The sequence below is a fragment of the Pseudomonas sp. LjRoot71 genome (assembly GCF_964253255.1).
GTDB lineage: Bacteria > Pseudomonadota > Gammaproteobacteria > Pseudomonadales > Pseudomonadaceae > Aquipseudomonas.
Window position 1 is genome coordinate 1255368 of sequence record NZ_CAXURA020000001.1, and the last position, 112558, is coordinate 1367925.

Annotated in this window: 109 protein-coding genes and 3 pseudogenes (2 of these 112 only partly in view); 68 read left to right on the forward strand and 44 right to left on the reverse strand. The window is 60.9% G+C overall.

What is annotated here, in order from left to right:
• Positions 1 to 316, reverse strand: the 5' portion of a protein-coding gene (locus ACSQ17_RS05935; RefSeq protein ID WP_436067982.1) for a response regulator transcription factor. Its footprint begins 245 nt before the window's first position; 316 of the gene's 561 nt are visible here — the first part of the coding sequence; its start codon is at positions 314 to 316; its stop codon lies beyond the left edge, outside the window.
• Positions 317 to 329: 13 nt separating this feature from the next.
• Positions 330 to 1583, reverse strand: coding sequence for an ATP-binding protein (locus ACSQ17_RS05940; protein ID WP_436067983.1), 1254 nt, complete (start codon positions 1581 to 1583; stop codon positions 330 to 332).
• Positions 1584 to 1779: 196 nt separating this feature from the next.
• On the opposite strand from ACSQ17_RS05940, the gene ACSQ17_RS05945 reads away from it, so the two are divergent.
• The 6 genes from ACSQ17_RS05945 (at position 1780) to ACSQ17_RS05970 (ending at position 8550) form a co-directional block, all read left to right on the forward strand.
• Positions 1780 to 2484, forward strand: a complete 705-nt coding sequence (locus tag ACSQ17_RS05945) for an SIMPL domain-containing protein (RefSeq protein ID WP_436067984.1) — start codon at positions 1780 to 1782, stop codon at positions 2482 to 2484.
• 232 nt (positions 2485 to 2716) lie between these two features.
• A complete protein-coding gene (locus ACSQ17_RS05950; protein ID WP_436067985.1) occupies positions 2717 to 4315 on the forward strand; it encodes an ABC transporter substrate-binding protein in 1599 nt (532 codons plus the stop codon).
• A gap of 263 nt (positions 4316 to 4578) precedes the next feature.
• Positions 4579 to 5589 carry an ABC transporter permease subunit gene (locus tag ACSQ17_RS05955; protein WP_436067986.1) on the forward strand — a complete coding sequence of 337 codons (1011 nt, stop codon included), beginning with the start codon at positions 4579 to 4581 and terminating at the stop codon, positions 5587 to 5589.
• A 102-nt stretch (positions 5590 to 5691) separates the two neighbouring features.
• Positions 5692 to 6594, forward strand: coding sequence for an ABC transporter permease subunit (locus ACSQ17_RS05960; protein ID WP_436067987.1), 903 nt, complete (start codon positions 5692 to 5694; stop codon positions 6592 to 6594).
• A 10-nt stretch (positions 6595 to 6604) separates the two neighbouring features.
• A complete protein-coding gene (locus ACSQ17_RS05965) occupies positions 6605 to 7579 on the forward strand; it encodes an ABC transporter ATP-binding protein (protein WP_436067988.1) in 975 nt (324 codons plus the stop codon).
• Complete coding sequence (locus tag ACSQ17_RS05970) at positions 7579 to 8550, forward strand: peptide ABC transporter ATP-binding protein (protein WP_436067989.1); 972 nt, start codon at positions 7579 to 7581, stop codon at positions 8548 to 8550. Before ACSQ17_RS05965 ends, ACSQ17_RS05970 begins: the two co-directional genes overlap by 1 nt.
• Here the strand turns inward: ACSQ17_RS05970 and ACSQ17_RS05975 are convergent.
• The gene (locus tag ACSQ17_RS05975; protein ID WP_436067990.1) at positions 8547 to 8990 is read right to left on the reverse strand and encodes a hypothetical protein; all 444 of its coding nucleotides are present in this window, start codon (positions 8988 to 8990) and stop codon (positions 8547 to 8549) included. The two genes, ACSQ17_RS05970 and ACSQ17_RS05975, sit on opposite strands and share 4 nt — an antisense overlap.
• 200 nt (positions 8991 to 9190) lie before the next feature.
• Here ACSQ17_RS05975 and leuS point away from each other — a divergent pair, with 200 nt between their 5' ends.
• The 6 genes from leuS (at position 9191) to lipA (ending at position 16358) form a co-directional block, all read left to right on the forward strand.
• Positions 9191 to 11803, forward strand: a complete 2613-nt coding sequence (leuS, locus tag ACSQ17_RS05980) for a leucine--tRNA ligase (protein WP_436067991.1) — start codon at positions 9191 to 9193, stop codon at positions 11801 to 11803.
• 73 nt (positions 11804 to 11876) lie between these two features.
• Positions 11877 to 12488, forward strand: a complete 612-nt coding sequence (locus ACSQ17_RS05985; RefSeq protein WP_436070435.1) for an LPS assembly lipoprotein LptE — start codon at positions 11877 to 11879, stop codon at positions 12486 to 12488.
• Positions 12489 to 12528: 40 nt separating this feature from the next.
• The gene (gene holA / locus ACSQ17_RS05990) at positions 12529 to 13563 is read left to right on the forward strand and encodes a DNA polymerase III subunit delta (protein WP_436067992.1); all 1035 of its coding nucleotides are present in this window, start codon (positions 12529 to 12531) and stop codon (positions 13561 to 13563) included.
• A gap of 82 nt (positions 13564 to 13645) precedes the next feature.
• A complete protein-coding gene (gene arfA / locus ACSQ17_RS05995; protein WP_436067993.1) occupies positions 13646 to 13804 on the forward strand; it encodes an alternative ribosome rescue factor ArfA in 159 nt (52 codons plus the stop codon).
• Positions 13805 to 13876: 72 nt separating this feature from the next.
• A complete protein-coding gene (locus ACSQ17_RS06000; RefSeq protein ID WP_436067994.1) occupies positions 13877 to 15160 on the forward strand; it encodes a lytic murein transglycosylase in 1284 nt (427 codons plus the stop codon).
• 145 nt (positions 15161 to 15305) lie between these two features.
• On the forward strand, positions 15306 to 16358 hold the full coding sequence (lipA, locus tag ACSQ17_RS06005) for a lipoyl synthase (RefSeq protein WP_436067995.1): 1053 nt from the start codon (positions 15306 to 15308) through the stop codon (positions 16356 to 16358).
• Positions 16359 to 16427: 69 nt separating this feature from the next.
• Here the strand turns inward: lipA and lipB are convergent, their stop codons facing one another.
• From lipB to ACSQ17_RS06060, 11 genes are all read right to left on the reverse strand, one after another.
• Positions 16428 to 17081, reverse strand: a complete 654-nt coding sequence (gene lipB / locus ACSQ17_RS06010; protein ID WP_436067996.1) for a lipoyl(octanoyl) transferase LipB — start codon at positions 17079 to 17081, stop codon at positions 16428 to 16430.
• Positions 17081 to 17350, reverse strand: coding sequence for a DUF493 domain-containing protein (locus tag ACSQ17_RS06015; protein WP_233685916.1), 270 nt, complete (start codon positions 17348 to 17350; stop codon positions 17081 to 17083). Before ACSQ17_RS06015 ends, lipB begins: the two co-directional genes overlap by 1 nt.
• A 73-nt stretch (positions 17351 to 17423) precedes the next feature.
• Complete coding sequence (locus ACSQ17_RS06020) at positions 17424 to 18599, reverse strand: D-alanyl-D-alanine carboxypeptidase family protein (protein ID WP_436067997.1); 1176 nt, start codon at positions 18597 to 18599, stop codon at positions 17424 to 17426.
• Positions 18600 to 18719: 120 nt separating this feature from the next.
• The gene (locus ACSQ17_RS06025) at positions 18720 to 19724 is read right to left on the reverse strand and encodes a septal ring lytic transglycosylase RlpA family protein (RefSeq protein WP_436067998.1); all 1005 of its coding nucleotides are present in this window, start codon (positions 19722 to 19724) and stop codon (positions 18720 to 18722) included.
• Positions 19724 to 20734 (reverse strand): lytic murein transglycosylase B, encoded by a 1011-nt coding sequence (gene mltB, locus ACSQ17_RS06030; protein ID WP_436070436.1) that lies wholly within the window; start codon positions 20732 to 20734, stop codon positions 19724 to 19726. The genes ACSQ17_RS06025 and mltB overlap by 1 nt, the downstream gene beginning before the upstream one ends.
• Before the next feature lie 17 nt (positions 20735 to 20751).
• On the reverse strand, positions 20752 to 21855 hold the full coding sequence (rodA, locus tag ACSQ17_RS06035; RefSeq protein WP_392540222.1) for a rod shape-determining protein RodA: 1104 nt from the start codon (positions 21853 to 21855) through the stop codon (positions 20752 to 20754).
• Between the two features lie 38 nt (positions 21856 to 21893).
• On the reverse strand, positions 21894 to 23783 hold the full coding sequence (mrdA, locus tag ACSQ17_RS06040; RefSeq protein WP_436067999.1) for a penicillin-binding protein 2: 1890 nt from the start codon (positions 23781 to 23783) through the stop codon (positions 21894 to 21896).
• Positions 23784 to 23807: 24 nt separating this feature from the next.
• Positions 23808 to 24275, reverse strand: a complete 468-nt coding sequence (rlmH, locus tag ACSQ17_RS06045) for a 23S rRNA (pseudouridine(1915)-N(3))-methyltransferase RlmH (RefSeq protein WP_108489361.1) — start codon at positions 24273 to 24275, stop codon at positions 23808 to 23810.
• Positions 24276 to 24287: 12 nt separating this feature from the next.
• Positions 24288 to 24659, reverse strand: coding sequence for a ribosome silencing factor (rsfS, locus tag ACSQ17_RS06050; protein ID WP_436070437.1), 372 nt, complete (start codon positions 24657 to 24659; stop codon positions 24288 to 24290).
• 37 nt (positions 24660 to 24696) lie between these two features.
• Positions 24697 to 25356, reverse strand: coding sequence for a nicotinate-nucleotide adenylyltransferase (gene nadD, locus ACSQ17_RS06055; RefSeq protein ID WP_436068000.1), 660 nt, complete (start codon positions 25354 to 25356; stop codon positions 24697 to 24699).
• Positions 25356 to 26621, reverse strand: a complete 1266-nt coding sequence (locus ACSQ17_RS06060; RefSeq protein WP_436068001.1) for a glutamate-5-semialdehyde dehydrogenase — start codon at positions 26619 to 26621, stop codon at positions 25356 to 25358. Before ACSQ17_RS06060 ends, nadD begins: the two co-directional genes overlap by 1 nt.
• 264 nt (positions 26622 to 26885) lie before the next feature.
• On the opposite strand from ACSQ17_RS06060, the gene ACSQ17_RS06065 reads away from it, so the two are divergent.
• Entirely contained in the window at positions 26886 to 28118 is a 1233-nt protein-coding gene (locus ACSQ17_RS06065; protein ID WP_436068002.1) for an alpha/beta fold hydrolase, read from the forward strand.
• On the opposite strand, the gene ACSQ17_RS06070 is transcribed toward ACSQ17_RS06065, so the two are convergent.
• Positions 28115 to 28969 carry a class I SAM-dependent methyltransferase gene (locus tag ACSQ17_RS06070; protein ID WP_436068003.1) on the reverse strand — a complete coding sequence of 285 codons (855 nt, stop codon included), beginning with the start codon at positions 28967 to 28969 and terminating at the stop codon, positions 28115 to 28117. The two genes, ACSQ17_RS06065 and ACSQ17_RS06070, sit on opposite strands and share 4 nt — an antisense overlap.
• Before the next feature lie 109 nt (positions 28970 to 29078).
• Here ACSQ17_RS06070 and ACSQ17_RS06075 point away from each other — a divergent pair, with 109 nt between their 5' ends.
• Both ACSQ17_RS06075 and ACSQ17_RS06080 read left to right on the forward strand, forming a co-directional pair.
• Positions 29079 to 29795: a DNA-3-methyladenine glycosylase gene (locus ACSQ17_RS06075; RefSeq protein ID WP_436068004.1), complete on the forward strand. Its 717-nt coding sequence runs from the start codon at positions 29079 to 29081 to the stop codon at positions 29793 to 29795.
• Positions 29792 to 31108 carry a bifunctional DedA family/phosphatase PAP2 family protein gene (locus ACSQ17_RS06080; RefSeq protein WP_436068005.1) on the forward strand — a complete coding sequence of 439 codons (1317 nt, stop codon included), beginning with the start codon at positions 29792 to 29794 and terminating at the stop codon, positions 31106 to 31108. The genes ACSQ17_RS06075 and ACSQ17_RS06080 overlap by 4 nt, the downstream gene beginning before the upstream one ends.
• Here the strand turns inward: ACSQ17_RS06080 and ACSQ17_RS06085 are convergent.
• From ACSQ17_RS06085 to ACSQ17_RS06095, 3 genes are read right to left on the reverse strand one after another with little or no spacing between them, the layout of a single operon-like run.
• Positions 31102 to 31689 (reverse strand): LON peptidase substrate-binding domain-containing protein, encoded by a 588-nt coding sequence (locus tag ACSQ17_RS06085; RefSeq protein WP_436068006.1) that lies wholly within the window; start codon positions 31687 to 31689, stop codon positions 31102 to 31104. The genes ACSQ17_RS06080 and ACSQ17_RS06085 overlap by 7 nt on opposite strands.
• 10 nt (positions 31690 to 31699) lie before the next feature.
• The gene (locus ACSQ17_RS06090) at positions 31700 to 32410 is read right to left on the reverse strand and encodes an LrgB family protein (protein WP_436070438.1); all 711 of its coding nucleotides are present in this window, start codon (positions 32408 to 32410) and stop codon (positions 31700 to 31702) included.
• A 2-nt stretch (positions 32411 to 32412) separates the two neighbouring features.
• Positions 32413 to 32772: a CidA/LrgA family protein gene (locus tag ACSQ17_RS06095; RefSeq protein WP_233685927.1), complete on the reverse strand. Its 360-nt coding sequence runs from the start codon at positions 32770 to 32772 to the stop codon at positions 32413 to 32415.
• A gap of 217 nt (positions 32773 to 32989) precedes the next feature.
• Between ACSQ17_RS06095 and ACSQ17_RS06100 the strand changes: the two genes are divergently transcribed.
• From ACSQ17_RS06100 to ACSQ17_RS06125, 6 genes are all read left to right on the forward strand, one after another.
• On the forward strand, positions 32990 to 33445 hold the full coding sequence (locus tag ACSQ17_RS06100) for a MaoC family dehydratase (RefSeq protein ID WP_257777746.1): 456 nt from the start codon (positions 32990 to 32992) through the stop codon (positions 33443 to 33445).
• A 134-nt stretch (positions 33446 to 33579) separates the two neighbouring features.
• Positions 33580 to 35307, forward strand: coding sequence for a C13 family peptidase (locus ACSQ17_RS06105; RefSeq protein ID WP_436068007.1), 1728 nt, complete (start codon positions 33580 to 33582; stop codon positions 35305 to 35307).
• Positions 35308 to 35368: 61 nt separating this feature from the next.
• A complete protein-coding gene (locus ACSQ17_RS06110) occupies positions 35369 to 36010 on the forward strand; it encodes an oxidoreductase (protein ID WP_257777748.1) in 642 nt (213 codons plus the stop codon).
• An 18-nt stretch (positions 36011 to 36028) separates the two neighbouring features.
• Positions 36029 to 36367, forward strand: a complete 339-nt coding sequence (locus tag ACSQ17_RS06115) for a DUF5629 family protein (protein ID WP_436068008.1) — start codon at positions 36029 to 36031, stop codon at positions 36365 to 36367.
• An 18-nt stretch (positions 36368 to 36385) separates the two neighbouring features.
• Entirely contained in the window at positions 36386 to 36997 is a 612-nt protein-coding gene (locus tag ACSQ17_RS06120; RefSeq protein WP_436068009.1) for a class I SAM-dependent methyltransferase, read from the forward strand.
• Positions 36998 to 37072: 75 nt separating this feature from the next.
• A complete protein-coding gene (locus ACSQ17_RS06125; RefSeq protein WP_436068010.1) occupies positions 37073 to 39637 on the forward strand; it encodes an EAL domain-containing protein in 2565 nt (854 codons plus the stop codon).
• Positions 39638 to 39640: 3 nt separating this feature from the next.
• Here ACSQ17_RS06125 and ACSQ17_RS06130 read toward each other — a convergent pair whose 3' ends face one another.
• Together ACSQ17_RS06130 and ACSQ17_RS06135 are read right to left on the reverse strand one after the other, a co-directional pair.
• Positions 39641 to 40288 (reverse strand): response regulator transcription factor, encoded by a 648-nt coding sequence (locus ACSQ17_RS06130; RefSeq protein ID WP_436068011.1) that lies wholly within the window; start codon positions 40286 to 40288, stop codon positions 39641 to 39643.
• Between the two features lie 39 nt (positions 40289 to 40327).
• Positions 40328 to 42601, reverse strand: a complete 2274-nt coding sequence (locus ACSQ17_RS06135) for a PAS domain-containing sensor histidine kinase (protein WP_436068012.1) — start codon at positions 42599 to 42601, stop codon at positions 40328 to 40330.
• 235 nt (positions 42602 to 42836) lie between these two features.
• Between ACSQ17_RS06135 and ACSQ17_RS06140 the strand changes: the two genes are divergently transcribed.
• The 6 genes from ACSQ17_RS06140 to ACSQ17_RS06165 all read left to right on the forward strand — a co-directional run bounded on the left by ACSQ17_RS06140 (position 42837) and on the right by ACSQ17_RS06165 (position 50646).
• On the forward strand, positions 42837 to 44459 hold the full coding sequence (locus ACSQ17_RS06140; RefSeq protein ID WP_436068013.1) for an acyl-CoA synthetase: 1623 nt from the start codon (positions 42837 to 42839) through the stop codon (positions 44457 to 44459).
• A 110-nt stretch (positions 44460 to 44569) separates the two neighbouring features.
• Positions 44570 to 44902, forward strand: coding sequence for a DUF485 domain-containing protein (locus ACSQ17_RS06145; protein WP_436068014.1), 333 nt, complete (start codon positions 44570 to 44572; stop codon positions 44900 to 44902).
• Positions 44899 to 46560: a cation acetate symporter gene (locus ACSQ17_RS06150; protein WP_436068015.1), complete on the forward strand. Its 1662-nt coding sequence runs from the start codon at positions 44899 to 44901 to the stop codon at positions 46558 to 46560. The genes ACSQ17_RS06145 and ACSQ17_RS06150 overlap by 4 nt, the downstream gene beginning before the upstream one ends.
• Positions 46561 to 46680: 120 nt before the next feature.
• On the forward strand, positions 46681 to 48453 hold the full coding sequence (locus ACSQ17_RS06155; RefSeq protein WP_436068016.1) for an acyl-CoA dehydrogenase C-terminal domain-containing protein: 1773 nt from the start codon (positions 46681 to 46683) through the stop codon (positions 48451 to 48453).
• Between the two features lie 109 nt (positions 48454 to 48562).
• On the forward strand, positions 48563 to 49741 hold the full coding sequence (locus ACSQ17_RS06160) for an acetyl-CoA C-acetyltransferase (RefSeq protein WP_436068017.1): 1179 nt from the start codon (positions 48563 to 48565) through the stop codon (positions 49739 to 49741).
• A gap of 38 nt (positions 49742 to 49779) precedes the next feature.
• A complete protein-coding gene (locus tag ACSQ17_RS06165) occupies positions 49780 to 50646 on the forward strand; it encodes an MBL fold metallo-hydrolase (protein WP_436068018.1) in 867 nt (288 codons plus the stop codon).
• 86 nt (positions 50647 to 50732) lie between these two features.
• On the opposite strand, the gene ACSQ17_RS06170 is transcribed toward ACSQ17_RS06165, so the two are convergent.
• Positions 50733 to 51872, reverse strand: a complete 1140-nt coding sequence (locus ACSQ17_RS06170; RefSeq protein WP_436068019.1) for an acyl-CoA dehydrogenase family protein — start codon at positions 51870 to 51872, stop codon at positions 50733 to 50735.
• A 240-nt stretch (positions 51873 to 52112) separates the two neighbouring features.
• Between ACSQ17_RS06170 and ACSQ17_RS06175 the strand changes: the two genes are divergently transcribed.
• Positions 52113 to 53018 (forward strand): GlxA family transcriptional regulator, encoded by a 906-nt coding sequence (locus tag ACSQ17_RS06175; protein WP_167360448.1) that lies wholly within the window; start codon positions 52113 to 52115, stop codon positions 53016 to 53018.
• Positions 53019 to 53152: 134 nt separating this feature from the next.
• The gene (locus ACSQ17_RS06180) at positions 53153 to 54118 is read left to right on the forward strand and encodes a hypothetical protein (protein WP_436068020.1); all 966 of its coding nucleotides are present in this window, start codon (positions 53153 to 53155) and stop codon (positions 54116 to 54118) included.
• A 62-nt stretch (positions 54119 to 54180) separates the two neighbouring features.
• On the opposite strand, the gene ACSQ17_RS06185 is transcribed toward ACSQ17_RS06180, so the two are convergent.
• Positions 54181 to 54801, reverse strand: a complete 621-nt coding sequence (locus ACSQ17_RS06185; protein WP_436068021.1) for a 3'-5' exonuclease — start codon at positions 54799 to 54801, stop codon at positions 54181 to 54183.
• Positions 54802 to 54804: 3 nt separating this feature from the next.
• Positions 54805 to 55284, reverse strand: a complete 480-nt coding sequence (locus ACSQ17_RS06190) for an NYN domain-containing protein (protein WP_436068022.1) — start codon at positions 55282 to 55284, stop codon at positions 54805 to 54807.
• Between the two features lie 129 nt (positions 55285 to 55413).
• Between ACSQ17_RS06190 and ACSQ17_RS06195 the strand changes: the two genes are divergently transcribed.
• Together ACSQ17_RS06195 and ACSQ17_RS06200 are read left to right on the forward strand one after the other, a co-directional pair.
• Complete coding sequence (locus ACSQ17_RS06195; protein ID WP_436068023.1) at positions 55414 to 56076, forward strand: hypothetical protein; 663 nt, start codon at positions 55414 to 55416, stop codon at positions 56074 to 56076.
• A gap of 30 nt (positions 56077 to 56106) precedes the next feature.
• Positions 56107 to 56541, forward strand: coding sequence for a VOC family protein (locus tag ACSQ17_RS06200; RefSeq protein WP_436068024.1), 435 nt, complete (start codon positions 56107 to 56109; stop codon positions 56539 to 56541).
• 7 nt (positions 56542 to 56548) lie between these two features.
• Here the strand turns inward: ACSQ17_RS06200 and ACSQ17_RS06205 are convergent, their stop codons facing one another.
• On the reverse strand, positions 56549 to 57295 hold the full coding sequence (locus ACSQ17_RS06205) for a substrate-binding periplasmic protein (protein ID WP_436068025.1): 747 nt from the start codon (positions 57293 to 57295) through the stop codon (positions 56549 to 56551).
• On the reverse strand, positions 57295 to 58140 hold the full coding sequence (locus ACSQ17_RS06210; protein WP_436068026.1) for an SDR family oxidoreductase: 846 nt from the start codon (positions 58138 to 58140) through the stop codon (positions 57295 to 57297). Before ACSQ17_RS06210 ends, ACSQ17_RS06205 begins: the two co-directional genes overlap by 1 nt.
• Positions 58141 to 58346: 206 nt before the next feature.
• On the opposite strand from ACSQ17_RS06210, the gene ACSQ17_RS06215 reads away from it, so the two are divergent.
• Together ACSQ17_RS06215 and ACSQ17_RS06220 are read left to right on the forward strand one after the other, a co-directional pair.
• Entirely contained in the window at positions 58347 to 59438 is a 1092-nt protein-coding gene (locus ACSQ17_RS06215) for an endonuclease/exonuclease/phosphatase family protein (protein ID WP_436068027.1), read from the forward strand.
• Between the two features lie 109 nt (positions 59439 to 59547).
• On the forward strand, positions 59548 to 60291 hold the full coding sequence (locus ACSQ17_RS06220) for a substrate-binding periplasmic protein (protein ID WP_436068028.1): 744 nt from the start codon (positions 59548 to 59550) through the stop codon (positions 60289 to 60291).
• A gap of 3 nt (positions 60292 to 60294) precedes the next feature.
• Here ACSQ17_RS06220 and hrpB read toward each other — a convergent pair whose 3' ends face one another.
• Positions 60295 to 62829, reverse strand: a complete 2535-nt coding sequence (gene hrpB / locus ACSQ17_RS06225) for an ATP-dependent helicase HrpB (RefSeq protein WP_436068029.1) — start codon at positions 62827 to 62829, stop codon at positions 60295 to 60297.
• A gap of 164 nt (positions 62830 to 62993) precedes the next feature.
• On the opposite strand from hrpB, the gene ACSQ17_RS06230 reads away from it, so the two are divergent.
• From ACSQ17_RS06230 to ACSQ17_RS06240, 3 genes are all read left to right on the forward strand, one after another.
• Positions 62994 to 63413, forward strand: coding sequence for a polyribonucleotide nucleotidyltransferase (locus ACSQ17_RS06230; RefSeq protein WP_436068030.1), 420 nt, complete (start codon positions 62994 to 62996; stop codon positions 63411 to 63413).
• A gap of 4 nt (positions 63414 to 63417) precedes the next feature.
• Entirely contained in the window at positions 63418 to 64323 is a 906-nt protein-coding gene (locus tag ACSQ17_RS06235) for a cation diffusion facilitator family transporter (RefSeq protein WP_436068031.1), read from the forward strand.
• A gap of 69 nt (positions 64324 to 64392) precedes the next feature.
• The gene (locus tag ACSQ17_RS06240) at positions 64393 to 64815 is read left to right on the forward strand and encodes an MAPEG family protein (protein ID WP_233683732.1); all 423 of its coding nucleotides are present in this window, start codon (positions 64393 to 64395) and stop codon (positions 64813 to 64815) included.
• Between the two features lie 4 nt (positions 64816 to 64819).
• Here the strand turns inward: ACSQ17_RS06240 and ACSQ17_RS06245 are convergent, their stop codons facing one another.
• The 7 genes from ACSQ17_RS06245 to rplM all read right to left on the reverse strand — a co-directional run bounded on the left by ACSQ17_RS06245 (position 64820) and on the right by rplM (position 69635).
• On the reverse strand, positions 64820 to 65233 hold the full coding sequence (locus ACSQ17_RS06245; protein ID WP_436068032.1) for a ClpXP protease specificity-enhancing factor: 414 nt from the start codon (positions 65231 to 65233) through the stop codon (positions 64820 to 64822).
• Between the two features lie 15 nt (positions 65234 to 65248).
• The gene (locus ACSQ17_RS06250; RefSeq protein WP_436068033.1) at positions 65249 to 65866 is read right to left on the reverse strand and encodes a glutathione S-transferase N-terminal domain-containing protein; all 618 of its coding nucleotides are present in this window, start codon (positions 65864 to 65866) and stop codon (positions 65249 to 65251) included.
• 89 nt (positions 65867 to 65955) lie between these two features.
• The gene (locus tag ACSQ17_RS06255) at positions 65956 to 66738 is read right to left on the reverse strand and encodes a cytochrome c1 (protein ID WP_436068034.1); all 783 of its coding nucleotides are present in this window, start codon (positions 66736 to 66738) and stop codon (positions 65956 to 65958) included.
• On the reverse strand, positions 66738 to 67949 hold the full coding sequence (locus tag ACSQ17_RS06260) for a cytochrome b (protein WP_436068035.1): 1212 nt from the start codon (positions 67947 to 67949) through the stop codon (positions 66738 to 66740). Before ACSQ17_RS06260 ends, ACSQ17_RS06255 begins: the two co-directional genes overlap by 1 nt.
• On the reverse strand, positions 67949 to 68542 hold the full coding sequence (gene petA, locus ACSQ17_RS06265; protein ID WP_090249148.1) for a ubiquinol-cytochrome c reductase iron-sulfur subunit: 594 nt from the start codon (positions 68540 to 68542) through the stop codon (positions 67949 to 67951). Before petA ends, ACSQ17_RS06260 begins: the two co-directional genes overlap by 1 nt.
• Positions 68543 to 68799: 257 nt before the next feature.
• Positions 68800 to 69192, reverse strand: a complete 393-nt coding sequence (gene rpsI, locus ACSQ17_RS06270; RefSeq protein WP_436068036.1) for a 30S ribosomal protein S9 — start codon at positions 69190 to 69192, stop codon at positions 68800 to 68802.
• 14 nt (positions 69193 to 69206) lie between these two features.
• Positions 69207 to 69635, reverse strand: coding sequence for a 50S ribosomal protein L13 (gene rplM, locus ACSQ17_RS06275; RefSeq protein ID WP_436068037.1), 429 nt, complete (start codon positions 69633 to 69635; stop codon positions 69207 to 69209).
• A 247-nt stretch (positions 69636 to 69882) separates the two neighbouring features.
• Here rplM and ACSQ17_RS06280 point away from each other — a divergent pair, with 247 nt between their 5' ends.
• A complete protein-coding gene (locus ACSQ17_RS06280; protein ID WP_436068038.1) occupies positions 69883 to 70920 on the forward strand; it encodes an NADP(H)-dependent aldo-keto reductase in 1038 nt (345 codons plus the stop codon).
• A gap of 121 nt (positions 70921 to 71041) precedes the next feature.
• On the opposite strand, the gene ACSQ17_RS06285 is transcribed toward ACSQ17_RS06280, so the two are convergent.
• The 3 genes from ACSQ17_RS06285 to mpl are packed head-to-tail and all read right to left on the reverse strand — an operon-like array spanning position 71042 to position 73319.
• Positions 71042 to 71341, reverse strand: a complete 300-nt coding sequence (locus ACSQ17_RS06285) for a YceK/YidQ family lipoprotein (RefSeq protein ID WP_436068039.1) — start codon at positions 71339 to 71341, stop codon at positions 71042 to 71044.
• Positions 71334 to 71966, reverse strand: a complete 633-nt coding sequence (gene ubiX / locus ACSQ17_RS06290) for a flavin prenyltransferase UbiX (RefSeq protein WP_436068040.1) — start codon at positions 71964 to 71966, stop codon at positions 71334 to 71336. The genes ACSQ17_RS06285 and ubiX overlap by 8 nt, the downstream gene beginning before the upstream one ends.
• Positions 71967 to 73319: a UDP-N-acetylmuramate:L-alanyl-gamma-D-glutamyl-meso-diaminopimelate ligase gene (mpl, locus tag ACSQ17_RS06295; RefSeq protein WP_436068041.1), complete on the reverse strand. Its 1353-nt coding sequence runs from the start codon at positions 73317 to 73319 to the stop codon at positions 71967 to 71969.
• A 287-nt stretch (positions 73320 to 73606) separates the two neighbouring features.
• Between mpl and eat the strand changes: the two genes are divergently transcribed.
• The 4 genes from eat to ACSQ17_RS06315 all read left to right on the forward strand — a co-directional run bounded on the left by eat (position 73607) and on the right by ACSQ17_RS06315 (position 78069).
• Complete coding sequence (gene eat, locus ACSQ17_RS06300) at positions 73607 to 75055, forward strand: ethanolamine permease (protein ID WP_436068042.1); 1449 nt, start codon at positions 73607 to 73609, stop codon at positions 75053 to 75055.
• 45 nt (positions 75056 to 75100) lie between these two features.
• A complete protein-coding gene (locus tag ACSQ17_RS06305; protein WP_436068043.1) occupies positions 75101 to 76495 on the forward strand; it encodes an ethanolamine ammonia-lyase subunit EutB in 1395 nt (464 codons plus the stop codon).
• 100 nt (positions 76496 to 76595) lie between these two features.
• A complete protein-coding gene (gene eutC, locus ACSQ17_RS06310; RefSeq protein ID WP_436068044.1) occupies positions 76596 to 77408 on the forward strand; it encodes an ethanolamine ammonia-lyase subunit EutC in 813 nt (270 codons plus the stop codon).
• A 193-nt stretch (positions 77409 to 77601) separates the two neighbouring features.
• Positions 77602 to 78069 (forward strand): N-acetyltransferase family protein, encoded by a 468-nt coding sequence (locus ACSQ17_RS06315; protein ID WP_436068045.1) that lies wholly within the window; start codon positions 77602 to 77604, stop codon positions 78067 to 78069.
• Between the two features lie 36 nt (positions 78070 to 78105).
• Here ACSQ17_RS06315 and ACSQ17_RS06320 read toward each other — a convergent pair whose 3' ends face one another.
• On the reverse strand, positions 78106 to 79704 hold the full coding sequence (locus ACSQ17_RS06320) for a protein kinase (RefSeq protein WP_436068046.1): 1599 nt from the start codon (positions 79702 to 79704) through the stop codon (positions 78106 to 78108).
• Positions 79705 to 79815: 111 nt separating this feature from the next.
• On the opposite strand from ACSQ17_RS06320, the gene ACSQ17_RS06325 reads away from it, so the two are divergent.
• From ACSQ17_RS06325 to ACSQ17_RS06335, 3 genes are all read left to right on the forward strand, one after another.
• Entirely contained in the window at positions 79816 to 80655 is an 840-nt protein-coding gene (locus tag ACSQ17_RS06325; RefSeq protein ID WP_436068047.1) for a zinc-dependent peptidase, read from the forward strand.
• A 78-nt stretch (positions 80656 to 80733) separates the two neighbouring features.
• Complete coding sequence (gene ppa / locus ACSQ17_RS06330; protein WP_436068048.1) at positions 80734 to 81261, forward strand: inorganic diphosphatase; 528 nt, start codon at positions 80734 to 80736, stop codon at positions 81259 to 81261.
• Between the two features lie 203 nt (positions 81262 to 81464).
• Complete coding sequence (locus ACSQ17_RS06335; protein WP_092377768.1) at positions 81465 to 82670, forward strand: tyrosine-type recombinase/integrase; 1206 nt, start codon at positions 81465 to 81467, stop codon at positions 82668 to 82670.
• 290 nt (positions 82671 to 82960) lie between these two features.
• Here the strand turns inward: ACSQ17_RS06335 and ACSQ17_RS06340 are convergent, their stop codons facing one another.
• On the reverse strand, positions 82961 to 84019 hold the full coding sequence (locus tag ACSQ17_RS06340) for an AraC family transcriptional regulator (RefSeq protein ID WP_092377772.1): 1059 nt from the start codon (positions 84017 to 84019) through the stop codon (positions 82961 to 82963).
• A gap of 111 nt (positions 84020 to 84130) precedes the next feature.
• Between ACSQ17_RS06340 and ACSQ17_RS06345 the strand changes: the two genes are divergently transcribed.
• From ACSQ17_RS06345 to ACSQ17_RS06370, 6 genes and pseudogenes are all read left to right on the forward strand, one after another.
• Positions 84131 to 85027 (forward strand): TauD/TfdA dioxygenase family protein, encoded by an 897-nt coding sequence (locus ACSQ17_RS06345; protein WP_092377775.1) that lies wholly within the window; start codon positions 84131 to 84133, stop codon positions 85025 to 85027.
• Positions 85024 to 85818, forward strand: coding sequence for a 2-keto-4-pentenoate hydratase (locus ACSQ17_RS06350; RefSeq protein ID WP_092377778.1), 795 nt, complete (start codon positions 85024 to 85026; stop codon positions 85816 to 85818). Before ACSQ17_RS06345 ends, ACSQ17_RS06350 begins: the two co-directional genes overlap by 4 nt.
• Before the next feature lie 19 nt (positions 85819 to 85837).
• A pseudogene (locus ACSQ17_RS06355) lies at positions 85838 to 86284 on the forward strand (AraC family transcriptional regulator ligand-binding domain-containing protein); the annotation flags it as partial.
• Positions 86285 to 87151 (forward strand): annotated as a pseudogene (gene ychF, locus ACSQ17_RS06360) (redox-regulated ATPase YchF); the annotation flags it as partial.
• Positions 87152 to 87338: 187 nt separating this feature from the next.
• Entirely contained in the window at positions 87339 to 88583 is a 1245-nt protein-coding gene (locus ACSQ17_RS06365; RefSeq protein WP_042855650.1) for a tyrosine-type recombinase/integrase, read from the forward strand.
• Between the two features lie 50 nt (positions 88584 to 88633).
• Positions 88634 to 88786: pseudogene (locus tag ACSQ17_RS06370) on the forward strand (integrase); the annotation flags it as partial.
• 180 nt (positions 88787 to 88966) lie between these two features.
• Here the strand turns inward: ACSQ17_RS06370 and ACSQ17_RS06375 are convergent.
• Complete coding sequence (locus tag ACSQ17_RS06375) at positions 88967 to 89659, reverse strand: SDR family NAD(P)-dependent oxidoreductase (protein WP_021219117.1); 693 nt, start codon at positions 89657 to 89659, stop codon at positions 88967 to 88969.
• A 212-nt stretch (positions 89660 to 89871) separates the two neighbouring features.
• Here ACSQ17_RS06375 and ACSQ17_RS06380 point away from each other — a divergent pair, with 212 nt between their 5' ends.
• The 11 genes from ACSQ17_RS06380 (at position 89872) to ACSQ17_RS06430 (ending at position 100223) form a co-directional block, all read left to right on the forward strand.
• Entirely contained in the window at positions 89872 to 91098 is a 1227-nt protein-coding gene (locus ACSQ17_RS06380; protein WP_436068049.1) for a sterol desaturase family protein, read from the forward strand.
• Positions 91095 to 91667 (forward strand): hypothetical protein, encoded by a 573-nt coding sequence (locus ACSQ17_RS06385; RefSeq protein ID WP_021219115.1) that lies wholly within the window; start codon positions 91095 to 91097, stop codon positions 91665 to 91667. The genes ACSQ17_RS06380 and ACSQ17_RS06385 overlap by 4 nt, the downstream gene beginning before the upstream one ends.
• Positions 91668 to 91748: 81 nt before the next feature.
• Positions 91749 to 92456 (forward strand): Crp/Fnr family transcriptional regulator, encoded by a 708-nt coding sequence (locus ACSQ17_RS06390; RefSeq protein ID WP_003090707.1) that lies wholly within the window; start codon positions 91749 to 91751, stop codon positions 92454 to 92456.
• Positions 92457 to 92781: 325 nt separating this feature from the next.
• The gene (locus ACSQ17_RS06395) at positions 92782 to 93111 is read left to right on the forward strand and encodes a hypothetical protein (protein WP_042855647.1); all 330 of its coding nucleotides are present in this window, start codon (positions 92782 to 92784) and stop codon (positions 93109 to 93111) included.
• Between the two features lie 97 nt (positions 93112 to 93208).
• Positions 93209 to 94177: a DUF932 domain-containing protein gene (locus tag ACSQ17_RS06400; RefSeq protein ID WP_092377787.1), complete on the forward strand. Its 969-nt coding sequence runs from the start codon at positions 93209 to 93211 to the stop codon at positions 94175 to 94177.
• A 74-nt stretch (positions 94178 to 94251) separates the two neighbouring features.
• Positions 94252 to 95256, forward strand: coding sequence for a YqaJ viral recombinase family protein (locus ACSQ17_RS06405; protein WP_092377790.1), 1005 nt, complete (start codon positions 94252 to 94254; stop codon positions 95254 to 95256).
• Positions 95257 to 95347: 91 nt separating this feature from the next.
• Positions 95348 to 96298, forward strand: a complete 951-nt coding sequence (locus ACSQ17_RS06410) for a recombination directionality factor (RefSeq protein WP_143978929.1) — start codon at positions 95348 to 95350, stop codon at positions 96296 to 96298.
• Complete coding sequence (gene radC / locus ACSQ17_RS06415; RefSeq protein ID WP_143978928.1) at positions 96270 to 96767, forward strand: RadC family protein; 498 nt, start codon at positions 96270 to 96272, stop codon at positions 96765 to 96767. The genes ACSQ17_RS06410 and radC overlap by 29 nt, the downstream gene beginning before the upstream one ends.
• Before the next feature lie 9 nt (positions 96768 to 96776).
• Positions 96777 to 96977: a hypothetical protein gene (locus ACSQ17_RS06420; protein ID WP_143978927.1), complete on the forward strand. Its 201-nt coding sequence runs from the start codon at positions 96777 to 96779 to the stop codon at positions 96975 to 96977.
• A 328-nt stretch (positions 96978 to 97305) separates the two neighbouring features.
• Positions 97306 to 98934: a type I restriction-modification system subunit M gene (locus ACSQ17_RS06425; RefSeq protein ID WP_143978926.1), complete on the forward strand. Its 1629-nt coding sequence runs from the start codon at positions 97306 to 97308 to the stop codon at positions 98932 to 98934.
• Positions 98931 to 100223 (forward strand): restriction endonuclease subunit S, encoded by a 1293-nt coding sequence (locus ACSQ17_RS06430; protein ID WP_143978925.1) that lies wholly within the window; start codon positions 98931 to 98933, stop codon positions 100221 to 100223. Before ACSQ17_RS06425 ends, ACSQ17_RS06430 begins: the two co-directional genes overlap by 4 nt.
• A gap of 6 nt (positions 100224 to 100229) precedes the next feature.
• Here ACSQ17_RS06430 and ACSQ17_RS06435 read toward each other — a convergent pair whose 3' ends face one another.
• Entirely contained in the window at positions 100230 to 100904 is a 675-nt protein-coding gene (locus ACSQ17_RS06435) for an RloB family protein (RefSeq protein WP_143978924.1), read from the reverse strand.
• Positions 100904 to 102175 (reverse strand): AAA family ATPase, encoded by a 1272-nt coding sequence (locus tag ACSQ17_RS06440; protein ID WP_143978923.1) that lies wholly within the window; start codon positions 102173 to 102175, stop codon positions 100904 to 100906. The genes ACSQ17_RS06435 and ACSQ17_RS06440 overlap by 1 nt, the downstream gene beginning before the upstream one ends.
• Positions 102176 to 102307: 132 nt before the next feature.
• On the opposite strand from ACSQ17_RS06440, the gene ACSQ17_RS06445 reads away from it, so the two are divergent.
• Positions 102308 to 105232: a type I restriction endonuclease subunit R gene (locus tag ACSQ17_RS06445; RefSeq protein WP_143978922.1), complete on the forward strand. Its 2925-nt coding sequence runs from the start codon at positions 102308 to 102310 to the stop codon at positions 105230 to 105232.
• Positions 105233 to 105234: 2 nt separating this feature from the next.
• Positions 105235 to 105603: a M48 metallopeptidase family protein gene (locus ACSQ17_RS06450; RefSeq protein ID WP_143978921.1), complete on the forward strand. Its 369-nt coding sequence runs from the start codon at positions 105235 to 105237 to the stop codon at positions 105601 to 105603.
• Here ACSQ17_RS06450 and ACSQ17_RS06455 read toward each other — a convergent pair.
• Positions 105573 to 106298, reverse strand: a complete 726-nt coding sequence (locus ACSQ17_RS06455; RefSeq protein WP_143978920.1) for an inovirus Gp2 family protein — start codon at positions 106296 to 106298, stop codon at positions 105573 to 105575. The two genes, ACSQ17_RS06450 and ACSQ17_RS06455, sit on opposite strands and share 31 nt — an antisense overlap.
• Before the next feature lie 586 nt (positions 106299 to 106884).
• Positions 106885 to 107115, reverse strand: coding sequence for a helix-turn-helix transcriptional regulator (locus ACSQ17_RS06460; protein WP_119564297.1), 231 nt, complete (start codon positions 107113 to 107115; stop codon positions 106885 to 106887).
• Between the two features lie 179 nt (positions 107116 to 107294).
• Here ACSQ17_RS06460 and ACSQ17_RS06465 point away from each other — a divergent pair, with 179 nt between their 5' ends.
• From ACSQ17_RS06465 to ACSQ17_RS06480, 4 genes are all read left to right on the forward strand, one after another.
• Positions 107295 to 108974 carry a YfjI family protein gene (locus ACSQ17_RS06465; RefSeq protein WP_119564296.1) on the forward strand — a complete coding sequence of 560 codons (1680 nt, stop codon included), beginning with the start codon at positions 107295 to 107297 and terminating at the stop codon, positions 108972 to 108974.
• A 582-nt stretch (positions 108975 to 109556) separates the two neighbouring features.
• The gene (locus ACSQ17_RS06470; RefSeq protein WP_436068050.1) at positions 109557 to 109946 is read left to right on the forward strand and encodes a hypothetical protein; all 390 of its coding nucleotides are present in this window, start codon (positions 109557 to 109559) and stop codon (positions 109944 to 109946) included.
• Positions 109947 to 110145: 199 nt separating this feature from the next.
• Positions 110146 to 110589: a disulfide bond formation protein B gene (locus ACSQ17_RS06475; protein WP_436068051.1), complete on the forward strand. Its 444-nt coding sequence runs from the start codon at positions 110146 to 110148 to the stop codon at positions 110587 to 110589.
• Positions 110586 to 111242: a DsbA family protein gene (locus ACSQ17_RS06480; protein WP_436068052.1), complete on the forward strand. Its 657-nt coding sequence runs from the start codon at positions 110586 to 110588 to the stop codon at positions 111240 to 111242. The genes ACSQ17_RS06475 and ACSQ17_RS06480 overlap by 4 nt, the downstream gene beginning before the upstream one ends.
• A gap of 37 nt (positions 111243 to 111279) precedes the next feature.
• Here ACSQ17_RS06480 and cadR read toward each other — a convergent pair whose 3' ends face one another.
• Positions 111280 to 111732, reverse strand: coding sequence for a Cd(II)/Pb(II)-responsive transcriptional regulator (gene cadR / locus ACSQ17_RS06485; RefSeq protein ID WP_436068053.1), 453 nt, complete (start codon positions 111730 to 111732; stop codon positions 111280 to 111282).
• A 72-nt stretch (positions 111733 to 111804) separates the two neighbouring features.
• Here cadR and ACSQ17_RS06490 point away from each other — a divergent pair, with 72 nt between their 5' ends.
• On the forward strand, positions 111805 to 112558 hold the beginning of the coding sequence (locus ACSQ17_RS06490; RefSeq protein WP_436068054.1) for a heavy metal translocating P-type ATPase. It continues 1424 nt past the right edge of the window; 754 of the gene's 2178 nt are visible here — the first part of the coding sequence; its start codon is at positions 111805 to 111807; its stop codon lies off the right edge, out of view.

Sequence of the window (112558 nt, forward strand, 5' to 3'; positions counted from 1 at the left end):
CGCGCTTGATCGCCTCCACTGCGGTGGCGATGCTCGAATAGCCGGTAAGGATCACCACGCGCATTTCGGCGTCCAACTCCAGCAGCTTGGGCAGCAGTACCAGGCCGGAGTCGCCTTCCATCTTCAGGTCAACCACGGCGTAGTCCGGCAGATCCTGCTCGGCCAGAACTAGTCCCTCCTCGGCGGAACCCGCGGTCGACACGCGCAAGCCGCGACGGCTCATGGCCCGCGCCATGACGCGGGTGAAGGTTGGGTCATCGTCGACCAGCAACAGGTGCGGTTGTTCTTCACCTTCGAACAGAACTTCGTCGCTCATACTCAATGCTTCCTTAGGCTCGGCCATAGGCGCGCGGCAGTTTCAGCTCGGTGAGCGTGCCGCCTTCTTCATGGTTATACAGTTTAACCGTACCGCCGGCACGGGTAACGCTGGCCTGACTGAGAAACAAACCCAAGCCAAAACCTTTGCCTTTGGTGGTGAAAAATGGCCGCCCCAACTGCTCGGCAATCGCCAACGGCACGCCAGCACCGAAATCGCGAATGCTCAGGCGCAGCCACTGGTGATCCCAGTCCAGGCGAATATCCAGGTTGTCCGGGCAGGCGTCGGCGGCGTTGTTCAGCAGATTGAGCAGCGCCTGGGTCAGGTCGGCCGGCGGCATCATCCGCGGCGGCGCGCCACGCCCCAGACACTGGTAGCGATAGCTGGCCTCGGGGCGCATCAGGTGCCAGCGATTGAGCGCCGCTTCCAGCCATTCCCCGGCCGACAGTTCGATCACCGCCTGGCGCCGATCCGCCTCGGCGGCGCGCACCAGGTGCTGCAGGGTTTCCTTGCACAGCTTGACCTGCTCCTGCAGCACCGCCAGATCCTCTTGCAGGGTCGGTTCCTGATGCTCGCGGCGCAGCTCCTTGATCAGCACGCTCATGGTCGCCAGCGGCGTGCCCAACTCGTGAGCCGCGCCGGCGGCCTGGGTCGCCACGGCGAGCAACTGCTGGTCGCGCAAGCCTTCCTCGCGACGCTCGGCGCGTAGCTCTTCCTGATGGCGCAGCTCTTCGGCCATCTTCGCCACGAAGAAGGTGATCAGTCCGGCGGCCAGGGCGAAGCTCAGCCACATGCCGTAGATCAACAGGCTTTCGCGCGGTGCGGCGGGTAAATCCAGCGGGTGTGACCACACCAGCAGAAAGGTGTAACCGCCCAGCGCCAAACCAGACAGGGTGATGGTGTAGAGCCAGGGCAGGGTCGCCGCCGCAATCGTCAGCGGCACCAGGTAATAGGAGACGAAGGGGTTGGTCGAGCCGCCTGAGTAATAGAGCAACAGGCTGTGAATAATCAGGTCGCAGGCCAGTTGCACCGCGTACTCCTGCTCGGTCACCGGCCAGGGGCCGCGCAGGCGCAGCGCGGTCAGCAGGCACAGCACCAGCGAGATGCCGAGAGTGACGCTCAACTCCAGCCAGGGCAGCGGCAGCGCGCCAGACTTGTAGGCCAGGCCCACCGAGCCGGCCTGCGCGGCCAGCACTAGGATGCGGATCAGAGTCAGGCGCCAGAGGTTTTGCCGGCTCGCCGACAGTAGCTGCACAGGTGCGAGCATAAAATCTCCAAGTTGCTCATTCAGCGAGCCGCAGGAGTATAACCAAGCGTCTGTGCGCCCAACTGCGGCAACACGCCGCAGCGGCAAGCGCCACAATAAAAAGTGGAACCCGGTTTAACCCGTTTAGTCAGATAGCTACGTCTACCCTCTGGAAAGCCGCGCATAGCCCATGCGCCCATCACATAAAGGAATCGTCATGCTGCCATTGTCCCGCCTCGCCACCGCCCTGCTACTCAGCAGCACCCTGCTTAGCACCACGGCCATGGCCGATGAAGCGCGTTACAACCAGGTCGCGCTGCGTGCCGAGGTCAATCAAGAAATCGCCCACGACCTGATGCACGTCACCCTCTACAGCGAAGCCCAGGACAGCGACCCGGCGGCCCTCGCCGCGCAGATCAGCAAGACCCTCAACGCCAGCATTGCCCAGGCGCGCAAGGTCAAAGGCATCAGCGTTACCTCCGGCAGCCGCAACAGCTACCCGGTTTATGATGAAAAAGGCCAGCAGATTACCGCCTGGCGCGAGCGCGCCGAACTGCGCCTGGAAAGCGCCGACTTCAGCGCCCTGTCCAAGCTCACTGGGGACATGCTGCACACCCTGAAAATGGGTGGAATGAACTTCAGCATCGCTTCAGACACCCGCAAGACCCACGAAGACGCCCTGCTCAAGGATGCCGTCGCCGCCTTCAAGGCCCGCGCGCAACTGGCCACCGAGGCCCTCGGTGGCAGCGGTTACAAGCTGGTCAGCCTCAACCTCAACAGCGGTGGCTTCCAGCCGCCCATGCTGCGCATGGAAGCGATGAAGGGCGCGGCAATGATGGATGCCGCCGCACCGGAAATTGAAGCCGGCAGCAGCCAGGTCAGCATCAATGCCGATGGGGTGATCGAAGTGCAAATGCCCTGAAAACTGCTACATCTTGCTACACAGAGAAGCAGCGCCGTTATCCGACGATAGCGGCGTTTTGCCATGTTTTTCTCGTCCTTTTATAGAAATGCGACACCACGTACAGCTGCATCGTCATTCCTGTTCTCTCTGCGACATGCCACTTGCCTACGGCATACGCCCTGCATAGCTTCACTCAAGGTCTCCACAAGAGCCCCCTCAGGATCACAACCACAATAACCATGAGGTCACTATGCGTAAGAACGCCGTCATTCAGGCTCTACTCGCCGCTGGGCTGATCGCCAGCACCCCGCTTGCCAGCGCCGCCGGCAACCTGGTGTTCTGCTCTGAAGGCAGCCCGGCAGGTTTCGACCCTGGCCTGTACACCACCGGTACCGACTTCGACGCGGCAGCGGAAACCGTGTTCAACCGCCTGAGCCAGTTCGAGCGTGGCGGCACCGCCGTGATCCCCGGCCTGGCCGAGAAGTGGGACATTAGTGACGACGGCCTGAGCTACACCTTTCACCTGCGCCCCAAAGTGAAATTCCACACCACTGAATACTTCACGCCGAGCCGCGACTTCAACGCCGATGATGTGTTGTTCACCTTCCAGCGCATGCTCGACAAGGATCACCCGTTCCGCAAAGCCTACCCGTCGGAATTCCCCTATTTCACCGACATGGGCATGGACGCGAACATCGCCAAGATCGAAAAACTCGACGACATGACCGTCAAGTTCACCCTCAACGAAGTCGACGCCGCCTTTATCCAGAACCTGGCGATGAGCTTTGCCTCGATCCAGTCCGCCGAATACGCTGATAACCTGCTCAAGGCCGGCAAGGCCGCCGATATCAACCAGAAGCCCATCGGTACCGGCCCCTTCGTGTTCAACCGCTACCAGAAGGATGCGGTGATTCGCTTCAAGGGCAACAAGGAGTACTGGCAGCCCGATGAGGTGAAGATCGACAACCTGATCTTCGCCATCAATACCGACGCCTCGGTACGCATGCAGAAGCTCAAGGCCGGCGAGTGCCAGGTCACCCTGTTCCCGCGTCCGGCGGATCTCGACGCACTGAAGAAAGACCCGAACCTGGACATGCCCGAACAGGCCGGATTCAACGTCGGCTATATCGCCTACAACGTCACCCACCCGCCGTTCGACAAACTCGAAGTGCGCCAGGCGCTGGACATGGCGGTGAACAAGCAGGGCATCATCGACGCGGTGTACCAGAGCGCCGGCCAGTTGGCTGTCAACGGCATGCCGCCGACCCAGTGGTCGTATGACACCAGCATCAAGGACCCCGCCTACGACCCGGAAAAAGCCAAGGCCCTGCTCAAGGCCGCAGGCGTCAAGGAAGGCACCGAGATCACCCTGTGGGCCATGCCGGTGCAGCGCCCGTACAACCCCAACGCCAAGCTGATGGCCGAAATGCTGCAAAGTGATTGGGCCAAGGTCGGCATCAAGGCCAAGATCGTCAGCTACGAATGGGGCGAGTACCTCAAGCGCGCCAAGGCCGGCGAGCACGACGCCATGCTGATCGGCTGGAGCGGCGACAACGGTGACCCGGATAACTGGCTCGGCACCCTGTATGGCTGCGACGCCGTGGACGGCAACAACTTCTCCAAGTGGTGCGATGCCGATTACGACAAGCTGGTAAAAGCCGCCAAGCGCGTGACCGATACCGCAGAACGCACCGAGCTGTATAAGCAGGCCCAGGTGATCCTCAAACGTGAAGTGCCGATCACTCCGATCGCCCACTCCACGGTCTATCAGCCGATGAGCAAGAAGGTCGTGGACTTCAAGATCAGCCCGTTCGCGCTGAACTCGTTCTACGGCGTCGGCGTCAAGTAAGCATATGCTGCACTCCGCTTGGCGGGCCGTTTATCGGCCTGCCAAGCGGAGCCTATCCGTCTACACCGCATAACAGCGCCCGGCCCTTGCAGTTAGCAGTCCGTAGAAAAACGTAGGCGAGGCAGGCAAGACAAGGCAAAAACAGGCGAGGAAGCGGAGTTTACTGCTGTAAATGAGCATTCCGAGCCTGTTTTTAACGCAGTATTGCCAACGCAGGTAGTTTTTCAACGGCCTGCCGGGCGCACACGGGAGCACCCATTTATATGCTGTCCTTTATTGCCCGCCGCTTGGGGCTGCTGATCCCCACCTTTTTCGGCGTCACCCTGCTGACCTTCGCCCTGATCCGCATGATCCCCGGCGACCCGGTGGAAGTGATGATGGGCGAGCGCCGCGTCGACCCGGTAATGCACGCCGAGGCCATGGAGCGCCTGGGCCTGAACAAGCCGCTGTACGCCCAGTATTTCGACTATATCGGCCAGTTGGCCCAGGGCGACCTGGGTGAGTCACTGCGCACCCGCGAAAGCGTCTGGAGCGAATTCACCACATTGTTTCCCGCCACCCTGGAACTGTCCCTGGCCGCCCTGCTGTTTGCCGGCAGTCTGGGGCTGATCGCCGGAGTAATCGCCGCCCTCAAGCGCGGTTCACTGTTCGACCATGGCGTGATGGGCATCTCGCTGGCTGGTTATTCCATGCCGATTTTCTGGTGGGGCCTGCTGCTGATCATGTTCTTCTCGGTGTGGCTAGGCTGGACCCCGGTATCCGGGCGCATCGACCTGCTCTACGACATACCACCGGTTACCGGTTTTATGTTGATCGACACCCTGCTTTCCGGTGAAGAAGGTGCCTTTGTCGATGCCCTGCGCCACCTGATCCTGCCGGCCATCGTGCTCGGCACCATCCCGCTGGCGGTAATCGCGCGGATGACCCGCTCGGCGATGCTTGAAGTGCTGCGCGAGGACTATGTGCGCACCGCCCGCGCCAAGGGCCTGTCGCCGGCCCGCGTGGTGTTTGTGCACGGCCTGCGCAATGCGCTGATCCCGGTGCTTACGGTGTTCGGCCTGCAAGTCGGCACGCTGCTGGCCGGCGCGGTGCTGACCGAAACCATCTTCTCCTGGCCGGGCATCGGCAAATGGCTGATCGAGTCAATCAGCGCGCGTGACTACCCGGTGGTGCAAAACGGCATTTTGCTGATCGCCTGCCTGGTGATCCTGGTCAACTTCGTGGTGGACATCCTCTATGGCCTGGCCAATCCACGCATTCGCCATCAGCGCTAAGGAGAGCGACATGAAACGACCTGTAGGGTGCGCTGCGCGCACCACCATTGGCGACGAACGATCGGTGCGCACGGCGCACCCTACCTCGGAGGTGACGTACCGATGACCACCTCTACGACTCTCGACCAGAGCCTGTTCTACCCTTCACCACTCAAGGAGTTCTGGCAAGCCTTTGCCCATAACAAGGGCGCGGTCGCCGGGCTGCTGTTTATGATCCTGCTGGTGATCTGCGCGCTGTTCGCGCCGTGGATCGCGCCGCATGACCCCAGCGAGCAATACCGCGAATTCCTGCTCACCCCGCCGGCCTGGCTGGAAGGCGGCCAACTGCAATTTCTGCTGGGTACCGATGAAGTCGGCCGCGACCTGCTCTCGCGGCTGATCCATGGCGCACGGCTGTCGCTGCTGATCGGCCTGGCCTCGGTGCTGATGTCGCTGATCCCCGGCATCCTTCTGGGCCTAGTTGCCGGCTTCTTTCCGCGGCTGCTCGGCCCGTCGATCATGCGCCTGATGGACATCATGCTGGCCCTGCCCTCGCTGCTGCTGGCGGTGGCCATCGTCGCCATCCTCGGCCCAGGGCTGATCAACACCATCTTCGCCATCGCCATCGTTTCGCTGCCATCCTATGTACGCCTGACCCGTGCGGCGGTGATGGGCGAACTGAACCGCGATTACGTCACCGCCGCACGCCTGGTCGGTGCCAGCCTGCCGCGCCTGATGTTTGTCACCGTGCTGCCCAACTGCATGGCCCCGCTGATCGTGCAGGCCACCCTGAGCTTTTCCTCGGCGATTCTCGACGCCGCCGCCCTGGGCTTTCTCGGCCTCGGCGTACAACCGCCAACCCCTGAGTGGGGCACCATGCTGGCCTCGGCGCGCGACTATATCGAGCGCGCCTGGTGGGTGGTGACCCTGCCGGGCCTGACCATCCTGCTCAGCGTGCTGGCCATCAACCTGATGGGCGACGGGTTGCGCGATGCGCTCGACCCGAAGCTGAAGAATGCGCAGTGAGGAGCCCAGCATGAGCCTATTGGATATCAAGAACCTCAAGGTGCGCTTCGGCGATACCAATGCCGTACCGGTGGTCGACGGCCTCGACCTGAGCGTGGAGAAAGGCGAGGTACTAGCCATCGTTGGCGAGTCCGGCTCGGGCAAGTCGGTGACCATGATGGCGCTGATGGGGCTGATCGACGCTCCCGGCATCGTCAGCGCCGATGGTCTGCAGTTCGACGGCACCGACATGCTGCGGCTCAAGGGCCGCCAGCGCCGGCATATCGTCGGCAAGGACCTGTCGATGGTCTTTCAGGACCCCATGACCGCGCTCAACCCCAGCTTTACAGTGGGTTTCCAAATCGAGGAGGTGCTGCGCCAGCACCTCGGCCTTAAGGGTCAGGCCGCTCGCACGCGCGCGCTGCAACTGCTCGAACGGGTGGAAATCCCCGCCGCCGCCAGCCGATTGAATGCCTACCCGCATCAACTGTCGGGCGGCATGAGTCAACGGGTGGCGATTGCCATGGCAATTGCTGCCGAACCCAAGCTGCTGATCGCCGACGAGCCGACCACGGCGCTGGATGTGACCATCCAGGCGCAGATTATGGACCTGCTGGTGGGCCTGCAACGCGAACAGAACATGGGCCTGGTGCTGATCACCCATGATCTGGCAGTGGTCGCCGAGACCGCGCAACGGGTCTGCGTGATGTATGCCGGGCAGGCGGTGGAGATCGGCAGCGTGCCGCAACTGTTCGATGCGCCAAGCCACCCTTACACAGAAGCGTTGCTCAAGGCGATCCCTGAACACAGCCAGGGCCAGCGCCGCCTGGCCACCCTGCCCGGCATCGTCCCGGGCCGCTATGACCGCCCGGCCGGCTGCCTGCTGTCACCCCGCTGCCCCTACGCCCAGACAGAGTGCCGCGAACAACGGCCGAACCTGGATGCCCATGACCGCGGCGCGGTGCGCTGCTTCTACCCGCTCAACCTGACTGCGGAGGTGGCGTGATGAGCGCTGTGCTGACGGCCCGTGACCTGACCCGCCACTATGAAATATCCCGAGGCCTGTTCAAGCCCGCCGCCCAGGTACAGGCGCTGAATGGCGTGTCCTTCGAGCTGGACGCCGGCAAGACCCTGGCGGTGGTCGGTGAGTCCGGCTGCGGCAAATCCACCCTGGCCCGCGCCCTGACGCTGATCGAGGAGCCCAGTTCAGGTTCATTGCAAATCGCCGGACAAGAAGTGACTGGCGCCAACAAGGCGCAACGCAAGCAGCTGCGCCGCGATGTGCAGATGGTCTTTCAGAACCCCTACGCCTCGCTCAACCCGCGACAGAAGGTCGGTGACCAGTTGGGTGAACCGCTGCTGATCAATACCTCGCTGTCGCGACTGGAACGGCGCGAGCGGGTACAGGCGATGATGCAACAGGTCGGCCTGCGCCCCGAGCACTACCAGCGCTACCCACATATGTTTTCCGGCGGCCAGCGCCAGCGTATCGCCCTGGCGCGGGCGATGATGCTGCAACCCAAGGTACTGGTGGCGGACGAACCGACCTCAGCGCTGGACGTGTCGATCCAGGCCCAGGTGCTTAACCTGTTTATGGACCTGCAGGAGCAGTTCAACACCGGCTATGTATTTATCTCGCACAACCTCTCGGTGGTGCGTCATGTCGCCGACGATGTGCTGGTGATGTACCTCGGCCGCCCGGTGGAAATGGGCCCTAGCGAACGGATCTACAGCCGCCCACTACACCCCTATACCCAGGCGCTGCTATCGGCTACCCCGAGCATCCACCCGGATCCAAGCAAACCGAAGATCAAGATAGTCGGCGAACTGCCCAACCCGCTGGCCCCACCCAGTGGCTGCGCCTTTCACCAACGCTGCCCGCATGCCAGTGAACGCTGCCAGGTTGAACAGCCTGCACTGCGTCTGCTCGATGCGCGTCAGGTGGCTTGTCACCATGCTGAGCAGATCAATGGTTAACGATGATTGTTCGCTCGAAACAACTGCGAACCGCACGCCTTGCAGGCCTGCACCCCACTGCCCGCCTGCCATCCGGCCACGGTGCCGCACAGCGCGCAACACAACTGCAAGCGCCGCTTGAGCAAAGGCTTGAGCTTGCCGTGCAGCGCTGCCGTGGTTTTATGGCCGCAGCGGCCAATCTTGCGTGAGCTCGGCAGCTGCTCAATCTGGGCCATTTCCTGCGCCGCGGCGTGCCAGCCGCGCAGCCAGTCCAGATCACGGTTGAGATAGGCGCGAATCAGCTCCATTTCCGCAGCGGTCAGGCCACGCAGTTCCAGCTCCAGCGGGGGCTGCGCGCTCAACGCACTGAGGCTGTCCGCCTCGTCGAGGGCCATGGCCAGGCGCTGTAGCAGTCGCTCATAAAGCCCGCCAGCCGGTCCGCCACGCCTTAACTCTGCCATCAATCACCTCGCCCAGGAGCACAGTGCCGCTCCCTACTGCAAGCTTAGCGTTCGCCCCCTGGCCAGCAGCCCCTCGCGACAAACGGCGAACGCACGCCAGCCAGCGGCTAGCGGCGGCGCAATCAGGGTTTCCCTGAATAAGCGGGGCTCATGTATGCTACGGCGTTTCCCGCAAGCCCTTATTCCCAGCGCCGGTAGCCATGCAAGAACAGTATTCGCCCCGTGAAATCGAAGCCGCCGCGCAGTCCCATTGGGATGCGCAGAAATCCTTTGTAGTGAGTGAACAAGCCGGCAAGGAGACCTTCTACTGCCTGTCGATGTTCCCCTACCCGAGCGGCAAGCTGCACATGGGCCATGTGCGCAACTACACCATCGGTGACGTGATCGCCCGCTACCAGCGCATGCAAGGCAAGAACGTGCTACAGCCAATGGGTTGGGACGCTTTCGGCATGCCGGCGGAAAACGCCGCGATGAAGAACAAGGTCGCACCGGCCAAGTGGACCTACGAAAACATCGAATACATGAAGAGCCAGCTGAAATCGCTGGGTCTGGCCGTGGACTGGACCCGCGAAGTCACCACCTGCAAGCCGGACTACTACCGCTGGGAGCAGTGGCTGTTCACCCGCCTGTTCGAAAAGGGCGTGATCTACCGCAAGAACGGTACCGTCAACTGGGACCCGGTGGATCAGACTGTACTGGCCAACGAGCAGGTCATCGACGGCCGTGGCTGGCGTTCGGGCGCGCTGATCGAGAAGCGCGAAATCCCGATGTACTACTTCAAGATCACCGCCTATGCCGAAGAGCTGCTGAGCAGCCTGGATGAACTGGATGGCTGGCCCGAGCAGGTCAAGACCATGCAGCGCAACTGGATCGGCAAGAGCTTCGGTGCCGACATTGTGTTCGACTACGACGTCGCCAGCATCGGCATCGACGGGCAACTCAAGGTCTACTCGACCCGCCCCGATACCCTGATGGGCGCTACCTACGTCGCCGTGGCCGCCGAGCACCCGCTGGCGCAGCGTGCTGCCGAATCCAACCCAGCCATCGCCGCGTTTATCGCCGAGTGCAAGGCCGGCTCCGTGGCCGAGGCCGATATGGCTACCATGGAGAAGAAGGGCGTGGCCACCGGCCAGTTCGTCATCCATCCGCTGACCGGCGACAAGCTGCCGGTGTTCGTCGCCAATTACGTGCTGTGGGGCTACGGCGAAGGCGCAGTGATGGCCGTGCCTGCGCATGACGAGCGCGACTTCGAATTCGCCAACAAGTACGGGCTGCCAATCAAGCAGGTCTACAACGGCGAAGGCAAAACCTATGACGCCAGCCAGTGGAATGACTGGTACGGCGACAAGGCCGGCCTGACTACCCTCAACTCCGGCAAGTACGACAATCTCGAATTTACCGCTGCCTTCGACGCCATGGTCGCCGACCTGGAAGCCAGCGAACATGGCGCGCGCAAGACCCAGTTCCGTCTGCGCGACTGGGGCATCAGCCGCCAGCGCTACTGGGGTTGCCCGATTCCGATCATCCACTGCGACAGCTGTGGCGACGTGCCGGTACCGGAAGACCAGTTGCCGGTGGTACTACCCGAAGACGTGGTACCGGACGGTGCCGGCAGCCCGCTGGCGCGCATGCCCGAGTTCTACCAGTGCAAGTGCCCGAAGTGCGGTGCCGACGCCAAGCGTGAAACCGACACCATGGACACCTTCGTGGAATCGTCCTGGTATTACGCGCGCTACGCCTCGCCACAGTACACCGGCGGTATGGTCGACCCGGAAGCGGCCAACCACTGGCTGCCGGTGGATCAGTACATCGGCGGTATCGAACACGCCATCCTGCACCTGTTGTACGCGCGGTTCTTCCATAAACTGATGCGAGACGAGGGCCTGGTTTCCTCCAACGAGCCGTTCAAGAACCTGCTGACTCAGGGCATGGTGGTGGCCGACACCTACTACCGCATCCTGGAAAACGGCGGCAAGGACTGGTTCAACCCGGCGGACGTTGTGCTGGAGCGCGACAGCAAGGCCAAGGTCATCAGCGCCAAGCTGAAAGCCGACGGCCTGCCGGTGGAAATCGGCGGCACCGAGAAGATGTCCAAGTCGAAGAACAACGGCGTCGACCCGCAGTCGATGATCGATCAGTTCGGCGCCGACACCTGCCGCCTGTTTATGATGTTCGCCTCGCCACCCGATATGAGCTGCGAATGGTCGGATGCAGGCGTTGAAGGCGCCAACCGCTTCCTGCGCCGCGTCTGGCGCCTGGCGCAACAGCACGTCAATCAGGGCGTTGCCGGTGCGCTGGATGTCGCCGGCCTGGATGACGAACAGAAAGCCGTGCGCCGCGCGATTCACCTGGCGATCAAACAATCGAGTTTCGATATTGGCCAACACCACAAATTCAACACGGCCATCGCCCAGGTGATGACCCTGATGAACGTGCTGGAAAAGGCTGCCACCGCGACCGAACAGGATCGTGCCTTGCTCCAGGAAGGCCTGGAAGCAGTAGCCCTGCTGCTGGCACCAATCACTCCGCATATCAGTCATCAGCTGTGGCAGGAACTGGGCCACGAAGAAGCGATCATCGATGCCACCTGGCCGCAGGTAGATGAAAGCGCCCTGGTGCAGGACAGCCTGACCCTGGTGATTCAGGTCAACGGCAAGCTGCGCGGCGAGATCATCGTTGCTGCCAGCGCCAGCCGTGAAGAGGTCGAGGCGGCGGCCCGCGCCAACGAGAACGTGCAACGTTTCACCGAAGGCGTGACCATCCGCAAGGTCATCGTCGTACCGGGCAAGCTGGTCAACATAGTTGCCAATTGAAAACGGTCGCCAACTGATTAAGCTCGGCGCCATGCCTGCATGGCGCCGTGACTCTCCAAGGGGATACAAGAGAATGATGAAACGGAATCTGATGGTAATCGGCCTGGCTGTACTGCTCAGCGCGTGCGGCTTCCAGCTGCGTGGCACGGGTGACGTGCAGTTTGCGCTCAAGGAACTCGACGTCAGCGCACGCAACGCCTATGGCGAAACCGTCAAAGATGTACGCAAAGCCCTAGAATACAATGATGTACGCGTATACCCCGGCGCGCCCTATCGCCTGATATTGACGGATGAACGTGAGGAGCGTCGTAGCGCCAGCTTCACAAGCTCAGCACGAACGGCTGAGTATGAACTGACCATTAGTCTCGACTACGAGATTCGCGGCAGTAAAGACCTGCTGCTGATGCGCAATAAGCTAGAGACTCAAGGGTATTACAACCAAGATGGCAACAACCTGATCGGCGGCGACCAAGAAGCCGTGCAAATTCGCAAGGAAATGCGTCGCGAACTGATCCAGCAACTGGTGCAGCGCCTGCAACAGGTCAGCCCGGACCAACTCGACCAGCTGCAACAGGCCGCGGAAGCCAAGGCCAAAGCGGAAGCTGAGGCCCTGGAAGCAGCACGCCAACAACAGGCCGCGCAACCGCAGCAGTCGCCGATCCAGCTGCCCGTTCCGGCCCAGTAAGCTTGCCGGGCCGCACCTGCGGCCCAGCCCTGCGCCCCACATGAAGCTTAACTCCGCACAACTCGGCAAACACCTGCAGGGCAACCTGAGCCCGGTCTACGTGGTCAGCGGTGATGAACCACTGCTCTGCCAGGAAGCCGCCGATGCCATTCGCGCCGCCACCCGCCAGCAGGGTTTCAGCGAGCGCCAGGTGTTCAATGCCGACAACAATTTCGACTGGGGCAACCTGCTGCAGGCCGGCGCCAGCCTGTCGCTGTTCGCCGATAGACGCCTGCTGGAACTGCGCATACCCAATGGCAAGCCCGGCGACAAGGGCGCAGCGGCGCTGCTCGAATACCTGGCGCGCCCGGCCGAAGATACGGTGCTACTGATCAGCCTGCCCAAACTCGATGGCAGCGCACAGAAGACCAAATGGGGCAAAGCGCTGATCGAAGGTGCACACACCCAGTTCGTACAAATCTGGCCGGTCGAAGCCAGCCAGCTGCCGCAATGGATCCGCCAGCGCCTGGCGCAATCAGGCCTCAGCGCCAGCGCGGAAGCCGTGGACATGATCGCTGTGCGCGTGGAAGGCAACCTGCTCGCCGCCGCCCAGGAAATCGAGAAACTCAAGCTGCTGGCCGAAGGCTCACAGATCGACGTCGATACCGTGCATGCTTCGGTAGCCGACAGCGCACGCTTTGATGTATTCGGCCTAATTGACGCAGCCCTGAATGGCGAAGCCGCCCACGCCCTGCGCATGCTCGAAGGCCTGCGCGGCGAAGGGGTCGAACCACCGGTGATTCTCTGGGCACTGGCCCGCGAAATCCGCCTGCTGGCAACAATCGCCCAGCAGTACGCCCAGGGCATGCCACTGGAAAAAGCCTTCAGCTCGGCCCGCCCTCCCGTCTGGGACAAACGCCGTCCGCTGGTCAGCAAAGCCCTGCAACGCCTGTCCGCATCACGCTGGGCCGCTTTACTGCAGGATGCCCAACAGATCGACGCGCAGATCAAAGGCCAAGCGCCAGGCGATGCCTGGAACGGCCTGAGCCTGCTGACCCTGAATCTCTGCGGCCAGCGCCTGGGCCTGAACCGCTAAGCCCCGGAATCTGGACATTTGCCAGTCCGCGGCGCATGCTTCGCCCGCCTGCACCGTGCAGGTCACGCCCCGAGGAATGAGCATGGCGAAGAACCGCAAACACCGGCCGAACAAGGCCAAATCCCTGATCGCCCAACCGCTGTTTCGCTCACGCCAGGAAACACCCAGCAAAGGCAAAGGCAGCTACCGCCGCGAAGCCTCCCAGCAAAACTGGGAGGTTTCATACCTTCTGGCGGCCTGAAAAGCCCGCCACAGCCCGCATCACGCCCCAATCATGCTAAGGTTACGGCCTGCGAAACGTGCCGAGACCACCATGCCTTACCTGTTTCTTCGTGGCCTGTCCCATAGCGCCACCGCCTGCATCCTGCTGCTCCTGACCGCCTGCGCAGAAGCACCTGCACAGCCACTCGCCGCCGCAGCGATTGCGCCGCCGTCAGCAGCCGTCAGCCAACCTGTGCCTGCTGCTATCAACGCCGCACCACTGCTCAGTTTTGATGAATGGCGCATGCTCCTGCGCAGTGATGCGATTGCTGCCGGCATTGATGCCGACTTGTTTGATCGCACCTTCGCTGGCATCACCCTGGACCCCAAGGTCATCGCCGCAGACAACAGCCAACCGGAATTCACCCGCCCCGTGTGGGAATACATCGATGGCGCCGTCTCGGTCTCGCGCATCGCCCAGGGCCGCCTGCTCAAGGCCCAACATCGCCCGACCCTGAAAGCCATCCGCAGCACCTACGCCGTGGACCATGAAGTGCTGATCGCCATCTGGGGCATGGAAAGCAACTATGGCAGCAATATCGGCAGCCATAACGTCATCCGCTCGCTGGCCACCCTGGCCTACGACGGCCGCCGTCAGGTGTTCTGGCGTACCCAACTGCTGGCCGCGCTGCAGATCCTGCAAGCAGGGGATGGTCCGCAGCAGGGTCTGATCGGCTCGTGGGCCGGCGCCATGGGGCAAACCCAGTTCATGCCCACCACGTTCAATCAGCACGCCGTGGACTTCGACGGTGACGGCCACCGCGACCTGTGGCGTTCAGCGCCTGATGCGCTGGCCTCGGCTGCCCACTACCTGCAAGCGTCCGGCTGGCAGAATGGTCAGCCCTGGGGCTTTGAAGTCAGCCTGCCGCAGGGCTTCGATTACGCTCAGGCCGACCCGGAAGTACGCCTCAGCCTGGCGCAATGGCGCGCACAAGGAGTCACCCCGCTGCGCACTGTGGATGCCAACGAGCAGAGCCCGGCCTCACTGTTTCTCCCTGCCGGCCACCGTGGCCCAGCCTTCCTGGCGCTGAACAACTTCCGCAGCATTCTCAAGTACAACAACTCCACCGCCTACGCCCTGGCCATCGGCCTGCTCAGCGATGCCCTGGATGGCAACCCCGGCGTGCAGGCCGCCTGGCCGCGCACGGATCGCCAACTGGGCCGCAGTGAGCGCATCGAGTTGCAGGAGTTGCTGAGCAGCAAGGGTTACGAGCCGGGCCCGGCTGACGGCATCATCGGGGCCAACACGCGTAAGGCCGTGCGCGCCTTTCAGCAGAGCCTGGGCCTGCCCGCTGACGGCTATCCCAGCCATGAGTTACTGCAAAAGCTGCGGTAAGAAACGGGCGCAGCCCGAACGATTGTGCACGATCGCCAAGTGCGAACGGGCAGAACCGCACGGCGTACAACGGACTGAACAGTCAGCTTCTGTGATAAACTGCGCGGCGGCCACAAGCCGCCTCGTCCACGGAGCCCGATAGCCGATGTCCGATACTCCCTCGCCCAAAACCGTTGCCAGCGGCGACAAATTCCGCACTGCTCAAGGCATCACCGCGATCAAGGACGGACAAAAGCGCCGCGCCTCCAGCGAACCTCAGGTGTTCGAACCCAAGCCGAAATGGCTGCGGGTCAAAGCCCCCGGCGGCAGCCGCTTCGAAGCGGTCAAACGCAACGTCAGCGAACATCGCCTGAGCACCGTGTGCCAGGAATCCCACTGCCCGAATATCGGCGAATGCTGGTCCAACGGCACCGCCACCATCATGCTGATGGGCTCGGTGTGCACCCGCGCCTGCCGCTTCTGCGCAGTGGACACCGGCAACCCCAATGGCTGGCTGGATCTGGAAGAGCCGCAGAACACCGCCAAGTCGGTGGAGCTGATGGCGCTGCGCTATATCGTGTTGACCTCGGTGGACCGCGACGACCTCGATGATGGCGGCGCCAGCCACTACGCGGCCTGTGTGCGAGCGATCAAGAACAACACCCCGCAGGTGGTGGTAGAAGCCCTGACCCCTGACTTCGACGGCGACCTAGAGGCCATCGAACGGGTGGTGGATTCCGGCCTCGAAGTGTTCGCACAGAACGTCGAAACGGTCGAACGCCTTACTCACGTGGTACGTGACACACGCGCGGGTTATGAAAAGACCCTGAACGTGCTGGCCCATGCCAAGCGTCACCGTCCGGACGTGCTGACCAAAACCAGCCTGATGCTGGGGCTGGGCGAGACTGACGACGAGATCATCCAGACCATGGATGACTTGCGCGCCATCAATGTCGATATCCTCACCCTCGGCCAGTACCTGCAACCGACGCGCAACCACCTCAAGGTGCAGCGCTGGGTCAGCCCGGAAGAATTCAATCGCTTGCGCGAAATCGGTCTGGAAAAAGGCTTTATGGAGGTTGCCGCCGGCCCGCTGGTGCGCTCCAGCTACCGCGCCGACAAGGTGTTCGAGAAGAACAACCTGGGCCTGGCGGCCCCGGTGCCCGTACCGGGTCAAGAACTCGACAGCAGCCTGATTCCTGCCCTCAATCTGAACTGATTGAGCCACACAACGCCTGACCTTGGGCTTTTCCTGGGGTCAGGCGTTTGTATATCTGCCCACCCCCGCTCAATAGTCGATTGCGCTCGCCAGACTCTGCTGCTGCGCGTAGTCGAGATGCTTGACCAGTTGCTCACGCAGTCGCGCGCTGACCTCGGAAATATCAACCGGCTCAGCCACCTGATCGGCGAGCTGAGTCATGGCCATGCCGGCATAACCGCAAGGGTTGATGCGCTGGAACGGCTGCAGGTCCATATCCACATTCAGCGCCAGACCATGGAAGCTGCGCCCGTTGCGGATACGCAGGCCGAGCGAGGCGATCTTTGCGCCATCCACATACACACCCGGCGCATCCGGCTTGGCGTTGGCGCTGACGCCATAACTGGCCAGCAGGTCGATCAGGCTACGCTCGATACGACTCACCAGTTCACGCACACCAATACCGCTGCGGCGCACGTCCAACAGTAGGTAGGCGACCAGTTGACCCGGACCGTGGTATGTCACCTGACCACCGCGATCGACCTGCACCACCGGAATATCCCCTGGAAACAGCACATGCTCGGCTTTGCCGGCCTGGCCCTGGGTAAATACAGGGGAATGCTCAAGCAGCCAGATTTCGTCAGGCGTATCGATGCCGCGCGTATCGGTGAAGCGCTGCATCGCATGCCAGGTAGGTTGATAGTCGACCTGGCCCAGCTCACGAAAGCCGAGCGGCAGGTCCATCACAGCACCATGTGCACGATACCGGTCGCACGCAGGGCGCTGTTGATATCGCGTAGCTGATCTTCGCTGGTGGCTTCGATATGCAGCTGCACGGTGGTGTACTTGCCGTTGCTGCTCTGGCGTTCGGCCAGGGTGCTGAGATCGACCTTGGCGTGCTGGCTAAGGATCTCGATCACCGTACTTTTGTAGTTGGCGCCACTGTCACCGACTACCTTGATCGGGTAGTCCGCGCAGGGGAATTCGATTTTGTGCGATTTGACGTCGGTCATGGCAGTAACGGCCTCGTAAGCCGTGGCAACAACAGCGCCCCTGCAGGTCGGCAAGGGCGCGCTGGTCACGCTATCAGTTGAACAGTCCAAAGAAGAACAGGCTGATGCTATCCCACAGGCGACGGAAGAAGCTGCCTTCCTCAACGGCCTCAAGAGCAATCAGATCGGCGCTGTGCACCACTTCTTCACCCAGTTTTACCTCGACCTTGCCGATCACATCACCTTGGGCAATGGGCGCGGTGAGCTGCGGGTTGAGGGTCATGCCGGCCTGCAGTTTATCCAGCTGGCCTTTCGGCAGGGTCAGGCTCAGGTCAGTGGCAAGACCGGCCTTGACCTGACGTACAGTGCCCTTCCACACCTGTGCCTGAGCCAGCTCCTGGCCTTTCTTGTAGAAGGTCCGGGTTTCGAAGAAGCGGAAACCATAGGTCAGCAGCTTCTGAGTTTCGGCGGCACGGGCCGACTCGCTGACGGTACCAAACACCGAAGTGATCATCCGCGCGCCATCGCGTACGGCCGAGGCGACCAGGCAATAGCCAGCTTCCTCGGTGTGACCGGTTTTTAGACCATCAACGGTCTTGTCACGCCACAGCAGCAGGTTACGGTTGCCCTGCTTGATGTTGTTCCAGAGGAACTCTTTCTGCGCGTAGATCGCGTAGTGTTCCTGATCTTCATTGATGATTGCACGGGCCAGGATGGCCATATCGTGGGCACTGGAGTAGTGCTCAGGGTGCGGCAAGCCGGTGGCATTCATGAAGTGGCTATTGGTCATGCCTAGACGCGCAGCAGTCTCGTTCATCATGTCGGCGAAGGCATCTTCGCTGCCGGCAATGTATTCGGCCAGGGCAATACTGGCGTCGTTACCCGACTGGATGATCACACCGTGCAGCAGGTCATCGACCTTCACCTGACTGTTCAACGGCAGGAACATGGTCGAGCCGCCGGATGCAGCACCACCGGTGCGCCAGGCGTGCTCGCTGATCGGCACCAGGTCCTGCTCGCCGATCTTGCCCTTGCGGATTTCCAGGGTAGCGATGTAGGCCGTCATCAGCTTGGTCAGGCTGGCCGGCGGCAAACGCTGGTCGCCATTGTTTTCCACCAGCACCTTGCCGCTGGCGGCATCGAGCAACACATAGGATTTTGCTGCGAGCTGTGGGGCCGAAGGAATCACTTGCTGATTAGCCCAGACAGTCGGCGCGCTGAGCAGGAACAGTGACAGGAAAACGCGTTGCGCAAAGCTGGTGATATTCATCCGTCTCTCTAGATTGCTGATGGTGGAACAGCCCCGCAGGGCATAGTCAGTACCGCACCTGATCAGTCGTAACCGACCAGGGTTGTTGTTTAGTCCCGCTGGAAAACAATAAGTGCCGCGTCAATCCGCCTTGACCAGAGTTGGCTCGCCAAGATTGGCCAGGCGCACGCTGCTTTGCAGCTGCTCAGCCTCGCTTTGGCTGCTCACCGGCCCCAGCCGTACGCGGTGCAAGATCTGCTGGTTGCGCACCACTGAGCTGACGAACACCGGCGCAGCCACCGTCTCGCTCAGCTTCGCCCGGAGTAGCTCCGCAGCGTCCGGATTGGCGAAGGCGGCCACTTGGAGATACAGGCCAGAGGCTCCGACTGAAGCGTTTTTTTTTGCGTCGATCTGCACGGGGAGCACCGCGGCAGCATGCTGCTGCGGCGGTGGTGAATACTGCTCAACCGGCTGCGCAACAGGCTGTGCAATCGGTTTGGCCTGAGCCACCTGCTGCGGTGCAGCCAGCACCATCGGCACCGGACGGCCCTGTTGAGCCCACCATTCGTGCGGATCGATACCTTCGACCTTGACCCGCGCGGTGCCGCTTTCGGCATAACCAAGCTTCTTCGCCGCCGCGAAGGACAGGTCGATGATACGGTCGGAATAGAACGGGCCACGGTCATTGACCCGCAGAATCGCCGACTTGCCGTTCTCCAGATTGGTCACCCGCACGTAGCTCGGCAGTGGCAGGGTCTTGTGTGCGGCGGTCATGCCGTACAGGTCGTAGGTTTCACCGTTGGCGGTGGCCTGGCCATGGAACTTGGTGCCATACCAGGAAGCCGGACCGACGGCCTGGTAGCGACGGGCATCGGGAATCGGGTAGTACTGCTTGCCGAACACGGTGTAAGGGCTGGCCTTGACCGGGCCGTAGTGCGGCATGGGCACGGCATCAGGAATCCGCGAGACGTCAACATCCCACCAGGGCGCGCCATCCTTGTGCGGACGGTTGAAGTCACCCGGGCCGGAAATTGCCCCGCCCGACTGTATCGGCGCCACCGGCTGCGGCGCACGGGTGGACGAGCAACTGGCCAGCGCCAGCGCCAGGCTGCCATACAGCGCCAATTTGAAAGGCAAACGCGACATCAGTTCTTACCCCGTGCATCAACCAGCAACTCGGCCAGCTGATTGACCGCCATGGCATACATCACACTGCGATTGTAGCGGGTGATCACAAAGAAGTTAGGCAGGCCGAGCCAGTACTCGTCGCCCTCGGCACCTTCCAGACGGAAGGCCGTCACCGGCAGGTCGTCGCTCAGCGCATCGGCACTGCTCCAGCCCAGCGCACGCAACTCACCGACATTGTTCACCGGGTCCAGGCCCACGGTCAGGCCCTGATCGGCCTGTGCGCCTTTGACTCGAGCGACGCTGGCCACAGGCTGTCCGGGCTGCCAACCATGGCGTTTGAAGTAGCTGGCGACGCTGCCGATGGCATCGGCCGGGTTGTTCCAGATATTGATATGGCCGTCGCCATCAAAATCCACCGCATAGGCGCGGAAGCTGCTCGGCATAAATTGCGGCAGGCCCATGGCACCAGCGTAGGAGCCGGTCATGCTCAGCGGCTCAACCTGTTCTTCACGGGTCAGCAGGAGAAACTCGCGCAGTTCCTTACGGAAGAATGGCGCACGCGGCGGGTAGTCAAAGGCCAGGGTCGACAGCGCGTCCATCACCCGCCAGCTACCGGTATTGCCGCCGTAGAAGGTTTCTACCCCGATGATCGCGACGATCACCTGCGCCGGCACGCCGTATTCGGCTTCGGCACGGGCCAGGGTCGCTTCATGCTGTTTCCAGAACTCGACGCCCTTGCTGATGCGCTTCTCGGTGATAAAGATCGGCCGGTAGTCCTTCCACGGCTTGGCCTTTTCAGCGGGGCGCGAAATGGCATCGAGAATCGCCTGCTTGCGCTCGACCTGAGCAAACAGCTCGACCAGTTGCTCGCCGGCAAAGCCGTAGTCACGGGTCATTTCGGCAACAAATTCGGCCACCTGAGGTGACTGCTGATAATCGCCGGCAACAGCCGTCTGGGCTACCCCGAACACCCCAGCCAGAGCCAGCCAAGGTGCAGTTCGTACCATCCAGCCACGCGCGTTTTGCATTGAATTCATAATCCCAATCAAGCCTGCGTCATCCACTTACGATGGGTGTGGATCGACATCAAAATTCCAAATCCTGCCAACAGGGTGATCAGCGAGGTGCCACCATAGCTGATGAAGGGCAACGGCACCCCCACCACAGGCAACAGGCCGCTGACCATCCCGATATTGACGAAGACATACACGAAGAAAGTCATGGTCAGCGCGCCGGCGAGCAGCTTACCGAACAGCGTCTGCGCTTGCACGGTAATCACCAGGCCGCGCGCGATCAACAGCAAGTACACCAGCAGTAACAAACACACCCCGACCAGGCCGAATTCCTCAGCCAGCACCGCGATGATGAAGTCGGTGTGACTTTCCGGGAGAAAATCCAGGTGCGACTGGGTGCCCTGCAACCAGCCCTTGCCGAGTACGCCGCCGGAGCCGATGGCGGCCTTGGACTGGATGATGTTCCAGCCGCTGCCCAGTGGATCGCTTTCCGGGTTGAGGAAGGTCAACACCCGCTGCTTTTGGTACTGGTGCATGACGAAGAACCACATGCCGACTGCGATCGGCACCACTGCTGCCACTGCACTGATCACCCAGCGCCATTGCAGCCCGGCGATAAACAGCACGAAGCCGCCCGAAGCGAGGATCAGCAGCGAGGTGCCCAGGTCAGGCTGCATCAGGATCAGCACAAAAGGCACGATGATCATCGCCAGGCTGATACAGATGTGTTTCAGGCGTGGCGGCAGGCTGCGATTGGACAGATACCAGGCGATGCTCGCCGGCATGATGATCTTCATGAACTCCGAAGGCTGGAAGCGGATCACCCCAGGGATATTGATCCAGCGCGTAGCCCCCATGGCGTTGTGGCCCATGACATCCACCACCACCAGCAGAGCCACCCCACCCACATAGGCCAGCGGCACCCAGCGCTCCATAAAGCGCGGCTCGAACTGGGCGATGATGAACATGCCGACCAGACCAATGCCAAAGGAACTGGCCTGCTTCATCAGCAGATCGACGTTCTTGCCACTGGCGGAATAGAGAATCATCAGGCTGCCGCAGGCCAGCACCAGCAAGAGCAGCAACAGAATGCCGTCGATATGCAGGCGCTGCAGCAGGGTCGCCCGGCGGCGCAGCAAGTCTTCGGTGGACAGGTTGCGGTCGAAACTACTGTTCATGGTGCAGCGACCCCAGCCGCCACAGGCGGAGCAAATTCGGCTTTCAACTGACCGTTCTCATCCAGCAACCAGGCGTCCATCACCTGCTTGACCACCGGCGCGGCCACCCCGGAGCCGGACTCGCCGTTCTCGACCATCACCGACACGGCGATCTGCGGGTTGTCCGCCGGGGCGAAGGCGACGAACAGCGCATGGTCGCGGTGACGCTCCTGAACCTTGCTGCGGTCGTACTTCTCGCCCTGTTTGATCGCCACCACCTGGGCGGTACCGCTCTTGCCGGCAATCCGGTAGACCGCCGTGTCGCCCACCTTGCGCGCCGTACCGCGCGCGCCGTGCATGACCTGCTCCATGCCGTGGCGGCCGTTATCCCAGAACTTGGGATCACGCAGCACAATATCCGGCAGCGGATTGGGGTCCACCGGCACACGGCCCTGAATGGTCTTGGCCAGGTGCGGGCGAATCCACTTGCCGCGAGTGGCCATCAGCGCTGTGGCCTGGGCCAGCTGCAGTGGTGTGGTTTGCATATAGCCCTGGCCGATACCGAGAATCAGGGTTTCGCCCGGATACCAGGCCTGGCGATAACGCGCCCGCTTCCACTCCCGCGACGGCATCAAGCCGGCGGTTTCTTCGAACATGTCCAGCGACACACGCTGACCCAACCCGAAACGGGTCATGTAGTCATGCATGCGGTCGATGCCCATCTTGTGCGCCAGCGAATAAAAATAGGTGTCGTTGGAACGGGCAATGGCAAGGTCCATGTCCACCCAACCGTCACCGGTGCGGTTCCAGTTGCGGTATTTATGGCTATGGCCCTGCAGCTGATAGAAGCCTGGATCGTTCACCCGCGTTTGCGGTGTCACCACACCAGCATCCAACCCGGCCACTGCGACCATCGGTTTGATCGTCGAACCCGGCGGGTAGAGGCCACGTAGCACCCGGTTATACAGCGGCCGATCGATTGAATCGCGTAAATCGGCATAGGCCTTGAAGCCAATCCCCGTGACGAAGGGATTGGGGTCGAAACTCGGCTGGCTGACCATCGCCAGCACTTCACCGGTTTGCGGCTGGATCGCCACAATGGCACCACGACGGCCAGCCAGCGCGGCTTCAGCAGCCTCCTGCAAGCGCACATCGAGGCTCAGGACAATGTCCTTGCCGGGCGTCGGATCGGTGCGCTTGAGCACCCGCAATACGCGGCCCCGGGCGTTGGTTTCAACTTCCTCGTAACCCACATCACCATGCAGCTCGTCTTCATAGAAGCGCTCGATGCCGGTCTTGCCGATATGGTGCGTGCCGCTGTAAGCCACCGGATCGAGGTCTTTCAGCTCTTTCTCGTTGATCCGCCCGACATAACCCACCGAGTGAGCAAAATGCTTACCCAACGGATAATGCCGCACCAGCTGTGCCGCCACTTCAACCCCCGGCAGGCGGAACTGGTTGATGGCGATAAGGGCAATCTGCTCCTCGCTCAGTTCGAACAACACCGGCACCGGCTCGAATGGCCGCCGCCCCTGACGCACCCGACGCTCGAACAACGCCCGCTCATCCGGCCCCAGCTTCAACACTTCGACAATCACGTCGAGCACCTGTGGCCAATCGCCTGCGCGTTCACGGGTCAGGGTCAGGCTGAAGCTTGGCCGGTTATCCGCGATGATCACTCCGTTACGGTCGAAGATCAGCCCACGGTTTGGCGGAATCGGCTGGACATGGATGCGGTTATTTTCCGCCAGGGTGGTGTGGTACTCGTACTGAACCACCTGCAGGTAGTACAGGCGCACAAGCAGCACCGAGGTCAGCAGCAACACCACCACAGCCCCCACCACCGCACGCTTGCGGATCAGGCGACTGTCTTTTTCGTGGTCTTTGAGGCGTATGGGCTGCGGCATCGGTGGCGGCTGGCTACTGGCTGATTATTTGTGATACGGATGACCGGACAACACGGTCCAGGCTCGGTACATCTGTTCGCCGATCAGAATACGCACCAACGGATGCGGCAGGGTCAGCGGCGACAACGACCAGCGCTGCTCACTGCGTGCCTGCACCTCAGGCGCCAAACCTTCCGGGCCGCCAACCATCAGGTTGACCGTGCGGGCATCCAGGCGCCATTTATCCAGTTCAACCGCCAGTTGCTCGGTGCTCCAGGGTCGCCCTTCGACTTCCAGGGTGACAATGCGTTCCCCAGGTTGCACCTTGCTCAGCATGGCCTCGCCTTCCTGACGAATCATGCGCGCCACATCGGCATTTTTGCCGCGGGTGGTCAGCGGAATTTCCACCAATTCCAGCGACAGTTCGCTGGGCATCCGTTTGGCATATTCCTGCCAACCGTCTTCAACCCAGCGCGGCATGCGCGACCCCACGGCGATCAACTTGATGCGCACAGCTCGGCGTCCTTATTCCTGCTCAGCACCCGGCTCAGCACTGAACTGCGCACGTGTCTGCTCGGCACCCTGCCACAGACGCTCAAGGTCGTAGAACTGGCGAGCCGTCGGCAGCATCACGTGCACCACGATGTCGCCAAGGTCGAGCAGTGCCCACTCGCCGCTGTCTAGGCCTTCGCTGCCCAGCGGGCGTACGCCCTGCTCCTTGGCTTTTTCCAGCACGTTGTCGACCAGCGACTTGACGTGACGGCTGGAGGTGCCGCTGGCGATCAGCATGAAGTCAGTGATGCTGGTCTTGCCACGCACGTCGATGGTGGTGATGTCCTGGGCCTTGATCTCTTCCAGGGCGGCGACGGCCAGCTTGACCAGCGCTTCGCTCTGCATTTTTGCATTTGTCATAAGTAACTCGTTTGCCTCATGTTCAATTCGCGCCACGGTACAGTCCGTGGGCATGGATATAGGCCAGTACCGCGTCAGGCACCAGAAAACGTGCCGACTTTCCGCTCGCCAGCAGCGCGCGGACCTGGGTAGCCGACACCGCCAGGGGTGTCTGCCAGATAAAAGCAATCTGCCCACTCGGCCCGTCCAGCGCCGAGGGATCACTCACACTGCGTGCCGCCAGCAGATCGCGCAGCGCCTCGGGCGCTTCACTGTCGGCATCCGGCCGCTGCAGCACCAGAATATGGCAGTGCTGCAACAGCTCATCCCAGCGCTGCCAACTGGGCAAACCGCAGAAGGCATCCCAGCCCAACAGCAGAAACAGCTGATCATGCGCGGCCAACTCGCTGCGCAACGATTCCAGCGTGTCGATGCTGTAGGACGGTTTTTCGCGTTGCAGCTCGCGATCATCCACCTGCAGCACATCAGCATCCGCCACCGCCAGCCGCACCATGGCCAGCCGATCCTCGGCACTGACCTCTGGCGCGCTGCGGTGCGGCGGCCGCGCACTGGGGATCAGGCGCAGCTCATCGAGCTGCAGCGCCTCGGCGGCTTCCACGGCACTGCGCAGATGGCCGATATGCACCGGGTTAAAGGTGCCACCCAATATCCCGATGCGCCGGGCGCCGGTGTGTCGGTCCATCAGGTGCGGATGTGTCCGTCGCCGAACACCACATACTTCTCGCTGGTCAGGCCTTCCAGACCAACCGGCCCACGGGCGTGCAGCTTGTCGGTGGAGATGCCGATCTCCGCGCCCAGGCCGTACTCGAAACCGTCAGCAAAACGAGTCGAGGCATTGACCATCACCGAGGCGGAATCCACCTCAGTCAGGAAGCGCCGCGCATCCGTAAAGTTCTCGGTGATGATCGCGTCGGTATGTTTCGAGCCGTATTGGTTGATGTGCTCGATGGCAGCATCCAGTGACTCGACGATACGAATTGCCAGGATCGCTGCGTTGTACTCGGCGTACCAGTCATCTTCACTGGCTTCCAGCACGTCGCTGCCGAGCAGCGCACGGGTCGCAGCATCACCACGCAACTCAACACCCTTGTCGCGGTAGATTGCTGCAAGCGGCGGCAGCACCTTGCCAGCCACGGCGGCGTTTACCAGCAGGGTTTCCATGGCATTGCACGGCGAGTAGCGCTGGGTCTTGGCGTTGTCAGCAACGCGAATCGCCTTGTCGAGATCCGCGGCGACGTCGATATAGACGTGGCAAACGCCGTCCAGGTGCTTGATCACCGGCACCTTGGCGTCGCGGCTGATACGCTCGATCAGCCCCTTGCCGCCACGCGGCACGATCACGTCGACAAACTCGGGCATGGTGATCAGCGCACCAACGGCGGCGCGATCGGTGGTTTCCACCACTTGTACAGCACTGGCCGGCAAGCCGGCCTCAGCCAGACCGAGCTGAATGCAGCGAGCAATCGCCTGATTGGAATGAATCGCTTCGGAGCCGCCACGCAAAATGGTGGCGTTGCCAGACTTCAAACACAGGCTGGCGGCGTCGATGGTCACGTTCGGGCGCGACTCATAGATGATACCGATCACGCCCAGCGGCACGCGCATCTTGCCAACCTGAATACCCGACGGCAGGTAACGCATGTCACGTATCTCGCCAATCGGATCCGGCAACGTGGCGACCTGACGCAGGCCTTCAATCATCGAATCGATCACCGCCGGGGTCAGCGCCAGACGGTCGACCATGGCCGGTTCCAGACCATTGGCGCGGGCAGCGGCCAGATCCAGTTCATTGGCGGCGGTAAGTTCGCTACGCGCCGCGTCCAGCGCCGCCGCAGCAGCTTGCAGGGCACGGTTCTTCTGCGCGGTATTGGCACGCGCGAGCACACGCGAGGCGCTGCGAGCGGCCTGTCCCAGGCGGGTCATATAGTCGAGCACGGACTCAGTCATGGTCTTGGCAGGTCTGGCGGTTGAAAAAAGTCGCTGAGTATAACGGGCGCGCCGCCTCACGCCCAGCGCTGTGCGGCGGACGGTAAACAGCGCGTTCGCGCCAATCAGCGGTAACGCCGCCAGGCCCCAGCCCGCAGGCCGCCCCGAGAAACAGTGACACCAGCCCCTCGCTGCCGCCCGAAGGTTAGGTAAACAAAAACCGCCCAAATGTTTACCGTGCACTTGAAAGAAAAACAGGCGGCCGACCGCCGGGGTGGGATCAGCATGCATTACCGTACCGACTACTGCGCTGCACAACTCAACGACGCACCCCAGGTGCTGCATCTCGGCGAGCTACGCCTGCATTACCAGGCTTACGCCCAGCGCAGCCAAGACCCGCGCCCACCCGTGCTGATGCTGGGCGGCGCATTCCAGAGTTTTCGCTCGTTTGCCGCTGAAGTCAGCGAGCTGCTCGAACAGCACCCGGTCATCCTGCTCGACCTGCCCAGCCAGGGCAGCAACCTGCAACTGGTGCCGCACTTAAGCCTAGAGCAGTTGGCCGACCTGATCGCCGACTTTGCCGAAGAGCTCGACCTGCCGCCGCTGATGCCCATCGGCCTGTCCTACGGCTCGGCCCTGGCCGCGCTGTTTGCCGCCCGCCATCCAGCGCGCTGCGCCCGCGTATTGCTCGCAGGGATTACTGCTTTTGGCCGCCCCGGCGCACGCCTCTTGCTACAAGAAGGCCTGGCGCTGCTGGCGGAAGGGCGCAGCGAAGCCTTCGCCCACGGCGCCCTGACTGGCCTGCTCAACCCCTTGCGCCTGGCGCAGACCGGAGTCGCACCGGTATTTCGCAAAGCATTGCTGCGGCAGATTCAGCGCCTGTCAGCCGCCGACATCGAGCGCTACCGGCAGAACAGCCAACGCCTGCTGGACTTTCAGGGCTTCCACACGCACCCCAGCTGCCCAACCCTGGTGCTGGCCGGCGAATATGACCACTTCACCCAGCCCTGGGAACACGCCCACTTTGCCGCTGCCTGTGCCCAGGCCAGCTGCGCGCTGATCCACAACGCCGACCACCTGGCCCAGTTCGAACAACGCGACGCCTGCGCCAGCCTTTACACCCCGTTTCTACGTGGCGAAGCCCTGCCAAACCGCAGCGCGGGCAGCAGCCTGCTGAGCCACCAGCAGTTGCTGAAACTGGAAAAACGCTTCGAGCCGCGCCAACGCCCCAGCCAATATCACGCCCGCCTGCAACATGCAGAAGGCGGCGAGTGGCCGGTAGAAATCAGTGAACTGGGTTTCTTTGGCGGCCTACTGCAAGGCGACCTGCCGGATATTCGCGGCGTGCGCGGCTGGCAATTACTGTGCAAGGAGCTTCCCGCTCAACCCCTGCTACCGCTGCGCCACGACGCAAACGGCCTGGCCTTTGTCTTCCCGCATAGCGACCAGCAGGCCAGCCAGGCGCTGGCCGTGCAATTTCAGCCTGCGCAACCCCTGCTCGCGGCGGCTTGCGCCTAAACCCGCGCCTCGATCACCCGCACCAACCCGACATTGCGCGACGGAGCCAGGCCCAGCGTCTGGCTTGTACGGCTCGGGTCGAACACCTCGACCTGATTGAAGCCGCAGCGCTGGAAGCCCTGCACAATCGCCTGGTCATTGCGGTAATGCAGCGGGTAGTTGCCACGGGTCAGCCGGCCAATCAGGCCAATGCCCCAACGCAACTGGCGGTAACGTGGATGCTCACGCAGATCTGGATACAACTCGGTCAGGTAGGTGGCCTGGGGAAACTGGCACAGTTGGTCAGCCAGGCGTGTCCAGAACGACTCGATCAGCTCTAGCTCGAAGTAATTCACCAGCCCCTCGGTAATCACCACCACGGGTTTGCCGTGATCCAGCTCGGCGAACAGCGCCGCCAGGCTTTTGCCGCCCTCCTCGGCGAGGATATCCACCGCGCGCACCTGGTGCTGGCTGCCCAGCCAGCCTTCGGCGTTCAGCAGCAGGCGTTTGCGTGCGGCCATCACCGGCAGATCAGCCTCGACGTAACGCACATGCGGGTAGCGCGAGGTGAAACGACGACCACGCGGCGACAGGCCGCAGGCAATTTCCACCACCTGGCACACGCCGCCTTGCTCGATAGCCGCCGTGAGCTGTGCATCGATCTGCAAATGGCGCTGCAACAGAAACTGCTCGATATCCAGACCAAAACCAACCCGCGCGCCCCAGGTAACCGGGCTGAGCAGGCCATGCACAAAACGCCCGAAACCGGTAGCGAAGGCCGCATCCGCCAGTTGATGGCGATACCAGACATACCCGGTGTAGTGGGCACTAGGGCTGATATGGGCACTGCTGGCACGGGCACGTTCAGGCATGATTCAGACTCTTATTGTTATGATCACGCAGCCTGTCGGTGACGCTTGGCTAAGCGTTCAGGACGGCAACAGCCCCAGCCTATGCCCTGCCGAGTAAGCACAACACCGCATGTCAGCCGATCCCAACCTTAGTTTGCCCTGGCCCGAGGGATGCGCCCTACCGGCCGGGTTCTTCGACCGCGACGCCTGCCAACTGGCCCGCGACCTGCTCGGCAAGGTGATTCGTCATCGCCAGGGCGAGCACTGGCTGAGTGCACGCATCATCGAAACCGAAGCCTATTACCTGAGTGAAAAAGGCAGCCACGCCTCGCTCGGCTATACCCACAAGCGCCGGGCGCTGTTCATGGATGGCGGGCACATCTATATGTACTATGCGCGCGGCGGTGATTCGCTGAATTTCAGCGCCCAGGGCCCCGGCAATGCGGTACTGATCAAGTCCGCCTACCCCTGGCAGGACGCCCGCAGCAACGCCGCCGCCCTGGCACAGATGCAGCGCAACAACCCGGATACGCAAGGTCGCGCCCGCGCCCTGGACAAGCTGTGCAACGGTCAGACCCTGCTGTGCAAGGCCCTGGGCCTGAAAGTGCCGGACTGGGACGCAAAGCCCTTCGATGAGCAGCGTCTGTTTGTCGAAGACCTCGGCGAACGCCCACAGCAGATCGTGCAATGTGCGCGCCTGGGTATTCCCCATGGGCGTGACGAGCAACTGCCGTACCGTTTTGTCGACGCGGCGTTTGCCCGCCACTGCACCCGCAACCCGTTACGCCGTGGTCAACAACCCGGCAGCGATTTCCACTTACTCCACCCTGAGGATGACCACCGATGAGCCAGTGGCTCGACAGCTTGACCCTGTGGCTGAGCGCCAACCCCGAATGGCTGGGCCTGGCGATTTTTCTAATCGCCTGTGTCGAGTGCCTGGCGATTGCCGGGATTATCGTGCCAGGCACCATCCTCATGTTTGCCGTGGCCGTGCTGGCCGGCAACGGCGCCCTGTCGCTATGGGAAACCCTGTTGCTGGCCTACCTCGGCGGCCTGCTGGGCGATGCCTTGTCCTATGGCATCGGTCGTTATTTCCATCAGGACATCCGCCGCTTGCCGCTGTTGCGCAGCCATCCACAGTGGCTGAGTTCGGCAGAGGTTTATTTCCAGCGCTACGGCGTCGCCAGCCTGCTGGTCGGCCGCTATATCGGCCCGCTCCGGCCGATGCTGCCGATGGTTGCCGGCATGCTGAACATGCCCCTCGGCCGATTTATTGCCGTAAGTATGCTGGCCGCAGCCGGCTGGGCCATTGCCTACATGCTGCCGGGCTGGGCCACTGGCGCGGCCTTGCGCCTACCGCTGCCGGATGGCTTCTGGCCACAGGCCGGGGCCGTGGCAGCCGGGGTGGCCATCGTGGTCGGCCTAAGCATTCAAGGCAGCATGCGCGGGCAACGGCATGCCAGCCTGCTGGCGGCTGGGGCCTGCCTGGTCTTGTTAATCGGCCTGATGATTGGCTGGCCACAGCTCAGCCAATTGGACCAGGGCCTACTGACCCTGGTACAGGAACAACGCAGCGCCAGTCTCGACACCCTGATGGTGCTGATCACCCGCCTCGGCGACATGCACACCCAAGTGGCCGCAGCCCTTCTGCTGTGCCTGATTCTGCTGGCCACCCGGCAATGGCGCACGCTGTGCCTGGCCATCGGTGCCACACTCGGCACGGCGCTGGCCAATAGCGCCTTGAAGACCCTGTTCGCCCGCAGCCGTCCGGATGTGCTGCTGGAGCCACTGGGCAGTTTCAGCTTCCCCAGCGGCCACAGCTCGGCGGCCTTTGCCTTTTTCCTGCTGCTCGGCCTTATTGCCGGCCGCGGGCAACCGCCGCGTATGCGCCTGACCTGGCTGTTGCTGGCCAGTCTGCCGGCAGCGGCCATTGCCGTCTCGCGGGTATACCTGGGCGTACACTGGCCCAGCGACATCATCGCCGGGGCCATGCTGGCGGGCTGCTTCTGTGCCCTGAGCCTGGCAATGGTGCAATGGCGCACGCCGCTGCCGGCCCTGCCGGCGAGAGTCTGGTGGTTATTGCTGCCGGCGATTCTGGCGCTACTGGGCGGCATCACCACCTGGCAGCTGTCAGCGGGACTGTTGCTGTACCGCTACTGATGACCGCCCTGCAGCAGTTCCAGCAACTGCTGCAGCAGCTCCAGACGCAGCTCGGCACCCGGCGTGTCGAGCAGTTGCAGCTTCTGCTCGCTGTCCAGCGGCAGCAGGTAGGCCAACTGATTGGCCAACGCCTCCTGCCCCGCCGGCTCACTCGGCATGCCCAAGGCAGCAACCATCGGGTGGGCACTCAGCGCGCCAAGCAGCGCGGCCAGATCGGCATGTTCGTCGCGCAACGGCTGCTCGGCGGCCTCGTCCAGCCACTCGACCTCAGCCAGGGTCAGCTGATCCGGCAAGACCTGTGCACGCTGCACGCGAAAACGCCGACCGCCCTCGACGCGAATACCCAGCAAGCCATTGGGCAGTTGCTGGAAATCCCGAATCAGCGCCTCGCAGCCAATCGCCGCAAACAACCCGGCAGCCGCCCCGACTTCCGTGCCTTCAAGGATGCAGACCACGCCAAAGCCTTCGCCCTGCTTCATGCAGCGGCTGATCATGTCCAGGTAGCGCGCCTCGAATATCTGCAAATCCAGCATGCAACCGGGGAACAACACAGTATTGAGCGGAAACAACGGCAAGGTCACGGTCAACTCCTCAGAGCCAGAGCAGGATGGCCAATGGCAACAGCACGGCGGTGAATACCCCCATCAGGCTCATCGCCAGGGCAGAAAATGCACCGCACTCCTCACCCTCTTGCAGTGCCCGGGCAGTGCCCACCGCGTGCGCCGTCAACCCCAGGGCCATACCCAGCGCTGCGGGATGCTGCACGCCAAAACGCTTGAGCAACGACGGCCCGACAATCGCACCGATGATTCCGGTGATCATCACGAACACCGCCGCCAGGGCGGCAATCCCGCCAATCTGGTTGGCCACCAGCATGGCAATCGGCGAGGTAACCGACTTGGGCGCCATGCTCATCAGCATGATCTGCTCGGCGCCAAAGGCCCAGGCCAGACTAATCCCTAGCACCGTAGCGACCACACCAGCCACCAGCAGGGTAATCAGGGTCGGCCAGAACAGCTGGCGGATGCGCCGCAGATTGAGGAACAACGGCACCGCCAGCGCCACCGTGGTCGGCCCGAGGAACAGCGTCAGTGCCGCCGCACTGTCGCGGTATTCAGCAAAGGTCAGGCCGCAGGCCAGGAGAATGCCGATCACCGCGAGCATCGACACCAGCACCGGCTGCAGAAACACCCAGCGGGTTTTCTCGTAGGCGGCAATCGCCAGTTGATAGGCGCCCAGGGTGATGCCCACACCAAACAACGGGTGATGGATCAATGCCTGCCAGGCGGCGTGCCATTCCAGAGTCATGCACCCTCCCGGCGTTGCTGACGGTCGATCAGTTTCTGCATCAGCCAACCGGCAAACACGATCGAAATCAGCAGCGACAGCAATAGCGCCCCGGCAATCGCCCAGAAATCGGCAAAGATATCCTCGGCATAGGCCATAACCCCCACTGCAGGCGGCACCAGCAAGAGCGGCAGGTATTTCAGCAGGCTGCCAGAGGCCTGTTGCAACGGCTCGCCCACCTCACCACGCAACAGCAGAAAACCGAACAGCAGCAACATGCCGATGATCGGGCCCGGCAAAATCGGGATCAGCAGGACGTTGAGCGCCGTGCCGAGCAACTGGCACAGCACCAGCCAGGAAAGGCCGCGTAGAAGCATGATGGGTAATCTCCGAATCGTATGATCCCAGACGCAATGCCGCGCATTATAAGCAGAAGCGCCCGGCAACGGCCGGTTTACAGCGGTTGCGCCAGGATTGCGGCACCAGCAACAGCACGCCATCAAGCACTTGACCCTGCGGCAAACCCATGATGATCTTAGGGCAGAAGGATTTACGCCCGAAAAAAAACAACACTTGCGTCTTCAAGGAGAAACCATGACATCAGTACCCGCCGCCGAATTGCCCAGCTACATCGGTAAGGAACTCGGCCGTTCCGACTGGCTGACCATCGACCAGGAACGCATCAACCAGTTCGCCGAATGCACCGGCGATCACCAGTTCATCCACGTCGACCCGGAAAAAGCCAAACTCACCCCGTTTGGCAGTACCATCGCCCACGGCTTCCTCTCGCTGTCGCTGGTGCCCAAGCTGATGGAAGGCATCATGATCATGCCCAAGGGCTTGAAGATGGCCGTCAACTACGGCCTGGACAGTGTGCGTTTTATCCAGCCAGTGAAGGTCAACTCCAAGGTGCGCCTGGTCGTCACCCTGACCGATGCCACCGAGAAAAATCCCGGCCAGTGGCTGCTCAAGGCCAAGGTCGTACTGGAAATTGAAGGTTCGGAAAAACCGGCCTACATCGCTGAACCGCTGACCCTCTGCTTCGTCTGATCACAGCCAGCAACCCGAGGCGCACAGGTGCAGGCCTGTGCGCCTTTTTTATGGCGCGTTCAGCGCGCTCGATCACGGCATGCCAGGCGGTTTAAGGCATACTCGGCAACGTCCTTCCGGTGTGGATTTTCTGCATGCACTCTCTGATCCGTCTGGCCCCACTGAGCCTCGCCCTGTTGCTGGTCGCCTGCGGCGACGGTGAACCTTTGCTACCACCCGACGCCGTGTTGCCCGACGGCGGGCGCTACCGCGGCGAGGTGGTCGACGGTCTGCTGCAAGGCTCGGGACGCCTGGATTACAGCGACGGCAGCTACTATGCGGGGCAATTCAAAGACGGGCAGTTCAATGGCGTCGGCGAATGGCACAGCAAGCATGGTGAAACCTATACCGGCGAGTTCCACAACGGCGACTTCCACGGCCAGGGCAGCCTGAGCTACAGCGACGGCAGCCGCTACGAAGGCGGCTTTGCCAACGGCACGCCCAACGGCGAAGGCCACCTGCAGAGCCAGGACCTGGAATACCGAGGCGAATTCAACAAGGGCCAGTACCACGGCCTGGGCAAGCTGCAATGGCGCAACGGCAGCAGCTTTCAGGGGCAGTTCCGCAAGGGCGAACCGCACGGCCAGGGCGTGATGATCGACGGCGAAGGCAACGAGTACGTCGGCACCTTCAAGGACAGCCAACTGAATGGCCAAGGCAGTTTCAAGAATGCCGACGGCGATCTCTACAGCGGCCAGTTCCGCGACAACCAATTCCACGGCAAAGGCCGTTACCAAAGTGCCGACGGCGAAGTCTGGAGCGGGCGCTTCGAGGACGGCAGCCTGACCGGCAAAGGCGAGTTCAAGGGCAGCGACGGCAGCCATTACCTCGGCCAGTTCAGTGACTGGCGCTACCACGGCGAAGGCCGTCTGAGCCTGGCCGATGGCAGCGTCTATCAAGGCCACTTTGCCTATGGCCAATACCACGGCAATGGCAGCCTGACCCTGGCGGATGGCAGCCAGCAAAGCGGCACCTGGCAGCGCGGCCGCCTGATTCGCGATGCCCAGGGCAAGGCCATCCCCGACAGCCTGGCTACCGGGCTGCTGGAACAAGGTCGGCTGCTCGATGCGGCGATTGCCAAACTGCCGGCCTCGACCCCCGCCATCGAACTCTACACCCTGACCCTGGCCGGTGATGGCAAGCAGAGCGTATTCATGCGCGAGGCTGATTACGTCAGCGACCTGCTGCAAGAACGCTTTGCCGCCCACGGCCGCATCACCCTGGTCAACCATCGCGACCACCTGGCGGATCGCCCGCTGGCCACCAGCGCCAGCCTGGGCCGTAGTGTTCAGGCCCTGGCCGAACGCAGCGGCAAGGAAGACCTGATTTTCATCTACCTGACCAGCCACGGTTCTGCCCAGCATGAACTGAACCTCGACCAGCCGCGCCTGCAACTCGACGACCTGCCCGCCGACGAACTCGCTGCGCTGCTCGCCCCACTCAAGGATCACTACAAGGTGCTGGTGATCTCGGCCTGCTACTCCGGCGGTTTTATCCCCAAGTTGAAGGACGAGAAAACCCTGGTGATCACCGCTGCACGGGCGGATCGGGTGTCCTTTGGTTGTTCCGAAGAAAACGATTTCACCTACTTCGGCCGCGCGCTGTTTGCCGAGGCCCTGCAGCAGACCGACGACCTCCAGCGCGCCTTCGATCTGGCCAAGGCCAGCGTTGCCGAACGCGAAGAGGCCGACGGGTTCGAGCCTTCCGAACCGCAGATCTGGCCCGCCAAGGCGGTGCTTGCGCAGTGGCGCAAGCTGCGCGAACAACAGGCCGAACGCGCGCTGAACAATGCACTTGAGCCGCCTGCTGCGGTCAACCCTTAACAACCCTGCGCGCACCCAACCGCCTGTTAAGCTGATAGATATCAGCGGAGAACCTCAAACCATGTATTTGACGCCCCAGCACATCCTTCTTGCAGGTGCCACCGGACTGACCGGTGAACACCTGCTGGACCGCCTGCTGAACGAGCCCACGGTCGCTCGCGTACTGGCCCCCAGCCGCCGCCCGCTGGCCGCCCATGCGCACCTGGAAAACCCGCAAGGCGAACTGCTGGCCCTGCTGCCGCAACTGAGCGGCAAGGTTGACACGGCCTTCTGCTGCCTGGGCAGCACAATTAAACAGGCTGGCTCGCAGGAAGCCTTTCGGGCCATTGATCATGATCTGGTGCTGGCCTTTGCCGAACGCGCCCGTGCCCTTGGCGCGCGCCACCTGCTGGTGATCAGCGCGCTCGGTGCGGATGCCAATTCCACGGTGTTCTACAACAAGGTCAAAGGTGAAATGGAGCAGGCTCTGCGCGCGCAGGGCTGGCCACAGCTGACCATCGTGCGCCCATCGCTGCTGCTGGGCGCACGCCAGGAATTCCGCCTGGGCGAGCGCCTGGCCGCACCGTTCATGCGCTGGCTGCCAGGTAAATACCGTGGCATCGAGGCCACCGTGCTGGCCCGCGCCCTGTGGCGCCTGGCCCTGGAAGAAGACGCCGGCACCCGGGTCATCGAGTCGGACCAACTGCGCCGTCTTGGCCGCTAACCACTGAGGCCATAGCCTATGAGCAGCACCCCACACGACCTGATCAGCGCCCTGAGCGGCGCTGACATGCTGGAAATCGACGACCTGCATGCCTGGCAATTTCACCTCGATGGCGAGCAACTGGCCCAGCACCAGGCCGGCAGCGCGCCCACTGGCGACGCCCCTCTGCTGAGCATCGAATGCATGGACGGCCGTGCCCTGCGCAAATGGCATTTCAGCCTGGCTCAGGTGTTAGCTGCGCGCTTTGATGGCGAAGCCGATGCCTGGCGCATCAGCGGCACTACCGACACGCATCTGATCAAGTGTTTTGCCGCGATCAGCGGTGACAACAGTGATCTGCCGGACGACACCGAATAATCCTGCCGAGGGCACCCCGTGGGCCTGTATGACCGCTACCTGCTGCCACACCTGATCGACTTCGCCTGTGGCATGGGCGCGGTGATGAAAGCCCGCTCACAGCTGGTGCCCCAGGCCCATGGCCGGGTGCTGGAAATCGGCATCGGCAGCGGCCTCAACCTGGCGTTTTACGATGCCAGCAAAGTCAGCACCATTGTCGGCGTAGACCCCAGTGCCGACATGCAGAAACTGGCCAAACAGCGCGCCGCCGCCATCAGCATTCCCGTGCAGATGATTGCCCTGGAACTGGGCCAGATCCAGGCCGAGGACGCCAGTTTCGACAGCATCGTCTGCACCTTTACCCTGTGCACCATTCCTGATGCTGTGGCCGCGCTGAAAGAGATGCGCCGTGTACTCAAGCCTGGCGGTCGCCTGCTGTTCTGCGAACACGGCCTGGCTCCGGATCTACCAGTGCTGCGCTGGCAGAACCGCCTGACCCCGCTGTGGAAGCCACTGGCCGGCGGCTGCCACCTCAACCGCGACATTCACACGCTGATCGAGGCGGGCGGTTTTCACATTGGCGAGCTGCACAACCGCTACCTCAAGGGCCCCCGGCCGATGACCTATATCTACCAGGGCTGGGCCAACTGACGTAGCCAACTGCCAGCATCTGCAACATATTCTGACTATTGTTAGGTCACCCCCCGCAGAGAAGTCAGCCCACCCATGCAGCGACCGTTATTGCGCCACCTTGCCGCCCTGCTGCTGACCGGACTGCTCACCAGTTCGGTGGTCGAAGCCCAGCCACGCCAGGTGAGCGTCGGGGTCTACGCCAACGAGCCAAAAATCCTCCTGGGCCAGGATGGCCAGCTCTCGGGGATCTTCGGCGAACTGCTCAACGAGATCGCTCGCCAGGAAGACTGGCAACTGCTACCGCAGCCCTGTGAATGGCAGCAATGCCTGGAGCGCGTGCAGCGTGGCGAGATCGACCTGCTGCCGGATGTCGCCTACAACGAAAGCCGTGCCCAGGTACTGGATTTCCACAAGCAACCTGCCCTGTTCAGTTGGTCGCAGCTGTACAGCAGTGAAAACCTTCACCTCAAGTCGATACTCGACCTGCAGGGCATGCGCATCGCCGTGTTGCAGGGTTCGGTGCAGGAGCAGTACCTGCAAAGCCTGCTCGACAGTTTCGGCCTGAAAGCCCAGTTGCTCGGTGTGCAAAGCCTGCCGCAGGGCTTCGAGCTGGTGGCCTCGGGGCAGGCTGATGCGGCAGTGGCCAACCAGCGTTTTGGCGACTTCCATGCCCCGCACTACCAGCTGCAAAGCTCCTCAATCATGTTCCAGCCGGCTCAGTTGTTTTTCGCCACCCGCAAGGGGCAGAACGCCGACCTGCTGAGCAGCATCGATCACTATCTCAAGGCCTGGCAGAACTCGCCGTCGTCGGTCTACTACCAGAGCCTGCAACGCTGGGGAGGCGAGCGCCCCAAGGTGCTGATCCCCACGGCCGTCTGGTGGGGCCTGGCCACTCTGGCCCTGCTACTGGCCATTGCCCTTGGCGGAGCACTGCTGCTGCGCCGCCAGGTGCGCGAAAAAACCCAGCACCTGCAAGCCAGCGAGCAACGCCTGAACACCATCCTCGACAGTGTCGAAGCCTACATCTACATCAAGGATGCGCAGCTGCGTTACCAGTACGCCAACCGCAAGGTCTGCGAGCTGTTCGGCCTGTCCCTGGCGCAGGTCATTGGCAAGACCGACGACCAGTTCTTCGACCTCGACACCGCGACCAACCTGCATGAAAACGACCGCCGTGTGCTCAAGCTCGGCGAACGGGTACAGACCGAAGAAATCAACCGCAGCCTGACCGGTGAGACCCAGCTGGCCTTCCTCTCGACCAAACTGCCGCTGCGCGACAGTCGTGGCGAAATCTACGCCCTGTGTGGCATTTCCACCGATATCAGCGAGCACAAGAAGAACCTGGAGAAGATCAACCAGTTGGCCTTCTACGACCCACTGACCGGCCTGCCCAACCGACGCCTGCTGCTCGACCGTCTGCAACAGGCCCTGGCCAAGCATGCGCGCGGCCTGCAACAGGGCGCGCTGCTGTTTATCGACCTGGACAATTTCAAGGACCTCAACGACACCCTCGGCCACGACATGGGCGACCAGTTGTTGCAGCAGGTGGCCCAACGCCTGAGCGGCCATGTGCGCGCCCAGGACACCCTGGCCCGCCTGGGCGGCGATGAATTCGTGCTGATGCTCGAAGGCCTGAGCCTGCAACCGGCACAGGCCGTCAGCCAGGTCGAGTCTGTCGGCAACAAGATCGTCGCCGCCCTTTCAGCCCCCTACAGCCTGCTTGAGCGTAACCACAGCAGCACCGCCAGTGTCGGCATCGCCCTGTTCCCCAACGACCGCAGCACAGTGGACGAAGTGCTCAAGCGGGCGGATATGGCCATGTATCACGCCAAGGCAGCCGGGCGTAATGCCATGCGTTTCTTCGACCCGCAAATGCAGGCCGAAGTCAGCGCCCGCGCCAGCCTGGAGTTCGACCTGCGCCAGAGTCTGGTCGAGCGCCGGTTTATCCTGCATTACCAGCCACAGGTGGATGCCCGGGGGCAACTGATCGGGGCCGAAGCCCTGGTGCGCTGGCAACACCCGACACGCGGGCTGGTGTCACCGGCGAGCTTTATTCCCCTGGCCGAAAGCAGCGGGCTGATTCTGCACCTCGGCCGGTTGATCCTGCACAGCGCTTGCGAGCAACTGGTGGTCTGGGCCCAGGACCCGCAATTGAAGCAACTGACCCTGGCAGTCAACGTCAGCGCGCGGCAGTTCCATCACCCCGATTTTGTCGCCGACGTCTGCGCCACCCTGGCCGAAAGTGGCGCCGATCCACGCCGCCTGGAGTTGGAGCTGACGGAAAGCCAGCTGGTGGAAGATGTGGAAAACCTGATCAGCAAGATGAGCCAGCTCAAGGCCCATGGCATCCACCTGGCGCTGGACGATTTCGGCGCGGGCTACTCGTCGCTGAACTACCTCAAACGCCTGCCGCTGGATCAGTTGAAGATCGACCAGTCATTTGTCCATGATCTGCTCGAACAACCCAGCAATGCCGCCATCGTGCGCACCATCCTCGCCCTGGGCGACAACCTCGGCCTGAGCGTCACCGCCGAAGGGGTGGAAACCCAGGCCCAGTTTGAGGCCCTGCAACAGATGGGCTGCCGGCGGTTTCAGGGCTATCTGTTTGCCAAGCCCGGCCCAGCCTCGGCACTGGCGCAGTGGCCGGCCACAGGCTGATGCTCAGCGGCTGGCGTCACGCAACTGCAGAGCATCCACCAGGCCGGCGGCAATCGCCATGCCCACCAGCTCCGGCAGGGTGTCGGCCTGCATGCGCTTCATCACCCGTGAGCGATACAGGTCGATGGTTTTCACGCTGATATCCAGCTGTTCGGCCACCTCGCGGTTGGTGTAACCGCGTACCAGCGGCAGCAATACGTCACGCTCACGCGGCGTCAGGCTGGCCAGACGATCCTGCACCAGCTGGAGTCGTGGGTCGCTCTGTGCAGCGGCTGGCACATGGCTGAGAGCATGCTGCACGCTGTCGAGCAGCAGCTGTTCGTTGTAGGGCTTCTCGATAAAGTCCGCGGCCCCCGCACGGAAGGCACGCACCACGATGGGCACGTCGGCATGCCCGCTGACAAAGATCACCGGCATCTGCATGCCGCGCGTGCGCATTGCATCCTGCACATTCAAACCACCCATGCCGGGCATGCGTACATCCAGCAGCACACAGCCCTGGCTGTGTTCGTCACAGGCCTCGAGAAACGCTCGCCCACTGGTGAACGGCAACGCCTTGAGCCCCACCGACTCAAGCAACCAGACGGTGGAGTCGAGCATGCCCTGGTCGTCATCGACCACATACACCCGTTGTTGTACTTGCGGGCTCATGCCCTGCTCCTTTTGTTGTTATGCATGATCACGCCCCTTTCAGACCTCGACATCTTCACCGTGCAACAGCGGCAGACGACACTCCAGACACAGCCCGCCGCCAGCTCCCGGCTGCGCTTCCAGCGCACCACCAAAGCCTTCGATGATACTGCGACTCATCGACAAGCCCAGCCCCAGCCCTTCGGCCTTGCTGGTGTAGAACGGCGTGAAAATATGTTCCAGCTCACCCTGTGCCACTCCTGGCCCCTGGTCCCACACCTGCACACACAGCTGGCCGGCCTGTTCGATGGCACACAGTTCGATGCGTGAAGCCTGGCCGGGATGAGCCTCGCGGTTGGCATCGATGGCATTGCGCAGCAGATTGAGCAGCACCTGTTCGAGCAGAACCCGGTCGGCATACACCGGTGGCAGATTGTCCGCCAGGTGCTCGGCAATGGTCACCTGCCAGTTACTGGCTTCCCACTGACACAGGCGCACCGCCTCGCGCGCCACACTGGCGATATCCAGCGCCTGGGTGCGCCGCTGGCCCTTGCGCAGAAAGGCGCGCAGGCGCTTGATCACTTCCGAGGCATGGTTGGCGTGTTCGGTGATCCGTTCCAGGCCCTGCGCCACTTTATCCGCCGCCTCCGGGTTGTCACCCAGGGCCTTGAGGTAGCGCTGGCTGGCACTGGCGTAGTTGACCACCGCCGCCAGCGGCTGGTTGATCTCATGGGCAATACCCGAGGCCAGCTCACCCAAAGTGACCAACCGCGCGGTGTGCGCCAGCTCGTCTTGATGGCGGCGCTGCTGGGTTTCACGCAGTTCGCGCTCGGTCATGTCGCGCGCCACCAGCGAATAGTAATGTTCGCCATCGCGGCCACGGTGAGCCAGCAGCACCAGCGACACCGGCAATGGCGCCCGCGCGCCCAGCGGCAATAAGCGCACCTCCGCACTCCACACACCCTGGCTGTCGGCGGTGGCCCATCCCGTTCGTTGTAGACGCTGCAAGTCGTCCTCGGCCAATAGTCGATCCAGTGCCGGCAACGGCTGTTGCTCTTCGATATTCAGCGCATGACGGGCCGATGGGTTGAGGTGCGCCAGGTGCCCGTTGGGGTCGATAAACAGCACCAGATCGGTATTGGCTTCCACCACTTCGGCCAGCCGGCGCTTGTTTTCTTCGGCCAGCACCCGCGCGGTGATGTCCCGCGACACGCTGACCACTTCGACTACCGCGCCGGTGTAGGTCTCGCGAATGGCGCGACTGGCCGTCTCGAACCACAGGTAATGCCCATCGCGATGGCGAATGCGATAAGTCATGGTGTGGTAGCCATCCTGCTCCAGCGCCTCGCGGGTGCTGTCCACCAGATGCTGTTGATCCTGCTCGTGGAACAACGCCTGCACCAGGCTGCCACGCAGGGTTTCCGGCCAGTAGCCGAGCAGCGTCCAACTGGCCGGCGAGGCATCGAGAAAGCGCCCGTCCGGAGTGTGCCGGGAAATCAGGTCGGTGGTGTTCTCGGTGATCAGCCGATACAGGCGGCTGGCCTTGGCCGATTCACGCTCGGCCTGCACCTGGGCCGTAGCTGGACGGCAGCGGGCCAGCACCTGCTGTTCGGCAGGGTCGGGCATAAAGACCCACATCAGTACCTGGCCGGCATGCTGCGCCTCCACCGCCTCAATGGCGCGCCCTTGCTGCAGGCAGGCGCGTACCAGTTGCGCGGTGTTGACCGGCAACAGTTCGGCCACTGCCGCCAGTTCGCGCGCCCCGAGCAACTCATGCATGGCGGCGTTGAGCTGCAAGGGGCGGGCCTCGATATCCAGCAACAGGCTGGGCTGCGGGTCGCTGCCCAGCAACAGGCTGCCACGCGCCTGCTGCGGCAGGCTGGCGAGCAGCGCCTGGAGCAATGCGTGCACCAGGCCAAGCCAGTCGCTGCCGACCTGCTCCTGCAACTCGATCAACAGTAGATCGTGATGGCCTTCATCCAGGCTCAGCGCCAGAACCTCCCCGTGGCTCAAGCCGGCACGGCGTACCCGTCCGGCCAGCCAGCAAGGCAACTGGCGCAATTCGTTCAGGCTAAGGCGTGGCGCCACCAGCAGGCGCTCGCAGAGTATCTGGTCACTGGCCTGCAGCGGGTCGCCAAAACCGGGCGGCAGGTGCGGTGCACGTCCCTCATGGCTATAGATGGCCGTGCCTGCCTGCCAGCGCAGAAAGAATGCCTGGCGCACCTCCGGACAGGCATGCAGAGCACGTAATAGCGCATCAGCCCGCACCGCCAGCGGCAGGCTTTCGCGCTGCATGCGCAGCCAGCTGTGCAACTGCACAGATATCTCACTCATCCCGATTCACATTCCTTGCAGCCAAGGCCGGCGAGCATCCTCCCCGAGGCCGCCAATTGCAAAGCGACCAAGGGCTAAGACCTAATGAAAATATATAGTAAATACACTATACAACTATGGTTTAACTTCCATATATAAAAATATGGATATATAAATAGACCCAGAACAATACCGGGCCTATGCGTAAGACTACCCGCACAATGGCCCGAGCATCCAACCTGCCGTGGGTACTCGCATGTCGATTTATGAACAGGGCCTTGCGCCTGCCGCCGTCAACCACATCGCCCTCTCGCCGCTGAGCTTTATCGAACGCACCGCCAGTGTTTACCCGCACTACCCGGCCGTGGTGCACGGTTCGATTCGTCGTAACTGGGCGCAAACCTATGCGCGCTGCCGTCGCCTGGCCTCGGCCCTGGCCGGCCGTGGCATCGGCAAGGGCGACACGGTGGCGGTGATGCTGCCGAATATTCCGCAGATGCTCGAAGCGCATTTCGGCGTACCCATGATCGGCGCCGTACTCAACACCCTCAATGTGCGCCTGGATGCCGAGGCCATCGCCTTTATGCTGCAGCACGGTGAAGCCAAGGTGCTGATCACCGACCGCGAGTTCCATGACGTGATCCACGCCGCCGTGGGCATGCTTGATCACCCGCCACTGGTGATCGACGTCGACGACCCGGAATACGGTGAAGGCCAGGCGGTCAGCGACCTTGACTACGAAGCCTTTCTCGCCGAAGGCGATCCGCAGTTCGCCTGGCAATGGCCGGATGACGAATGGCAGGCGATCAGCCTCAACTACACCTCCGGCACCACTGGCAACCCCAAGGGCGTGGTTTACCACCACCGCGGCGCGTACCTGAACTCGCTGGGCAACCAGATGACCTGGGCCATGGGCAACCACCCGGTGTACCTGTGGACCCTGCCGATGTTCCATTGCAACGGCTGGTGCTACCCCTGGACCATCACCGCCCTGGCTGGCGTGCACGTGTTCCTGCGCCGCGTTGACCCAGCGAAGATTCTCACCCTGATCCGCGCCGAGCAGGTCACCCATATGTGCGGCGCACCGATTGTGCTCAACGCCCTGGTGAATATGCCGGCCGAAGCCAAAGCGGCCATCGACCACCCGGTCAAGGCCATGGTGGCCGGGGCTGCACCACCGGCCAAGGTGATTGGCGCAGTGGAGGAAATGGGCATCGCCGTGACCCACGTCTACGGTCTTACCGAGGTCTACGGCCCGGTCACCCTGTGCGCCTGGCATGCCGAATGGGATGCCCTGCCGCTGGATGAGCGTGCGGTGATCAAGGCGCGCCAAGGCGTGCGCTACCCGACCCTGGAAGGGGTGATGGTGGCCGACCCGAAAACCCTCGAACCCACCCCGCGTGATGGCGAAACCATTGGCGAAATCTTCATGCGCGGCAACACCGTGATGAAGGGCTACCTGAAAAACCCCAGCGCTACTGCCGAAGCCTTTGCTGGCGACTGGTTCCACACCGGCGATCTGGCGGTGTGCCACCCGGACGGTTACGTGGAAATCCGTGACCGCCTCAAGGACATCATCATTTCCGGCGGCGAGAACATTTCCACCATCGAAGTGGAAGGCGTGCTCTACCGCCACCCCGGCGTGCTGGAAGCTGCCGTGGTGGCGCGCCCGGATGAGAAATGGGGCGAAACCCCGTGCGCCTTTATCACCCTCAAGACCGACCAGCAGGCAGTAAGCGAAGCCGACATCATCAGCTTCTGCCGTGAACACCTGGCGGGCTTCAAGGTGCCACGCACCGTGGTGTTCACCCAATTGCCGAAGACCAGCACCGGCAAGATCCAGAAGTTCGTCCTGCGCGATATGGCCAAGGCGCTGTAACGCACCGCAATTCCTTATCCGTACCTCAGGCGGTGGGCCATGGCCCACCGTCATGGGGCTCTGCATCCGCAAAACACCGCCAGGCAACAACAAAAACAAGGAGCCACACCATGACAACCGCTAGCCGCGCGTCCGACCACGCACAGAGTTGCGAGCGCATCCGGGCCAACCCCAAGTTTCAGCAATTGGTGCGCAGTCGTTCGCGCCTGGCCTGGTCGCTGACCGCTCTGGTTCTGGGCAGCTACTACCTGTTTATGCTGGTGGTGGCTTTCGCCCCGCAATGGCTGCACGCCCCATTGGCCGTGGGCCGGCAATTGACCGTCGGTATTCCCGTGGCAGCTGCCGTGATCGTGCTGTCCTGGCTGCTAACCGGCTGGTACGTGTACCGCGCCAACACCCGCTTCGACAGCCTGGGTGCACAACTGCTGGAGGAGCTGAAATGAGCCGCCTTCTCTCCCTCGGCCTTGCCGGCCTGTTGCTGAGCCCAACGGCTGCATTCGCTGCACCCATCGTGGCGGAAAAACAACCGATCAACCTGCATGCCATTGCCATGTTTTTCATGTTCGTCATGGCCACCCTGGCGATTACCTGGTGGGCCGCGCGGCAGACCAAATCCACCTCTGATTTCTACACCGCCGGCGGCGGTATCAGCGGCTTCCAGAATGGTTTGGCAATCGCTGGCGATTACATGTCCGCCGCCACCCTGCTGGGCCTGTCCAGCCTGGTGTTCGCCAAGGGCTACGATGGCTTCGTTTACACCGTGGCGTTCTTCGTCGGCTGGCCAGTGATCACCTTTCTGATGGCCGAGCGCCTGCGCAACCTGGGCCGCTACACCTTCGCCGACATCGTGTCCTACCGTCTCGACCAAACGAAGATCCGCACCTTCGCCGCGTTCGGTTCGCTGACCGTGGTGTGCTGCTACCTGGTGGTGCAGATGGTCGGTGCCGGCCAGTTGATCAAGCTGCTGTTCGGCCTTGAGTACAACACCGCCGTAATGGTGGTTGGGGTGCTGATGCTGGTCTATGTGATCTTCGGCGGCATGATCGCCACCACCTGGGTACAGATCATCAAGGCTGTGCTGCTGCTCGCCGGCGGCACCACGCTGGCGGGCCTGGCCCTAGCAGAGTTCGGCTTCAGCCTGGAAACCCTGGCCAGCCGCGCCGTGGAAGCCCACGCCATCGGCTGGAACATCATGGGCCCAGGCAGCATGCTCGCCGACCCGATCAATGCCGCCTCGCTGTCACTGGGCCTGGTGTTCGGCATCGCCGGCCTGCCGCATATTCTGATGCGCTTCTTCACCGTGCCCAACGCCAAGGAAGCGCGTAAATCGGTGTTCTACGCCACCGGCTTTATCGGTTTCTTCTTCCTGGTGGTGATGGTGCTGGGCTATGCCGCCATCGTTATCGTCGGCAGCGACCCGCAGTTCTTCGTCGGCGGTGACACCACGGGTGCACTGATCGGCGGCGGCAATATGGTCGCCATGCACCTGGCCAAGGCCGTGGGCGGCAACCTGTTTCTCGGCTTCCTCTCGGCCGTGGCCTTCGCCACCATTCTCGCAGTGGTTGCCGGCCTGGCACTGGCCGGTGCATCGGCCATCTCCCACGACCTGTACGCCACCGTATGGAAGAAAGGCAGCGCCAGCGAAAAGGACGAGATGCGCGTCACCCGTATCGCCACCGTCGGCCTGGGCATCGTCGCCATCGGCCTGGGCATTCTCTTTGAGCAGCAGAACGTGGCCTTTCTGGTCGGCCTGACCTTCGGTATCGCCGCCTCGACCAACTTCCCGGTGCTGATCATGGCCATGTACTGGAAAGACCTGACCACCAGAGGCGCACTGCTCGGCGGCTTCGCCGGCCTGGTCACCGCCCTGGTGTTGGTGATCCTGTCGCCAGCAGTGTGGGTCAACGTGCTGGGCAACGCCCAGGCGATCTACCCCTATGACCACCCGGCGCTGTTCTCCATGCCACTGGCCTTCCTGGTCATCGTGGTGGTGTCCAAACTGGATCGCAGCACCCGCGCCGAACGTGAACGCGCCGCCTTCGACGACCAGTTCGTCCGGGCCCAGACCGGCCTGGGTGCGGCCGCTGCATCCAGCCATTGAAACCTGCAACGCAGCCAGGCGACTACTCCGTGGACGCCTGACTTTTCGGGTCACCTAAGGTGGCCCCTTTTTATTCAACCAAACACCGGGCCACGACCCGGTGCCCTGCCGAGGTGACCGATGCCCGAGTTCAACGCCCCGCTGCGCGACATGCGCTTCGTCCTCCATGAAGTCTTCCAGGCGCCCAGCCTGTGGGCACGTCTGCCGGCCCTGGCGGAAACCGTCGATGCCGACACCGCCGACGCCATCCTCGAAGAAGCGGCCAAGGTCACCGGCGGCCTGATCGCCCCGCTCAACCGCAGCGGCGATGAGGAAGGTGCGCAGTGGGAAGGCGGCGACGTGCGCACCCCGGCTGGTTTTCGCGAGGCCTACGCCACCTACACCGAAGGCGGCTGGGTGGGCCTGTCCGGCAACCCGCAGTACGGCGGCATGGGCATGCCCAAGATGCTCGCCGTGGCCTTCGAGGAGATGCTCTATGCCGCTGGTTCCAGCTTCGCTTTGTATTCGGCATTGAGTTCCGGCGCCTGCCTGGCCATCGACGCCCACGCCAGCGAAGAGTTGAAAACCACCTATCTGCCGCCGATGTACGAAGGCCGCTGGGCCGGCTCCATGTGCCTGACCGAGGCCCATGCCGGCACCGACCTGGGCATCATCCGCACCCGCGCCGAGCCGCAGGCCGACGGCAGCTACCGCATCAGCGGCAGCAAGATCTTCATCACTGGTGGCGAGCAGGATCTGACCGAAAACATCATCCACCTGGTGCTGGCCAAGCTACCCGGTGCACCGGCCGGGCCGAAAGGCATCTCGCTGTTTCTGGTGCCCAAGGTCATGGTGGGTTCCGACGTTAGCCTCGGCGAGCGCAACGCAGTGAGCTGCGGTTCCATCGAGCACAAGATGGGCATCAAGGCATCGGCCACCTGTGTGATGAACTTCGACGGCGCCACCGGCTACCTGATCGGCGAAGAGAACAAAGGCTTGGCGGCGATGTTCACCATGATGAACTACGAGCGTCTGTCCATCGGCATCCAGGGCATCGGCTGCGCCGAGGCGTCCTATCAGTCTGCAGCTGCCTATACCCGCGAACGCATCCAGAGCAGGGCTGCCACTGGCCCGGTGAATAACGACAAGGTCGCCGACCCGATCATCGTGCATGCCGATGTGCGCCGCATGCTGCTGACCATGAAGGCGCTGAACGAGGGCGGTCGCGCCTTTGCCTGCTACGTTGGCCAGCAGCTGGATCTGGCCAAGTACGCCGAGGACACCAGCGAGCGGCAGAACGCCGAAGCGCTGGTCGCCCTGCTTACACCCATCGCCAAGGCCTTCTTCACCGACAACGGTCTGGAGGCCTGCGTGCATGGCCAGCAGGTGTTTGGCGGCCACGGCTATATCCGCGAATGGGGCCAGGAGCAGCTGGTGCGCGACGTGCGCATCGCGCAGATCTACGAAGGCACCAACGGCATCCAGGCGCTCGATCTGCTGGGCCGCAAGGTGGTGGCCAATGGCGGTGCGGCGCTGCGCCTGTTCGCCAGTGAGGTACGCGAATTCGCCCATGCACATGAGTCGCCCTACGGCGAGCGTCTGGTCGAAGCGCTGGAGCGCCTGGAGGCGGTCAGCGGCTGGCTACTGGAACAGGCCAAGGCCGATCCCAACTCGGTCGGTGCCGCCTCGGTGGAATACCTGCACCTGTTCGGCTACGTCGCCTACGCCTATATGTGGGCGCGTATGGCCGCGGTGGCGCAGAGCAAGCGCAGTGAAGACGACGCCTTCTACAGCGGCAAGCTGGCCACTGCCGAGTTCTTCTTCACCCGCCTGCTGCCGCGCACCTTGAGTCTGGAGGCGAGCATTCGCGCCGGCAGTCAGCCGCTGTACGGCCTGGCTGCCGAGCAGTTCTAAACGTAGGGCGGGTTACAGCCGCCCTACAAGGTTGAGCGTTCGCGCGGCGTCAAGCCGCGCTTTTTTATTCAAACCTCGGCTGCGCATGTTCAGCCGACGAGGAGCCTCTATGCGTGAAGTCGTAATCGTCGCCGCCTGCCGTACCGCCATCGGCAGCTTCCAGGGCGCGTTGAGCCGTATCCCCGCCCCGCAGCTGGGCGCCGCGGTGATCCGTGAACTGCTGGCCCGAACGGGGATCGACGGCGAGCAAGTCGACGAGGTGATTCTCGGCCAGGTGCTCACCGCAGGCAGTGGGCAGAACCCGGCGCGGCAGAGCGTGATCCTCGCCGGCCTGCCGCACACGGTGCCGGCCATGACGCTGAACAAGGTCTGCGGCTCCGGCCTCAAGGCGGTGATCCTCGGCGCTCAATCGATCCAGTGCGGCGACGCCGATATCGTCATCGCCGGCGGCCAGGAGAACATGAGCCTTTCGCCCTACGTCATGCCAGGCGCCCGCAACGGCCTGCGCATGGGCCATGCGCAACTGGTCGACACGATGATCCAGGACGGTCTGTGGGATGCCTTCAACGACTACCACATGGGTATCACTGCCGAGAATCTGGCCGAACAATACGGCATCGACCGCGCCGAACAGGACGCCTTCGCCCTGCGCTCGCAGCAACGCGCTCAGGCCGCCATCGAAGCTGGCCGCTTTGTCGGCGAGATCGTGCCGGTAGACATCCCGCAACGCGGCCGTGAACCTCTGAGCTTTAGCCAGGACGAGCAGCCGCGCGCCGGCACCAGCCTCGACAGCCTGGGCAAGCTACGCCCGGCGTTCAAGAGCGACGGCACGGTGACGGCCGGTAACGCCTCGCCCCTCAACGACGGCGCCGCTGCGGTGCTGCTGATGAGCGCCAAGAAAGCTGCCGAGCTGCAGTTGCCAGTGCTGGCCCGTATTGCCGCCCATGCCAGTGCCGGCGTCGACCCAGCCGTGATGGGCATCGGCCCGGTATTCGCCAGTTGCAAAGCGCTGGAGCGCGCCGGCTGGAGCCTGGAACAGCTCGACCTGATCGAGGCCAACGAAGCCTTCGCCGCCCAGGCCATCGCCGTCGGCCGCGAGCTGCACTGGGACAGCGCCAAGGTCAACGTCAACGGCGGCGCCATCGCCCTCGGTCACCCTATCGGCGCATCCGGTTGCCGTATTCTGGTCAGCCTGATCCATGAGATGCAGCGCCGCGATGCCCGCCGTGCACTGGCCACCCTGTGTATCGGCGGTGGTCAGGGTGTGGCCCTGGCCGTCGAACGCTGAAACAATCGCCACCACTGCACAAGAACAAGAGAAACCCCATGCGAACCCTGACCACCCTGACCGGCAACAGCCAGAAACTCGATGGCGGTGCCATGTTCGGCAATGCACCCAAGGCCTTGTGGCAGCGCTGGATGCCAGCCGACGAACTGAACCGTATCGACCTCGGCTGCCGCGCCCTGCTGGTGCAGGAAGACGAGCGCAATATCCTCATCGAGACTGGCATCGGCGCCTTTTTCAGCCCGGAGCTGAAACAGCGCTTCGGCGTACAGGAAGATCGTCACGTGCTGCTCGACAGCCTGGCGGCCGCAGGCCTGAGCGATGCCGATATCGACATCGTGGTGCTCACCCACCTGCACTTCGACCATGCCGGCGGCCTGCTTGCCGCCTGGCAGGCCGATCAGCCGCCACGCCTGCTGTTCCCCAATGCGCAATTCATCACCGGCCGGCGCCAGTGGCAGCGCGCCTGCAACCCCCACGCTCGCGACAAAGCCTCCTATATCCCGGAACTGCTCGATCTACTGGAGAACAGCGGTCGCCTGCATTTGATCGACGAAAACGAGCAGTGCGAATTGCTCGGCCCGGACTGGCGCCTGCACTGGAGCGACGGCCACACGCCCGGTCAGCTGCTACCGGAAGTGGCCATGCCGGGCGGCCCGGTGGTATTTCCTGGCGATCTGATTCCCGGCGCACCCTGGGTGCATTTACCGATCACCATGGGCTACGACCGTTTTCCCGAAGGTCTGATCGAGGAGAAGGAAGCGTTGCTCGCCGACCTCTACCCACGCGGCGGCCGCCTGGTGTTTACCCATGACCCAGCCATTGCCATCGGCCAGGTCAACCGCGACGACAAGGGGCGTTACAGCCTGAAAAATACTCAGAGCAGTGTTCGCAACCTGGCCGAGTAGCTGGTCCGTATTGCCACTACGAAACCAGCGGGCGCTATAGGGTGCGCAGTGCGCTAATTATCGGCAAACATAGCACCTCTACGGATTTATACCAGCGAGCGGGCGATGATCTCTTTCATGATCTCGTTGGTGCCGGCATAGATACGTTGCACCCGCGCGTCAGCCCAGGCACGCGCCACCGGGTATTCCCACATATAGCCGTAGCCACCGTGCAGCTGCACACACTCATCCAGCACTTTGCACTGCAGGTCGGTGCCCCAGTACTTGAGCATGGCCGCAGTCGGTACATCCAGCTTTTTATTCAGATGCAGCTCCAGGCAGCGGTCGACAAACACCCGACCAACCTGAATCTCTGTGGCCATCTCAGCCAATTTGAAGCGGGTGTTCTGAAAGTCACCAATTGCCTTGCCGAAGGCCTTGCGTTCGCGGGTGTATTCGAGCGTCCACTTGAGCGCCGCCTCGGCTGACGCCAGCGCGCCAACACCGACGGTCAAACGCTCCTGCGGCAGCTCCTGCATCAGGTAGGCGAAGCCCATACCGGCCTGACCCAGCAGGTTTTCCTTGGGCACGCGCACATCCTGGAAGAACAGCTCGGAGGTGTCCTGGGCCTTCATGCCGACCTTTTCCAGGCGCTTGCCCTTGGAGAAACCCGGCGTATTGGCTTCCACCAGAAACAGGCTGGTGCCCTTGGCACCGGCTTTCGGATCGGTCTTGGCCACCACAATCACCAGATCGGCGAGAAAGCCATTGGTGATGAAGGTCTTCGAGCCGTTGATCACATACTCGTCGCCATCCAGCACGGCAGTGGTTTTGACGCCCTGCAGGTCGGAGCCGGCACCCGGCTCGGTCATGGCGATGGCGGTGACCATCTCACCGGACACCAGCTTGGGCAGATAATACTGCTTCTGCGCTTCGCTGCCGTAATGCAGGATATAAGGTGCAACGATGTCCGAGTGCAGCGAGAAGCCGATGCCGGTCAGCCCCAGACGGCCAACCTCCTCGATCACCACAGTGCTATAGAGGAAGTCTGCCGCCATACCGCCGTACTCTTCCGGAATATGCGAGCAGAGCATCCCCGCCTCTCCCGCCTTGTTCCACAGCGCACGGTCGATATGACCATCCTTCTCCCACTGATGGTGAAAAGGCACTGCTTCCTGCTCTAGGAACTTGCGCACGCTGTCGCGAAACTGTTCGTGTTCGGAGCTGAAAATCGTTCTGGAAATCATGGCAACACCTGCTTGATGGGGCGGTTTTAAAGTGGCCTCGACTTTAGCCAAGCAAACGCTTGGTCACACTGGACACAAGCGCCAAAAAATAAGACGATCCAGCCAGCTCATGACCACTTAGCCTTAATAAGAACAATATCTATGCCGAATCCGTCACCAGCACCGCTGCACCGCGTCAGCATCCTTGCCACGGAGGGCGTGTTTGCCTCGACCCTGATGCAAGCCAAAGACTTCTTTCATATGGCCAGCCTGCGCTATGGCAAGCAGCAAGGCCTGGGCCTGACACCGACCTTTGAAATCCACCTGGTCAGCCCTGACGGCCAGCCGGTGCGCAGCTTCAGTGACGTATTGATTCCGGTCGATGGCGCACTGGATGACGCCGACGTGATCATCCTGCCGGCCTTCTGGGACGACTTCGACGCTCTGTGCCAACGCCATCCGCAGGTGCTCAGCTGGCTGAAACAACGTCACGCCGCCGGCAGTGCGATCTGCGGCGAGGCCACCGGGGTGTTCTGGATGGCCCAGGCCGGCCTGCTCGATGGCAAGGAGGCAACCACTTACTGGCGCTTTTTCAACGAATTCACCGAGCGTTTCCCCAAAGTGTTGCTCAATCAGGAAAAGCACCTGTCGGATGCCGACAATCTGTACTGCGCCGGCGGCGTGACCTCCGCCTGCGACCTTTATATCTACCTGATCGAGCGGTTCTGCGGCGCCAGCGTGGCCCAGGGCGTGGCCCGTGACATCCTTTATGAAGTGCAGCGCAATTACGCCCCCGGCCGCATTGGCTTTGGCGGGCAGAAGCTGCACCACGACATGACCATCCTGCAAATCCAGCAATGGCTGGAAGACCACTTTGCGGACAAGTTCCGCTTCGAGGATGTGGCCCGCGAGCACGGCATGAGCATCCGCAACTTTATGCGCCGTTTCCAGACCGCCACCGGTGATAAACCGCTGCACTACCTGCAGCGCCTGCGCATCGAAACCGCCAAGGGCCTGCTCAGCGCCACCCGCAAGAGCATCAAGACCATCAGCTACGAAGTCGGTTACGACGATGCCAGCTTCTTTGCTCGACTGTTCCGCCAGCACACGGAACTGTCACCCAACCAATACCGCCGGCAGTTTCAGCACAAGGACAGCCATGCTTAAGGCTGGCCATGGCAGACACCCCGTGCAGTGAAAACCCGCGCAACTCATCCTTGGATGGGTGGGGCGCGGGAAGTAGCGCTCTATGATCGGCGCATCCCTTGCGGGACTCCTACAACAACAATCAGGTCATCGCCATGCGCCGCACACTTATTGCCTTACTTGCCGCTTGCAGCTTCAGTGCAGTCGCGGCCGATAACTGGAAACCCTTCCCCTACGACCAGAGCGCCTACGACTATTCAGGCGACAAGCTGCGCCAGGCCTGGCCGCAACTGACCCGCGGCTTCGGCGCCGACTACCCCTTCCCGGATGCCGACTGGGTCGTGACCATGGCCACCAGCCACCCGCAGGCATTGGAAAAAACCGTGTTGGCCAATACCGGCTTTACCGGCAAGCCGGAAGAAGCCGAGGTGTATGCCGCCAAACTGCAGGATGTCTGGCGAATGGTGTTCCGTGGCGATTTCGCCGAAGCGAAGCAGCAGGGCCTGGCACTCGGCGTCGGCGGCCAGGTACCCGCCATGTTCGCCCAGGTGGTCTACGCCATGTTCCTGGTGCCCGACCAGGCGGAGAAACATAAGCTGCTGGAAGAGGTGATCAGTTACACCGACCAGGCTGGCGAGCTGGTACAGGCCGACACCGTGGCCCAGTTCGGCCGCGTTTATGCCAAGGCACGCCTGGGCGAAGAACTGTCAGTACCGGTGGTGCTCAAACGCGGCTACACCTCGCAGATCCCTGATGAACTCAAGGCACTGCTGGCCAAACAGCCGAACCAACCCTTCGCTCTCGCCCTGTATGGCGGCTATGAAGCCGGCGTGATCCGCAAGGTCGGCAAGATGGTCGGCCGCATGACCTACGGCGTCAGTGCCGACAATATGGAGAAGTACTTCAGCCGCAGCTTCAAGGCCCAGGACAACCTGCCCATCGGCCACTACGAATACGCCAATGCCCTGACCTACGTATACGGTGACGACGAGCAAGCCAAAGCCCTGCAACACCTCAAGCGCGCCGTGGCGATCAAACCGATCAACGCCATGGAAGCCCTGGAAGTGGCCCACGCACAAAAAATGCTCGCCCAGTACGAGCAAAAGCTGGCGCACAACTGAGTCCCATCCGAAACGCAAAAAGGCTGCCTGATGGCAGCCTTTTTTATGGCCATCCGCCTCGCTTAGCGCTGCTCGCGAATTTTCTGCAACGCCAAGGCCATCTTCGCCGCCGGCACCCGCTGCAGGTCGCACAGCAGTTCGTGGGAAATATCGGCGATGCCATGCCGCTCACGCAGCAGCGCTGCCATAAAGCAGGTCAGGTTGGCGGCCATTTCCGCATCGGCCAGCGCGCGGTGCGCCTTACCGGTATCGGGCAGGCCGATCCACTGATTCAAGTTACCCAGCTTGTGGCTCGGCGCCATCGGCAACAAGCGCCGCGACAACAGCAAGGAGCAGGCAAAGGGTTGCACGCGGCGGCGACGAATCAGTGCCAGCTCGGCGTCCCAGAACTTCTGGTCGAAACTGGCGTTATGTGCCAGCAGCGGGCGCTCACCGACAAATTCCGCCACCTCCTGCATCACCTGCGCCGCAGGTGGGGCAGTGCGCAGCATGGCGTTGCTGATGCCGGTGAGCTGCTCGATAAACGGCGGCACCCAGGCCCCGCTGTTCATCAGGCTCTGGTAGCGCGCGACGATCTGCCCATCCTCGACGATCACCACGCCGATTTCTGTGGCGCGCGCCTGCTGAGCCGGCGACATGCCAGTGGTTTCAAAGTCGAGTACGGCGATGGAATCAGCAAGCATTGATCAGTTTCTCAGCAACAGGCTGCCTTCGATTGGCACATAGCGGCTGGCCGCGCGCACCAGCGATTGCGCGGTCAGTCCTGGCACGCCATAGGCCACTGCCTCGACACCATGACTGCTGCGGATTTTTTCCAGCAGCAGGTCGAAGTCGCCATCACCGGAAGCCAGCACTACTTCATCCACCCGTGGCGCGGCGTCCATGATGTCGATGGTGATGCCCACATCCCAGTCGCCCTTGGCCGAACCGTCGCTGCGCTGGATAAACGGCTTGAGCTTTACGGTAAAACCGAGGTTGCGCAGGATCTGCTGGAACTGCTGCTGCTTCTGATCACCACGGTCGATGGCGTAGGCATAAGCCTCAACAATCTGCCCATGCTGGCTGATATCAGCCCACAGCGCGGCATAGTTGAAATGACACCCATAGGCCTGGCGCACGGTGTAATAGAGGTTCTGTACATCGGCGAATACGGCGATCTTCTTCACCGGTCATCCTCATGGCGGGGTAATACGCGGCGGGCAGTATGCCAGAAGGCGCGCCCATGCTGCGCCGACATAGGAGCACCGAGCGCAATCAGCTAAAGTGACGACTGCTTTTTTCAATGCGCGCCCGCCATGCATATGTTCTCCGTCCTGCGTGACTCCTGGTACTTCTTCAGCCACAACCTGCTGGCGATCACTCGCCTGTGCCTGCCACTGATCGTGCTTGAAGGGCTGTTTCTGCAACAGGTCAGTGGCCTGGTTCCGGCGCAGTCGGCAGATGCCTGGCGGCTGCTGGCAGGACTGTTGTTCTATCCGCTGTACAGCGCGGCGCTGATCCTGTTTCTCGATGCTCGCAGCAACGGCCTGCAACCACGTGCGCGTGACCTGCTGGCTGCGGGTTTGCGCCTCTGGCCACAATTTGCCCTACTCGCGGCCATCATGACCCTGGCCATCCTGCTGGGCGCTTCGCTGTTTGTCCTGCCGGGCATCTGGCTGATCGTCAAACTGGCGTTTGCCGAGTACCTGCTGGTGCTGCGCGGCATGCACCCACCGAAAGCCCTGCAGGAAAGCTTCACTATGAGCACCGGTTACTTCTGGCCCATGCTCGGCTGCGTGCTGATTGTGATGCTGCCACTGTGGCTGCTGGATGCCTGGAGCCAGACCGATGCAACCCTGGCCAATGACAGCCTGGCCAGCCTGTTGATGGACTGCACGAACCGCTTTCTCCAGCTATTCTCCAGCGTAGTGCTGTTTCGTCTATTTATGCTGCGTAGCACCCAGCCCGACGTCGAGTGAGCGCCAGCGCCAACCAAGGAGGACGGTCTTATGGCTGACGCCAACCCCAGTATCCTTTCGCACATTTCCATCGGCACCAATCAATTCGAAAAGGCCACAGCCTTTTACGACCAGGTGCTCGCCACCCTCGGCTGCAAACGTGTGCTCGCCCATCCTGGTGCGGTGGCCTATGGCCGCGAGTACCCGGAATTCTGGGTGCAGACACCGATCAATGGCCAACCGGCGAGTATCGGCAATGGCAGCCACTTCGGTTTTGTGGCACCCAATCGAGCCGCCGTGCATGACTTCTACCAGGCCGCCCTGGAAGCCGGTGCCCGCGACGAAGGCGCGCCAGGGCCGCGTGCCGAATACGGCGAGCCTTACTACGGCTGTTTTGTCCGTGACCTGGACGGACACAAGATCGAGGCGACGTTCTGGGACCTGGAAATGGTCTACGAGCTGTATATCGAACCGCACGAACACTAAAGTGCGGTCAGGGCGTACCTGACTGATAGCGCTGCGCCGCCTGGGTGATCCAGCCTTCGGCCTTTAACTGGGCAAGCGCCTGGCTGATCTGCTGATACTGCGCCCGCAAACCACGCTGGCGAGAGAAGCCGATATACAGATCCGTATGCGCCTCCGGACGGAAGGCGGCCTTGGCGATCAGCCCCTTCCAGCGGGCATCGCGCAACTCGTAGTCGACCTGACAGTCTGTGCCGATCACCGCTTGTAACCGTCCGCGACTCAGCATTTCCAGCAACTGCCCCTCGGTGTTGACCGCCGTTTTGCGCAGTTGCGCATCCGAATCGAAGGGCTCGAAATAGGCGGACTCCAGCACGTGGCCAATCGTCAGCCCGGCCAGCTGGGTGTAGCTGTGCAACGCCTTGGCCTGGGCCGGCGCGGCATAGAAGCGCGGCGCACAGGCGTAGTAAGGCTGGGCGAGGTAATCGATGTAAGCCTCACGCTCCGGGGTTTTCGCCAACCCGGTCATCAGATCGGCCTTGCCATTCTGCAGGGCCGCCAGCCCACGCGCCCAGGGTGCGCGCTGCACCTCGAAGCGCAGCCCGGTGCGGGCACTGAGCTGATTCAGCAGATCGATATCCAGCCCCTGCAGCTCACCATCGGCCGCCTGCATACGAAACGGTGGCCAGACATCCGTCATCACCAGCAATGGCGGCGCCTCTTCGGCGCACAACGGCGCACCCAACAGCACCAGCAGAGCAAACCAGAGCGCGCGCATCAGAACGACCCACCACGCTGCGGCTTGAGACCGGACAAGCGCGGCAGCAGCACGCGCTCGAACACCCTAGGAAAGAAGCGCGCCAGCAGCCGCGCACGCCAATCGACGTTGGACAGCACCAGCAGGCGACGGCGTTTCAAGGCGGCCTGATAGATGGCCTCGGCGACATCCTGCGGCGAGGCCACCTTACCCATCGCCAGCGGTGGTTGCGCCGCCACCGAGCCATCACCGACCAGGGCATTCTTGCGCAGGTCGGTGGCGGTAAACCCAGGACACACCAGCATCACATTGACCGCAGAGCCTTTCAGCTCGTAGCGCAGGGTTTCAAACAGCCCATGCAGGGCATGCTTGCTGGCGTTATAGGCACTGCGGTAGAGCAGTGGGGCAAAGCCTGAGAGCGAACTCATCACGATGATCTGCCCGCCACGGGCAATCAGGCTGGGCAGCGCAGCCTTGGTGCAATGCAGCGCGCCAAAATAGTTGACCGCCATAATCCGCTGGAACACTGCCAACTCAGTGTCGGCAAAGCTGCTGCGGTGGGTGATCCCCGCGTTGTTGACCAGCACATCAATACCGCCGAAACGCTCGATGGTCAGCGCCATCGCCCGCTCTACCGCCGCCGCATCCGCCACGTCGCAGAGCACACCCAGGGCTTCGGCGTTGTGGTGGTCGGCCAGGTGTTGCACCAGGCTGTCGAGCGCCTGTTGCTGCAGATCGAAAATCACCAGGCGCGCCCCGGCCTGAGCCAGACGCATGGCCAAGGCGCGGCCGATACCGGCACAACCACCGGTGATCAGCACCACCTTGCGATCAAACACCTTGTTGGCGAACACCTTGCGGTACATAACCTGCCCCCGACCCCGTTACGGCATAGCGGTTACTACACCCTGTTATGGCAAGCACCGCAACAGGCCATGGCCTGAGTGTGCGGGCCGGCACACACGCCCAACGACGCGGGCTGAGACGCCCAGGCAGCGTCACGGTAGATCGGCAGCGTGGCGCATCTCCGGTATGCTCCCTCAGCATAGTTCAGCCTGCGGCCACACCCTTTATGCCACTACCCAGATTTCTGCGTCTGTTTCTGCTCAGCCTGGCCAGCCTGCTGTGCGTGTTGGCGGCCCTGATCTACAGCCTCACCTGGCACCCTGCTGCGCGCGAAGCCGCCGCCGTAAGTTGCCAGACCAGCGCGCCCACCTTGCAGCCTGGCCAGGCCCTGAAGGTGATGAGCTGGAACGTCCAGTACCTGGCCGGCAAACGCTATGTATTCTGGTATGACCTGGCCGACGGCAGCGGCCCCGACCAGCGTCCCAGCGCCGAGGACCTGGCCTTCAACCTGGATGAAGTGGTGCGCATCCTGCGCGATGAACAGCCGGATATTGTCCTGCTGCAGGAGCTGCACAACGGCGCCAAGGCCAGCGACTACCAGAACCAACTGGCACTGCTGCACGAGCGCCTGAACGACCTCTACCCTTGCAGCACCCAGGCGTATTACTGGAAGGCCGCGTTTGTCCCACACCCGCAGATTCTCGGCAGCGTCGGCATGCAACTGGGCACCCTCAGCCGCTTTCAGATCAGCCGCGCCGAACGCCTGCAACTACCACTGATGCCTGCCGACCCGATCAGCCGGCAGTTCAACCTCAAGCGTGCCTTGCTGATCAGCCACCTGCCCATCCGTGGCGGCGGTGAACTGGCGGCCATCAACACCCACCTGGATGCCTTCGCCCAGGGCAACGACACCATGCAGCGCCAGGTCGCCATGACCACCAGCCTGCTTGATCAGCTTCAGGCCGACGGCACACCCTGGGTACTGGGCGGTGATTTCAACCTGCTCCCGCCCGGCCAGTACCAGCGCCTGCCGGCAAGCCAGCGCAGCTGGTACAGCCCCGCCAGCGAACTGCAACAACTGGCCGAGCGCTACCCGATGGTGCCCAGCCTGGAACAGGCCAGCGGCCCCGAGCAAGCGCGCTGGTATACCCACTACCCCAATGACCCCAGTGTCAGCGGCCCGGATCGAACCCTCGACTACCTGTTCCACAGCCCACAGCTGATACAACTCGAGGCACAGGTGCGCCAGCACGACACCCTGGGAATTTCCGACCACCTGCCCGTGCTTACCCGCCTACTTTTACCCACCGTCGACTAAGCTTTTTCAGTAATGGACTGGACAAACTTGCTGGCATTTAGCCATGCTCAGAAAATATGACGGTTTTATAACTAAAAGACGGCAGATAGCCGCAGTACGTACCCATTTGATGCCACGATTTCTCTGCCTAGCGCTGCTTGCAGCCTTCTATTGCGGGTTCAGCCACGCTGCCACCCCGGCCTCCACTCGCCCTCTGGTGCAGGTGGGCTATTACGAGTTTCCGCCCTACTCCTACACCAACAGCCAGGGCCAGCCGCGCGGGGCCATCCTGCAACTGAGCAAACGCCTGCTGGAACATGCAGGCTACCGCGCCCAGCTGCGCTCCTACCCCAGCGCCCGGCTGTACAACGCCCTGCAAGATGGCAGCGTCCAGGTCTGGCCCGGCGCCCCCGGCAAGGCGGAGCTGCGCGAGCACACCCTGGAAGCCCGTACCCTGCTGGGCGAGATCGTCCTCAACCTGTATTTCCGCCGCGACACCCTGATGCCGCGCCTGCCCGAGGACCTCAAGGGGCGCGGGGTGATCATGATCAGCGGTTACACCTACTGGCAGTCGATCAATCAGATGCTCGACGACCCGCAACTGGCCGTGCAGCAACACCGTACCGGCACTCACACCGCCGCCCTGGAGATGCTGCAGCGCCGCCGCGGCGATTTCCTCCTCGACTACCAAACCCCTGTGGAACAGGCGCGCAAACGCCTGGGCATGTCCGAATTGCCGTTTATTCAGCTGCAACGCATTCCCTTGAAGCTGATCGTCTCCAGCCATGCGCCAGGTGCCGAAGCACTGCGTGACGCACTGGACCGCGCCTACGCCGAACTGCAAGCCGCCGGCGAAGACCTGCGCCTGCCTTAAGGCCTACTTGCGCGGTTTGGCCCGTGCCGTGGGCTCGGCAATCAGCGGATCATCCGGCCAGTAGTGTTTGGGATAGCGCCCCTTGAGGTCCTTCTTTACCTCGGCATAGGTGCTGCGCCAGAAGTTGGCCAAATCCTGAGTCACCTGCACCGGTCGCCGCGCCGGCGACAGCAGGTGCAGCTTGACCACCTGCCGTCCACCGGCAATCCGTGGCGTATCGGCCAGACCGAACAGCTCCTGCAAGCGCACGGCCAATACCGGTGGTTGCTCGCTGTAGTCCAGGCTGATGCGCGAGCCGGAAGGCACCGCCAGGCTGCGCGGAGCCAGCTCATCCAGGCGCTGTGGCAGCGGCCAGGGCAGCAGGCTGTGGAGGATGCTGGTGAGGTCCAGGTTGGCGAAGTGACTGAGCCGGGTGACGTTATCCAAATAGGGCTGCAGCCAGCTTTCCAGCGTCGCCAGCAAGGCCGCATCACTGACGTCCGGCCACTCACTGGCTCCTGCAACGGCCAACTCCAACCCCCTCAGCAAATCGATCCGCGCCTGCCACTGACGCAGCTCCGGGGTCCAGGGCAGCAGCGCCAGGCCTTTGCGCTGCACCAGGCCGAGCATGGCCCGGCTGCGCTGCTGAGCGTCCAGCCCGGTCAAGGCTTCACGCGCCAGCACCAGCTCACCGACCTTGCGCTGACGCTCGGCACGCAAGGCGCCCTCACGCTCATCCCAGTCCAGCACCTCCAACGTGCTGACCTGCTCAGCCAGCACAGTGTCGAACAGCTGCGGTTCCAGCTCGGCCGCCAGATAGATGCGCTCTTCTCGCTGACCCTGACGGCTACCCAGGTCCGCCACCACCAGCCAGGCGTGTTTCATCAGGCCATCGGCTTCGGCAAACAACGCGGCACGGCCATTGGCCAGGCGGTATTCCGCGCCGCCTTCGCGGCGTTGCTGGGCAATCCGATCCGGGTAGGCAAACGCCAGCAAGGCGCCCAGCCAGCGCGGATGCTCAGGATCGCTGACTGCCTGCGGGCTGGGCTTGCGCTTGAGGTAACCCTGAAACTGTCGGGCCAGTTGCCAGGCACGCTGTACGCCGCCTTGGGCACCACGGGCGGCCCGCGACTCACTCGCAAGCAGAGCCAAGCGGCTGTGCAGATCAGCCCCTGCCCCCCGCAGAATGTCGCGTTCGCCGAGCAATGCGGCCAGATCGCAAGCGAGTGCCCCCAAGCCCAGTTCCTGGCCGCGCAGCAGCAGATGAGAAATACGCGGGTGCGTCGGCAATTCGGCCATGGCCTGGCCATGAGCGGTCAGCTTGCCCTGAGCATCCACCGCGCCCAGCCGCGCCAGCAATTCCAGCGCCTGGGCATAAGCGGCTGCTGGTGGCGGATCAAGCCAGACCAGTTCGGCCGGTTGTACCCCCCAATGCACCAGTTGCAGCGCCAACCCGGCAAGGTCGGCCTGAAGTATTTCCGCCGTACCGTAAGCCGCCAACTGCTCATGCTGCGCCTGTGACCACAACCGATAGCAAACGCCCGGCTGCAAGCGCCCGGCACGTCCGCCACGCTGGGTGGCCGAGGCGCGGGAAATACGCTGGGTATCCAGGCGGGTCATGCCGCTGTTCGGATCAAAGCGCGGTACGCGCGCCAGACCGGCATCGATCACCACCCGCACGCCGTCGATGGTCAGGCTGGTTTCGGCGATATTGGTGGCCAACACCACCTTGCGCTGCCCCGATGGAGCGGGCTCGATAGCCGTGCGTTGAGCACTGAGGTCCAGATCGCCATGCAGCGGACACAACAGCACATCGCGACGCCCAGCCAGCGCCTCAGCCAGCTGTTCATTGACTCGACGAATCTCCGCCTGCCCCGGGAGAAACACCAGCAGACTGCCCGGCTCATCGGCCAGCGCTTGCTGAATGGCCTGCAGCACTTTCGGCTCAACCCACTCGCCCACCTGCCAGGGTGCGCCCCAGCGGATATCCACCGGGAACATGCGCCCTTCACTGCGCAGCACCGGGGCATTGTCGAGCAGGCCCGCCAGCCGCTCGCCTTCCAGGGTCGCCGACATCAGCAACACCTTCAGCGGCAGCTCGCCGGCGTCGGCACTGCGAAACATCGCACGACCATTGAGGGTTAACGCCAGCGCCAGGTCAGCGTCCAAACTCCGCTCGTGAAACTCATCGAAGATCACCAGGCCGACACCTTCCAGCGCCGGATCGTCCTGCAGACGCCGGGCCAGGATGCCTTCGGTGACCACCTCGATACGGGTACTCGGCCCGACCTTGCTGTCCAGACGGATGCGATAGCCGACCGTTTCCCCCACCGCCTCACCCAGCTCACTGGCCAGCCGCTCGGCCGCCGCACGGGCCGCCAAGCGCCGAGGCTCGAGCATGACGATGGTTTGTCCGGCCAGCCAGGGCTGGTTCAGCAGCGCCAGCGGCACACGGGTGGTCTTGCCGGCACCGGGCGGCGCTTCCAGTACCGCTTCATCACGCAGGGCAAGCGCCTGGCACAGCTCAGGCAGCAGCACATCGATTGGCAGGGAATTCATGCAGGCTCCATTCAAGGGCCACGATTATAACGGCGAACCGCTGGCCCATTGCCGCTGTCTGAGGCTCAGGCCATGACGCGTGATCGCGTCGGCAGCACCTGACGCAGCGGCATTGCAATACAGGCATTGGTATAGTTGCGCCACTTTTTCCATGGAGATCTTCAATGCGCACCCAAACCCGCGTTATCGGTGGCCTTCTCGTCGCCACTCTGCTTACCCAATTGAGCGCCTGCGGCACCCTGTTCTTCCCGGATCGCCGTGGCCAGATCGAAGGCCGCATCGACCCTGTGGTCGCCGGACTCAACGCCATCGGCATTCTGTTTTATGTCATCCCAGGGCTGATTGCCTTCGGCATCGACTTCGCCAGTGGCGCAATCTACCTGCCCGGCGGCCTGACCTCCCAGGTCGACCCGCAAGACCTGCAGAATGTGGTGGATGCCGACGGCAAGATCGACACAGCCAAGCTCAAGGCGCTGATCGAGATGCAAACCGGCCACAGCCTGCCGCTGGATGACCCACGCCTGATCCAGCACAGCGGCAGCGTTGAGCAACTGGCGGCCTACGGCCTGCGTCCGGCCGCCTGAGCCCATGACTAACCCTAACCATGCCAGGCTGATGCGCCTGGCCACTCAGGCAGCGCTGGCGGTAGCCTTGACTCTGGTGCTGGCCAAGGCAATTGCCTGGTGGTTGAGCGGTTCGGTCAGTTTGCTGGCCGGGCTTACCGACTCGCTGCTCGATAGCGCCGCCTCGCTGATCAACCTGATCGCCGTGCATTTCGCCCTGCGCCCGGCGGACGACGATCACCGTTACGGCCATGGCAAGGCCGAGGCACTGGCAGGGCTGGGCCAGGCGCTGTTCATCGGTGTCAGCGCCGTCCTCATCGGCCTGCAAGGCATCGAGCGCCTGCAAACGCCACAGCCGCTGGAGGCCGAAGGGGTTGGTATCGCGGTCATGCTACTGTCGCTGGCACTAACCGTCGCCCTGCTGAGCTTTCAACGCAAGGTGGTACGCGAAACCGGCTCCACCGCCATCCACGCGGATTCGCTGCATTACCGCTCCGACATCCTGCTCAACAGCAGCATCCTTCTCGCCCTGCTACTGACCCGCTTCGGCTGGCAGCAGATGGACGCAATCTTCGCCATCGGCATCGCTTTCTACATTTTCTGGAGCGCCGTCAGCATCGTGCGCGGCTCAATCGCCGTGCTGATGGATGAGGAACTGCCCAGCGAGACCTCACAGCACATGTACGACCTGGCCAACGCCGTACCCGGTGTGCTGGGTGCCCACGACCTGCGCACACGCATCTCCGGCACACGCTGGTTCGTCCAGTTGCACCTGGAGCTGCCCGGCGAAATGAGCCTGTCGGAAGCGCACAATCACTGCGTGGCAGTGGAAAAAGCGATTCACGAGCACTACCCGCGCGCCGAAGTGCTGGTGCACGCCGACCCTTGCAGCGTGGCCAACCCAGCAAACACTGCGCAGACACAAAACTAGAGCAAATACTCTAAAGCCCGTAGACTGCTTTCGCCCCACCCCACAACAATAAAACCAAGGAGCGAATCCATGACCCTGACCGCAACCGCCACGGCCCTGCTTGGCCTGGTCGCCTGGGCCCTGCTGCTGATTGTTCTGCTGGTCAACCAGCGCGGCCTGCTGGTACTCAGCGGCAAGATGGCCGTCAATGCCTTCAACCCGGATGGCAGCAACACCCCCAGCAACTTTGGCCAACGCCTGGTTCGCACCCACGCCAACTGCCTGGAAAACCTGCCATTGCAGGCCGCACTGCTGCTTTACGCGATGGCCAGCGCACAGACCGACATCACCGAACCGCTAGCCCTGCTGCTGCTTGGCGCACGCCTGTTCCAGAGCCTGATGCACCTGATCAGCACCAGCCCGTTGTTCGTTTGGCTGCGCTTTGCGGCGTTCTTCGTGCAACTGGCGATTCTCGCCTGGTGGCTGCTGCAGTTCGCCGGCCTGGCGGGCTGATTAGTTACTTGACCACTTTCAGACTGGGCCGCCTACTGGGCCGTGGTGGCTCGTCATCAGGTGGCGTCTGATCATCCGGATCGTCAATTTCATTCCCATCGAGCATCGACGACTCGGCATCAAAGACCATACCTTGACCATTTTCCCGCGCGTAGATCGCTAACACCGCCGCGGCTGGGATATACAGGCTCTGCGGCACACCGGAAAAGCGCCCCTCAAAGCTCACCGCTTCATTATCCATATGCAGATGACGCACGGCAGTGGGCGAAACGTTGAGGACAATCTGCCCGTCATTGGCAAAGCCGGCAGGTACCTGAACACCGGAGAACTCGGCATTCACCAGGAGATGCGGGGTGCAATCGTTATCCACGATCCATTCATAGAGGGCACGCACCAGATAAGGACGGCTCGACTTCATGACTACCTCCTCGGGTTAACGCATGTCGCGTTCAGCAGGCGACAGACTGCTCTGAAACGCCTCACGGGCAAACTGGCGCTCCATGTAATCAAGCAATGGCTTGGCCGGTTTTGGCAACTCTATCCCCAGAATCGGTAAACGCCAAAGAATCGGCAGCAGGCAGCAATCGACCAGACTCAGCTCGTCACTGAGAAAATACGGTTTGTCAGCAAACAACGGTGACACACCGGTCAGGCTCTCACGCAGCTCCTTGCGCGCCAACGCGCGGGCCGGCTCCTTGCTGCGCGTATCGAGAATCAGGTCAACCTGAGCACACCAATCACGCTGGATACGGTGAATCAGCAGCCGGCTATTGGCACGCGCCACCGGGTACACCGGCAACAGCGGCGGATGGGGATAGCGCTCATCCAGATATTCCATCACTACCGTTGATTCATACAGTGCCAGGTCGCGGTCAACCAGCGTTGGCAGACTGGCATAAGGGTTCACCTCAAGCAGCTTGGCCGGGTAGCGATCTTTTTCGACACTGATGATTTCGGCGCTGACACCCTTCTCGGCGAGCACAATGCGTACGCGGTGGGAATAGTGGTCGGCGGGGTCGGAGTAACAGGCCAACCGATTGGTCACGCCCATGGCGATCCTCCTCGCTTATAGAGTTATATGAAGCAGAAAGACCTGCGCGCCCAAAGGGGCGCGCAGGTCAACAGCGGAGATGCAAAGGATTAATGCACGTCCTTCCAGTATTCGCGCTTGAGCAGATAGGCGAAGACAAAGAAGAAGGCAAGATACAGCAGTACGTAAGTACCGATACGCTGACTTTGCAATTTGACCGGGTTAGCCGAGTAGGCGAGGAAGGTCACCAGGTTCTGGATCTTTTCATCGAACTCTTCAGTGCTCAGCTGGCCAGTCTTGGGTTCAATAGTCAGCTGATCACAGGCTTCGTGGGTGATCGGCGTGCCAGTCAGCGGATCAAACTGCTTCTTGCCACCCTCAACCACCTGAACCTGCTTGCAACCGATGTACTGACGGCCTTGCAGACCCACCAACACGTTCGGCATGCCCACATTCGGGAACACCTTGTTGTTGGCACCCAGCGGACGCGCAGTATCTTCATAGAAGGTACGCAGGTAGGTGTACAGCCAGTCGTTACCACGTACACGAGCAACCAGAGTCAGGTCAGGCGGTGCAGCGCCGAACCAGGCCTTGGCGTCTGCCGGCTTCATGCCGATTTTCATGTGATCGCCAATCTTGGCGTCACTGAAAATCAGGTTCTCCAGCATGACCTCATGCGGGATCCCCAAATCATTGGCGACACGCTCATAGCGCTGATACTGGGCCGAATGGCAGCCCATGCAGTAGTTGGCGAAGGTGCGCGCGCCATCTTGCAGAGCCACCTTGTCGGACAGGTCGATATCAACCTTGTCCAGTGGATACTCAACACCACCAGCGGCAAAACCCAGGCCTGGCAGAAGCGCAATAATTAATGCTGCAAAATGCTTTTTCATCAGCCAGTCACCCTTTCCGGAACCGGTTTGGTCTTCTCGAGTTTGGTGTAGAACGGCATCAGGATGAAGTACGCGAAGTACAGGAAGGTACATACCTGCGACAACAGCGTACGGCCTGGTGTCGGAGCCAGCACACCCAGTACGCCCAGAATCACGAAGGACACGCAGAAGATCAGCAACCAGATCTTGCTCATCCAGCCTTTGTAACGCATCGACTTGACCGGGCTACGATCCAGCCATGGCAGCACGAACAGCACAGCGATCGCCGCACCCATGGCGATAACGCCCAGCAATTTGTCCGGCACCGCTCGCAGAATCGCGTAGAACGGGGTGAAGTACCAAACCGGCGCAATGTGTGCAGGCGTCTTGAACGGGTTGGCCGCTTCGAAGTTCGGCTTCTCGAGGAAATAACCACCCATTTCCGGGAAGAAGAAGATCACGAAGCAGAAGACAAACAGGAACACCACGACACCGACGATATCTTTAACGGTGTAGTAAGGGTGGAAGGCGATGCCGTCGAGCGGAATGCCGTTCTCGTCCTTTTTCTTCTTGATGTCGACGCCGTCCGGGTTGTTCGAACCCACTTCGTGCAGGGCCAGGATGTGCAGCACCACCAGACCGAGAATGACGATCGGCAGAGCCACAACGTGCAGGGCGAAGAAGCGGTTCAGGGTGATGCCGGAAATCAGGTAGTCACCACGGATCCACTGAGTCAGGTCCGCACCGATCACCGGAATGGCGCCGAACAGCGAGATGATCACCTGAGCGCCCCAGTAGGACATCTGGCCCCATGGCAGCAGGTAACCCATGAAGGCTTCAGCCATCAGCATCAGGTAGATCAGCATGCCGAAGATCCACACCAGCTCGCGCGGCTTCTGGTAGGAGCCGTAGAGCAGGCCACGGAACATGTGCAGGTAGACCACCACGAAGAACGCCGAAGCACCGGTGGAATGCATGTAACGCAGAATCCAGCCGTACTCCACATCACGCATGATGTATTCGACCGAAGCAAACGCCTCTTCAGCCGAAGGGGTGTAGCTCATGGTCAGCCAGACACCGGTAACGATCTGGTTAACCAGCACCAGCAACGCCAGGGAGCCGAAGAAGTAGAAGAAGTTGAAGTTCTTTGGCGCGTAGTACTTGGAGAGATGGTCTTCCCACATCTTGGTCGCGGGAAAGCGCGCATCGACCCATTCCATGAATTTACTCATCATGCTTTCTCCTGATCCACACCGATGATGATCACATCATCCGACTCATACGTGTGCGGCGGTACCGGCAGGTTCAAGGGCGCAGGCTGAGCCTTGTACACGCGACCAGCGAGGTCATAACGCGAGCCGTGGCATGGGCAGAAGTAACCACCAACCCAGTCAGCACCCAGATCAGCAGGCGCCACTTCCGGGCGGAAGGATGGTGCACAACCCAGGTGAGTACACAGACCTACCAGCAGCAGAACTTCTGGTTTGATCGAGCGGGTTTTCGGATCGACATAGCTCGGCTGTTCCGACGCCTTGGAATCGAAGTCAGCCAACTGACCCTCGATTTTCACCAGGTTACTGAGGATTTCCTCGGTACGGCGCACGATAAACACCGGCTGCCCCCGCCACTCAGCAACCATCTGCTGGCCCGGCTCAATTTTGCTGACGTTCACCTTAACGGGTGCTCCGGCAGCTTTAGCCTTGGCGCTTGGGAACCAGGACCCCACGAACGGGACCGCGGCACCCACCGCTCCTGCAGCGCCCACCACAGAGGTGGCCGCTACCAGAAAGCGACGCCGGCCTGCATTCACGCCGTCATTGCTCATTCAGTCGTCTCCCATCAGCTTTATGGCCTGTTGGTCAGGCCTATACTAGGTAAAAATCGAGTCGCGCAAAAAATTTGCCAAATGGTAAAGAAAAGCCCCTTTACTGACAAGGTAATTACCCACGCACAACGGACTCAACCCCTTACAAATCAGGGCATCCGCGGATGCGGCATGATGCCGCACGAACTTTCAACACCCATAAAAAAACGCCCAGCTCCGAAAGGAAGCTGGGCGTCTTTGTGAACGCAGGCAGCGAATTAACGCTTGGAGTACTGCGGACGCTTACGCGCTTTACGCAGACCAACCTTCTTACGTTCAACTTCACGAGCATCGCGAGTCACATAGCCTGCTTTACGCAGAGCCGGACGCAGAGCCTCGTCGTAATCCATCAGAGCACGAGTGATACCGTGGCGGATTGCGCCAGCCTGACCACTTACACCACCGCCAACAACGGTAACGTAAACGTCAAACTTTTCGGTCATCTCAACCAGCTCCAGCGGCTGACGAACTACCATGCGGGCAGTTTCGCGACCGAAGAAGGTGTCGAGAGCACGATTGTTGATGGAAATCTTGCCAGTACCAGCACGCAGGAAAACGCGAGCGGTTGCAGTCTTGCGACGGCCAGTGCCGTAATTTTGAGTCGCCGACATAATGAACTATTCCGTTAAATCTTCAGTTCTTGGGGCTGCTGAGCGGTATGAGGGTGAACAGCACCCGCATAGACTTTCAGCTTACGGTACATGTCGCGACCCAGCGGGTTCTTCGGCAGCATGCCTTTTACCGCAGTCTCGATCACGCGCTCAGGGGCTTTAGCGATCAACTTTTCGAAGTTGATCGACTTGATGCCGCCCGGAAAACCGGAGTGGGAGTAGTACATCTTGTCAGTGGTTTTGGCACCAGTAACGCGAATTTGCTCAGCGTTGATGATGACGATGTAGTCACCGGTATCAACGTGCGGAGTGTATTCAGGCTTGTGCTTGCCACGCAGACGGCTTGCAACTTCGGTAGCCAGACGACCCAGGGTCTGACCTGCAGCGTCGACGACAAACCAGTCGCGCTTAACTGTTTCCGGTTTAGCAGTAAAAGTTTTCATTCTTTATAGCCTCAGGGGCCGCCCTGATAAATAAGACGGCGGATCTTACTGAATAGTGCGTACTTTGACAAGGTCAAAGGCAGCCGAAAACAGGCGCTATCGGGGGCTCGGGTCAGCGCGTCCGTAATACGGCAAGATTCTTCGGCAGGCGGCGCATCACTTCCACTGCAGAAAGAGGTGCGCAATTATGCAGATTGCGCGGAGAATTTCAACACGATTATACCAACTGGTTTTCAAGGAGCTTACAATGGATTACCGCCAACTCGGCCGCAGTGGGATCAAGGTCAGCAGCCTGTGCCTGGGCACCATGACCTGGGGCGAGCAGAACAACGCAGCCGAAGGCGTCGCCCAGATCGAACGCGCCAAGGCCTACGGGATAAATTTTATCGACACGGCGGAGATGTATCCGGTGCCGCCGCGTGCCGAAACCTACAGCAAGACCGAACAAATCATCGGTGACTACTTCAAGCAGCGCGGTGATCGCGCAGATTGGGTGCTGGCCAGCAAGATCGCAGGCCCCGGTAATGGCATCGGCTATATCCGTGACGGCCAGCTCAAGCACAACCGCGCGCATATCGCCAAAGCCCTGGATGCCAGCCTCAAGCGCCTGCAGACCGACTGGATCGACCTGTACCAACTGCACTGGCCAGAGCGCCCAACCAATTACTTCGGCCAGCTTGGCTATCGCCATCAGGACAGTGACTTCACACCACTGGAAGAAACCCTGGAAGCACTGGACGAGCAGGTCAAGGCCGGCAAGATCCGTCACATCGGCCTGTCCAACGAAACACCCTGGGGCACCATGAAATTCCTGCAGCTGGCCGAACAACGTGGCTGGCCGCGAGCAGTCTCAATCCAGAACCCCTACAACCTGCTCAATCGCAGCTTCGAGGTAGGCTTGGCGGAAATCGCCATTCGTGAACAGTGCGGCCTTCTCGCTTACTCGCCGCTGGCATTCGGCATGCTCAGCGGCAAGTACGCAAACGGCGCCCGCCCCGCCAATGCACGCATCAGCCTGTTCAGCCGCTTTGCTCGCTACACCAACCCGGAATCAGAAAGCGCTTGCGCACGTTACGTCGATCTGGCGCGCGAGCATGGTCTTGATCCGGCGCAGATGGCCCTGGCCTTTGTCACCGCACAACCCTTCGTCACCAGCAATATCATCGGCGCGACCAGCCTGGAACAACTGGACAGCAACCTGGACAGCAGTGAACTGACACTCTCTGCTGATGTACTGGCCGGCATCGAGGCGATTCACAAAGCCCAGCCCAACCCAGCCCCCTGACGGCCAGAAAGCCCGAACGGAGCCCCCAAAACGGCTACGCGCAAACCTTCGTCTGACATCTGCGCTAGTGTTCTCAAGCTGCGAATGTAGATGCTCATATGAATATAGTGCGCACCACTTTCTATAGCCCGCCGCTGATGCCCAGATTGAGGCCCATGGCCGTGGCCAGGGACAGCGGTAGCAACAAGGTATCGAGCAATGCGCTAACCGGCAGATCGGCTGCCGGGTAGGCCGGCGCCTCGGCACCGAAGCGCTCATGGGCGCAGCAACCGCCCTGCAGCGCATACAGGTTCAGCCGTGTGCCGGCATAGACTACAGGCGCGCCGGGCTTGGCGGCATCCAGGGTGCGCACGGTGGCGCAGCCGCTGAGGGTCAGGCTCAGCAGCAGGCAGACGACCGCGCGGGCCAGAAGCTTATTCATCCGGGGTGATCTGATGGTGTTCGCCCCAGCGCGGCAGCATGTCCTGCGGGATGTTCAGGCAGTTGAGGATGCGCGCCACGACGAAATCGATCAGGTCATCGATGGTCTGCGGCTGATGATAAAAACCCGGCGCGGCCGGCAGGATGGTTGCGCCCAGGTTCGACAGCTTGAGCATGTTCTCCAAGTGAATGCTGGAAAACGGCGCCTCGCGCGGCACCAAGATCAGTTGACGACGTTCCTTCAAGGCCACATCGGCGGCGCGCTCAATCAGGTTGTTGCAGGCCCCGGTGGCAATCGCCGACAGCGTGCCGGTGCTGCACGGCACCACCACCATCGCCGAGGGCGCACCGGAACCGGAGGCCACCGGCGCCATCCAGTCTTCCTTGCCATACACCCGAATCTGCCCCGGCGCAGCGCCGGTATACTCGCTCAAGAACGCCTGCATGGCCTGCGGTTTGCTCGGCAGGCTGACATCGGTTTCCGTGGCCATCACCAGCTGCGCGGCCTTGGAAATCAGAAAGTGCACCTCACGGTCTTCCCGCACCAGGCAGTCGAGTAGGCGCAAACCATACTGCGCACCGGATGCGCCGGTCATGGCCAGGGTGATTCTCTCAGGTCCAGACATTTAACCCTCCAGGGCCGCCGCCAGTTTGCCGTGCAAACCGCCAAAGCCGCCGTTGCTCATCACCACCACCTGGGTGCCCGGTGCGGCCTCGGCCTTGACCCCGGCGATGATCGCCTCCAACGAATCGCAGACCTGAGTCGGCACGGTCGAAGTGGCCACGGTGCCGGCCAGATCCCAACCGAGATTCGGCGGCGCGTACCAGTACACCGAGTCCGCCTGGACCACGGATTCCGGCAGGCCATCGCGGTGCGCGCCGAGCTTCATCGAGTTGGAGCGTGGCTCGACGATGGCGATCAGTTTGGCATCGCCGATGCGCTTGCGCAGGCCATCGAGGGTGGTGGCAATCGCGGTCGGATGGTGGGCGAAGTCGTCGAATATGGTCACACCATTAACCTCGGCGACCTTCTCCATACGCCGCTTGGCATTGATAAAACCGCACAGTGCGGCAATGCCCAGCTCCGGCACCACGCCGACATGACGCGCCGCCGCCAGCACCGCCAGGGCGTTGGCCACGTTGTGTTGGCCGGTCAACTGCCAATCCACAGTGCCGGCTACCTTGCCCTCGAAGCTCACCTCGAAGCGCGAGCCATCGGCGCTGAGCAGACGCGCCTGCCATTGACCGCCTTCGCCAGTGGTCTGCACCGGCGTCCAGCAGCCCATCTCGATCACCCGCTTGAGCGCCGGTTCAGTGGTCGGATGAATGATCAAGCCGTCACCCGGAATGGTGCGCACCAAATGGTGGAATTGCCGCTCGATGGCCGCCAGATCCGGAAAAATATCCGCGTGATCGAATTCCAGATTGTTCAGGATGGCAGTGCGCGGGCGGTAGTGGACAAACTTGCTGCGCTTGTCGAAGAAGGCACTGTCGTACTCGTCGGCCTCAACCACAAAGAACGGCGTGCCGCCCAGACGCGCGGAAATCCCGAAATTCTGCGGCACCCCGCCAATCAGAAAACCCGGGCTCATGCCGGCATGCTCCAGCACCCAGGCCAGCATGCTCGAACTGCTGGTCTTGCCGTGGGTGCCGGCCACGGCCATTACCCAGCGGCCTTGCAGCACATGATCGGCCAGCCACTGAGGGCCACTGACATAGGGCAGGCCCTTGTTCAGCACATATTCCACGGCCGGGTTGCCGCGCGACAGGGCATTGCCGACCACCACCAGGTCCGGTGCAGGATCCAGTTGGGCGGCGTCATAGCCCTGAGTCAGTTCGATGCCCTGAGCCTCCAACTGGGTGCTCATGGGCGGGTAGACATTGGCGTCTGAGCCAGTCACGCGGTGGCCGAGTTCCTTGGCCAGCACGGCCAGCGAGCCCATAAACGTGCCGCAGATGCCGAGAATATGGATATGCATGATTTACCTTGAGGCGTCCTGAACAAACGGTGAAGAGGCACGAGAAAAACTGGCCGCAGATTAGCACAGCGTCGCAGCGCAACAGAGGCTGGCCAACGCCTCTGGCGCATGCTGACACCTCAGCGCCGATACCCATAACCGACATCGACCTGCCACCGCGCGCCACAGGTCTAGACCAGCCACGTGATTGGCACAGCGGTTGCTGACCCCTGGGTAGTTTCCTCCCTCATCCACCTACATACCTGGCCGGGCCTGGGCTACGACCAGTGTGTTGATAAGGAATTCCCATGGCAGCAGAACAAATCAGTGCGGTAGGCCTACCGCAAGGCACCGATTTAGAGCAGGTCGATGCCGACTACTTCCAAAGCAGGCAATTGAAGAAGGGCGCAGCGGGCTGGGTATTGCTGGTCGGCCTGGGGGTGGCCTACGTGATTTCCGGCGACTACGCCGGCTGGAACTTCGGCCTGGCTCAGGGCGGCTGGGGCGGCATGTTTCTCGCCACCCTGCTGATGGCACTGATGTACCTGTGCATGTGCTTTTCCCTGGCGGAACTGTCTTCGATGATCCCCACCGCTGGCGGCGGCTACGGCTTTGCCCGCAGCGCCTTCGGCCCCTTGGGTGGCTTCCTCACCGGTACGGCGATCCTCATCGAATACGCCATTGCCCCAGCGGCGATTGCGGTGTTTATCGGCGCGTACTGCGAGTCGCTGTTCGGTATTGGCGGCTGGGCGATTTACCTGGCGTTCTATGTGCTGTTTATCGGCATCCATATCTTCGGCGTCGGTGAAGCGCTGAAGCTGATGTTTATCATCACCGCCGTAGCGGCGATTGCTCTGGGCGTGTTTATCGTCGCGATGGTGCCGCACTTTTCGCTGGCCAACCTGCTCGACATTCCGGTGAGCGAAGCCACCGGCGCCAGCAGCTTTCTGCCGTTTGGCTATGTCGGCGTGTGGGCGGCGATCCCCTATGCGATCTGGTTCTTCCTCGCGGTCGAAGGCGTGCCACTGGCCGCTGAAGAAACTCGCAACCCGCAGCGCGACATGCCACGCGGGCTGATCGGCGCCATGCTGGCGCTGCTGGCCTTTGCCTTGCTGATTCTGCTGGTCGGCCCAGGCGGCGCCGGTGCCCAGGCGCTGATGGCATCGGGCAACCCATTGGTGGAGGCCCTGACCATTGCCTACGGCGAATCCACCTGGATGAGCAGCTTCGTCAACCTGATCGGCCTGGCGGGTCTGATTGCCAGCTTCTTCTCGATCATCTACGCCTACTCCCGGCAGATCTTCGCCCTGTCGCGCGCCGGCTACCTGCCGCGTTCGCTGTCGCTGACCAACAAGAACAAGGCACCGGTGCTGGCCTTGATCGTGCCCGGCCTGATCGGCTTTGCCCTGTCACTGACCGGCCAGGGTGACCTGCTGATTCTGGTGGCAGTGTTCGGCGCCACCCTCTCCTACGTGCTGATGATGGCCGCGCACATCACCCTGCGCGTGCGCCGCCCGGACATGCATCGCCCGTATCGCACCCCAGGCGGCATCGTCACCTCGGGCATCGCCCTGGTGCTGGCCTGCGTGGCCGTGGTGGCCGGCTTCCTGGTCGACCCACGGGTGGTGATTGGCGCGGCGCTTATCTACGCCGTGCTGATCGCCTACTTCGTCCTGTACAGCCGCCACCATCTGGTGGCCGGTACGCCGGAAGAAGAGTTCGTCGCCATCGGCAAGGCTGAAGCCACGCTCAAGTAATACTCACCGCGCGGCGACAGTCGCGCGGTGTTCTGGAGGCCCGTGATGTCCAGTTTTCAGCATACGGTAGGCGGTCAGACTTACCGCTTCGACAGCCTCACCGAGGTGATGGCCAAGGCCAGCCCGGCGCGCTCCGGCGACTATCTCGCCGGCGTTGCCGCCAGCAATACCGGTGAGCGCGTGGCGGCGCAAATGACGCTGGCCGATATCCCGCTCAAGCAGTTCCTCAACGAGGCGCTGATTCCCTATGAAGCGGATGAAGTCACCCGGCTGATCATCGACAGCCATGACCTCGCAGCCTTCGCCCCGGTCAGCCACCTGACGGTCAGCGGCTTTCGCGACTGGCTGCTTGGTGATAGCGCCGATGAGGCCAGCCTGCGCGCCCTTGCCCCCGGCCTGACGCCGGAAATGGCCGCTGCGGCATCGAAGATCATGCGTGTGCAGGACCTGGTGCTGGTGGCGCAGAAAATCCGCGTGGTCAGTCGTTTTCGCAACACCGTCGGCCTGCGCGGGCGCATGTCCACACGCCTGCAACCCAATCACCCGACCGATGAGCCGGCCGGCATCGCCGCCAGCATTCTCGACGGCCTGCTGTACGGCAACGGCGACGCCATGATCGGCATCAACCCGGCCACCGACAGCATCAGTTCGATCTGCGACATGCTGAAGATGCTCGACGGCATCATTCAGCGTTATGCAATCCCCACCCAGGCCTGCGTGCTGACCCACGTCACCACCTCGATAGAGGCAATCAACCGTGGCGTACCGCTGGACCTGGTGTTCCAGTCGATTGCCGGCACCGAGGCGGCCAACGCCAGCTTCGGCGTCAGCCTGAGCATATTGCAGGAAGGCTACGACGCCGGCCTGTCGCTAAACCGCGGCACCCTGGGCAACAACCTGATGTATTTCGAGACCGGCCAGGGCAGCGCGCTGTCTGCCGGCGCGCACCACGGGATCGACCAGCAGACCTGCGAAGCCCGCGCCTACGCCGTAGCCCGCCACTTCAAGCCGTTTCTGGTGAACACCGTGGTCGGCTTTATCGGCCCGGAGTACCTGTATAACGGCAAGCAGATCATCCGCGCCGGCCTGGAAGACCACTTCTGCGGCAAGCTGCTGGGCCTGCCGATGGGCTGCGACATCTGTTACACCAACCACGCCGAAGCCGATCAGGACGATATGGACGTGTTGCTCACGCTGCTCGGCGTGGCCGGCATCAACTTCATCATGGGCATCCCCGGCTCTGACGACGTGATGCTCAATTACCAGACCACCTCCTTCCATGACGCGCTGTATGCCCGGCAGAGCCTCGGGCTGAAACCGGCCCCCGAGTTCGAAGCCTGGTTGCAGCACATGGGCATTTTCACCCAGGCCGACGGCCGGCCACGCATGGCGGGCAGCCTGCCGCCGGCGTTTCGTCAGGCCCTGGCGCAGTTGAGCTGATATCGAGTCCGTAGGAGCGGCGGGGGGTGCCTAACCCGTGCACGCGATAGCGGCTTCGCGGGCATGGCCCGCTCCTACAAAACCTTTGCGGAGATTGCCTATGTACGATGACAGCCCACTCAGCGGTGCCAGCGACAACCCCTGGCAGCAACTGCGCAGCCTCACCCCGGCGCGTATCGCTCTGGGTCGCGCGGGCACCAGCATGCCAACCCGCGCCCAGCTGGATTTCCAGTTCGCCCACGCCCAGGCCCGCGATGCTGTGCACCTGCAGTTTGATCACGCGGCCCTGGCCGCAGGTCTCGCCAGTCAGCAGCGGCAAAGCCTGTTGCTGCACAGTGCCGCCAAGGACCGCGACACCTACCTGCAGCGCCCCGACCTGGGCCGACGCCTGAGTCACGAGTCCGCCGAGCTGCTGGACCAGCACCGCGAACACAATCCGGACGGTTATGACCTGGCCATCGTCATCGCCGACGGCCTGTCCGCCCTGGCCGTGCACCGTAACGCCCTGCCCATGGTGGCGCATATCGAGGAACAGGCCGCTGCCGAAGGTTGGAGCGTAGCACCCGTCTCCTTGGTCAGCCAAGGCCGCGTGGCGGTGGCCGATGAAGTGGCCGAACGGCTTGGTGCACGCATGGTGGTGATCCTGATCGGCGAGCGTCCGGGCCTGAGTTCGCCAGACAGCCTGGGGCTGTATTTCACCTACGCACCCCGGGTCGGACTCACCGACGCCTATCGCAATTGCATCTCCAACGTGCGCCAGGAAGGCCTGAGCTACGCCATGGCCAGCCACCGCTTGCTGTACCTGATGCGCGAGGCCTGCCGTCGTCAGCTGTCCGGGGTCAACCTGAAGGATGAAGCGGAGGTCCCGCTGCTGCTCAGCGGCGGGCAAAACCACAATTTCCTCCTCAGCTAGCGCCGGAAAAACCGTGAAACTGGCCGCGGCAAGTCCAGCAGAGATAAGCGGACGCCCCAGCCCCGGCTGGGGTTAGCGGCCAAACAACTGTTTGGATTGCACTTTCCAAATGCTTTAGGCAGCATCGGGAACACCCATTGGCAGCGCCATCCTGTTGCCGACGCCATCCACATGACTGAAGTCGAGGCTCACCATGCGCATTGTCCAAGCGACCCTGGAGCATCTGGATCAACTCACGCCGCTGTTCGTCACTTACCGCGAACACTTCGGCCAGCTGCCCTACCCTGACTCCTCGCGCAAGTTTCTGGAAAAGCGCATCAGCCGCAAGGAATCGGTGATCTACCTGGCCATGGCCGACGATGAAGACAAGATCCTCGGTTTCTGCCAGCTCTACTCGAGCTTCTCCTCGCTGTCGCTCAAACGCGTGTGGATTCTCAACGACATCTACGTCTGCCAGGATGCGCGCCGCCAGTTGGTGGCCGATCGCCTGATCCAGACCGCCAAGCAGATGGCCAAAGAGACCAACGCCGTGCGTCTGCGCGTGGCGTCCAGTGTCGATAACGAAGTCGCACACAAGCTCTACGAATCCATCGGCTTCAAGGAAGACACTGAGTTCAAGAGCTTTGTCCTGCCGATCACCGAAGACTTCACCGCGCCTTAACCCTCCCCCGACCTGCGGCGCACCAGGCGGCGCAGGTCAGCCGTTCAGGCTCAGCCACAGCCCAATGCCCAGCTGCGTCAACAGCAAGCCCAGCAATACCAGCTGCCAGGGCGAGCGGTAACGCCGTGTGCGCCGCGTCGGTTCGGCGCGCAGCTGTAACGGCTGGCGCAGCGCCAGCTCGAATTCCGACAAGGCCTCGAAACGTGCCTGCGGCATGGGTGCCAATGCCCGCGCCAGCACACCGTCCCAGCCCGCTGGCAACTGCACATTGAACGGCGCCAACGGTATATAACGGCCAGGGCCGTCGGCATCTACCTGCGCCACGTCCGGCCAACGCCCGCAAAGCAGCCAGTACGCCAACGCCGCCAGGGCAAACTGGTCAGCGCGACCATCCAGGTTCTGCCCGGCACGAGCCTCCGGCGCCAGCGGTACGGCCTGAGCCGGCAGCGCCTGCTGCGCGACACCAGGGACCAGCGCGGCATGTTCGGGCAACAGCAACACACGGCCGCCGTCACTTACCAGGATATTGCGCGGATCCAGCCACAGCCCCTGCATGCCACGGCGCTGCAACCCGCGCACCGCCGCGACCAGTTGTTCAAGCAGGGCCAACAACGTCAAACCATCCACCGGGCCATGCGCCGCCACCCAATCAATCAGGCTGCGCATGCCCTTGGCAGGCGGCTCCAGCAGCAGAAAGGCATGCTCACGCGGCTGATGCGAAGACAGCACCTGCGGCAAGCTGCTCACCGGGCTGCGCCGCAGCGCCCATTCGCGCTGCCAGAAGGCTTCATCGGCCGCCTGCTCGGCCAGCCATAGCAATGCCTCCCGGCCACGCGGATCGGTGGCGCGAAACAACCGACCCGGTGGGCCATACGGGCATGCCGACAGCAGCATCCAGCCATCCAGCTGCACACCCGGCTGCGCATGTTGCACCGCAGGCCAGGGCGCACGCACGGTCAACGCCGGCGCCTGCTCAAGCACGCCCGGTTGCAGCAACACCGCCGCCCCAGGTGCCTGCAACAAGGGCGTGAGCAGCGCGTGCAGGGCCTGCGTATCCAGTTCCGCATCAAGCCCGCGCAAGTCTTGCAAATCGGCCACATCCAGCAACGGCTGCGGGGCCATCAGCAATAGCTCATCCGCACTCAGGAGCAGGCGGTGCTGCACCAGCGCCAGTTCAGCCTGTGCGCCCAGTTGCAAGCCATCACGGCCGACCAGGCTGGTTGCCGTAGTGCCTTGATCGCGCCGCAAACCGATAGCCCCAGCCTGGAGGAACTGCGCCTCGCCGTTCTGTAGCAGCAACAAGCCGGCATCCAGTTGCGCGATGTTGCGCCCCGCCTGACGCTGGCGAAACAGCTGCTGATTCAACGCCGCCAGTACCTGACGCGCCGCCTGTGCTTCGCTCCAGCCCGCCGGGGTGCTGCAAAAGTCTGCCAGCAGCCCATCAAGATAGGCCTCCAGCGCACGCACCACATCAGTGCAGTCACGCGCCCAGAGCAGCGCGACCAACAGCAGCGGCGGGCGTCCTTCACGTCCCGGCAGCCAGCTCGCGCGGGCCCGTGCGGCCTGGTTGGGCAGGTCAAGACCGTTGCCGCAGAGCAGCTTGATGGTGGGATGATGCAGACGCTCGATCGACATTGGCAGCCCTCCCAGGTCGTATACCCCCAGGTCATTGCAGCCTTTGTGCCGACTTGCCCAGCGCATCACCCCAGCTTAAGGTGGGCGCTCCCTAGCGTTCGAGCCGAGTCCATGTGGTCGCTCCGTGCCTGGCGTCGCCAGCGCATCCTTGCCCGTCACCCCATCAGCCCTGCGCAATGGCAGGCCGTGCTGCAGCAGCTCCCGATCCTCGACGGCTTGAATGAAGACGAACAGCAGCGCCTACGTGAACGCGCCGTGCTGTTTCTCCATCACAAACATCTCAGCGCCCTGCCCGGCGTCGAATTGGACAGCCATGCACGCCTGCTGCTGGCGGTGCAGGCCGAGCTGCCACTGCTGCACCTGGCCGACCTCAACTGGTATCAGGGCTTCCATGAAATCGTCCTGTATCCGGATGATTTCGTCAGCCCGCAGCGCCACCGCGACGCCAGCGGCGTGGTGCACGAATGGGACGCCGAACACAGCGGTGAGGCCTGGCAGCAAGGCCCGGTGATCCTCGCCTGGCCGGGAGTAGTAGCCAGCGGCCAGTGGGACGGTTACAACCTGGTGATCCACGAACTGGCGCACAAGCTGGACATGCTCAACGGCGACGCCAACGGCTTGCCACCCCTGCACGGCAACATGGCCATTCAGGACTGGGCCAGGGCCATGCAGAGCGCCTTTGACCAGATGAACGCCGAGCTGGATGCCAACCCCGAGGCCGACACCGCCATCGACCCTTATGCGGCGGAAAACCCGGCAGAATTCTTCGCCGTCACCAGCGAATACTTTTTCAGCGCCCCGGACCTGCTCGCCGCAGCCTTCCCGGCGGTGTACGCACAGCTGGCACTGTTCTACCGCCAGGACCCACTGGCCCGTCTGCAGCAGTTGCAAGCGAGCAACCCGGACTATCAGGTCAGAACCGAAGACAGTGAGTTCGCGACCAATGGCTAGGTATCCCGGCGTAGCAACGCCTGGGGAATATGCCTATAATCGCGCCACTTTTTTGGCCCACCCCTCGGGAGTCGCCCCATGAGCTACAGCAAGATCCCGGCTGGCAAAGACCTGCCGAACGACATCTACGTCGCCATCGAGATCCCGGCCAACCACGCGCCGATCAAATACGAAATCGACCACGACACCGACTGCCTGATGGTCGACCGCTTCATGGCCACCCCGATGTTCTACCCGGCCAACTACGGTTTTATCCCGCACACCCTGGCTGACGACGGTGATCCGCTCGACGTGCTGGTCGTGACGCCATACCCGGTAGCACCAGGCTCGGTCATCCGCGCCCGTCCGGTTGGCGTGCTGCACATGAGCGACGAAGCCGGCGGCGACGCCAAGCTGGTTGCCGTACCGCACGACAAACTCACCGTGCTGTACAAGGACATTCAGGAATACACCGACCTGCCGGCCCTGCTGATCGAGCAGATCAAGCACTTCTTCGAGAACTACAAGGATCTCGAGAAAGGCAAATGGGTCAAGGTTGAAGGCTGGGGCGGCGCTGAAGAAGCCCGCGGTCTGATTCTCAAGGCGGTCGCGGCTTACCAAAAATAAGTCGGGACTACCCCCTAAAAGCCGGCCACAAGCCGGCTTTTTTATTGCCCGAAGAAATCCGACAAGATCCTACAGCACTAGCAAATACGGGCCCTGCAGCTTAGCATTCGTCCTAAGACATCCAGTAACCATCCATAAAATCCGCGACCAAGGTGTGGGTCAAAGTGTGGGTCGAGGGGTGTGGGTTGGAGTAGGAGCGAGTAATGGGCAAGCTGACCAGCAAGACCGTGGAGTCGATAGCCAAGGCTGCAACGCCAGGAAAAACCAATGATGGCGATGGCCTGTACTTCCAGGTATCCAAGAGCGGCGGCACCAGCTGGATCTTCCGCTACAAGCTGGATGGCCGCAGCCGCGAAATGGGGCTAGGCCCCTTCCCAACCGTCACACTCAGCCAAGCCCGGCAGTTGGCCGCCGATCAACGCAAGCTTCTAGCTTCCGGAAGCGACCCACTGGCAACCCGCGATGCAGCAAAGGAAGCCAAGCGCGAAGCCGAACGCCAGGCTGCAGCACGTCGCACGACGTTCGAAGATCTCGCTCGCGAATACCAACAAGCACACGGCAGCAGTTGGTCTGAGAAGTGGCGGAAAGGCTGGCTGCGCAAACTGGAGCTCTACGCCTTCCCGACCATGGGCAAGTTGTCGGCCGACATCATCAGCACCGAGCATGTGCTTGCTGCATTGCAACCCATCTGGGTAACCAAGACACGGACTGCTGATGAAATCAGGGGCCAGATCGAGCAAATACTGGATGCAGCCAAGACTCGGCGTTTACGCGAGGGAGACAATCCTGCCCGCTGGCGCGGGCACTTGGACAACTTGCTGAGCAAGGCAGAGAAGAAGAAGGCCAGGCAGCGCCAGCACTTCCCAGCACTGCAGTGGAAAGACACTCCGAAGCTGATATCCACCCTGGCCAACATCGATACACGTGACGCCATCGCAACCAGGTTGCTGATTCTGACCGGTGCTCGTTACCACATGATCCAACATGCTCAATGGTCTGAGTTTGACCTCGAAACTGGCACTTGGGCACTGCCGGCTGAGCGCATGAAGATGCGAAAACCTTTCGTCATTCCTCTATCACCCCCGGTAGTCGAGATGCTGAATATCATGAATACGACTCATTCAACATATCTTTTCCCTGGGCAAGGGAAGAATGGTGTCATGCATGGCAACGCCATACGCAACCTGCTGCACAAGCTGGGGTATGCAGACATCACGAGACATGGCTTTCGATCGACCTTCCGGGACTGGGCAAACGAATGCACCAACTACCCGCGAGAGGTATGCGAGCTTGCGCTTGCCCATGATGAACGCGACCAGACCGAGGCGGCCTATTCGCGCTCCGACCTTCTGGAGAAGCGCAGGGCACTGATGGCGGAATGGGCCAAGTTCTGCACGAGCAAGAAGTGACCCACAGCAAGCCCAAAGCAGCCGGTAACAACAGACAGAAACCGGCCAATAGCGGGCGCTCATGCATGGGGTTAGCGGACCCTCTTTGAGGGTTGGGGGTATCAAAAACCGGGGCGATTCTCACACGGTTGCCAAAGTGAGAAATGAGGCGCTGCGCTATCACAAGAAAGTCGCCCCCAACAGGCTTAGATGAAAGGACTTCGGGGAGCGAGGCCCCCTAGTTCGCTACCGACTACCCACGTAAAGCTGGGAAGGGTCAGAGGGGCTCCTGAATCCCACGATGGAGGTGTTTAAGTTTCACTGCCATCACTACTTCCATCATTTACTACCAAGCAGCTGGTTCGGTTACGCCAATAACCAGGCGAGCACTTATTCCAGCGGCTGAAGGCGCGCGAGAAACTGGCGCCATCGGCATAGCCTAGGCGTTGGGCGATGCTGCCCAGATCCAGGCGTGAGTCGAGCAGCAGGCGTTCGGCCAGGCGGCGCTTGATCTGTTCGTTGAGCTGCTGGAAGGAGTGCCCCTCGGCGGCCAGGCGGCGGTGCAGGGTGCGTTCGGACAGCCCCAGGTGCTGGGCCACGGTGCGGCTGGTGAGCAGGCTGGCCGAGTCGCGGATCACTACCTGCTGCACCAGACGGGCCGTCGGCGGGGCGACCAGATCATGGGAAATCTCGTTGCACAGGCGCTCGCACAATTGTTCGCCTTCAAGCTGGGCGCTGATATGCGCCTGCGGCAGGTTGAGGTGCAGTTCGGCGTTGCTGAACAGGATGCCGTCGCGCGGCGCACCGAAGCGCACCGGGTAGGGGAAGTCACGTTGCAGGGCTTCCAGGTCGCCCGGAGCCGCGGCCGTCATTTCTACCGCCAGGGGCACGGCCGGGCGCTGAAGCAGTTCGGCCGTCACGCTCAGGCAACCGGCTAGGCCGCGCTCGATCACGAAGCGCCGGGCGTCCTGTGGCAGTACGCTGGCATCGAAAAGCAACCAAGTGCCGCGCTTGTCGGTTTCGATGCGGGCCGGGCAGAGAGTGAGGGCGAGCAGCTGATAGCGCTGGAAGGCGGCGAAGGCCTCGTCGAGCGTGCGGCTGGCCAGCATGGTGAAGCCCAGCAGTCCGAGCGAGGTCAGGTGGTAGTGCTTGCCTGCGACAAAACCCAGGCCGGGGCGGCCAGCGTGTTCCAGCAGGTTGCGGATCACCGCCAGCTCCTGCCAGGCCTCGATCTGCGCATTGGATTGTTGCAGCGCATCCGTGGCGATGGCGCTGCCGAGCAGGCAGGTTGCTGGGCCCACGCCCTGAGCGCGGGCGACTTCGAGCAGGTAGCGCACGCCGGTCAGCGGGCGGCTCTGGCGCCAGTTCATCGCAGGCCTCTTGTTTGGCAGTAGTTAACAATTTTTGGCGGTAATTATCATAGATCGTTCAGCCGCTCGCGTCGCATTCTGCTGCCACGTCCAACAGCCTGAGTCCCTGCCATGAACGAATTCATCTACGCCCTGCCCAGCCACAACCGTGCGGCCGACTATCGCCATATCCAGGTCACCCCGACCACCGGCGCCATCGGCGCGGATGTCGAGGGGCTCGACCTGAAGAGCCTGAGCGAGGAGGGCTATGCCGAGCTGCGCCAGGCCCTGCTAGCGCACAAGGTGGTCTTCATCCGCGAGCAGGAGCTGAGCCCCGCCGATCTGGAACGGGTCACCCAGCAGTTCGGCGAGTTCGGCCGTGAGCCCTATGTGAAGACCATGGCCGAGCACCCGCACGTGGTGCAGGTAGTCAAGGAAGCTGACGAGAAGGCGCCCTTCGTGTTCGGCGGTGCCTGGCATACCGACTGGACCTTCCAGGAGCGTCCGCCGGCCTTCACCCTGCTCTATGGCCACGACATCCCGCCCTTTGGCGGGGACACCTGCTACGCCAACATGGCGCTGGCCTACGAGTGGCTGTCGCCGGGCATGCAGGCGCTGCTGGAAAACCTCAACGCAATCCACAGTCCCGAGCGCGCCTACGGCGTTGGCGCCAACCACAATGCGCTGCTGGAGAACATGGCGATCAACTTCGGCAACGATACTTCCGCGGACACCCGCAGCCATCCGCTGGTGACCCGCCATCCGGAAACCGGCAAGAAGGTGCTGTTCGTCAACCCGGGTTACACCGTGGGCATCGAGGGGCTGCGCTCGGAAGAGTCCAAGCCGCTGCTCGACTACCTGTTCAGCCTGGCCACATCGCCGGCCTTCACCTGCCGCATGCGCTGGCGCCAGGGCACCCTGGCCATCTGGGACAACCGCAGCACCTGGCACCTGCCGATTTCCGACTACCACGGCATGCGCCGCGAGATGTTCCGGACCACCGTGGTCGGCGAGGTGCCCAGCCGATGAGCCAAGCATTGGGTGTCAGTGAATATCTGCAGGCCGCCGCCGACCATCTGGCCGAGGCGCGCAGTCGGCGCCAGCCCGGCCCGCTGGTCAGCGAGCGCTTCGCCCTGAAAGGTCTGGACGACGCCTATCAGGTGCAGGCCGTGGGCATGCGTCAGGCCCTGGAACAGGGCCGGCACCTGAGCGGCGCCAAGGCCGGGCTCACCTCGGCGACCCTGCGCGCCGCGCTCAAGGTCGAGGAACCGGTGTATGGCTGGCTGTTCGCCGATACCGCCTGCCGCTCGGGCGAGAGCATCGCCTGGGAACGGCTGCTGCAGCCCCGGGCGGAGATCGAGCTGGCTGTGGTGCTGGGGCAGGATCTGCCGGCAGGTGAGATCGAGCTGGAGCAGCTGCTGACCGGCATAGCCGGAGTGGTACCGGCGCTGGAGATCAATGACTCGGCCTTCGAGGGCTGGAAACTGACCCTGCTCGACGCGGTTGCCGACAACCTGTCGTCCGGGCTCTATGTGCTGGGCGAACAGGTGGTGCCGCTGGCGCAGCTGGCGGGGCAGACGCTGAGTGCCGAGTTGCAACGCAATGGCGAGTCGGTGCACTCCGCTATCGAGTTGTCCCTGTCCGACTGCCTGGCCACGGCCCTGTGGCTGGCGCGCAAGCGGGCCAGCCTGGGCCAGCCGCTGCGTGCTGGCGATGTGCTGCTCACCGGCGCCCAGGCGCCGATGCTGGAACTGGCGCGCGGCGACCGCCTGAGCTTCCGTATCGGCGGGCTGGGTGAGGTAACGTGCGCGTTCATTTGAGGTTGCTCGCTTGATCGTAGTGCCCTGCGCCTTTGGTGCCATTCTCAACGATTGGTTGGCCAGCCTTGGTCTGTCTCGCCCTTCCGCCGCCCCGCGTGGGGTGGCGCTCTCACTCGAACAGTGGGAGGCGCAAGTGCATGCGGCGATTGCCTTGGCCCCTGGCCCCGCGCGCGGACTCGACATCGGTCGGCATGTGCGCCTGCAGCATGTCGGACCGCTGGGCTACCTGCTGGTCAACACCCGCACTCTGAGCGAGTTTTTCGAGACCTACCTGCTGCTGGATCAATGGTTTTATGGCTGCGACTGGGCCCAGGTCAGCGTCACACGGGAGCAGGTGGTCATCAGCTGGGACGAGCGCTTCGGGCGTCCCGACAGGCTGCTGGAGCAGCTGCATGTGATGGCCCTGCTCAGCGTAGTGCGCAGCGTTTGTCCGGCTGCCGGTCAGCCGCTGCGCATTGGCTTGATGGGCGCCGCCGAGGGTGAAGGCCTGGGCAACAAGTTCCTCGCCAATATCCGCGAGACCGACGCCATCGCCCACGTGGTGCGCTGCTTCGAAGACGAAAACGTCATCCACGTCGCCAACAGCGTCGACCCCAAGCGCGATATCGAGATCATCGACCTGGAACTGATCATGGCCGACCTCGACAGCTGCGAGAAGCAACTGCAGCGCGTCACCCGCAGCGCCAAGGGCGGCGACAAGGAAGCCGTGGCCCAGAAGGCCCTGCTGGAAAAGCTCATCCCCCACTTCACCGAAGGCAAGCCCGCACGCAGCCTGCTGAAGAACCTGGGTGACGACGACAAGCGCCTGGCCAAGACCTTCCACCTGCTCACCACCAAGCCGGTGATGTATATCGCCAACGTCGCCGAGGACGGCTTCGACAACAACCCGCACCTCGACGTGGTGCGCGCTATTGCCGAAGAAGAAGGCGCCATCGTGGTGCCGGTGTGCAACAAGATCGAAGCCGAGATCGCCGAACTGGACGATCTGGAAGAAATGCAGATGTTCCTGGAAACCATGGGCATGACCGAGCCGGGCCTCAACCGCGTGATCCGCGCCGGCTACCAGCTGCTCAACCTGCAGACCTACTTCACCGCCGGGGTCAAGGAAGTACGCGCCTGGACCGTGCGCATCGGCGCCACCGCCCCGCAGGCCGCCGCCGTGATCCACACCGACTTCGAAAAAGGCTTTATCCGCGCCGAAGTCATCAGCTATGACGACTTTATCCAGTACAAGGGCGAGGCTGGCGCCAAGGAGGCCGGCAAATGGCGCCTGGAAGGCAAGGAATACATCGTCAAGGATGGCGACGTGATGCACTTCCGCTTCAACGTCTAAACAGAAATTAGGATTTCACCGGATCTTACCGGATACGAAACCCCTTGAGGAATAAAGCCTTAAGGGGTTTTTCTTTTCCGAAAAGGTCCGAAAAGAATCTATACGATCCGCATATTTACCGGGTACGCTACCGGGTATCGAAAAATTCACCTCCCCATATAACCGGGTATACCAGGATTGAGCAGCCATGCCGCTTACCGATACCGAGTGCCGTACCGCCAAGCCCAAGGAAAAGCCCTACAAGCTCACAGATGGCAATGGCCTTTACCTTGAGGTGAAGCCTAACGGGGTTAAGGCATGGCGCTATCGGTTCGAGCTGAACGACGGAACTAGCAGGAAGGAAAGCGTGTTCGCGATTGGGGACTATGTAATCGCGCCCAAAGGGGAATCACCCGAGCACGCCGAAGAGCGCCGCAAAGGGCGCCGCTTCACTCTTGCAGAGGCACGCGATGAGCGCGTGAAAGCCCGTGCCCTAGTCATACAGGGCATCAATCCCGCGCACCACCGGCAACAGGAGCGGGTGAAGCGCGACCACGAGAAGGCCATTACGTTTGAAGCCGTCGCCAAAGAGTGGCTTTCACTGAAGGACTGGGAGGAGATCACCAAGTCCAGACGACTCAACATGCTTGAACGCGTCGTATTTCCCAAAATCGGTGAACTGCCGATCAAAGCCATCACCCCCATGCACATTCTTGAAGTGCTCAGAGCAGCCGCTCAAGATAATGGCCCATCTGTTGCCGCAGAGGCCAAGCGGAGCATGTCCGGAGTTTTCGAACTGGCAATTTCCACGTTGCGAGCCAGCACCGACCCGGTACACCCCGTTCGAAAAGCCCTGCCAGCCAACAAGACTCAGCACAAACGCCCTCTCTCCACCGAAGAAATTGGCCAACTGTTACGCGATGTCGAATCTCACGGCGGACGCCATGAGACCCTCTGCGCTTTCCAGCTCATGTGGCTGACTCTGTGCCGCCCCAATGAAGCTGTAGAGGCTCAGTGGGCAGAATTTGACCTGGAGAAGGCGCTTTGGCGCATTCCCGCCGAGCGGATGAAAAAGCGCAAAGAGCACACGGTGCCACTGCCGCGACAGGCAGTCGAAATACTGCGAGGCCTGCATTCCATCACAGGAAAATACACCCACGTATTTCCTCACCGCGACGTACGCACCCGCCCAATGGTTGCGGCCTCATTCCGCCAGATGCTCAACACCCTTGGCTGGGGAGGTAAATACAGCCCGCATGCCACGAGGACAACGGGCAGCACCAGACTCAATGAGATGGGCTATTCAGCAGACTGGATCGAAAGACAGCTCGCCCATACCGAGCAAAACGCTGTCCGCCGCACCTACAACCATGCCGAGTATTTGAGTGATCGAGCCATGATGATGCAGAGATGGGCGGACATGCTGGACAGCTGGAAAAAGGACTTAGGCTGAATGGAAAGAGACGTCGCTGATTACGAAAACATCGGCTGGCGCTTTCACCCGAATGCACCAACTACCCGAGAGAGGTTTGTGAGCTTGCGCTTGCCCATGATGAACGCGACCAGACCGAGGCGGCCTATTCGCGCTCCGACCTTCTGGAGAAGCGCAGTGCACTGATGGCGGAATGGGCCAAGTTCTGCACGAGCAAGAAGTGACCCACAGCAAGCCCAAAGCAGCCGGTAACAACAGGCAGTTCCCCACGCATAGGCCACGCATGCCGCATTAGGATCATTAGGATCATTAGGATCATTAGGATCATTAGGATCGGGCGAACCCTGGGTGAGAAGAACGGCTCTAGGCAGCCACTCTGCTATGTCGACAGCCGGCCTAATAAATTAGCACCGCCCATTTACAGCGATAGCTGCACCTGTGATTGCACTAGCCTCCTGAGAGGCTAAAAATACGATCACATTAGCGACCTGCTCTGGCGTAACCCAGCGGGTGGCATCCGCATCAGGCATATCGAGGCGGTTCTGCGGGGTATCGATGATCGATGGCATGATCGCATTGACCGTGATGCGCTGATCTTTCAACTCTTCGGCCAACGCCTCCGTAAGGCGCATCACCCCGGACTTTGCTGCAGCATAGGCCCCCATGCCTAGGCTGGCCTTACTGGCCGCTCCGGCTGCAATGTTGATAATGCGCCCGGCTTCGGCTTTCTTCAGGTGTGTCAGCGCGGCCATGCTAGCCGTTGCGGCAGTGCGCACGTTCATTTGATACATCAAATCCCAGGTCGCAAGATCGCCGCCCTCGATGGTCTCCCAGCGAAAACCACCCGCCACGTTGATGAGCGCATCTAATCCTTGAAAATGCTGCTGCACCTGCTGCATTGCACAATTTGCCATGTGCAGATCGGTTAGATCGACCGCGCCGATAAGCAGTTTTTCAGAGCGCGCCGTGTCGGCCAGGGGTCGCGGCACGCTGGCCTGATCAATCAGGGCCACCCGCCAACCATTGGCCGCGAACGCCTCGCCTACCGCTATACCTAGACAACCGAATCCACCGCTAATTGCGACTACTTTACTCACGCTTATTCTCCTTGAAGTGGACTACACCAGGGCTGCACTGAGCACTGAGCCCCGGCACGAGTGGTCAGCTAGGTTGCCACTATTGCCGTGCAGAACCTGTCGCCGAGCCGACAAGTGGGCACAGTCAAGAGTGCTAACTTGCCTGGTCGCTGAGTCGCTGAAAGCCATCAGCCGCTCAACTTTCTTGAGTCGAGAGAAAAGGATCGCGCGCAATGAATCTGATCGTGTTTGCCATACCGATTTTTTTAACCACCACCTTGCTGGAAGCATGGCTGGCGCACCGCCGCGGGCTAGCGGCGTATTCCATACCTGATGCCATCAGCAGCTACCAATATGGTCTATTGAGCCAGGTGGTTGGGGCGTTCACCAAGTTGGCGAAACTGGGCGTTTACACTCTGGTATTCGAAGCCTACCGCGCCACGACCTTGCCTAGCGATAGCCTGTGGGTATGGGTCGGAGCCCTTGTGGCCTACGACTTTTTCTACTACTGGCATCACCGTATGAACCATGAAATTGGCTTGCTGTGGGCCGGGCACGTAGCGCATCACTCTTCCGAGTACTTCAACCTGGCAACAGCCTTACGCCAGTCCTCGACGAGCGCACTTCTGGGCTGGATATTCTATCTACCGATGGCAGTGGCCGGTGTGCCGCCCAGCGTGTTTGCCGGGGTGTTGCTGATCGACTTGCTTTACCAGTACTGGGTGCATACCGAGGTAATTGGTCGTTTGGGCTGGCTTGATCGCATCTTCGTCACACCCTCAAACCATCGCGTCCATCATGGGCAAAATGACTACTGCATGGACACAAACTACGGGGGCATTCTGATTCTCTGGGATCGCCTATTCGGTACCTTCGCCGAGGAGCGCAAGGACGAGAAGGTCATCTACGGCGTGCGCACACCGTTGCAGAGCCTTAACCCATTCTGGGGCAACATGCATTACTACATTGAGCTCTGGCAGAAATCCAAAGCCACCCCGGGCTGGCGGGCTAAACTTGGCGTCTGGCTGGCACCACCTGGTGGCTGGCACGATGAGGCGAGCGAGCCTTACGAGCCGTCGCAGTTTAAGTATTACGATCCGTGTACACCCGATGCGGTCAAACGCTATGCGGTAGTGCATCAGGTGCTTGCAATGTTGTTCCTCATGCATTTTCTGACGCTACTCAACACCTTGCCGAAGACCTTACTGGCACTCTACGCCGCTGGCTTTGCCATTTCGGCAATCTCTCTCACGTCACTATTGGAAGGACGTGCCAATGCACGGCGTTTTGAGCAGTGCCGTGTCATAGGACTGGGCATTGCCTTTGCTGCTCTACCTGACTGGTTCGGTTTTAGTATGCCCATCGCACTCAAGCTGATGTTATTGGTTGTAATGCTAGGCAGCGCTGCATGGCTCAGCCGCACTTCCTTCAAACCTGCTGCTTTGTGGACTTCCCAATGAATGCCGATGCCATTTCCGACTTGATCTTGGCTGTGGTTGCCTTTTCCATTGCCTTTGTCCAGCTGCGCCAGCGCCCTGCTCTAGCCATTGGTTGCGGCCTGATCGGCCTGGCGGCAGCGATTGGTACACTGCATTACCAGTATGGTGAGTTGTTCGCCGGCCCACATCGCTTTACCGGCCTGGTTGCCGCCAGCGCAGGTTTCCCGCTGCTGGTCATTGCACTGCGCTGGCCAGATGACTCTGTTGCTCAGCGCATCACGGCCGCAGGGCGCTTCGCGCTCTTGGTTGGGAGCTTCGGGGTGGTGATTAGCGTGTCGGGATTTGACACCTGGCGCATGCTGGTGCCTCTTGGCTCTGTCTTGTTAATCTGTGCCACAGCCTTAGTGACGCGGCGGGTAATGCCACTCGGGGCGGCGCTAGTGTTCATCGTTAGTCTAGCGGCCGGTGCAACCGGTGAAGAGATGCTCGGACCGCTATCTGGCATCCAATGGCTGCACTACTTGCTGTCTTTAGCCCTGCTGCTGCTGCACCGGGATAGGGTGGTGCCGCTGTTAGCTGCGAGCCGTTAATTCGGCTTCCCCTGCATCCCATATCTTGGGAAACTGTCGAATGTGGTTAAGACCCAACATCGATGTTTCCAAGGTTTCCAAATGCAAAACATAGATGACGCAGCCCATCAGACAATCTACCGCCTGCGCGAGGCAGATGACTGGTTCGCAAGCTTGCCGGGGGAAGTGCAAGACAAAATCATCCAGTCTTCCGTATTGCGCCACTATCGCAAAGGGCAGGTGATCACTGCCCAAGGCAGCCGACCGACTGCAGCCTCAGTAGTGCTTGAGGGGCGCGTGCGGGTTTCGCGGCTGCTATTCGAGGGTGAGGAGAAGCTTTATATGATTGGCGAGAGAGGATTTTGGTTCAACTTCCTCGCCCTGATTACAGGCGAAAAGGCCGATGTGGCTGTGATCGCCGATACCAATGTGCAATTACTAATGCTGCCTCTGCAGCAATTCGAGCGAATCCTTGAAGAGGAACCTCTCTATTGCAAGGCAATTACACTTTTTATTGCCAAGCGCTATGCCGCTTTTATGCGGCACTTTGCCGATGGCCAGATGATCGTGCCGCTGCAACGGCTGCGTACAGGTTTAGCAGAACTGTTGTTGCTGCAACCACCGGCAACAGGCTCTGAGGAAGTTATTTTGAATGTTTCTCAGGCGGATTTAGCCTCCATACTTGGTTCTTCCCGCCAGACTATCAACGGGCTGCTAAAACAACTGGAAAAGGCGGGACTGATTAAGATCGGTTTTCGGCATATTCGAGTAATTGATCCAGCTGGGCTTTCTGAGCACGCGGCTAACTGAGCCGGCACTAATCTCGATGTAATTTTCGCAGGGCCGAGTGCATCGCTGTTGATCATGAGTGGACTCACCACCTGACTTCATCAGTACCACCTGACCACAATGCTAGAGGTGAACCGGCCCTATCAATAGCCCCGGCTTTCCTAGAGACCTTTGGGCCTAATAACTGCCCCCGCACGAGGGCCGCTTGGTCACCAATCAAAGACTGCTTTTGGCCGACTCCAGCCAGTTCGCACTCAGTTAGCGCTGCTGAAAAGCAGCCATTCGATTCAAAAAAATCTCAACCACACATTACTGCAATGACATCCGCACCAAAGAGGTTCCCCCCATGTCATTGCAGTGCCCTCGCTGTCACTCCCCCAAAGTCGCTTCGTTCCATCACGCCATGAAAACCGGCGCGGCCATCGGCGCTGTCGGCGGCCTCGCACGCGGCATCAGTGCTGCTCTGGCAGGCGGCAAGGCCGGCGCAGCACTCGGCGTAATTGCCGGCCCTGTAGGTATCACACTCGGCTCGGCATCCGGCGCCATTCTCGGTGGCCTGGTCGGAGGCGTCGGTGGTTGTGCGCTCGGCGCTCAGCTCGGCGAGTCACTCGACCGTCACGTCCTGGCCCACAACCTCTGCCTGATCTGCGGTCATCGCTTCAACCTGCCGACCTGATCCGGCCACCGCTCTCCTCTTCCTTCTCCATCACTGATTGCCGGTGCTGCGCCATGCGCAGCGCTTTTTGCCGGCCTGCACCTAAAGGAAACTCGTCATGGCTCATCAAATCGAACAAATGGCCTACGTTGGCGCTACTCCGTGGCACGGCTTGGGCAACAACCTGCCGCAGAAACAGCCCATCGAAGTCTGGCAACGCGAAGCCGGTATGGACTGGCAGATCCTGGAAAGCCCCGTGCACTTCAAGTCGGACGCCATCGGCCATCTGGGCGCGATACATTCTTTCCCCGAACAGAAGGTGCTCTACCGTTCGGACACCAAGGCACCGCTGTCGGTGGTCTCGCAGCGCTACCACACCGTGCAGCCAAAGGATGTTCTGGAGTTCTACCGAGACCTGACCGAAGTGTCTGGCTACGAGCTGGAAACCGCTGGGGTGCTCAAGGGCGGCCGCAAGTTCTGGGCGCTGGCACGTACCGGGCAGAACGCTGCGCTCAAGGGCAACGACCAGGTGAATGGCTACCTATTGTTGGCCACTTCCTGTGACGGCACTCTGGCCACCACCGCAACGCCCACGACTATCCGCGTAGTCTGCAACAACACGCTGACCATCGCCCTGGACGGCACCAGCCGTGCGATCAAGGTGCCGCACAGCACCCGCTTCGACGGCGATCTGGTGAAGAAGCAGCTCGGCATAGCCGTCTCGCAATGGGATGAGTTTATGTACCGCATGCGCCACCTGGCTGAACGCAAGGTGCAGTGGCATGAGGCGCTGGGCTTCTTTATGAACGTGATGTGCGAGACCAGCCCAACCGGCGCTCTGCCGGAGCAGCTGCCGAACGAGCGCGCTATGCGCAAAGTGCAGGAGCTGTACGAAGGCCGTGGTCGCGGCAGCGAACTGGACTCGGCACGCGGCACAGCCTGGGGCTTGCTCAATGCAGTGACCGAGTACGTCGATCACGAGCGCCGGGCACGCAGCACGGAGTACCGCCTCGACTCTGCCTGGTTCGGCCAAGGTGCCCAGATCAAGCAACGCGCCCTGGATACAGCTCTGCAACTGGTCGCCTGACCTGTTACCCCCCCCATAACGCCCGACCCGCTTCGTTGCAGGTCGGGCGTTTCCATTTCTGCAAGGTGAACGCTATGAAAGCTACTTCATTGAATCGCAGCACCAGCAAGTCCCGTCCGGCTCTGCGCTTGGTCAGCACCAAGGAGCTGCCCCGAGAGGATTGGCTGCAGATCCGCAAACAAGGCATCGGCAGTTCGGACGCTGCGGCGGCGGTCGGTCTGAACCCCTATAAGTCGCAGCTGGAACTCTGGATGGAAAAGACCGGGCGCGATGCTGGCATGCCCAAAGCTGATCCTCAGGATGAGGAAAGCCCGATGTACTGGGGCAACGTGTTGGAGCCTATCGTGGCCTGGCACTACAGCAAGCGCACGAAGACTAAGGTACGCCGCATCAACGCCGTGCTGCAGCATCCTGATCCGGAGTTGCCCTGGATGCTGGCCAACATCGACCGCGAGGTGATCGGGGCCGACGATGTGCAGATCCTGGAATGCAAGACAGCCGGCATAAACGGGGCACGCCTCTGGAAAGAGGGCGTGCCCGAGTATGTCCAGCTTCAAGTGATGCACCAGCTCGCAGTCACCGGCAAGCAGGCTGCAGATGTAGCCGTGCTACTCGGTGGCCAGACGCTGGAGATCCACCGTATCGAGCGTGACGAGCAGATGATTGCTCGCCTGATCGAGCTGGAGCGCAAGTTCTGGCACTACGTGGAAACGGATACGCCACCACCGGCTGATGGCACGGCTTCAGCAGAGTTGGCCCTGCGCTGCCTCTATCCGGAGGACAACGGCCTGACCGTCGACTTCAGCAGCCATGCCGGACTGGCCGCAGCCTTCCTTGAACTGAAGACCGTTCGCCAGTCGATTGCCGACAAGGAAAAGCGTGAGGCCGAGCTCAAGCAGATGCTGCAGCAGGCCATGGGCGACGCCAGTCGGGCGGAGTTTTCCAATGGCTACGTCAGTTGGCGCAAAGCCAAGGACAGCATCGGCCTCGATGTCGCTCAACTGCTCAAGGACAAGCCGCACCTGCAGGCCAAGTACCCACTGCTGAAGCCGGGTGCACGGCGCTTCCTGGTCGGCTGAAACCAACCTCATTCATCCCTTCCCTCCCCTTGGCCAGTCCATGCAGTTCGCGCTGCGTGGCTGGCCTTTTTTCATTTCCAGGAGAATTACCATGCTCAAAGGTCTGGCTATCACTCCACCGATACTCGGGCGGATTTCCATCGGTAAGGTCATCGAGAAGAACGGCAAGCGCCTGCCCGAGAAGGATGACCAATTCACCATCACTTCCCAGGTGCAAGGCAAGGACGGCTGGCTACTTCACCCACTCAATGACGAGCTGCGTCAGGGCAAGGACGACAAGCTGCGCAGCATTCCGGTACGCCTGCTGTTCAACGAACCGGAGCTGAATTTCCGAGCCGACTACACGCTGTTCGACCGGCAATCCGGACGCCCCGTCTGCGTGGGCAATGGCGAGACTTGTAAGCGGGTTACCCAGGACGGCATGCAGTCGCTGCCCTGCCCTTCACCGGATGCCTGCCCACTGGCCAAAGGCGGTGCCTGTAAGCCCTACGGCCGACTGAATGTGGTCATTGGTGATGAGGATCCGCTGGGCAGCTTCGTGTTCCGCACCACCGGCTTCAACAGCATCCGCACCCTGGCCGCTCGTCTGCATTACTTCCAGGCCATCTCTGGAAACCGCCTGGCCTGTCTGCCGCTGGAGTTGCGCCTGCGAGGTAAGTCGACTCGCCAGAGTCATGGCACGCCGATTTTCTACGCCGATCTGACGGTACGCAGCGGCATGGACATGGCTGAAGCACTGGTGACAGCCAGCGAACTCGACTCACGGCGTCAGGCTGCTGGCTTCGATCAAGCCGCTTTGGATGAGGCAGCACGACGTGGCTTTGGCAACGGAGCCTTCGAAGACAGCGAGGAGGATGCTAGCGCCATCGTGGAAGAGTTCTACCCCGAGGGTGAAGCACCTGCTGCAGCGCCCACCGTTTCACTCCACCCCACCAAACCCAGCCTGGCTGAAAAGCTCGATGCACAGGCTGCTCGTCAAAACCCATCCACAGACCAAGCCCAAGGAGGCCGCCATGCGCCTACACAAGCTGAAAGCCAGTGACACGACCGGCACCTACCTGGTCGAGTCGCCGGTGACGGAAAACGACATCCTGCTGATGGCCAAGCAACTGGCCAGTCTGCGCCTGCGCAAGGGACGTGCCCTGACGTCGCCTAAGGAGGTATTCAGTCACCTGCAGACGCTGCTGGCTGGCTATGAGCACGAGGTGTTCGCACTGCTCATGCTCGATAGCAGGCACCGGGTAATCACATTTGAGGAGGTGTTTCGAGGGACCCTAGACAGCGCCAGCGTCTACCCACGGGAAGTCGTAAAGATCGCTTTGGAGCACAACGCCGCCGCCCTGATCCTGGTGCACAACCACCCCTCAGGTGATCCCGAGCCCAGCCAGGCGGATCGCACACTCACCACGAAACTGCAGGACGCGCTCAATCTGGTCGGCGTGCGCACACTCGACCATATCGTGGTGGGCAATGAAGGCTGTGTGTCTTTGGCGGAACAGGGCTACCTGTAAGGAGGCGGTATGAAACAGCTAATGCGCACCGTTGCAGCGGTGTTCATATTTGCCGGCATCCTTGTCGGCTGTCTGACGATATTGCTGCTAGTGGTTCTTATGGTGCGTTTCCCGCCTTTACTGATCGCGATGGTGCTAGCGTGCTGGCTTCTCTGTCGACTGAAGACAGCATTCAAACCAGCAATGCCTCGCATTCAATCGCCGCAGTGATTGCGGCAGTTATATCAGCCGAAATTCGCTCACAGCCCAGTCAGGCCATTCTTGCTTTTGAGCTATTCAACAGAGGGAGCAGCGCCTCCCTCTTTTTTTGCTCACGAATGGCACTAAATTCTTGCCTTCGTTTCTACCGCTCCAACGCTGGCGCCAGCCATGTCATTCGGGCTGGTGATACTATCGCGCAAATGACGGTTGGAGCTGCCGCATAGACGCCTCCGACTGAAGACTTGGACCTTCCAATCGCCTTTTATTGCCTGGCAGCAAGCGTTCTCCTCAGAGGCCTCTGTTACTGCCAGTTGTGCGTGACTTGTATAGGAACACCATGACCATTACTCAAAGTACCAGTGACGCTAAAAGCCTAGAAAGCTGGATCTGGGACGCTGCCTGTTCGATCCGTGGTGCACAGGACGCCCCCAAGTACAAGGACTTCATCCTGCCCTTGGTATTTGCCAAGCGGCTGTGCGACGTATTTGACGATGAAATCGATCGGTTGGCAGCGAGCTATGGCTCGCGTGAAATCGCATTCGCGTTTGTCGAAAAAGACGCCAACAAAGACCAGAAAGATCGGCAAGTGCGCTTCTACCTGCCCTTCCGGCCTAAAGATCTGAGCAAGCCAGTGTGGAGCGTGATACGCGAGCTCTCCAGCAAGATCGGCGAGCAGCTGACTAGCTATCTTGCCGACATTGCCCGCTTCAACCCACTGCTCGATGGCATCATCAACCGCATCGACTTCAATGCCACCACCCACGGCCAGCGTGACCTCGATGACGACCGCCTCTCCAACCTGATTGAAGGCATCAGCAAGAAGCGCCTGGGACTGAATGATGTCGAGCCCGACATCATCGGCCGTAGCTACGAATATCTTATCCGCAAGTTTGCCGAAGGATCGGGACAAAGCGCGGGCGAGTTCTACACCCCGGCCGAAGTGGGGCTGGTGATGGCTCGCATCTTGGCCCCCACGCCGGGCATGGAGATGTACGACCCCACCTGCGGCTCCGGCGGCCTGCTGGTGAAGTGTGAGATCGAACTAGACCGCCGCATGCAGGCGGCGGGGCAGACGCAATACGCCCCGCTCAAGCTACACGGCCAGGAGTTCACCCCCGCCACCTGGGCCATGGCCAACATGAACATGATCATTCATGACATGGAGGGCAAGATTGAGATTGGCGACACCATGAAGTCGCCCAAATTCATCGAACACAGCCAGCTCAAACGTTTTGACCGCGTGATTGCCAACCCCATGTGGAACCAGGACAGCAACAGCCTGCCCTACCTGGGCGAGAACTTCTTCGCCAACGACCCCTATGAGCGTTTTTCCGACCCCGGGCACAAGGACGAGCGCGGCAATCCGCGCATCCTCACCGTACCATCCTCCAGCGCCGACTGGGCCTGGATGCTGCACATCCTGCACTCGTTGAACGACACCGGACGAGCTGCCGTGGTGCTGGATACCGGCGCCGTTTCGCGCGGCAGCGGCAATGCCAACCGGAACAAAGAAAAAGAGGTGCGTAAATGGTTTGTGGATCACGACCTGGTCGAGGGCGTGCTCTACTTGCCGGAAAATCTGTTCTACAACACCAGCGCACCGGGCGTGGTGGTCTTCCTGCACAAAAACAAGCCGCAGGCGCAGAAGAACAAGCTGTTCCTGCTCAACGCCAGCCGCTCGTTCAAGAAGGGTGACCCAAAGAACTACATCCCCGACGAGGAAATTGCCCGCATCGGCGACACCTTTGCCGCCTGGCGCGAAGAGGAACGCTTCTCAAAAATCGTCGAAAAGACAGAGATCGTCCGCAACGACTACAACATCTCGCCCTCGCGCTACATCCATGTAGCCGATGACGAGGACTACCGGCCGTTGTCGGAAATCGTTGAGGATTTGCGGGAGCTTGAGAAGGAAGCAGTGATCAATGAGAAAGCACTGATGGCAGTGTTGGCAAAGTTGGGGGTATGAGCATGTTTGCCAATGCTCAGTTGCCCGACGGTTGGAAGCTGACCCCCATCCGTACGGCTTTCAAAACGACCGAAAAGCCACGCGGACTCAGCCCTGCCAACTATGAGTCGGTTCCATTCATACCGATGGATGCAGTTCCGATTGCAGGCTGGGACGTCTACCCACCAGAGGTGCGCCCAGGGAGCGAGATTTCGTCAGGCACCTATTGCGAAGACGGTGATCTGTTGCTGGCGAAAATCACACCGTCATTCGAAAACGGCAAGCAGGCCTTTGCAGCACTGGATGGGGCCAAGTTCGCCTACGGAACAACCGAGGTCATTCCTTTACAGGCCATTCCCGACCAAGGGGTGATCGAGTACCTGTATTCGGTTCTGCTGCATCCAGGCTTACGAGCGTCGCTGGCAGGAAAGATGGAGGGGTCTACCGGGCGTCAGCGTCTCGGCAAAGAGGTTCTGCTATCAACACCTATCCCGATGCCAACGCCCGATGAACAACGCAAAATCGCCCGCGTGCTGGCCACGGTACAGCGAGCCATCGAGCAGCAGCAGGCGATCATCGCCACCACCCGCGAACTCAAGCGCAGCCTGATGCACAAACTCTTCACCGAGGGCTTGCGCGGCGAGACGCAGAAACCCACGGAAATCGGGCTGGTACCGAAGAGTTGGGAGGTGAAGCGCATTGGGGAAATTGCCACGCTGAAGTCGGGCGGCACGCCATCACGTAGCAATGAGTCGTTCTGGATTGGCGGCACGATACCTTGGGTAAAAACCGGCGAGGTAGATTACTGCGTCATCAATGACACTGAAGAAAAGATTACACAGGAAGGGCTGGATGGATCGTCTGCCAAGATTTTCCCGGCGGGAACCCTGCTGATGGCGATGTACGGCCAAGGCATCACGCGGGGCAAGGTGGGCATCCTGGGTGTCGATGCAGCGACTAACCAGGCCTGCGCGGCCTTCTTTCCAAAGGAAGAAGTCCGTACAGGCTTCTTGTATCAGTTGTTCTCGTTCAAGTACGACTACATTCGCAACCTTGGGCACGGCGCCAACCAGAAGAACCTCAGCGCCGACATTCTGAAAACGGTGCAGATCGCGTACCCCAAAGACACGGATGAGCAGGACGAAATCGTGTCCAGCCTCTCGGCCTTGGATGACAAGCTCGCCCTGGCCGAGCGCAAGCGCAGCCACTTTGAGGATTTGTTCAAAACCCTACTGCACCAACTGATGACTGCCCAGCTTCGCGTAAACGATCTAGATCTGGACACACTCGGCGTGCCTCCCTTGGATTGATCGGCCTCAGTCGCGCAGCGTGGTCAGCAGCGCGACTAGTTCGTGCAGAGCGGTGAAGGGCTCAGGCTCAGTGTAGGCATTGAACTGCGCGGCCAATGCCTGCGCCCGCTGCGTTGCCACCTCCAGCCGCTCTCGGCTTGTGGCAAATGCACCACCCGCGCCTTTCTCGTAGCCGGGAATGTGCTGCTTCAAACGGGCCATCACCTCATCGCGGTGGATGGGGTGATGAATATCCTCGTAGTGCAGCAGCAGCCACAGTTCGAAGCTGGGAATGGACGCAATGGCTGTGAATCGAACGCGCTCATTGCAATCATTGCGTAACTTTCCACCAAGCGATGCAGCAAGCGCCAACGCATCAAAATAGCTTGGGTGATCATCACGGTCGAAGACGGCATAAACCTGGTCGAAGCTCCTAGGGCGGATGCCTTTGTGCAAATCACCGCCTTCAAACAGTTGCTGAGCATAACGGACCACCTGAATGGGAGCGGTACCCAGCAGGCCAGGCTGAACCTCCACGTTCGCTGAATGCAGCTGGTAAACGGCACGGATCTCTTCCAAATAGAGCGGCTCGGTCTTGCTGCCTTCGGTCACAATCAAAATCCGGGCATAAGAGGCACGCCGAGACTCTTTGTGTACCTTGCGCGCGAGTTGCCTGGCCTTAGGCTGGTTATCGCGCCCCATCAGTGCTTCACCCCCAGCGACTGATTCCGTAAGAAAGGCAACGCGCCGTATCGTCCTTGCAGATACCCCCGCTCAAACGCCTCATTTTTTCGCGGACTGAAATCGAGCAATGGGTACAACGATGAGCTTTGGTCTGGCCCTTTCTCGACAAACCAGATCTGGTCACGCCGGAAGAGGCCGTAGGCATCGAGCAGCGAGGTGTCGTGCGTGGTGAAAATCAGCTGAGCGCCACCTGTATTGACTTCGACCTGGTGGAACAAGCGCACCAATGCCTGCACCAGCAGTGTATGCAGACTGGTGTCCAACTCATCAACAACCAACGTCAGCCCTTTGTTGAGGATGTCTAGGATGGGACCAGTCAGGAACAACAGATTGCGTGTACCGCTGGATTCATCCATCAAATCGAAAACCGCTTCGCCTTGTTCGGTAACGTGATGGAACCTCACTTCGTCGATCGCTTGCTCACTGGCCTCCTCCTCCCGCTTGCCAGTGGCCAAATCGAAGTGGAAGTTGTGAACCAGGGCTTGCTTGGTTGCCACGTCGATCTCGGCAATGCTGATGTCAGCCGCACGCAGAAAATCGCAGATAGCCTTCCGTTTGGCTTCATGCTTGAGCATCTGCACCGAAAATTGCGGTGACAGGGGGGACTGTTCATTGAAAATCACGAGCCGATTAGCAAACCAATCGAACACCGGACGCAACGCATCACTATTGAGCTGAACAGCCATGGAGAGGAACAAAGCATTCGATCGGGTGGCTCCTTCCCACAAGCTCTTGGCCCCTTTAAGACTGGGACCGAATTCGTATACGTCCTTGCCGCTTTCCGCATCAAATCGGCGCTCGAACCAACGCTGTGGCTTGAACGCTTTGTACACCAGTAGCTGCTCGCTGACGATGCGCTGCGAGGTCATGGCAAAGCCATACTGATAACGCACGCCGTTGAGGATGAAAGTAACCTCAAATTCAGTAGGTTGGCTGGCAGAGCCCACGTCCAGCCGGAAGGGTTGAACTGAGTAGGTCTGGCCTGGCTGGATGACTGCTGCAGACTCCAGCACCACACCACGCATGTACTGCAGAGCCTTGATGAGGTTGGACTTTCCGCTGGCATTGGCTCCATACACCACTGCACTCTTGAGCAAGTGCGGAGCTGCCCTCAGCCCAGTACTGAGAGCATGAGTATCCAGCAGCGTCTTGTCTGTGGACGCCACGAGGCTAAGCACCTGCTCGTCGCGCAGGCTGCGGAAATTCTTGACGCGGAACTCGACCAGCATTTCGCCCACCACGGTATTAAATATCTCTGAACTATGCACCAAAGGTTCAAATAATCAATTTATTTTTGATCTCGCCAAGCTCTACTGATAGCGTGGCAAGCTGAACAGAACTTATCCGAACCCGGAGCCCGCATGGCCATCCCAACTGAGCATAAGACCGTACAGGCACGTATCCTTGAGTATGCACAGGCAATGGGGTGGACCTTTGTGCCCCGCACTGAAGCGGAAATGCGACGCGGGTTCGACAAGTCGCAGACTAAGCCTGCGGACCAAGCCAGAGGGGCCTCTCCCTTCTTCGTTGAGACGCTATTCAAGCAGGTCAAGGAGCTGAACACAGGCTTTGCCGACTCGGCGGAGGAGTTGGCCCGCAAGCTTGCAGCCCTGCCGACCAATATCCGAGGCAATCGCGACTTTCTGCGTGCACTGCGAGGGCAAACTACCTTCTTCGAGCCGACTGAGGCTCGTGAGCTCGACCTGAAGCTGATCGAATTTGGTTACTGGGCCAGCAATCGCTTCGAGGTGACTGAGGAGTACTACTTGCACAACGGCCGCTATGGCAACCGTGCCGACGTGGTGTTCCTGATTAACGGCATCCCAGTTCTGATTATCGAGTGCAAGAACGCCACTAAGGATGAGGCCATCGCACTGGGAGTTGATCAGATCCGCCGCTATCACGGCGAGACGCCGGAAATGATGGTGCCCCCGCAATTGTTCACAGCCACCGAAGCCATCGGCTTTGTCTATGGCGTGACCTGGAACGTCGTGCGTCGCAATCTGTTCAATTGGAAGCACGAAGAACTGGGGCAGCTCGAAGCCAAGATCAAGTCGTTTTGCGACCGACAGAACCTGCTGGGTTTTCTGCAGCACTACATCCTGTTCGCCGAGAAGGAATCAGAACTGCAGAAATTCATTCTGCGCCAGCACCAGACCGGTGCCGTAGAAAAAGTGGTGGAGCGCGCCCACCATCCGGTCAAGCGCCGGGGACTGGTATGGCATACCCAAGGCAGCGGCAAAACCTTCACGATGATCAAAGCTGCCGAGATGTTATTTAAAGCAGCGCAGTCAGAAAAGCCAACCATCCTGCTGCTCATCGACCGCAACGAACTGGAAGATCAGATGGTGCGCAATCTGGAGGCGCTGGGTCTGCACAACGTGCAGCCTGCCACCAGCATCGACACACTCAATGCGCTACTCAAAGATGACTATCGCGGCATCATCGTCTCGACGATCCAGAAATTCCGTGACATGCCGGCCGACCTGAATGCTCGGACCAATATCTACGTACTGATCGACGAGGCCCACCGCACTACACAGGGCGATCTCGGCAACTACCTGATGGCAGGTATCCCAAACGCTACGTTTATCGGCTTCACCGGCACACCCATTGATGCCACAGCACACGGCAAAGGCACGTTCAAGACCTTCGGCATCGATGACGAACAGGGCTATCTACACAAGTATTCAATCCGCGAAAGCATTGAGGACCGCACCACCCTGCCGCTCTTTTATGCCCTGGCGCCCAACGAACTGCTGGTGCCCAAAGAGGTAATGGAGAAAGAGTTCCTCGCGCTGGCGGAAGCCGAAGGCATTGCCGACATCGATGAACTGAACCGTATCCTTGAGCGTGCGGTCAACCTGCGCAACTTCCTCAAGGGGCAGTCACGCATTGAAAAGGTCGCAGCCTATGTGGCCGAGCATTACCGCGAAAACGTTGAGCCGCTGGGCTACAAGGCTTTTCTTGTGGCAGTCGATCGCGAGGCCTGCGCGCTCTACAAGGCTGCATTAGACAAGGTGCTGCCGCCGGATTGGTCGCAGGTGGTTTACACAGGCAGCAACAACGACAGCGAACGGCTCAAGCAATTCCACCTCGCCAGTGAGGAAGAAAAAGCAGTGCGCCGGCAATTCGCCAAGTTCGGCACGCTACCCAAGATATTGATCGTTACCGAAAAGCTACTGACCGGCTATGACGCGCCACTGCTTTACGCGATGTATCTCGACAAGCCGCTGCGCGATCACACCTTGCTGCAGGCTATCGCGCGAGTGAATCGCCCCTATGAAAACGAAGCAGAGGAGATGGTAAAGCCGCACGGCTTCGTTCTGGATTTTGTGGGCATCTTCGACAAGCTGGAGAAAGCGCTGGCATTCGATAGCGACGAAGTATCGGCGGTCGTGAAAGATATCGCCCTGCTGAAGTCCCTCTTCCAGAGCAAGATGAGTAGTGCATCCGCAGCCTATTTACCGCTGGTGCAGCACAATTTTAACGACAAGGATGTCGATGGGCTGATTGAGCACTTCCGCGACAAGGACCGGCGCAAAGCCTTCTTTCGTGAGTACAAAGAGCTAGAAATGCTTTATGAGATCATCAGCCCAGATGCTTTCTTGCGCCCCTTCATTGCTGACTACAGCAGTCTCTCAGCCATGTATGCCGTGGTCAGTCGCGCCTATGCCAAGCGGGTTTATGTCGACCGTGAATTCCAGCGCAAGACCAATGCGCTAGTTCAGCAGCACATCGACACCACGGCGCTAGCACCCGTAGGGGAAATGGTACAACTGGATGAGCACGCTATCGATCAGATCAAGGCCAAGCACTCTGGCGATGAAACTAAGGTGATCAACCTCGTCAAGAGCATCGAAAAGGCAGCCGAGGATGAGTCCGACGATCCATTCCTGGTGGGGCTGGCAGACCGAGCTGAAGCCGTGCAAGAGAAGTTCGAGGACCGTCAGACAACCACACAGGACGCCCTTGCAGAGCTCATCAAACTGCTGGAGGAAAATGAATCTCGCAAGAAGGTACAGGCTGAAAAGGGGTTTGATGGCCTCACGTTCTTTATCTATCGCACACTGCTAGATGCCGGACTGGCTGATGCCGAAGACATCACCCGAAAAATCCGCGAAGCATTCATTGCCTTACCAACTTGGCGCGAGAGCGAAAAGTCACTACGAGACCTGCGCAACAGAGTAACAGGAGCGATATTCCCGGCAGTCAGCGATGTGGACAAGACCGTTGCCATCGTGGACGAACTTTTCAGCCTATTGGCTAAGGCCTACCGGATCTAGGTATGGCTGACGCAGATACGCAACGACTAAAGTTTCGAGGACGGGCAACCCACTGGGCTGAGAGACTCAATGTGGGCTCGCACTCGGTCACACTGCGCCCCATGCGCAACAAATGGGCATCGTGCTCAAGCTCAGGTCGCATGACCTTCAACAGCGAGCTGCTATCTCTGGATGAGGACGTATGGGATTACGTGATTGTGCACGAGTTGCTGCATTTCTTCGTGCCCAACCACGGCAGGCTTTGGAAGTCGCTGATGACAGCCTATATCGGTGACTTCCAAATGGCCGAGAAGAAACTCCGCATTGCAGCCTCAAACCCACCTAGCAGCACCGGAGTTCATTACCCCCTGCTGGTGCCGAAACCTCGCTGACGATCCCCGTAGGACTTGGTCGCTTTCTTACACAGGTAGCTGGCCCGGTGGAACAGATCCGGTAGCTCATCAACAAGAACCTTGTGTTCTGACCATGCAACCTTCCGCATACGGGGATGCCGATCTATCCGATACGTTGGATTGTCGGGGATATGTACCAGCCCGTCGACCTCATGCTTCGACAACCGCAGTGCACTGGCCCATGACTCTTCTATGCGGCTGATCATGTTGACCCTCTCTGAGCCCAGCAGCCCTAGGGTGTAATAGGCATCACGGTTCAACAGGATCAGCAGGTGATAATGCTGCCGGCCTGCCTGACCTATTTCTCTCGACCAGACGTACCGTACTTTGCAACCACGCGAGTAGCCACGCTCAGCCACCCGCTCCTGGTGGTACTGGATCTTCTTCGTAAACGATTCGAAGAATCGGCTGATGACCTGGTTCGTATAGGCGTAGTCAGGTAGCAGGACGCCTTGAGGCAAGTGGAGGTCAACTCTGAAGGCTAAGACCCTCGGATACTCAGCTAATGCCAGGTCTATGGTGCGCTTGAGATCGGACAGGTGCTCACGAATGAAAGGCCCCTTGTCACGCATCAAGCGGAAGCCCTCAAAGGTGTCGTCGTAGTGAAGATGCAGATTGGTATTGGCTGGATGACGAAGCGGGTAGCGTTGGATGGTGTCGGTATCGTTGAACATGGTTATGACCTCTCATGGTTGAGTTTCATAAGCCATGCCTGCGGAGTTTTAATTTACTGGATACATTTCCCTGCCTGATCACCCTCGACTGGATGCTCGGTGACGAAGCTCATCCGCGACGAATGGGTAGCTGGTCTCCCGTGGTGAACTGATCGTGTTGCTTGGTGGTTGGTAGATCCCCCGGATAATTGCCCCTTCAGATAGTGCTTCAGTGCCAGATGATTAAGCCCCTCCAGGTACATGGGATCTGGTCGGTGAAGCTTGCTACTGCACGGTTAATGAGGCAAGAACCCTTCGGGTAGGAATAGCTAGTAAAAGCATACTACCCACACCGCAACTGACAGCTCCGGCTGGCTCGGAAAAATCCACACTGCGCACCAAGCCGCAACGGCATTTTTTGCTGAAGACGTATTCCGGACATAAACCAGACCAAAAGCCCATGGAGACCGATGCCTAGCCAGAGTCTGCCGGATCGATGGGGAGCAACATTGCTCCGGCTTTCTGAAGATCGCCGAGCAGCCAGAATCAGGCAGCCGGCATAAGCGCCATGACCAGCTCCGACTGGTCATGGCACAGGTGGTCAGTTCTAGCTAGCCATGCTCAGGTGGCCGGTGGGACGTACTGCAGTACCCTCGGCTTGGTCACGCTCCTCGATCCGAGCCAGGATCCAATCGTGCACCTCGCTATCGACCCAGCCGACGCAGCGGTCGCCCAGCGATACCGGTTTCGGGAAGGTGCCTTCGCCGATGTACTTGTACAGGGTCGACCGAGACAGGCCGGTCGAGTCGATGACTTCTTTCAGACGGATGATTCGCATGAGCAGGCTCCTCTGTATGGCTCAGAAGATGTGCTGAGACGGTAAAAAAAGACCGCAATACGCCTCTCCTGAACCAGGTGCATGCCGCTCACAGACTCGTGGCTCTGAAAATATCCACAGCTTGTAATTAGAAAAACCTGCTATTTTTGCGATTAATAGCAGAAATAGCAGGTTTTAAGATGATTGAGGAAATTGAAAAAAATCAACCCTGGACTAGCCCTAACCCATCAATGGACGAACAAGGTTGGCCCCACTTTAGCGAGCACAGCCTCTTTGAGGCCGCAGTGGGGGAATCAGCGCGAGAGCATCAAGTCTCTCGTGAAATGGCGATGATGTGCGCCCTAGGTGCCATTGCCACGGCCTGCCAAGGCCTCGTTGACGTAGAAATGCCAACCGGACATAGAGTGCCAACCTCATTGATGCTCCTAACCATTGCGGAGTCTGGGGAGCGAAAAACAGTTACACAGAACTATTTTTTTGAGGCCATCACCAATCTAAATGATGTCGCACATCGCACAAATGAAGCCGCCTTACTTCAGCAAAAAGTTGATCATCAGCTGTGGATCACACAAAAAAAGCACCTAGAGCGTGCATTTAACAAATGCGCGACCCAAGGGGATGAGGCTGCTACACATGCAGCTTTAGAGGCAGTAGCTGAGCACCTAAGAGCTGAACCACAACCAGTTCGATCTGGAAAGTTTTTGTACGAAGACACAACCCCACAGGCTCTCGTACAGATGCTCTACGAGAATATTCCACATGGCTGTTTATTAACGAGCGAAGCAAGCAGTATTTTTAGCGGGAAAGCCTTAGGAGAACTGGACAAACTCAACACGCTGTGGGACGGCGGCAGCGTGAAGGTTGACCGAATATCAAGGGATAGTTTTGTCCTACAGAATGCTCGCCTTACTCTTTCATTAATGGCTCAGCCGAATGTAATTAATCGATTCATGAGCAAGCGCGGCGAAGAGGCTAGAGGAACTGGATTTTTAGCTCGATTCTTAGTCGTAAAGCCTCGCACAATGGCTGGACACCGAACAAACCAAAAACTATCCAAGCTATCTCGTAAGAAAGCCTTCAATACCCGCATCCAAGAACTTTTGACTTCAGAATCATCATCAGAAAGACAAGTACTGCAATTCTCAGAACAGGCAAAAGACTTCTGGTTTATGTGCAACCAATACCTTGAAAAGCAGATGCAGGAAAACGGATTATATTATTACCTCAAAGATCACGCCTCAAAGCTACTAGAAAACACTAGCCGACTAGCAGCCACACTGCATACTTTCGAACGAAAAAACAATAGCGATATAGAAATAGATATCTTCACATTAAAGTTTTGCTGGTATTTTACCCAAAACTGTTCAAAGCACTTTATTGAGCACCTAGCCAACGAACCGCAAATCGTCACAGACACAAACCTCCTTGCGCACTTCTTGCTTAAAACCGCTTACAAGCGCGACCTTCACTCACCAGACCCCGAAACTGAAAGCAATCGAAAATCGGACCCTAACCGAATCAAAGCTAGACCAGTGCAACCAGGTGATCTGATAATCGGCGTGGAAACTATTTTCACACTATCCCAAGTTAAACAGTCTGGGCCAAGCGTACTAAGAGGTCGCGCTAATTCTGAGCGACTATATTCAGCAATTGATCTACTTATCAAGCTGGGGCACGTCAAAAGGGAGAGAAGTCACTTCAAGTTCAGAGAATCAATCCTTCTTAGCACCGGAGAGCCTGAACTAAAAAATGGCCAAATCATTACAATCAAGGAGCTACCGCTATTTTGCGAGCAGGAATTTGTTCAAGAAAATAACTCGCCTCACCATACATCGGGCTATCGCATCAAAATTAGTTAAAAAACTAATTCCAAGATAACCCATTCCAAGGGAAAGATTTTTTGGAACACAATTAACGCTACGTTATAACATATCATAAAAACCATAATACACCTGAGCGAAGACCCGGATTTAACGAACAGGCACCCGAGTTTTTCTCTGAGAAGGAGTCTGAAGCTAACAGGAATGCCGAGAAGCCAATGCGCGAGATCCAAGAGGCAATCAGGGCAGTCGAAGCGAAGTGTAAAATGATAAGCCATAGGAACATCTGAGCCCACTAGGGCAGCGACCCGCATCAGTGTGGGTCAAAGTGTGGGTCCCAACAGCAAGCAGAAATAAATTACTTTAAAATCAAAAGCATATTTAATAAGAATACCGGCCACAAGCCGGCTTTTTTATGCCTGTAATTTATGCCTAGCCCCAACCGAATGTGATGCACGCTGCGTAATTCGTAGGATGGCCTTGAGCGTAGCGATACCCATCACGCAGTTCGACTCGTACCCATATGAGCGTGATCACCATCGACAGTGTGCTGATTCCCCCACTGTTGTTCAGCTGTGCAGACTTCCACACCCCGCTTACGCTTGCCCAACGCAAGGGGCCATGCCAGCATGGCCGACCTTGCAACAACGACCTTCGACGATGATCCGCCGCGCGCTCACCAGCCGTACATTTCTTGAGCTGATCCTGACCCTGCTGCTGGTCTGGCTCTGGCATACCTCAGCCTTGCTGAGAGACATCGAACAACACAGCGAACCCCAGGGCGAGACCGCGCGAGCCGGTCTGTATCTGCAAGCTGCAACCGACTGTTCACTGTGTCTGCTGCACCGACACTCGCCGAGCAGCACCGACCACAGCCATGAACCGCCCTCCATTAACGCCATGTTCCGGCTGCCAACTCGGGCCGGTGACAACCCGCTGCTGAGCAGCCGTTACCAGGCACTGCCTGATCGCCCCAACGACCTGATAGAGCGCCCTCCGCGCGCCGTATAAGTGATCTGAGCATGGCCGCGCGCCGGCCATAAAACCTGTTCACCGTTTCACGCCGCAGCTCGGCGGTTCGTGAGCAGGCCAAGACCACTGTCATTCAGGAACACCGCATGTACTTGCATTCTCCTCGCGGAGCATCGACGCGCCTTGCACGTCGATGCCATTCGCTGCCAGCCACTCTGACCAGGGGTGAACAGGCGACATGAAGCAGACCACAACCATCACTCGGCAGCTCAGCTCCTGGACTCTTCTCCTGCTGGCCTGGGCCGTTGCCCTGCTGGCCACATTGGCGGCGCTATTTATTGGCGAAGTCATGGGGCGTACGCCCTGCGTACTGTGCTGGTACCAGCGCATCAGCATGTTCCCGCTGGCGTTGATACTTGCCGTGGCCTGCTACAACTCGGACACGGGCGTCTGGCGCTATGCGCTGCCGCTGGCGGCCAGTGGCTGGCTTATCGCGCTCTACCACTGTCTGCTCTATTTCGGGGTAATCCCGGACAGCATCAAACCCTGCGGGGCCGGCCCGTCCTGCTCCAGCGCGGACATGACGATTCTCGGCGGTATCCCGCTGCCGCTGCTGTCCTTGCTCGCATTCACCCTTATCAGCGTTCTTCTTATGCTGATTCGCCGGAGGCCTTCCCTATGAACAGGCGCACCATCGTTCTTCTCGTCAGCACCCTGACCGCGCTCGGCTTCGCTGCCGCTGCATTCTTCTATCTGCAGTTCTCAAGCACCCCGCAAGCGCAGGTGCCGACCATAGCCCCACAAAACTCATCGTTAGTACGCTTCCACTCACCCGTGATCGGCCCGGCCAACGCTCCGGTGACCATCGTCGAGTTCTTTGACCCGTCCTGCGAGGCCTGCCGAGCCTTCTACCCGCTGGTCAAGCAGATCCTCGAGGAAAACCCCAAGGACGTGCGCCTGGTGCTGCGCTATGTGCTCTTTCATGAGGGGTCGGAAACCGCTTCACGAATCCTCGAGACAGCTCGTAAGCAAGGCATCTATGAGCAGGTACTGGAAGCAATCCTGATCGCCCAGCCGCAATGGCATGACGACCCGCAAGTGGCCAAAGCCTGGGAAGCTGCCGAGGCTGCCGGTCTGGATGTGGCCAAGGCCAAGGCCGAGATGATGGGCGCAGACATCAACGCCACGCTGGAGAAGGACAGCCTGGACACCCAGGCCAATGGCGTGCGGCAGACGCCTACCTTCTTTGTGAATGGCAAGGCGCTGGTGAGTTTCGGCCCACAACAGCTGATCAATCTGGTGAAGGCTGAAGTCGCTCTAAGCAAGCAACCCTGAACCGGCTCGCCGCCTGTAATGCAGGCGGCACGCAGACTCAATGCCGATGGCTTTTGCCGACATGGGAATCGCCATCATCCGGCAGCGCGCTGACACCACCACTGGTGTTCAGCCGCTGCAGGATGCCGCAGGCCTCCACACCCTGCTCCGAGGCGCAGCGGTGACGCAGGTCAATCAGTTGCTGTTGCAGCGCCAGCAGACTGGTAACCCGCGCCTGCACATGGCGGATATGTTCATCCACCAGGCTGTTGACGCCCTCACAGTTCTCCTCCGGCCGATCCATCAGTGCCAGCAAACGGCGGATTTCATCCAGGGTCATGTCCAGCGTGCGGCAATTGCGGATAAAGGTCAGCCGCTCCAGGTGCTCGCTGCTGTAAAGACGGTAATTGCCCTCCGTGCGCGCAGGAGCCGGCAGCAGCCCTTCGCGCTCGTAGTAGCGAACCGTCTCGACCGGGCAATCGGCCAGTTTGGCCAGCACTCCAATTTTCATCGAAACCTCGTCTTGACCCTGTAGTGGCTTCAGGGTGTTAACTCTACTCCATCGAGTACCGAGGATACCCTTATGACAGATTGCTGCGGCCACAATCACTCGCCGAAAGCGGACGCAATAGACACCGTACCAGCCCGCGAAGGCGTGTTGGAGGGTGCTCAGTTCAGCCAGTTTCGTATCGAGCAGATGGACTGCCCGACCGAGCAGACGCTAATCGAAGAGCGGCTGGGCAAGCTTGCAGGCATCGAGCGTCTCGAGTTCAACCTGATCAACCGAATTCTAGGGGTCTGGCACCGCCTGCCGTCCACCACGCCGATTGAGGCCGCCATCAGCGCGCTCGGCATGCAGGCCGAGCCGCTGACCGGCGAAGCGAAACCCGCCCAGGAACCCCGCAAGAAAGCCTGGTGGCCGTTGGCGCTGTCCGGGGTCGCGGCGCTAAGCGCCGAAGTCCTGCACTTTGCCACGCTGGCACCGGAGTGGATGGTCGCCGCCGTGGCGTTGCTGGCCATTCTGTTATGCGGCCTGAGCACCTACAAGAAGGGCTGGATCGCCCTGAAGAACCGCAACCTGAACATCAATGCACTGATGAGCATCGCCGTAACCGGTGCAGTGTTGATTGGTCAATGGCCGGAAGCGGCCATGGTCATGTTCCTGTTTGCCGTGGCCGAGCTGATCGAGGCGAAGTCACTGGATCGGGCACGCAATGCCATTCGCAGCCTGATGGACCTGACTCCGGAGCGCGCCACGGTGCAGCAAGCCGACGGTAGCTGGCTGGACGTAGAGATAAAAAGCGTTGCAGTCGGAGCCCTGGTCAGGGTGCGCCCTG

Excerpts from the sequence above, each read along its gene's own strand:
- ACSQ17_RS05940 (WP_436067983.1), bottom strand. The coding sequence starts at position 1,583 with ATGCTCGCACCTGTGCAGCTACTGTCGGCGAGCCGGCAAAACCTCTGG.
- ACSQ17_RS05945 (WP_436067984.1), top strand. The coding sequence starts at position 1,780 with ATGCTGCCATTGTCCCGCCTCGCCACCGCCCTGCTACTCAGCAGCACC.
- ACSQ17_RS05950 (WP_436067985.1), top strand. The coding sequence starts at position 2,717 with ATGCGTAAGAACGCCGTCATTCAGGCTCTACTCGCCGCTGGGCTGATC.
- ACSQ17_RS05955 (WP_436067986.1), top strand. The coding sequence starts at position 4,579 with ATGCTGTCCTTTATTGCCCGCCGCTTGGGGCTGCTGATCCCCACCTTT.
- ACSQ17_RS05960 (WP_436067987.1), top strand. The coding sequence starts at position 5,692 with ATGACCACCTCTACGACTCTCGACCAGAGCCTGTTCTACCCTTCACCA.
- ACSQ17_RS05965 (WP_436067988.1), top strand. The coding sequence starts at position 6,605 with ATGAGCCTATTGGATATCAAGAACCTCAAGGTGCGCTTCGGCGATACC.
- ACSQ17_RS05970 (WP_436067989.1), top strand. The coding sequence starts at position 7,579 with ATGAGCGCTGTGCTGACGGCCCGTGACCTGACCCGCCACTATGAAATA.
- ACSQ17_RS05975 (WP_436067990.1), bottom strand. The coding sequence starts at position 8,990 with ATGGCAGAGTTAAGGCGTGGCGGACCGGCTGGCGGGCTTTATGAGCGA.
- leuS (WP_436067991.1), top strand. The coding sequence starts at position 9,191 with ATGCAAGAACAGTATTCGCCCCGTGAAATCGAAGCCGCCGCGCAGTCC.
- ACSQ17_RS05985 (WP_436070435.1), top strand. The coding sequence starts at position 11,877 with ATGATGAAACGGAATCTGATGGTAATCGGCCTGGCTGTACTGCTCAGC.
- holA (WP_436067992.1), top strand. The coding sequence starts at position 12,529 with ATGAAGCTTAACTCCGCACAACTCGGCAAACACCTGCAGGGCAACCTG.
- arfA (WP_436067993.1), top strand. The coding sequence starts at position 13,646 with ATGGCGAAGAACCGCAAACACCGGCCGAACAAGGCCAAATCCCTGATC.
- ACSQ17_RS06000 (WP_436067994.1), top strand. The coding sequence starts at position 13,877 with ATGCCTTACCTGTTTCTTCGTGGCCTGTCCCATAGCGCCACCGCCTGC.
- lipA (WP_436067995.1), top strand. The coding sequence starts at position 15,306 with ATGTCCGATACTCCCTCGCCCAAAACCGTTGCCAGCGGCGACAAATTC.
- lipB (WP_436067996.1), bottom strand. The coding sequence starts at position 17,081 with ATGGACCTGCCGCTCGGCTTTCGTGAGCTGGGCCAGGTCGACTATCAA.
- ACSQ17_RS06015 (WP_233685916.1), bottom strand. The coding sequence starts at position 17,350 with ATGACCGACGTCAAATCGCACAAAATCGAATTCCCCTGCGCGGACTAC.
- ACSQ17_RS06020 (WP_436067997.1), bottom strand. The coding sequence starts at position 18,599 with ATGAATATCACCAGCTTTGCGCAACGCGTTTTCCTGTCACTGTTCCTG.
- ACSQ17_RS06025 (WP_436067998.1), bottom strand. The coding sequence starts at position 19,724 with ATGTCGCGTTTGCCTTTCAAATTGGCGCTGTATGGCAGCCTGGCGCTG.
- mltB (WP_436070436.1), bottom strand. The coding sequence starts at position 20,734 with ATGCAAAACGCGCGTGGCTGGATGGTACGAACTGCACCTTGGCTGGCT.
- mrdA (WP_436067999.1), bottom strand. The coding sequence starts at position 23,783 with ATGCCGCAGCCCATACGCCTCAAAGACCACGAAAAAGACAGTCGCCTG.
- rsfS (WP_436070437.1), bottom strand. The coding sequence starts at position 24,659 with ATGCAGAGCGAAGCGCTGGTCAAGCTGGCCGTCGCCGCCCTGGAAGAG.
- nadD (WP_436068000.1), bottom strand. The coding sequence starts at position 25,356 with ATGGACCGACACACCGGCGCCCGGCGCATCGGGATATTGGGTGGCACC.
- ACSQ17_RS06060 (WP_436068001.1), bottom strand. The coding sequence starts at position 26,621 with ATGACTGAGTCCGTGCTCGACTATATGACCCGCCTGGGACAGGCCGCT.
- ACSQ17_RS06065 (WP_436068002.1), top strand. The coding sequence starts at position 26,886 with ATGCATTACCGTACCGACTACTGCGCTGCACAACTCAACGACGCACCC.
- ACSQ17_RS06070 (WP_436068003.1), bottom strand. The coding sequence starts at position 28,969 with ATGCCTGAACGTGCCCGTGCCAGCAGTGCCCATATCAGCCCTAGTGCC.
- ACSQ17_RS06075 (WP_436068004.1), top strand. The coding sequence starts at position 29,079 with ATGTCAGCCGATCCCAACCTTAGTTTGCCCTGGCCCGAGGGATGCGCC.
- ACSQ17_RS06080 (WP_436068005.1), top strand. The coding sequence starts at position 29,792 with ATGAGCCAGTGGCTCGACAGCTTGACCCTGTGGCTGAGCGCCAACCCC.
- ACSQ17_RS06095 (WP_233685927.1), bottom strand. The coding sequence starts at position 32,772 with ATGCTTCTACGCGGCCTTTCCTGGCTGGTGCTGTGCCAGTTGCTCGGC.
- ACSQ17_RS06100 (WP_257777746.1), top strand. The coding sequence starts at position 32,990 with ATGACATCAGTACCCGCCGCCGAATTGCCCAGCTACATCGGTAAGGAA.
- ACSQ17_RS06105 (WP_436068007.1), top strand. The coding sequence starts at position 33,580 with ATGCACTCTCTGATCCGTCTGGCCCCACTGAGCCTCGCCCTGTTGCTG.
- ACSQ17_RS06110 (WP_257777748.1), top strand. The coding sequence starts at position 35,369 with ATGTATTTGACGCCCCAGCACATCCTTCTTGCAGGTGCCACCGGACTG.
- ACSQ17_RS06115 (WP_436068008.1), top strand. The coding sequence starts at position 36,029 with ATGAGCAGCACCCCACACGACCTGATCAGCGCCCTGAGCGGCGCTGAC.
- ACSQ17_RS06125 (WP_436068010.1), top strand. The coding sequence starts at position 37,073 with ATGCAGCGACCGTTATTGCGCCACCTTGCCGCCCTGCTGCTGACCGGA.
- ACSQ17_RS06130 (WP_436068011.1), bottom strand. The coding sequence starts at position 40,288 with ATGAGCCCGCAAGTACAACAACGGGTGTATGTGGTCGATGACGACCAG.
- ACSQ17_RS06135 (WP_436068012.1), bottom strand. The coding sequence starts at position 42,601 with ATGAGTGAGATATCTGTGCAGTTGCACAGCTGGCTGCGCATGCAGCGC.
- ACSQ17_RS06140 (WP_436068013.1), top strand. The coding sequence starts at position 42,837 with ATGTCGATTTATGAACAGGGCCTTGCGCCTGCCGCCGTCAACCACATC.
- ACSQ17_RS06145 (WP_436068014.1), top strand. The coding sequence starts at position 44,570 with ATGACAACCGCTAGCCGCGCGTCCGACCACGCACAGAGTTGCGAGCGC.
- ACSQ17_RS06150 (WP_436068015.1), top strand. The coding sequence starts at position 44,899 with ATGAGCCGCCTTCTCTCCCTCGGCCTTGCCGGCCTGTTGCTGAGCCCA.
- ACSQ17_RS06155 (WP_436068016.1), top strand. The coding sequence starts at position 46,681 with ATGCCCGAGTTCAACGCCCCGCTGCGCGACATGCGCTTCGTCCTCCAT.
- ACSQ17_RS06160 (WP_436068017.1), top strand. The coding sequence starts at position 48,563 with ATGCGTGAAGTCGTAATCGTCGCCGCCTGCCGTACCGCCATCGGCAGC.
- ACSQ17_RS06165 (WP_436068018.1), top strand. The coding sequence starts at position 49,780 with ATGCGAACCCTGACCACCCTGACCGGCAACAGCCAGAAACTCGATGGC.
- ACSQ17_RS06170 (WP_436068019.1), bottom strand. The coding sequence starts at position 51,872 with ATGATTTCCAGAACGATTTTCAGCTCCGAACACGAACAGTTTCGCGAC.
- ACSQ17_RS06175 (WP_167360448.1), top strand. The coding sequence starts at position 52,113 with ATGGCCAGCCTGCGCTATGGCAAGCAGCAAGGCCTGGGCCTGACACCG.
- ACSQ17_RS06180 (WP_436068020.1), top strand. The coding sequence starts at position 53,153 with ATGCGCCGCACACTTATTGCCTTACTTGCCGCTTGCAGCTTCAGTGCA.
- ACSQ17_RS06185 (WP_436068021.1), bottom strand. The coding sequence starts at position 54,801 with ATGCTTGCTGATTCCATCGCCGTACTCGACTTTGAAACCACTGGCATG.
- ACSQ17_RS06195 (WP_436068023.1), top strand. The coding sequence starts at position 55,414 with ATGCATATGTTCTCCGTCCTGCGTGACTCCTGGTACTTCTTCAGCCAC.
- ACSQ17_RS06200 (WP_436068024.1), top strand. The coding sequence starts at position 56,107 with ATGGCTGACGCCAACCCCAGTATCCTTTCGCACATTTCCATCGGCACC.
- ACSQ17_RS06205 (WP_436068025.1), bottom strand. The coding sequence starts at position 57,295 with ATGCGCGCGCTCTGGTTTGCTCTGCTGGTGCTGTTGGGTGCGCCGTTG.
- ACSQ17_RS06210 (WP_436068026.1), bottom strand. The coding sequence starts at position 58,140 with ATGTACCGCAAGGTGTTCGCCAACAAGGTGTTTGATCGCAAGGTGGTG.
- ACSQ17_RS06215 (WP_436068027.1), top strand. The coding sequence starts at position 58,347 with ATGCCACTACCCAGATTTCTGCGTCTGTTTCTGCTCAGCCTGGCCAGC.
- ACSQ17_RS06220 (WP_436068028.1), top strand. The coding sequence starts at position 59,548 with ATGCCACGATTTCTCTGCCTAGCGCTGCTTGCAGCCTTCTATTGCGGG.
- hrpB (WP_436068029.1), bottom strand. The coding sequence starts at position 62,829 with ATGAATTCCCTGCCAATCGATGTGCTGCTGCCTGAGCTGTGCCAGGCG.
- ACSQ17_RS06230 (WP_436068030.1), top strand. The coding sequence starts at position 62,994 with ATGCGCACCCAAACCCGCGTTATCGGTGGCCTTCTCGTCGCCACTCTG.
- ACSQ17_RS06235 (WP_436068031.1), top strand. The coding sequence starts at position 63,418 with ATGACTAACCCTAACCATGCCAGGCTGATGCGCCTGGCCACTCAGGCA.
- ACSQ17_RS06240 (WP_233683732.1), top strand. The coding sequence starts at position 64,393 with ATGACCCTGACCGCAACCGCCACGGCCCTGCTTGGCCTGGTCGCCTGG.
- ACSQ17_RS06245 (WP_436068032.1), bottom strand. The coding sequence starts at position 65,233 with ATGAAGTCGAGCCGTCCTTATCTGGTGCGTGCCCTCTATGAATGGATC.
- ACSQ17_RS06250 (WP_436068033.1), bottom strand. The coding sequence starts at position 65,866 with ATGGGCGTGACCAATCGGTTGGCCTGTTACTCCGACCCCGCCGACCAC.
- ACSQ17_RS06255 (WP_436068034.1), bottom strand. The coding sequence starts at position 66,738 with ATGAAAAAGCATTTTGCAGCATTAATTATTGCGCTTCTGCCAGGCCTG.
- ACSQ17_RS06260 (WP_436068035.1), bottom strand. The coding sequence starts at position 67,949 with ATGAGTAAATTCATGGAATGGGTCGATGCGCGCTTTCCCGCGACCAAG.
- petA (WP_090249148.1), bottom strand. The coding sequence starts at position 68,542 with ATGAGCAATGACGGCGTGAATGCAGGCCGGCGTCGCTTTCTGGTAGCG.
- rpsI (WP_436068036.1), bottom strand. The coding sequence starts at position 69,192 with ATGTCGGCGACTCAAAATTACGGCACTGGCCGTCGCAAGACTGCAACC.
- rplM (WP_436068037.1), bottom strand. The coding sequence starts at position 69,635 with ATGAAAACTTTTACTGCTAAACCGGAAACAGTTAAGCGCGACTGGTTT.
- ACSQ17_RS06280 (WP_436068038.1), top strand. The coding sequence starts at position 69,883 with ATGGATTACCGCCAACTCGGCCGCAGTGGGATCAAGGTCAGCAGCCTG.
- ACSQ17_RS06285 (WP_436068039.1), bottom strand. The coding sequence starts at position 71,341 with ATGAATAAGCTTCTGGCCCGCGCGGTCGTCTGCCTGCTGCTGAGCCTG.
- ubiX (WP_436068040.1), bottom strand. The coding sequence starts at position 71,966 with ATGTCTGGACCTGAGAGAATCACCCTGGCCATGACCGGCGCATCCGGT.
- mpl (WP_436068041.1), bottom strand. The coding sequence starts at position 73,319 with ATGCATATCCATATTCTCGGCATCTGCGGCACGTTTATGGGCTCGCTG.
- eat (WP_436068042.1), top strand. The coding sequence starts at position 73,607 with ATGGCAGCAGAACAAATCAGTGCGGTAGGCCTACCGCAAGGCACCGAT.
- ACSQ17_RS06305 (WP_436068043.1), top strand. The coding sequence starts at position 75,101 with ATGTCCAGTTTTCAGCATACGGTAGGCGGTCAGACTTACCGCTTCGAC.
- eutC (WP_436068044.1), top strand. The coding sequence starts at position 76,596 with ATGTACGATGACAGCCCACTCAGCGGTGCCAGCGACAACCCCTGGCAG.
- ACSQ17_RS06315 (WP_436068045.1), top strand. The coding sequence starts at position 77,602 with ATGCGCATTGTCCAAGCGACCCTGGAGCATCTGGATCAACTCACGCCG.
- ACSQ17_RS06320 (WP_436068046.1), bottom strand. The coding sequence starts at position 79,704 with ATGTCGATCGAGCGTCTGCATCATCCCACCATCAAGCTGCTCTGCGGC.
- ACSQ17_RS06325 (WP_436068047.1), top strand. The coding sequence starts at position 79,816 with ATGTGGTCGCTCCGTGCCTGGCGTCGCCAGCGCATCCTTGCCCGTCAC.
- ppa (WP_436068048.1), top strand. The coding sequence starts at position 80,734 with ATGAGCTACAGCAAGATCCCGGCTGGCAAAGACCTGCCGAACGACATC.
- ACSQ17_RS06335 (WP_092377768.1), top strand. The coding sequence starts at position 81,465 with ATGGGCAAGCTGACCAGCAAGACCGTGGAGTCGATAGCCAAGGCTGCA.
- ACSQ17_RS06340 (WP_092377772.1), bottom strand. The coding sequence starts at position 84,019 with ATGAACTGGCGCCAGAGCCGCCCGCTGACCGGCGTGCGCTACCTGCTC.
- ACSQ17_RS06345 (WP_092377775.1), top strand. The coding sequence starts at position 84,131 with ATGAACGAATTCATCTACGCCCTGCCCAGCCACAACCGTGCGGCCGAC.
- ACSQ17_RS06350 (WP_092377778.1), top strand. The coding sequence starts at position 85,024 with ATGAGCCAAGCATTGGGTGTCAGTGAATATCTGCAGGCCGCCGCCGAC.
- ACSQ17_RS06365 (WP_042855650.1), top strand. The coding sequence starts at position 87,339 with ATGCCGCTTACCGATACCGAGTGCCGTACCGCCAAGCCCAAGGAAAAG.
- ACSQ17_RS06380 (WP_436068049.1), top strand. The coding sequence starts at position 89,872 with ATGAATCTGATCGTGTTTGCCATACCGATTTTTTTAACCACCACCTTG.
- ACSQ17_RS06385 (WP_021219115.1), top strand. The coding sequence starts at position 91,095 with ATGAATGCCGATGCCATTTCCGACTTGATCTTGGCTGTGGTTGCCTTT.
- ACSQ17_RS06390 (WP_003090707.1), top strand. The coding sequence starts at position 91,749 with ATGCAAAACATAGATGACGCAGCCCATCAGACAATCTACCGCCTGCGC.
- ACSQ17_RS06395 (WP_042855647.1), top strand. The coding sequence starts at position 92,782 with ATGTCATTGCAGTGCCCTCGCTGTCACTCCCCCAAAGTCGCTTCGTTC.
- ACSQ17_RS06400 (WP_092377787.1), top strand. The coding sequence starts at position 93,209 with ATGGCTCATCAAATCGAACAAATGGCCTACGTTGGCGCTACTCCGTGG.
- ACSQ17_RS06405 (WP_092377790.1), top strand. The coding sequence starts at position 94,252 with ATGAAAGCTACTTCATTGAATCGCAGCACCAGCAAGTCCCGTCCGGCT.
- ACSQ17_RS06410 (WP_143978929.1), top strand. The coding sequence starts at position 95,348 with ATGCTCAAAGGTCTGGCTATCACTCCACCGATACTCGGGCGGATTTCC.
- radC (WP_143978928.1), top strand. The coding sequence starts at position 96,270 with ATGCGCCTACACAAGCTGAAAGCCAGTGACACGACCGGCACCTACCTG.
- ACSQ17_RS06420 (WP_143978927.1), top strand. The coding sequence starts at position 96,777 with ATGAAACAGCTAATGCGCACCGTTGCAGCGGTGTTCATATTTGCCGGC.
- ACSQ17_RS06425 (WP_143978926.1), top strand. The coding sequence starts at position 97,306 with ATGACCATTACTCAAAGTACCAGTGACGCTAAAAGCCTAGAAAGCTGG.
- ACSQ17_RS06430 (WP_143978925.1), top strand. The coding sequence starts at position 98,931 with ATGAGCATGTTTGCCAATGCTCAGTTGCCCGACGGTTGGAAGCTGACC.
- ACSQ17_RS06435 (WP_143978924.1), bottom strand. The coding sequence starts at position 100,904 with ATGGGGCGCGATAACCAGCCTAAGGCCAGGCAACTCGCGCGCAAGGTA.
- ACSQ17_RS06440 (WP_143978923.1), bottom strand. The coding sequence starts at position 102,175 with ATGCTGGTCGAGTTCCGCGTCAAGAATTTCCGCAGCCTGCGCGACGAG.
- ACSQ17_RS06445 (WP_143978922.1), top strand. The coding sequence starts at position 102,308 with ATGGCCATCCCAACTGAGCATAAGACCGTACAGGCACGTATCCTTGAG.
- ACSQ17_RS06450 (WP_143978921.1), top strand. The coding sequence starts at position 105,235 with ATGGCTGACGCAGATACGCAACGACTAAAGTTTCGAGGACGGGCAACC.
- ACSQ17_RS06455 (WP_143978920.1), bottom strand. The coding sequence starts at position 106,298 with ATGTTCAACGATACCGACACCATCCAACGCTACCCGCTTCGTCATCCA.
- ACSQ17_RS06460 (WP_119564297.1), bottom strand. The coding sequence starts at position 107,115 with ATGCGAATCATCCGTCTGAAAGAAGTCATCGACTCGACCGGCCTGTCT.
- ACSQ17_RS06465 (WP_119564296.1), top strand. The coding sequence starts at position 107,295 with ATGATTGAGGAAATTGAAAAAAATCAACCCTGGACTAGCCCTAACCCA.
- ACSQ17_RS06470 (WP_436068050.1), top strand. The coding sequence starts at position 109,557 with ATGCCAGCATGGCCGACCTTGCAACAACGACCTTCGACGATGATCCGC.
- ACSQ17_RS06475 (WP_436068051.1), top strand. The coding sequence starts at position 110,146 with ATGAAGCAGACCACAACCATCACTCGGCAGCTCAGCTCCTGGACTCTT.
- ACSQ17_RS06480 (WP_436068052.1), top strand. The coding sequence starts at position 110,586 with ATGAACAGGCGCACCATCGTTCTTCTCGTCAGCACCCTGACCGCGCTC.
- cadR (WP_436068053.1), bottom strand. The coding sequence starts at position 111,732 with ATGAAAATTGGAGTGCTGGCCAAACTGGCCGATTGCCCGGTCGAGACG.